Below are 114,361 nucleotides of genomic sequence, written 5' to 3' on the forward strand. Positions count from 1 at the left end.
TTCAGTTCTTAGTCGTGAGAGTGGCCGTGGCTTTCGACTTCAGACTGGGTTTCCGGCTCACCGCCACCGCAGGCCGACAGCAGGCCAAGCAGACATACCAGCAGCAGGGAGCGACTCAGGGTAGTTGTGGTTTTCATCATGTAATCCTTTCTGTTTCGATCAGGGATGTAGAAGCCCCAGCGCCTGATGACGCAGGGGCTTTTGCCTTAGATAACGCGTTTGACGCTCAGGTACTCGCCCTTGGTCTTGAGCGTGATGGTCACGTCTTGGTTGCTGCGGTTGCGCCAGAACCAGCCGTGGGTGCCGTCGAAGATGGCAGTGAACTCGCCTTTGTCTCCCGTGATCTGCTTGGCCTTGCTGTAGCTGTGGTAGTAGCCCTTGGGGCCGTTGTAGGGCTCGCCATGGGTGTCGTGGTTGACCGGCACACCATCGGTTGTCCACTCGTAGCTGACAGTGGCCTTGTCCAGCATCTCCAGTTTGATTTCACTGGCCTCGCCCGGCTTCAGCGTGACGGTCACTTCATCTGACTTCAGGGCTGGCTCAGGCTCAGCTACGGGTTCGGCCACAGGTGCTGCTGCAACAGGCTCTTGCACTACCGGCTGAACAGGCGCGGGAGCTTGAGCGACTGGAGCCGCAGCTGGCTGAACCGCTGCATCCGCAGCCGCTTCTTCGGCCAGGGTTTTCTTCATTTCGCCCATCTGGGTCAGGCCGAGTAAGCGGCCAACGCCCGTTGGGTCGATGGCGTACTCCGAAGGCATCACCATGGTAACCAGCAAGGCAGCGGCAACAGCCACGGCGATTACGGTGGAGCGCAACAGTTGGCGGCTGGTAGGCAATTCGCTTTGGGTCGGGAGCTTGGTATTGAACATGCTGAGAATTCCTTACTGAGAGACGATCAGGCCGGTGAGTTGGTAACCCATCAAGAGGAAACCGGCGCTCATCATGGCGACGTTGGCGGTGTAGGCATGGCGCCAGAAACTGGCGGTGCGTCGCCAGTAGCCCATGACGATCAGGATGGCGCTCAGGGCCAGGAGCTGGCCGATTTCCACGCCGACGTTGAAGGCGATCAGGTTGGTGATCAGGCCGTCTGCCGAGATCTCGTACTCCTGAATCTTGGTCGCCAGACCAAAGCCATGCAGCAAGCCAAAGATCAGCGTGGCCGCTTTGGTGTTCGGCTGGTGGCCGAACCAGCGCTGGAATGCGCCCAGGTTATCCAGCGCCTTGTACACCACCGAGAAACCGATGATGGCGTCGATCACGTAGGAGCTGATGTTGATTTCCGCCAGTACGCCCAGCAGCAGCGTCACGGTGTGACCCACGGCGAACAGCGTGACGTAGAGCCCCACGTCCTTCAGGCGGTAGAGAAAGAAGATCACCCCGAAGAGGAACAGCAGATGGTCGTAGCCGGTGATCATGTGCTTAGCGCCCATGTAGATAAACGGTAGCACCATCACCCCGGAGCTTTCCTGGATAAAGCCCTTGTCGCCCTCGGCAACAGCGTGGGCCAGTGCGTCAGGCATGCCGAGAAACAGCAGCGCCATAAACAACAGCAGCAGTAACGAGCGATTCGGGCGCACGAGAGATGCGTCTATTGCGCCCATAGATAGCGAATGCATGGTTGAGTCCTGAATTAAAGGGGTCTTGGGCCGCACAGCGGCCTGTGTCAGAGCACGAATGTGGCCCGCGGTGGCCGCTCGATCAGGAAGATCGGGCTTGGAGGAATGGAGTAGCGAGGGGCGAGTATCGGCTGCGCACGTTCTGGCAGCGTGCTAATGATCAGCAGCGCGGTCAGATGCGGTGTTTCATGCACATGGTCGGCGGTCAGCGGCGAGTGGCAGTGATCCCCGTATGCAGCACAGACCAGCGTCTCGTCATCATGCGCATGCGAATGAGCGCCGTCACTGCCACCCACGGCAGGCTGCCTCGACCCCATAAACAGCGCAGAGGTATGCCCAGCCCAAGCCATCAATATGGCGAGAGCAAGGGCAAAAATCACCTTGGTGCTGATGGGATTGCTGAGCATGTTGAGGTTCTTTCGATGCCTGAGCGGGTGGCTTTTCTGGAGGGGGCGGTTTGACCATATCCCCCCTGGGGGGATAGCATGCGAGCGTAATTCATCGACGCACGAGACTCAAGGCATGAGCGATCACGAACACGGCCACCAGCACCAAAGTCATGGCGACATCATCAAAAGGTTGAAGCGTGCGGAGGGCCACCTGCGCAGCATCGTCACCATGATCGAAGACAGCCGTGCCTGCGTCGACATCGCTCAGCAGCTGCATGCCGTGGAAAAAGCCGTCTGCCAGGCCAAGCGTGTGCTTATCCAAGACCATATCGACCACTGCCTGGAACACACCGTCGAAGCACTTGCGATAGGCGAGCGCGCATCACTCAAAGATTTCAAGCAAATCACCAAGTACCTCTGAGGCGGTTCAACACTAACGGCGAGGAGATGCAGGATGGCATGGCTAATCAGCAAATATTTCCTGACCGCAGTCGTGGTGGTCGTGGTCTCGGAAGTCGCGAAGCGTAGCGACAAATTTGGTGGCCTGATTGCGGCGTTACCTCTGATCACCGTACTGACACTTATCTGGCTAAACGTTGAAAACCAGCCAACAGAAAAGATCGCTAACCATGCGTGGTACACCTTCTGGTACGTGTTGCCCACCTTGCCGATGCTACTCGCATTTCCCATGTTTTTGCCCCGCTTCGGCTTCTGGCCAGCTTTGCTGATCTACATCGTCGCCACCGCAGCTTGTTTCGGTTTGTTTGCCTTATGTGTCCGCCGTTTTGGCATCGAACTGCTATAAGGCCAAGCAAGTAGCTCGCCCATTGTCTGCGTATGCGTTACATGGCATGTGGCGCTGTAATGTCTGCTTTTGGCCCAGACCGTGTAAAAACGCAGCAAGCAATGGCAATCAACTGCCGGGGGATTTTCTAAGGATCCTCTGAAGTAGCCATGCATTTCTGGCTGACGTCAGCCTCTGCTGATTTCGAAAGTGATAAATCGATCAAAAACGATCAGATTACCGGCTCATTTCTGTGTTTTTAGCCGCCGCGAGCACCTCGCGGCAGCCATTTCCAGCATTACGGGCGCACCTCTCCTGCATTCGTCAGTAAATGTCGGCGCGCCATCCACAGATTTGACAGCGCGAATAAAGTCACCAGTTGCGCCGTGTTTTTGACCAGGCCACGGAAGCGCGTCTTCACATAACCGAACTGACGCTTGATCACCCGAAACGGATGCTCGACCTTGGCTCGCACTTGGGCCTTGGCCTTCTCGATTTTGCGCTTGGCTTTGTACAGCGCGCTGCGCTTACCGAGTTTCTTGTAAGTGCTACGCCGTGCTGCAACCTGCCAGATCACTTGACGGCCCTCATGCTCGGGGCGCTTCTCGACACCGGTATATCCGGCATCGGCCCCCACCATGTTTTCCTCGCCGTGCAGCAGCTTATCGACCTGGGTGACATCCGCCACGTTGGCGGCAGTACCCACCACGCTGTGCACCAAGCCAGACTCGTCATCCACCCCGATGTGCGCCTTCATGCCGAAGTAATACTGATTGCCTTTCTTGGTTGAGTGCATCTCAGGGTCACGCTTACCGTTCTTGTTCTTGGTTGAACTCGGCGCGTTGATCAGCGTGGCATCGACGATGGTGCCTTGGCGCAGCGACAAACCACGGTCACCCAGGTAGCCATTGATCACGGCCAGGATGCCGGCAGCCAGTTCGTGTTTTTCCAGCAAGCGGCGGAAGTTGAGGATGGTGGTTTCGTCAGGAATGCGCTCCAGAGTCAGCCCGGCAAACTGGCGTAGGATGGTGGTCTCGTACAGCGCCTCTTCCATCGCCGGATCGCTGTAACCGAACCAGTTTTGCATCAGATGCACTCGCAGCATCGCCATCAGCGGATAGGACGGTCGGCCGCCTTCACCCTTTGGATAATGCGGCTCGATCAAAGCGATCAACCCTTTCCATGGCACTACCCGATCCATCTCGATCAGGAACAATTCTTTGCGGGTCTGCTTGCGCTTGCCGGCATACTCGGCGTCGGCGAAGGTCATCTGCTTCATCGGAAAACTCGGCGGGTGGAGTGCGGATATTTTGCCAAAATCAGGAAGTCTTTTTCAGACCATCCCTAAGTGTCCAGAAGGCCGCCGGAGGCACCAATCAGGCGTATTCGGTGATTCCTGGTTGTGTGGCACTTTAGGCTTCGGTGCGCCTGCTGGAGGACGGCAGGACTCGTAAAACAGGTCTCAGGCCTTCATCGCTGCCATTAGGGCACCGCTGCCCAGCAAGCTCAACACGCGCTTGAGGTTGTAGGCGAGCACATGCAGGCCCATCTCTGTGCTCACCCGGTCGAGCGTTCTGGTGAGGAAATGGGTGCTCGACCGTTTGGCGACGGATCCGCATCATCTCGGGAGCTTGATCCAGGCGGGTCTGCATCGCCTCAAGTACAGCCTCATGCTCCCAGCGGCTCACCCGGCGCTGTGGACTCGGCGTACAGTGCTCTTTCAGCGCACAACCCTGGCAGTGCGAACTCCAGTAGCGGTGCAACTTCAGTCCTTTCTCGACGCTTGAGTACCGCCAGATCAGGTTTTCCCCTGCCGGGCATCGGTACTCGTTCTTGGCTGCGTCATAGATGAAATCACCTTTGCCGAAGCGGCCAGCCGCTGTCGCTCCCGAGGTCAGCGTCTTGGGTACGAAAACGGTGATGCCAGCCTCATGGCACGCAAGGGTTTCTTCGCCTTTGAAATACCCTCTGTCTGCGACCGCCGATAGCTTCTCAACACCCATGGCCTCTCGCGCCTGTTTGGCCATGGCGCTCAGTTGGTCTCGATCGACTCCGTCGTTCGTGACCTCATGCGTCACGATCAGGTGGTGCTTCGCGTCGACCGCCGCCTGCACGTTGTAGCCGACCATGCCGGTGCCACGAGTCTTCATTGAGCGGGCATCGGGATCGGTCAGGGAGATCTGTTTGTCCGATGTTTCGTTGAGCTGTACTTCGATTTCCTTGAGTTCCTTCAGCTTAGTTTTCAAGGTCGCGATCTTTTCGTGGAGGCGTTCTGCTTTGACCTGCGCCACGGCAGGTTCCTGGCGATCAGCGGTATCCAGTGCAGTCAGGTAACGGTTGATGCTGGACTCGATTTCCTCCATTCGCCGCTGAAGCTTGGCACTGGTGAAGTTGCGGTCGCGGTTGTTGACCGCCTTGAACTTGCTGCCATCGATGGCCACAAGCGCTTCAGAGAACAGGCCAAGCTGCTGGCACAGCACCACGAACTGCCGACAGACACCGCGGATTGCCTTGCCGTTATCCTTGCGAAAGTTGGCGATGGTCTTGAAGTCCGGCATCAACCGTCCGGTCAGCCACATCAACTCAACGTTGCGCTGAGCCTCGCGTTCGAGACGGCGACTGGACTGGATGCGGTTGAGGTAACCGTAGATATAGATCTTCAGGAGATCGGCAGGATGGTAGGCGGGCCGACCTGTTTCCGCCGGGACGACACCGTCGAAACCCAGCTGGACAAGGTCGAGTTCATCGACGAAAACATCGACCACCCGCACCGGGTTGGTGTCCGCCACGTAGTCATCCAGGCTCTCGGGAAGCAGCGCGCTTTGGCCTCGATGCTCTCCTTGGATAAAACGCTTCATCGGCATCCCCCGCTGATTTGAATCCATCAAATCACAGCAAGGTCGATGCCAACGTTTTTACACAGCCTGGGCCGTTTTCTGCCAGTCAATCGGTACAGCCTACTGGTCTGGACCAATGCAACTGACTGGTCAGTTGGGTGCAATTACGCACAGACTTCAAAACGGCAAATGCGTTTTTACACAGCCTGGGCCGTTACCGGTACGTGAGAAGGGCCGCACTCCAGACTGTCTGCCGACGCCCGATTTATGGGTAAGCTAGCCCGCATACCAGCCAAGTGGGTGATCCATGATCCTCTTTCTCGACGTGGACGGCGTTCTTCACCCCTTGCTTGCTCACAAGAGCAAGCCTATGTCCTGTCTGCCAAGGCTAGCCGCTGTCCTGTGGGACTTCCCCGAGGTGCAGGTAGTCATTACATCCACATGGCGACTCACGCGCAGCCTGGAAGACCTCCGTGCCCTATTTCCTGCTGATCTACGCAGTCGAGTTATCGGCGCAACAGCTGCACCAGGCTATGAGCCGCGCCCAGGTGCGCGGCAATATGAGGCCGTGCTTTGGCTTGATGGTTACGATCCTGCATCGCAATGGATTGCCCTTGACGACTACGCCCCCACTATTTTTCGTCATCTCGATTGGTGCTATGCGATAACACGACAGGTTTCGGCGAAGACGAAGAAAAGCAGTTGCGTGAGCGTCTGGTACATATTCGCCAGTTCGGTAACTGGGCTGATTACCAGGCGCGGGTCATCGCTTTTTTCGGCGCAGCAGACACAGCTGTCCACTGGTTGAACAAGCCCATGGCCCAGTTCAAAGGTGCATCCCTGCGCGACCTTTATGACACTGGACGCCTACAGGAGCTGGATGATCTGCTAATCCGCGCGCATCACCATGACTGCAACTCGCTAACGTAGCTGGTTTGTTCGCCTAAAATGAGCAACCTAAAAACAGGCGTGTAAAGACCAGTCTTGGCCAGCAAGCAGCATCCCAGCCAGCTAATTGACATGGGAACCACTCCAGTGCCCCTCAGTGCCCGTTCATTGAACTGATGAATCGTGAATCGTCCGCTACGTCCCTTCGACTGATACCAAAAGCTCGTAAGTGTCATTAAATGCCGGACCGTGAACCGCGATTAGCAGCTGCGCAACCTCGTTCCGATACATATCTCTAAGCCAGTCCAAAGACTGAACGTGGCACTCAAACTGCCGTAGTAGCAACCTGTGGCAATCATCAAGCTTCATCGTTACATGGTGTGGTGTCGGTTGTTCGAACCAGCTTTGTGGCCAATCACGCGCCAAAACCTCAGCACTCACTCCCGCACCAACCCGCCCCGCACATAGTCCTGCCGCCACATCAGCTAAGGGCATACTCCCAAACACATGCTCGATAAGCGCACGAAACCAGGCGGACCGGTTCGGTAGCTTTTCGCTGCCCGCGACAGCCCGTGCAGCACCAGCATCCATGATCCCAATGCAAACCTGATTTAGCTGGAGAGTAATGTACTTCCCGGCGGCATTAGGCCGACCTCTTCTGCCTGACATGACTTTCCTTACAGCTAGAATAATATAGCAATATTATATTGCACAACTTCTTGCGGGCATGTACTGTCGGCTCATCGGCCCCGCATGACTCATGCAAAGAGGCGCACCATGTTTTCTCTGATTAAGAGCTTTTTCGGCGCTGGCTATAAACCATGCAACGAAGAAGCAGACATTTTGTTGACTGCATGTGCGGAGCGCCCCGTGACAGAGATGGTGGCGGCCCCGTGGTTTCCCATCGGAACCGGGTTAAATGCAACAGGCCGACTAAGTGCTTTGGCTGCGATTGGAGCAGGCACCTTTGGCGTCGCCAAGCGAGGATCTGGTCGGCAAGCTCACTACAAATTCTATTATCGAAGGGAGCTCACCGGATTTTGGTTTGCGGAGGTGTGGCCTCGTGGAAATCAGCGTTGTATGCAGCCCCTCTCGTTATTCTAGCCATGGTGTTTTCAGCCTCACCGATGCGGAAGCTTGTTTTCGATAATGCGGCGGCTCCCGGAGACAGCCTCGGATGCTTCCTGCTGGGGCTTATCATGACATCAATGTTCTTGATCCGAGGCTGGCTCGGACTTGGCTGTCAGTACCAAGTAGCGCAAACCACCGGCAGATCTTTTGCTGAGCCTGCGGGACTGATCAACCTTTCAGTCGGCCTATATGGGTTGAACCTTACTCTGCTTACGCTTTTCCAAGACTGGAGTATATCGGCGCTCGCTGGAGAAATATTTGATTCGCTAGGGAAACCCTGAAGAAGACTTCCTGAATTTGGCAAAATACCTGAACTCCACCCGCCGAGTTTTCCGATGAAGCAGATGACCTTCGCCGACGCCGAGTACGCCGGCAAGCGCAAGCAAACCCGCAAAGAGCTGTTCCTGATCGAGATGGATCAGGTTGTGCCGTGGAAGGGTTTGATTGCCTTGATCGAACCGCATTACCCCAAGGGTGAAGGCGGACGTCCAGCCTATCCGCTGATGGCGATGTTACGGGTTCATTTGATGCAGAACTGGTTCGGCTACAGCGACCCGGCGATGGAGGAGGCTCTGTACGAGACCACCATCCTGCGCCAGTTTGCGGGTCTGAGCCTGGAGCGCATTCCCGACGAAACCACCATCCTCAACTTCCGCCGATTGCTGGAGAAACACGAACTGGCTGCGGGCATCTTGGCCGTCATCAATGGCTATTTGGGTGACCGCGGTTTGTCATTGCGCCAAGGCACCATCGTCGATGCCACGCTGATCAATGCGCCGAGTTCGACCAAGAACAAGGACGGTAAGCGTGACCCGGAAATGCACCAGACCAAGAAGGGAAACCAGTATTACTTCGGCATGAAGGCGCACATCGGCGTCGATGACGAGTCGGGTTTAGTGCATAGCGTGATCGGCACGGCAGCCAATGTTGCAGACGTTACTCAGGTCGACAAGCTGCTACACGGCAAAGAAAACATGGTGGGTGCCGACGCGGGTTACACCGGCGTAGAGAAGCGGCCAGAACATGAAGGCCGTGAAGTGATCTGGCAGATCGCAGCCCGCCGCAGTACGTACAACACGTTGAGTAAGCGCAGCGCGCTGTACAAAGCCAAGCGCAAGATCGAGAAGGCCAAGGCGCAAGTTCGCGCCAAGGTCGAGCACCCGTTCCGGGTGATCAAGCGTCAGTTCGGTTATGTGAAGACGCGTTTCCGTGGCCTGGCCAAAAACACCGCACAACTGGTAACGCTGTTCGCCCTGTCGAACCTGTGGATGGCCCGTCGACATTTGCTGACGAATGCAGGAGAGGTGCGCCTGTAATGTGGGAAATGACCGCTGCGAGGTGCTCGCGGCGGCCAGAAACACCGAAATGAGCGGATGACTTGATCGTTTTTGATCAGTTTTCCGCTTTCAAAATCAGCGGAGGCTGAAGTTGACCGGAAATACAGGGCTACTTCAGACCATCCCTAGCAGCCTTCGTGACGGGCAGTAATTCCGTCTATAGGGAGTCATTCTTTTTCAGGGTCTTCAGGCCAATCGCAATGATAGGGGTCATGGCCCTCATGATTTTGGCGGCCGCTGCAGGATTCTGGTACGTCTCGTTCCAGTACTACGGCGCACGACGTGCCGGCGAAGTAGTCTCCGCTGAGCTGCCACTCCGCACAGCAGTAATGGAAGCGCTCTACCCATACAGTTTTCAACAAGTGGCAACACATTTCCGGGCCCCTCAGATTGCATTTGGCGGTCTGGCCTATGTGGTTCTTGTCCTGGGGTTTGCGAATGCGCCCCTCCTCATCTGGTTGAAAAAATCTGTTCTAAAAACAGAACGTCACAGCAATGTGTGCACATCTCTTCAGCGTGAATACTGCTCGATAGAACGCACAGCCCCCAGCAGCTCTTTATGCGCGGTCATGCCAACAGGCACCTCCCCCCAGGTCTGATCCTGAGCCATCCAGTGACGCCTGCGACTCTTAAAAGTGAGGTTACCCATGGTTATCTTTCTGAACGCAGTCTTTCTCACGTGGTGAAGAATTCTTCACCTGCAGGACGGTCAAAGGCATACCGAGTACCTATGGAAACTCTGAATAAGACTTCCTGATTTTGGCAAAATGCCCGGACGCCACCCGCCGAGTTTTCCGATGAAGCAAATGACCTTCGCCGATGCCGAGTACGCCGGCAAACGCAAGCAGACCCGCAAAGAGTTGTTCCTGATCGAGATGGATCGGGTGGTGCCGTGGAAGGGTTTGATCGCACTGATCGAACCGTATTACCCCAAGGGTGAAGGCGGTCGGCCGGCCTATCCGCTGATGGCGATGCTACGTGTGCACCTGATGCAGAACTGGTTCGGCTACAGCGACCCGGCGATGGAAGAAGCGCTGTACGAGACCACCATCCTGCGGCAGTTCGCCGGGCTGAGTCTGGAACGTATCCCCGACGAAACCACCATCCTCAACTTCCGTCGTCTGCTGGAGAAACATGAGTTGGCTGCCGGCATCCTGGCCGTCATCAATGGCTATCTTGGCGACCGTGGCCTGTCGTTGCGCCAAGGCACCATCGTCGATGCCACGCTGATCAATGCGCCGAGTTCGACCAAGAACAAGGACGGCAAACGCGACCCAGAGATGCACCAGGCCAAGAAGGGCAACCAATACTACTTCGGCATGAAGGCGCACATTGGCGTGGATGACGAGTCGGGGCTGGTACACAGCGTGGTAGGCACGGCGGCCAACGTGGCGGATGTCACTCAGGTCGACAAGTTGCTGCACGGCGAGGAAAACGTGGTGTGCGCCGATGCGGGTTATACCGGCGTCGAAAAGCGCCCCGAACATGATGGGCGCGAGGTGATCTGGCAGGTTGCTGCCCGCCGCAGCACCTATAAGAAGCTGGGTAAGAGCAGCCCGCTGTACAAAGCCAAACGCAAGATCGAGAAGGCCAAGGCCCAGGTGCGCGCCAAGGTTGAGCACCCGTTCCGGGTGATCAAGCGTCAGTTCAGTTATGTAAAGACACGCTTCCGTGGCTTGGCCAAGAACACGGCGCAACTGGTGACGCTGTTCGCGCTGTCGAACCTGTGGATGGCACGCCGACATTTACTGACCAATGCAGGAGAGGTGCGCCTGTAATGCGGGAAATGGCTGCCGCGAGCTACTCGCGGCGGCTAAAAACACAGAAATGAATGGGTAATCTGATCGTTTTTGATCGATTTGCCGCTTTCAAAATCGGCGGGGCTGAAGTCAGCCAGAAATACATGGCTACTTCAGACCATCCCTATAGATTATTGAACAATAAAAGATACTCATAGAGGTGCTCAATAAGCAAGGACTTGACTGGCCTCCCAGGCACCGGATGGCATCAGAAAAAAACAAAAAGCCCCGCACAAAGCGGGGCTTTCATAGGAATTTCACAGTCTCACGCAGTGCCAGGGAGAACCGCAAAATTATAGTATTGGTGCCGGAGACAGGAATCGAACCTGCGACCTTCGCGTTACGAGTGCGCTGCTCTACCAACTGAGCTACACCGGCAAAATGCTCATTGAGTCGCGTAATACGCCACCTGCAACGCGACTCAAGCTGACATCTCAAGCCTAGCAAGCCAACTACAGAACGTACGACTCACTACTGGCGCAATACCGTGAGCCGTAAACGCGGGGTGCTGCTTACTTGCTTGGCAGTTCGATACGGTCTTCGTGGATCACGATGCGACCCTGCTTGTACAAACCACCAATGGCTTTCTTGAAGTTGCCCTTGCTGACCCGAAACAGCCCGGCAATTTCTTCAGGCGAACTCTTGTCATTCACCTTGAGTACACCATCGTGCTCGCGCAGTTTGGCCAGAATCTGTTCACCAAGGCTGCTGGCCGCTTCCTGACCTACTGGCTGCAGGCTCAGGCTGATTTTGCCGTCGGCGCGCACTTCCTTGATAAAGCCTTTTTCCTGCATGCCACTGCGCACAAACTTGAACAGTTCGTTCTTGTGGATCAGGCCCCAGTGCTTGCCATTGATAATGGCCTTGAAGCCCATATCAGTGGACTCGGCGACCAACAGGTCGACTTCCTCGCCCATCGTGTAGTTGGCCGGCACGTTATCCAGGTAACGATCCAGGCGTGCAGTGGCGGTGATGCGCTTGCTGCGTTTATCGAGGAATACATGCACCACGCAGTAATCACCGATCTGCAATGGGCGTTTTTCTTCGGAGTGCGGCAGCAACAAGTCTTTTGGCAAACCCCAATTAAGGAATAGGCCCACACGATTTATATCCACAACTTTCAAACTGGCAAATTCGCCCACCTGAACTTTTGGTTTTTCCGTGGTGGCAATCAATTTGTCTTCACTGTCCAAGTAAATAAAGACGTTCAACCAGTCTTCCACTTCACTTGGGGTATCGCTTGGGATATAGCGTTTGGGCAATAGAATTTCGCCATCCGCGCCGCCATCCAGATACAGGCCGAAGTCGGTGTGCTTCACGACCTGCAAACTATTCATTCGTCCAATTACCGCCATGATGCCCTACCCTCATTACCAGGCCGGCATTCTAGCCGACTCGCCTGGTAATTTCTCGGCCTACCGGCCATCGCCCTGCACCAGCCTGATGGCCGTGCAGGGCAATCCGACCGATGGAGCAAACCGCGAGGCACGGTTTCAGTAAGAAATATCTATTCTTATTAAAACAATCACTTACTGACATACTCGCTAATTATTCGAACTATTCGCAGAATAATTTCACGGCATATCGCTACATCCGACCTTTATTTGCCAAGCAATTGTCAAGTATTTCGAGTATCATGCGCGGCCAAATTAATTTTTAAATAGGTTAATGGCCGTCATGCGCGTAAAAGCATCCAACAGCAAACCCAAGCCGGCTCCAGCCGTGGAAACCAGCGCTTCGATCGACGCACAGATCGAAGCCTTCCTGAAATCCGGCGGGGAAATTCAGCAAATTGCCAAAGGCGTCAGCGGCCAGGTGTACGGCACCACCAAGCAGATCACCATAGGTAAAAAGTAACGTTTTCTGGCCATGCAGCGCTTTGCTCGCAATGACAAGGCGCTGGCCAGTGCATAACTCCACCCAGTCCCTCGCTTCCTTCCTCAGCACAACATCAGTTGTTTTGCCCTTTTGCGCTCCGCCCACTGGCGCTTAACACAGCCTTGTTTCAGAATCATGTCAGCCCGCATTTTGCGGCTGTTTCGGCATTGCCATTGCTGAACGATGGCAATCGCCCCAGGAGTACCCGTGCGCGTTACCTGCAATTGGCTGCGACAGCCTTCCAGCACCCTGCTTGCCCTCGGTTTGTTAATATTCGCCCTGCCGTTGCTTAGCCGCTACACGCTGGGCTGGTCGCATGCTTATGGCTATCTGTCTGACCTGGCGATCGGCAGCTTACTGCTGGTAGTTCTGCACCAACGCTCCTGGCTGCTGAACATTGCTCTGCTGCTGACCTGGTGCGTCTTTACCTTGAGCACCGCCGAGTTGGTCAATGCGGTGGGGCGCATGCCAGAGCCGGCCGACCTGCAATACCTGGGCGATGCGCAGTTCGTCAGCCATTCGACCCAGGGCAGCGGCTTGAGCCAGCCACTACTGGCGTTGGCCATGGCCGTGCTGATGGCGCTATACCTGGGCCTGCGCAGCTTACAAACACCGCGCCGCGCCGAGCCGCTTGCACGCGCCTGGCTGCTGCTACCGCTGGCACTGTTTGCCCTGCATACAGCCGGCCAGCAATTCAAACCCAGCGAAGCTGACCAGTGGTTGCAGTTCAACCTGCCGCACAAGCTGCTGGCGGAAAGTACCAATGGCGCCCAGCAACACCTGGCCGACTGGTTGGCGGGTGATGAACCGAGCAGCCCACCCGACATCAGCGGCCTGAATCAGCTCAACCTGCACGGTACGCCGCTGCTCAAGCAAGCCGGCAGCGCCCGCAACGTACTGATCATTACTCTGGAAGGCGTGACCGGCGCCTACCTGCAAGCCAGTCGCCAGGCCATTGCTAGCAGTTACGCGCAAGACCCGATGCCGCGTCTGAGCCAGTGGGCCGAGCGCGGCATGCTCACGACCGATTACGTGCTGCACGGTCATCAGACCATCCGCGGCCTCTATGCGATGCTCTGCGGCGATTACAACAAACTCGACTCCGGCACCCCGAAAGGCGTCGAACTACTCAACAATCCAGCGCGCAGCGAGCAATGCCTGCCGGCACAACTGCGCGAGCGCGGCCTTAGCACGCATTTCCTGCAGGGGGCTGGGCTGCGCTTTATGGCCAAAGACCAGATCATGCCGCAGATGGGCTTCGACAAGACCCTGGGCCGCGACTGGTTCAAGAACAAGCCCTATATCGAGTTCCCCTGGGGCATGGACGACAAGGCCTACTTCGAGGGCGCGCTGGGTTACGTGCAACAGTTGCGCAAAAAGCGTCAGCCCTGGATGCTCACCCTGCTGACCGTGGGCACTCACCAGCCCTACTCCGCCCCGCAGGACTACCTGGACCGCCATCCCAGCGCAAAACTGGCGGCGATTGCCTATCTGGACGATGCCGTTGCCGACTTCCTCGACGCGTTGAAAAAACAGGGCGTGATGAAAGACACCCTGGTGATCGTCACTTCGGATGAATCCCATGGTCTGGAGAACGTTCGCCTGGCTTCGGCCTGGGGCTTCAACCTGCTGTTGTCTCCCGAGCAGGCGCAACTGCCCGCCATCAAGCAAGGCGTGTATGGCCATGTCGACCTGACCGCCTCGGTGCTCGACTACTTTGCCTTCCCGGTACCGAGCAATATCGCCGGCCTCTCATTGCTGCGCGATTACGCCACGGGCCGCAAGATCATCTCCTACACCAACGGCCTGCTGCGCCAGCATGACGGCAACGGCACGCTGACCGAGTGTGACTTCCAGAATGTCTGCCGGCGCTACACCAGCCCTGGCTTTATTGCCGAGAGCGCACATTACCTGGGCCGTTTCAGCGGCAAACCGGCGCGGTTGATCAGCCAGCAAGCAGCCCTGCTTGACCAATCACTAAGCAACGGCGGCCAGGCCGAGCAACGCTACCAGTTCGCCAACCTGCAACCCATCAAACTCAAACCCAGTGTCAGTGATGACTGGGCAGACAATCTGGTGGGTGCGCAGTACCTGACTCTGGGGGCGAATACCCAAACCACCGTGACCCTGAAAATCCGCGCGCTGCGCTTGGATAAACAGGGCGCCACGCTGCAATTGAAAACCAAGGAATACGACCGCAACGTCGATCTGGCGATCCCGCAACTGCCGCTGCTGACCCGTAACAAGTCCGTCGAAGTCAGCTTCACCTTCGACAACCCGCAAGCGCGCAAGGCGTTCTCCTTCCACCTGCTGGGCCAGGGTCAGGGCGCTATCGAGATTGTCGACTTCAGCGTCAGCAGCACACCGTTGCAGAGCGAAGAAGAACTGCTGGCCGCGCAAGAGGGCCTCGACGAGGTCGCACCCACGCCATAAGACACTGACGCCATCCAGATGCAGTCAGTGCATGGCGTAGCGGCGCTCGATAAGCGTGTACTCGCCACTTTCCCGAATCGCTGCCAAGCCCTGATTAAAGCGTTCGCAATGGGCCTGCTGCCGACAACCTAGCTTGTAGTCGGTGGCCGCAAAAATCGGATACAGGGTCAGTGGCTGGGTCACATCGACCTGGGTGTACACCTCGCGGTTGAAGTAACGCAGGATACGCATGTCATTCACCACTACATCCACTCGACCGCTGTAGAGCATGCGATTGCGGGCAATCTGAAACGCCTCCTCACGGTAGCGCGGATTGTTTTCGGCCATCGCCTGGTACTCACTACCGAGGAGAAAGCGCGCGCGCTGAAAGGCATTGACCGAGTAACTCACCAGGTCGCTGATGCGCTGAATATCCAGGTTTCGCGAGCGCAGGGCCACCGCGACATTCTGGTAGCGGATATAGGGTTCCGAATAAAAAATAGAACCGCCGCTGCGCTCATTGGTGGTCGCAATAACGTCGATCTGGCCCTTGCTCAGCATCAGATTCAAGCGCTCCATCGGCGCGTAGTACGCCACCGGTTCCAGCCCTCCGCGCTGCGCGGCAGTCATCACGATGTCGTACTCCAGGCCACGAGCCTCACTCTCGAAGATATAAGGTGGTTTGTGCGTACCAAAGCCGACGCGCAAGGCTTGCGCCGAGACGTTCAGGCTACACGACAGCAAACAACAGACCCACAACCACTTCATAGCGATACCCGAGTTAAACCAGTGCCCAGCATAGCCGGCTATGACCTGACTCTGCATTGCCCTATCGCTGAGATCGATTAATCGGAGTTAGGGATCCTCTGAAGTAGCCATGCATTTCTGGCTGACGTCAGCCTCTGCTGATTTCGAAAGTGATAAATCGATCAAAAACGATCAGATTACCGGCTCATTTCTGTGTTTTTAGCCGCCGCGAGCACCTCGCGGCAGCCATTTCCAGCATTACGGGCGCACCTCTCCTGCATTCGTCAGTAAATGTCGGCGCGCCATCCACAGATTTGACAGCGCGAATAAAGTCACCAGTTGCGCCGTGTTTTTGACCAGGCCACGGAAGCGCGTCTTCACATAACCGAACTGACGCTTGATCACCCGAAACGGATGCTCGACCTTGGCTCGCACTTGGGCCTTGGCCTTCTCGATTTTGCGCTTGGCTTTGTACAGCGCGCTGCGCTTACCGAGTTTCTTGTAAGTGCTACGCCGTGCTGCAACCTGCCAGATCACTTGACGGCCCTCATGCTCGGGGCGCTTCTCGACACCGGTATATCCGGCATCGGCCCCCACCATGTTTTCCTCGCCGTGCAGCAGCTTATCGACCTGGGTGACATCCGCCACGTTGGCGGCAGTACCCACCACGCTGTGCACCAAGCCAGACTCGTCATCCACCCCGATGTGCGCCTTCATGCCGAAGTAATACTGATTGCCTTTCTTGGTTGAGTGCATCTCAGGGTCACGCTTACCGTTCTTGTTCTTGGTTGAACTCGGCGCGTTGATCAGCGTGGCATCGACGATGGTGCCTTGGCGCAGCGACAAACCACGGTCACCCAGGTAGCCATTGATCACGGCCAGGATGCCGGCAGCCAGTTCGTGTGTTTCCAGCAAGCGGCGGAAGTTGAGGATGGTGGTTTCGTCAGGAATGCGCTCCAGAGTCAGCCCGGCAAACTGGCGTAGGATGGTGGTCTCGTACAGCGCCTCTTCCATCGCCGGATCGCTGTAACCGAACCAGTTTTGCATCAGATGCACTCGCAGCATCGCCATCAGCGGATAGGACGGTCGGCCGCCTTCACCCTTTGGATAATGCGGCTCGATCAAAGCGATCAACCCTTTCCATGGCACTACCCGATCCATCTTGATCAGGAACAATTCTTTGCGGGTCTGCTTGCGCTTGCCGGCATACTCGGCGTCGGCGAAGGTCATCTGCTTCATCGGAAAACTCGGCGGGTGGAGTGCGGATATTTTGCCAAAATCAGGAAGTCTTTTTCAGACCATCCTTAGCTCTCAGGCGTTATTGCACGTCGCCCTCCTAATTTCCGACCCGCCCAGGCCCGCTTAGGTTCGAACTTTCGCCAGTCAACCGTACTCAGCGAGCACGCCAGCCTGTTCGCCCGCGATAATATCGCCATGAAGATAATCGGCTCAGTAAAACGCTTGAGCCTTTGCGCTGCCTTCGTTCTATCTGAGCAGAGCGCGGCCTACGCCTCCTGTAGTTCCGAAGAGGCGATAGCCAAGCCGGGCAACTCGTAGCCAAAGCCGCAGAGATCAGCCAAAAAATCCTGCCCGTGCGGATCAGCTACGCGCAGAACTGAAGGAAATCTCACCCGAGACCTCCTCTGACCTGCTGGAAAACGCTTGCGCAGGTGACTACCAGCGCTTCAGGAGCCGGAACCAGGCGGAGGTGAGATGCAAGACCAGTAAAACTAGCAATCACCCGGTTTACTCGGTCGCTGCCCATCACCCGGATCGATAACAGAGGATTCGTCGCACCTTGGCCACTCCGGTCTAGACTTCAGCCACTCTGTTCAGCCTCTACCGGAGAATTCCCATGCTTAAAGCCGAGTATCAAACCCGCGGGCCCGCTCCTCAGGAAGTAATCGCCGCCGTTGCGCTGCAGCTACCTGAGCCTGGCGCCGGCCAAGTGCGTATCAAGGTACTGGCTGCGCCGATCAACCCATCCGATGTGCTTACCCTGACCGGCGAATACGGCATGCTGCCGCCGTTGCCAGCGATTGGCGGTAACGAAGGGGTTGGCCGGGTGGAAGCGCTGGGCGTCGAAGTCAGCAACCTGAAGATTGGCCAGATGGTGCTGTTGCCGGTGGGCTGCGGCACCTGGGTCAGCCATTTGAATGCGCCGGCCAATAAACTGATTCCCCTGCCGGAAGCCGATCCTCAGCAACTGGCCATGCTCACGGTCAACCCGCCGACCGCCTCTCTGATGCTCAGTCAATTCGTCGACCTCAAGCCCGGCGATTGGGTGATCCAGAACGCCGCCAACTCCGGCGTCGGCAGCTACCTGATCCAGCTGGCCAAGCTGCGCGGCTTCAAAACCATCAACGTGGTACGCCGTGAGTCAGCAGTGGCCGGCGTTGAGGCAGAAGGCGGTGACGTGGTACTGGTCGATGGCCCGAACCTTGCCAAGCGAGTGCGCGCAGCCACTGGCGGTGCAAACGTGCGCCTGGGTATCGATGCCGTAGGCGGCGAGTCTACCGACCACCTGGCCGCCAGCCTGTGCGAAGGCGGTGTGCTGGTTAACTACGGCATGATGAGCCGCCAGCCGTGTCAGGTATCGCCAGCGTCCTTTGTGTTTCGCGATGTCAGCCTGCGCGGCTTCTGGTTGGCCAAATGGTTCCAGAACGCCAGCCAGGCCGAGCAGATGAAGGTGTTTGGCGAGCTGGTGCAGCTGATCGCCAGCGGCAAGCTACACACTCGGGTCGCCGCCACCTATGACGTCAGCGAGATCAAGCAGGCCGTGGCGGCCGCCGCCAGTGGCGAGCGCGACGGCAAGATCTTGATCGTACCGAAGTAAGGATTAAGCGGCAGACGGTGGAGAGCCCGCCGTCTTCAGCCGCCTGCAGATGTATTGCTCAGCCATAGCACCAGCCCCACCAGAGACAGGTGCAGCAGGACGATCAACCAGAACAGCAGCTGATAACTCAGCTTGCGGTTCTTGTGCCGAATCAGCCGCTGCGCCAGCAACCCGCCGGGCCAGCCGCCCAGCAACTCATACAGATGCAGGCGCGCCTGGGGCGTGCGCTGCTGGCCCTTGATGGCGAACTGTTTGTCGCGGTAGTAGGCGATAAAGCAGATCAGGCTCATCAGCCCGTAAACCAGCGCCAGTATGGCCAGCACATCAACCCCGACCAGCAGTGGTTGAACCCGCTCGTGCCAGAGCTGCGCCACACCCTGCAGCAGCGGCGGGTAGTTGGCGTAATTGCTGACACTCAAGGCCAGATTGCTATGGGCGATGCTGCAAGGCTGATCACTGTAGAGCACCACACCGTCAGGCTGCACGCATTTGTACACCGCGCTCTGGGCCTGCGCGGCGATTAACCACGCAACAACCCAGCAGACCCAGCGGCCCACGACGTTACTCGGCAGCTGGTGTACGGCGCTTCAGCGGGGCCAGGCCATCCTGGCTGACCAGTACCGACGCATCAGGTTTCGGCCGGTTGATGGTGTTGCGCTTCGGCGCCTTGGCGGCAGGCTTTTTCGTGGCGAGCTTCTTGCCGGTTTTCGGGTCGATCTTTTTCTTCTTCGGGCCAACCGCTTTACCGGACGCCTTGAGGTTTTTCGGGCCCTGGTAGATGCCCTTGAGGTCCTTGATATTGCGGCGTTCGAAACGCTGCTTGAGGTAGCGCTCGATACTCGACATCAGCGCCCAGTCGTTGTGGCAGATCAGCGAGATCGCCAGACCTTCGGCGCCAGCACGGCCGGTACGACCGATACGGTGTACATATTCGTCGCCAGAGCGCGGCATATCGAAGTTGATCACCAGGTCCAGGCCATCGACATCCAGGCCACGGGCCGCCACATCGGTGGCCACCAGAATCTTCACCGCGCCTTGCTTGAGACGGTCGATGGCCAGCTTGCGATCCTTTTGGTCCTTCTCACCGTGCAACACAAAGGTCTTGAAGTCGTGGGCAACCAACTTGCCGTACAGGCGGTCGGCCTGGACGCGGGTATTGGTGAAGATGATCGCCTTGTCGTAGGTCTCGTTCTTCAGCAACCACTCGACCAGACGCTCTTTATGGTGGTTATGGTCAGCGGTGATGATCTGCTGGCGCGTGCCTTCGTTGAGCTGGCTGACGCGGTTGAGCTGCAGGTGCTCAGGCTCTTTCAGCACCTTGCCGATCACTTCACGCAGAGCGGCGCCGCCACTGGTGGCGGAGAACAGCAAGGTCTGGCGCTCGGCATTGCACAGTTCACCCAGGCGTTGCACGTCCTCGGCAAAGCCCATGTCGAGCATGCGGTCTGCTTCATCGAGCACCAGCACTTCGACTTCATCAAGCAGCAGGTTGCCGGCGTTGGCGTGTTCGATCAGGCGACCCGGCGTACCGATCAGGATGTCGACCTTGCGCAGCATGGCGGCCTGCACCTTGAAGTCTTCCCCACCGGTGATCAGCCCGCCCTTGAGGAAGGTGAACTGGGCAAAACGCTCGACTTCTTTCAAGGTCTGCTGGGCCAGCTCACGGGTCGGCAACAGAATCATCGCGCGAACACTCATGCGTGGCTGGGAAGCACCATCGCCGAGCAAACGATTGAGCATTGGCAGCACAAAGGCTGCGGTCTTGCCGCTGCCGGTTTGCGCAATAACCCGCAAGTCTTTTCCTTGCAGCGCCAGCGGAATGGCCGCCATCTGCACCGGGGTGGGCTCGACAAAGTTAAGCTCGGCCACGGCTTTGAGCAGGCGTTCATGCAGGGCGAATTGGGAAAACACGGGTATACCTCGACAAAAAATCAGCAATACAGCGGCATAGATTACCGGTTCTGCCGGCTAAAAGCCCGAACGGCCTGGCCAACGGCGCCTGTAGCCTAGTTGGCGCCCTGCAACAGGACGCTGAAACGGTGCAGAGTGCGGCCTCCTGTCAGGCCACTACGCAAGCGCCGCGTCGCGCCGGTAGAATGCGCGCCGCCATTCAATTCCGGGTGGCATGGGTTCCCTAACCCCATCCAGCAAAAAGGTCCCGTCATGCTTATTACCGCCCCGCAGCGCCTACGCAATGCGCTTATTGCACTGGTGTTGTTTCATATCCTGATCATCATCGCCAGTAACTACCTGGTGCAGCTGCCGATCACCCTGCTCGGCTGGCACACCACCTGGGGCGCATTCAGCTTCCCGTTTATCTTCCTGGCCACCGACCTGACCGTACGCCTGCTCGGCAAACAGGCGGCGCGCCGGGTGATTGCCCGGGTAATGCTGCCGGCGCTACTGATTTCCTACATCGTTTCGGTGCTGTTTCAGGAAGCCAGCTTTCGCGGCTTCGGCGCCTTGCTGGAGTTCAACGAGTTCGTCCTGCGCATTTCTATCGCCAGCTTTCTGGCCTATGTGCTCGGGCAGTTCCTCGATATTCAAGTATTCGACCGCCTGCGCCAGCTGTCGCTATGGTGGGTAGCGCCAACAGTCTCGACCGTCCTTGGCAACCTGCTGGATACCTACGCGTTCTTCTCGGTGGCGTTCTGGAACAGCAGCAACCCGTTTATGGCCAAGCACTGGGTGGAAATCGCCACGGTCGATTACGGGGTCAAACTGGTCGTCAGCCTGCTGCTGTTCGTGCCACTCTACGGCATGTTGCTCAACGCCATTCTGCGCATATTGGCTGGACGCGATGGCCGTACTCCACCCGCCACACCGGCCAACTCTGGGCCACACTGAAGAGAGCGCAGCAAATGGCTGCGCGAGTTGTTTAACCCTCCCCCTCGTGGAGTACCGCCATGTACCGTTCCTTGTTGCTAACCGTCACCAGCTTGGCCCTGGCAGTTGCCTTGAACAGTGCCAGCGCCGCCCCAAAACACGACAAGCATGACAAGCACGGTGGCGATGGCGGTATACAGGTTGATCTGCGCGGCCCGAGCATCGATATCGGCCGAGTGCGCATCATTCTTGGTGACAATCGCGACCTGATCGGCCCAGCCCAATCTCTGCCGCCGGGCATCCGCAAGAACCTGGCGCGCGGTAAGCCGCTGCCACCAGGCATTGCCAAGCGCTTCGACAATCGCCTGCTCAGCCAACTGCCGCGCTACGAAGGCTACGAATGGCAGCAGGTCGGCACCGACGTGGTGCTCGTCACCCTGGCTACGGGACTGATCTACGAGATTCTGCAGAACGTGCTGGACTGAAGCTCGTCAGAAAACTTTTCCCTCTCTGCGTCCCTCGGGCGGGCGGCTCGCTGGTCGGCTCGACAAGCGGGGGATCGGCCTTGCGCCCTATCTGTTGGGGACGGTATTGCGATGTTCTCTCGCAGTCAGCTCCTACCGGAAAGCCTGGCGGATGTCTTGCTATAAACCTTGCCGCGCCTGCTTGATCAGCAGCCGCGCGCTGTCCCAGCCGACCAGCAGCACCGCCAGCCAGATCGGCAGATAGGTCAGCCATTGCGCGCTGTTGAACTGTTCGCCGAGAAACAGCAGCGCTACGAGAAACAGCAGCACCGGCTCGACATAACTGAGAATGCCGAACAGGCCCATTGGCAGCAGGCGACTGGCGGCCATCATCGCGGCAAACGCCAGCGAGCTGATGACCGCCAGCCCCGGCAGCAGCCACCACAGCTGCGGCGCCTGGGCAAACAGCTGCGGCGGGCTCCATTGCAGCACCAGCCAGATCGCCACCGGTGCCATAAACAGCATCTCGAAGACAAAACCAGACAAGACATCCAGGCGCATCCAGCGGCGCAGCATGAAGTACGGCGGATAACCCAACACCGTGACCATCACCACCCAGGAAAACGCCTGGGTCAGCCACAACTCATGGGTCACGCCGAGCAAGGCGCAGAACACTGCCAGGCGCTGCAACGGCCGCAGTCGCTCGCCATAGAACACCCGTCCGGCCAGCACCATCGCCAACGGCAGCAGGAAGTAGCCCAGCGACACTTCCAGCATGCGCCCGGCCAGTGGCGCCCAGACAAACAGCGCCCACTGAATACCCATCAGCAGCGCTGCCAGCGGCAGGCTGGCCAACAGTAACGGCTCACGCCGCACACGAGCGCAGGCGGCGAGCAGCACCGGCCATTGCCGCGACAGGGTAATCAGCAGCAACACCGCCGGCATCGACCAGAGCACCCGCTGGGCAAACACCTGCAAACCATCGAGCGGTGCCAACAGCCGCACATAGCCGGGCACCACGGCAAACAACACCGAGGCAATAATCGACAGCGCCACACCGCGCCCAGACAGCTGCATCACATCACCCTGCTCAATCAAACCCCGACATCTTGCCTGGCTTGTAGTTAAGACCACAGCCATAAAGCGACACAGCCGGGAACTTAAACAGCCGTACAGCGAAAAAATGCAGCGCATAAAAAAGCCCGCACTGCATCAGCAGAGCGGGCAGAGACGTCCAGGAGCACCGGACGCCAGGAGAGCAGGATGCGGCGGGAGAATCAGATGGCCTGGGCCAGTTGCGCCTTGGCCTGGTTCAGGCCTTTCTCGAGAAAGTCGCCGCCCAGGTTGAGGCCTTCGGCGTGGATAAAGCTGACATCGTGAATGCCGACAAAGGCCAGCGCCTGACGCAGGTAGGGTTCCTGATGATCCTGGGTACCGCCGGCATAAATGCCGCCACGGGCGGTCAGGACAAAGGCGCGCTTGCCACTGAGCAGGCCTTGCGGGCCGGTTTCGCTGTACTTGAAGGTCACACCCGCACGCAGCACATGGTCGAGCCAGGCCTTCAGGGTGCTGGGGATGGCGAAGTTGTACATGGGCGCGGCCAGCACCAGCACATCGGCGGCCAGCAGCTCGTCGGTCAGCAGGTTGGACAGCGCCAGCGCAGCCTGCTCGGCTTCACTCTGCTGCCCGGCCGGGGTCATCCAGCCGCCCAGCAGATTGGCGTCGAGGTGCGGCACCTGATCAACCGCGAGGTCACGCACCTTGATTTGGTCAGCCGGGTTGGCAGCCGACCAGTCGGCAATAAATTGTGCTGTCAGCTGACGAGAAACCGAACCTTGCTGACGGGCGCTGCTTTCAATTACCAGGACGTTTGCCATGTTGTCTGCTCCATCGAAGGGTTGTTGAACATCGATGGGCAAAGAACAGGAGTGCTAAATCCGATTAAAAAGCGCAAACAACTGCGTAAAACCATCTAATAATTTGATTTATAGCCAGCCCGCGCTTAGTCTCTGGGTTGTGTGGCCAAGTACTGATTAACTGATTTCGCAGGTCAGTTTGACCCGCAGCTTGATAATGCTGCGGCTGAACTTCACCGCCAGGCTGTTGCTTTCACCGGCAGCCAGGCTGACCTTGCGGCTGCGCGGCGCTTCTGGGCCGTTGCGAAATACCGCCGTGCACTTGGCATCGCTGCGGCCATAGTTGTACAGCTGCAAGCCGCCCATGTTGTGGTCGATTTCCTGGGTGGTGGCCGAGACTTCAGCGCCATTGAGCTGTTTCTCCACCTCGATCGGGTAGGCCATTACAGTCAGCGGCAGGCAGGCCAGCAGTGCGCAACAGAGCTTTTTCATCAGGGCAGTCTCCGGCAAAAGACGGCCAGTTTAGGTTGATTGAGTCAGTATTTGCACCCTGGAACTTGAGCAAGCACAGGAACCGATTATGAAAGCTCCCCGCGTAACCCTCGACCAATGGCGCACCCTGCAGGCAGTGGTCGACCATGGCGGCTTTGCTCAGGCCGCCGAGGTGCTGCACCGCTCACAATCCTCTGTCAGCTACACCGTGGCGCGTATGCAGGAGCAGCTGGGCGTACCGCTGCTGCGTATCGATGGACGCAAGGCGGTGCTCACCGAAGCCGGTGACGTGCTACTGCGCCGCTCGCGGCAACTGGTCAAACAGGCCAGTCAACTGGAGGACCTGGCCCACCATATGGAACAGGGCTGGGAGGCCGAAGTGCGCCTGGTGGTCGATGCCGCCTACCCCAATGCCCGCCTGGTGCGCGCGCTGACCGCCTTTATGCCGCAAAGCCGTGGCTGTCGGGTACGTCTGCGCGAGGAAGTGCTGTCCGGCGTGGAAGAAGTGCTCAAGGATGGCATGGCTGACCTCGCCATCAGCGCGCTGAACATTCCCGGTTTTCTCGGTGCTGAAATGAGCACGGTGGAGTTTGTCGCCGTGGCCCACCCCGATCACCCGCTGCACCGCCTGCAGCGGGTCGTAACCTTCCAGGACCTGGAAGCCCAGATGCAGGTGGTGATCCGCGATTCTGGGCGCCAGCAGCCGCGCGACGTTGGCTGGCTCGGCGCCGAACAGCGCTGGACGGTCGGCAGCCTGGCCACCGCTGCCACCTTTGTCAGCAACGGCCTGGGCTTTGCCTGGTTGCCGCGCCACCTGATCGAACGCGAGCTCAAGGACGGCCAGCTCAAGCCCCTGCCGCTGGATCAAGGTGGCAGCCGCAACCCGCTGTTCTTCCTCTATTCAAACAAAGACAAGCCCCTGGGCCCGGCCACGCAGATTCTCGTCGAGCTGATCCAGCGCTTCGATGCCGCCCCTTTGAATGCAGCCTTTGCTGCGCCCCTGCCCAACGCCTGAGAAGAACATGGGCCTGAGAGGAACCTGTAGATGTCATTTTTTGATAACGACGACTGCCAGTTGCACTACGAGGAATACGGTCACGGCGCGCCTGTGCTGTTGGTCCACGGCCTCGGTTCGAGTACACGTGACTGGGAATATCAGATCCCCGAACTGGCTCGCCATTACCGGGTAATTGCCCTCGATGTACGCGGCCACGGCCGTTCGGACAAACCCCGCGAGCGCTATAGCATCCAGGGTTTCGCCGAGGATGTGGCGGCGCTGATCGAGCATCTGCAACTGCCACAGGTGCATCTGGTGGGTATCTCCATGGGCGGCATGATCGGCTTCCAACTGGGCGTGGATCGCCCCGAATTGCTGAGAAGCCTGTGCATCGTCAACAGTGGCCCGGAAGTGAAGGCGAAAAGCCCGCGCGACTATATCGAGATCGCCAAACGCTGGAGCCTGTCGCGCCTGCTCAGCCTCGATACCATTGCCAAGGCCCTGGGCAAACTGCTGTTCCCCAAACCGGAGCAGGAAGAGCTGCGACAGAAAATCCTGCAACGCTGGCCGCAGAACGACAAGCGTGCTTACCTTGCCAGCCTGGATGCGATTATCGGCTGGGGGGTACGGGAACGCCTGAGCCGGATCGGCTGTCCGACCCTGGTGGTCACGGCCGACCGCGATTACACCCCGGTGGCGCAGAAGCAGGCGTATGTCGATGAACTGCCCAACGCACGCCTGCTGGTGATCGAAGATTCACGTCACGCCACACCGCTGGATCAACCCGAACAATTCAACAGCAGCCTGCTAGCCTTTCTTGCCGAAGTCGAACAGGCCGCTTCCACTGCCAAGCAACAATAAGGACTACCCGCATGTTCAAGACCCTAACCCTCGCCGCCTGCTCCATCCTGTTTGCCGGCAGCCTGCTGGCCGCAGAAAACCCGAAAGTGCTGCTGACTACCAGCCTCGGCGACATCGAGATCGAACTGAATGCCGAAAAAGCGCCGATCAGCACCGCCAACTTCCTCGCCTACGTCGACAGCGGCTACTACGCCGGCACCCAGTTCCACCGGGTGATTCCAGGCTTTATGGTGCAGGGCGGCGGCTTCGATGCCGACATGCAGCAGAAGGACACCCAGGCGCCGATCAAGAACGAAGCCGACAACGGTCTGCACAACGTGCGCGGCACCCTGGCTATGGCCCGTACCCAGGTACGCGACTCCGCCACCAGCCAGTTCTTTATCAACCACAAGGACAACGCCTTCCTCGACCACGGCTCGCGTGACTTCGGTTACGCCGTATTCGGTAAGGTGGTGAAGGGCATGGACGTGGTCGACAAGATCGCCCAGGTGCCGACCGCCAACCGTGGCGGTCATCAGAACGTGCCGCGTGAACCGGTGCTGATCACCGAAGCCAAGCGTCTCTGATTGCACCCCGCGGGGTGGGCCTGCTCACCCCGCGCGCTTTACCCTCTTTTTCTGCGCAACACCCACCCCGGCAAACTCGTTAGAATCGGGCGCTATTCCCTGATCTAGGCAGGATGCCTGACATGCTGTTCCGCCGCTTCGAACACCTGATCGATGTCTTTAAAGCCAGCCCGGATGTCGAGCCACCGGCCGGTATGCTGGCGTTTTGTGCCTACTATTTGCGCCAGGTCTGGCCGTTGATGATCGCCGTGCTGGTAGTCGGCTTTGTTGCGGCCTTGATCGAAGTCGCGCTGTTCAGCTTCCTCGGTCAGCTGATCGATATGACGCAGACCACCTCAAGTGGCGAGTTCTTCGAGCAGCACCAGCACACGCTGCTGTGGATGCTGCTGGTGGCGCTGGTCATCCGCCCGCTGGTATTCGGCCTGCACAACCTGCTGACGCATCAGACCATCAACCCCGGCCTGACCAATCTGATCCGCTGGCAGAACCACCGTTATGTGCTCAAGCAGAGCCTGAGCTTCTTCCAGAACGATTTCGCCGGGCGCATCGCCCAACGCATCATGCAGACGGGTCCCTCGCTGCGTGATTCAGCGATGCAGGTGGTCGATGCGCTCTGGCATGTGCTGGTGTACGCCGCCAGCGCGCTGTACCTGTTTGCCGCCGCCGACCTGCGCCTGATTGCCCCGCTGCTGCTGTGGATCGTCGGTTACTGCGCGGCGCTCTGGTACTTCGTGCCGCGCATCAAGCAGCGCTCAGCGGCGGCCTCGGCGGCGCGTTCGAAAGTCATGGGCCGGGTGGTCGACGGCTACAGCAACGTCACCACCCTCAAGCTGTTCGCCCACACCCAGGTCGAGGAACACTACGCCCGCGAAGCCATACAAGAACTGCTCGGCAAGGTGCGTTTGCAGTCGCGCATCATCACCACCCTGGATTTCCTGATCACCTGCCTTAACGGCATGCTGATCGTCGGCACCGGCGCGCTGGCGCTGTGGCTGTGGGATCAGCAACTGATCAGCACCGGCGACATCGCTCTGGCGCTGGGCCTGGTGATTCGCATCAACGGTATGGCCGAATGGATCATGTGGGTGGTCAACGGCATCTTCGAAAACGTCGGCACCGTGCAGGACGGCATGAAAACCATTGTCCAGCCGCGCCAGGTGCTCGACCAGACCGCGGCCAAACCCCTGCAAGTCAGCCAGGGCGCCGTGCAGTTCGACAACATCCACTTTCACTACGGTAAGCGCAACGGGGTGATCGCTGGCCTCAGCCTGGCCGTGGCACCCGGCGAAAAAATCGGCCTGATCGGCCCTTCCGGCGCGGGCAAATCAACCCTGGCAAATCTGCTGCTACGCCTCTACGACCTTGAGAGCGGGCGCATCCTGATCGACGGTCAGAACATCGCCGAGGTGGCCCAGGAAAGCCTGCGCGCGCAGATCGGCATGGTCACCCAGGACACCTCGTTGCTGCACCGATCGATCCGCGACAACCTGCTCTACGGCAAACCCGAGGCCAGTGAAGACGAGCTGCTCGACGCCGTACGCAAGGCCCGCGCCGACAGCTTTATCCCGCTACTGGACGACGGCATGGGCGGCCATGGATTCGACGCGCAGATTGGCGAACGCGGGGTCAAACTCTCCGGCGGTCAGCGCCAGCGTATCGCCATCGCCCGCGTGCTGCTCAAGGACGCACCGATTCTGGTGCTGGACGAAGCCACCTCGGCGCTGGATTCGGAAATCGAAGCGGCCATTCAGGAAAGCCTGGATACCCTGATGCAGGGCAAAACGGTGATCGCCATCGCCCATCGCCTGTCGACCATTGCGCGCATGGACCGCCTGGTGGTGATCGACCAAGGGCGCATCGTCGAAACCGGTAGCCACAGTGAGCTGATCGCCGCCGGTGGTCTCTATGCGCGGCTTTGGCAGCATCAGACCGGAGGTTTTGTCGGCGTCGATTAACGTCCGATCTAAGGGCTGGATTGGCGAAGCTCAGTTGCGCGCATGGGCCATCTGAAACTTCGCCACGCCTTCCAGCCTGGCCAGCTCATCGGCCATATCGCTGATCCGCGCACTCTTCTGCCCATCCACCGCCACGGCGACAAAGCGCCACTCCAGCTGGCCCTGCTCAAAACTCACGGTGAACGAGCCGCCGGCAATCACATAGCCACGCTCGCGGGCGATTTCACGCAAACGCGCCTCATGCGGGCGGACAAATCCGGGGGCGAAACGCAGCACAATGGCCAGTGCCGGACGCGATGGCAGCCGCGCCTCCAGCTTGGCGCCCCACATCATCAGCCCGGCAGAAATCAGGCTAAGCAGCACCGCCGCGCCATAGAAGCCGACGCCCACCAGCACGCCAATCGCCGAAGACGCCCAGATCGACGCCGCCGTGGTCAGGCCGCTGATGCTCATGCCGTCCTTCATAATCAGCCCGGCACCAAGAAAACCGATGCCGGTGACCACCCCCTGAATCACCCGTGTCGGGTCGACACTGGAGAGAGAGTGATCGCCCAGCCAGTGCTGCGGGTACACGCACAACACCGTCAGCGCACAGGAGGCCATACAGACCATGCCATAAGTACGCATGCCCGCCGCGCGGCCATGGTAGGAGCGCTCATAACCGACCAGCAGACCAAGCAGCAGCGCGCCGAGCATATTCAGAAACAGGGTCAGATTGACCGCCACACCCGGCAGCAGCCAGAACTTATCGACCAGGGCAAATGCACTCACAACACACCTCGCGCAGCAGCGGACCTGCTCTGAGCGTAGTTGCCGCCCCGCTAAACTGCGCGAGCGGGCACGCTATTGGCGGTACGGCAGCAGCTCGCGGGCCTGTTCGGCGTAGCCACGCACGCCGTGCTGTTCTTCGGCGAGAAAGTTCGCCACGGCCGCACGCAGGCCGGGGTGGCAGAGGTAGTGCCAGGAGTGGGTGATGTCCGGCTCAAAGCCGCGGATCAGCTTGTGTTCGCCCTGGGCACCGGCGTCGAAGCGTTGCAGGCCATTGGCGATGGCAAAGTCCATGCATTGGTAGAAACAGGTTTCGAAATGCAACCGGTCAAACTCCGCCAGACAACCCCAGTAGCGGCCATACAGGCTGTCGCCGCCGACCAGGCTAAAGGCCATGGCCACTGGTCTACCGGCCTGATGGGCGAGCACCACGCGGATCATCTCCGGCATGCGCTCGGCCAACAGGCTGAAGAAAGCGCGCGTCAGATAGGGTGACTGGCCGCGCACACGGTAGGTGTTGGCGTAACACAGGTAGACGAAATCCCACTCCAGCTCACCGAGCTGGTGGCCCTCACGCCAGTCAAACGCGATGCCCTGCCCCGCCACCTGCTCACGCTCCTTGCGCATCTGTTTGCGCTTGCGTGAGCTAAGCGCATCGAGAAAATCCTGAAAATCCCGGTAGCCGCGATTGCGCCAGTGAAACTGACAACCCAGACGCTGCAACCAGCCATCACGATCCTGCAGCAGGGTGTTTTCGGCCTCGGTGGTGAAGTTGATATGCAGGCTCGACAGCCCCTCCTGCTCCAGGCTGGCGCTTAGCTGATCAAGCAATTGCCCGGCCGCCTGCGGCGGGCCCGTCACAGGCGAGAAGGGAATCGCACCGAGCAGCTTGGGGTAGTAGTCGATGCCCGCACGGTGGCAGGCATCCGCCCAGCCATGATCGAACACGTATTCGCCATAGGAATGGCTTTTCACATAGCTCGGCATGGCTGCCAGCAGTTGGCCTTGTTCACCGAGTAGAACTGTATGAGCCGGCTGCCAGCCACTGCGCCCCCACACACTGCCGCTGTCTTCCAGTGTCGAGAGAAAGGCGTGGCGCAAGAAAGGCTGCGCATCAGTCAGCAGCGCATCCCACTGACTGGCGGCAATTTCATGAATGGAGTTAAGGCAGGTAGGCAACATCGACAGCTCGGCGATTCGGGCAAGGCTGCACTATAGCGCCAAGCCCAGCGCCAGACACCTTGCCTGGCGCGCCATGGCAGTTTCAGCGCATGGCCTTGTAGGCAACCATATACGGCAGCTTCTTGCTGGCCATCTTGCCCATTTCCTTGCGGCCGACGGAGGAATAGCCGCCCAGCTCAGCCGCCTTGAAGCCGCTGTCACCCACCGTGCTGTCGGCCTTCAGGGCGACCATCAGCTTGGCCGCGGCAGCAATCGCGTCGCGGTAGTCGCCCTTGTCGCGCAGGTCGTACTCGCTCAGGTTAAGCTGACCACGCAGCCAGTTGCCCCAGTAAAACTCAAGAAACTCCGGGGCCACTTCGCCCGAACGGGGTTTGTCATAGGCCACCTCACGGGTGAAATACACCAACGCGCGGTAAGGATCATCTGCCAGGCTGCCCAGGCCAAGTTGCGCTGGAATCTGCTCCGGGGTAATCACCTGACCTTGGCCATCCTTGAGCCAGACCTTGCGTGCAACCTGCATGCGCTGCCAGAAACTGACCAGATCCGCGCTGTCGCTGCCGATGTCGGTCACCTTGACCCACATCGGCAGCGTTGCGCCGCCTTCAGGCTGCTCCCACAGCGTGGTAAAGGTGTGGTGTCCATCGGTCAGATACAGCCGGCCTTCAGGGCCGACCACCACGGTTTTCATTTCACTGCTGCGTGAAGCCACTGCGCCCTGACAGCTGAAGCTGTCCGGCTGATGCAGGTTGGCGCCCTTTGGCACCTTGCTGCTTTCTCCCTGACCATTGGCCTCGCAGTACTCATCGAAGAGCTTGTTCGGCTCTTTGGCAAAGCGCCCGAGCTTGTAATAGATCTGGTCATACCCCACCACCGCCTGGCTCGGGTGCAACTGCTCAAGACGTACCTGCAACAACTCGCCAGGCTTAGCCGCGCGGTAATCCTCAGCCACGGCCGCAGCGCTCAAACCCGCCATCAGTAACAACACAGCACAAACGCGCATCGGTCCTTCCCCAGATAAAAATTGCGAAAAAAGCCCCGCACTAGGCGGGGCTTAAAGATAGGAGCAGCGGTTAAGCGGTGTTACTTAGAATACGTACTGCAGGCGACCGATGATGGCTTTGCCGTCGTCTTGCACGTTTTCACCACCCACTTGCGAGTTGGTGTTGAGGTTATCTACTTCGTAGTCAACATAGTTCAGGCTCATGCGTACAGCCGGAGTAGCAAAGTAGTTCACACCGACCACCATGGCATTGGCAGTGAATTCATCGCTCAGATCATCAGCGACCACGCCAACCACACCGCCCATCATCTGAGCAGGAATGGCACTTTCGTCAGCATCAACAGTGTTGCTTTCGTAGCGTGCAAATACTTCAAAAGTACCCTTCATATCGGTTGGCTTGTCCCACTTGCCGGCACCGGCTTTGTAGTTACGAGCGCCACCAATCATGTAAGACACCTGAGCGGAGTAACCGCTAGCATCCACGTCGGCATCAAGCCCACCAGCAGTCTCGCCGGAAACCTGACGCTGAAAGTATTCAGCAGCAGCGCGGAACGAACCGAACTGAGCACCGGCTTCCAACACCCACTCAGAGTCTTTGTCGGTATCGGCGGTAGAACCAAAGGCTATGCGCGCGTCCTCATCACTGCGGATGCCCATGCGAGTACGCACGTTGGCAGTGTTATCGTCCGGGCTGCTGCTGTGGTAGTTAGCACCCAGGTGGATCACATCGGTGCCATCCAGGTATGGTGCCCAATTGGCGCGCAGGGTGTAGCCGTACAGCTCGTCGTTGTCGTCGCTCTCATACTGATCGTAGTGGGCAACCTGAGCCATCAGGCCGTAGTTGTCGCCGGCGTGCATAACGTTGACACCGAACTTGGCATCTTCGTCGCCATTGAGGAAGTCATACATAAACGGACGTTCGATGGCAGTGATCCAGGACGAACTGGTGGTGCCTTCCAGGCCGTAGTCGACACCGAACTGGCCAACGGTCACGTCGGCAAAACCCAGGCCGCTGTAGGTGATATAGGCACGATCGAAGTCGGTGCCCTCATCTTCGTCATAGCTGACACGCAGGCCATAGCCCCAGTCCTTGTAGGCAACGCCTTCAAAACCGACTTCACCGCGACGGATAAAGGTGTTGAAGGTGTCATCGAACGGATCGTTCTGCGTACCGGCCATCAGACCGTCAAAGTTGGTGGCATCCCACTGCAGCTTGCCGCCGAGTTTGAAGCTGAACTCTTTGTCAGTGGTAGCGACTTCCAGGCCACCCTTGGTTTTGATCACGATATCGGCGCCGTCAGTGGTGACGGTACCGGCGAAAGCCTGGGCGGAAACGGCCAGGGCCAGAGCGCTGGTAGCGAAGCCGGCCATTACTCCACGAAAGCTGTGCTTACGGATCATCGAAGATTCCTCTAAATGGACTTTTAAGTGTTGAAAACACCCGAGCGCTGGGGCTCGTTCGTGCTGGAGGGAATCTTGGCGGCGGGATATTTCACGGCAGTTGCTGATATATAAATATTTGATTACAGCGGAACTTTTTACTTCCTTTGCCTATAAGCAGTGAGAACTGCTCTAGACCGGCCTTTGCCAACGGCCCGCACGCCCTTGCAGCGGCGGGCCAGGTTTAACTCAAGATTGTTTGCGTAATGCCTTGCCCAGCCAGTAATCCAGGCTTAGCCAACGCCCGGCGCCGCTGAAAAACAGCGCCACCAGCATTACCAGGTAGGTGGCGGCAAACTCGATGCCGTTGTTCAGCACCACCAGCTTGCCGCTGCTGGTCAGCCAATCGTAATTACCATGCTCCTTGAGCAGCTCACGGGCCCGCGCAATTTTCTCTACCGAGTCCATGACCCGTTCATTGGCAAACGGCGCGCTGGCATCGGCAATCGCCTGCCAACCGTAGGGCAGGTGTACGGCGAAGATCGCCACCAGCATGGTGACAATCAACGGAATACTGACCCAGCGCACCGCCAGGCCAAACAACAGCAGCAGCGCCCCGCCCACCTCGGTCAGCGCCGCCGCCCAGGCCAGCAGCTCGGGGGATGGCAGGCCCAGGCCCCAATCCGGGTTGCCGAACCAGGCGGCGGTTGCGTCGATGTCCGCCAGCTTGTGCATGCCGGCCATCCAGAACACGGGCACCAGGTACAGACGCAGCAATAACGGCCCGAGAAAATCCAGGCGACGGGTAGCATCCAGGGCATCCTGGAGACGATTGAAAAAGCTCAGCATGGGATATCTCCACAGGTCGGCACTGTCGGTGCCGGGGTCAGTTAATTAATCGCTTGGGGGTTGCCATATACCTTGGCGCTGCCAGTCCGCCAGCAGGCTCTGGGCATTGCTGAAGTAGTGTTTGTCCGCGGCTAAGCCCTGGCTCTGAGCCAGGTCGTACAGGGCCGAATTGGCTTCTGCTCCTGCTTGCAGGCGCGCCGCCAACTGATAGGCAAAGGGGCTGAGTTGCATAAAGCGCACCTTGTCCTGCACATCTCGCCAGACCAACAGGCAGGTTGGCTCACCAGGCGGCGTGGCAGGTTGAAAATCAGCACCAATGCGCTGCACCGGCCACTGATACGCTAGCGGCCAGACCAGTGGCGACCAGCCCTGCGCAGGCAGCTCGGCCTCACTGACATCCAGCGCCAGCTCAACCCATTCGTAATGCGCCAGTTCGAGGATAAACGGCGGATCGCCAGCCTCGGCGACATAGCCCTGCTGCAACCAGGCGAGAAACTCCTGGCTGATCTGCAAGAAATACGGCGTGCGCGCCTGATGCTCAGCGATAAAGCTGCGCAACAAACGCTGCCACCGACTGGCCTCGATCAGCCGGTGCAGCACCGGAAAGGCGCCGCTGATAAAGCCTTCGATATTGTTGAAGAACAACGCTTCGTAGATCGCCATCCGCTCGGCCGTAACGCCCTCAAGCAGCGGCTGCTCTACCGGCTGGCGAATACGCGCGGCAAACGCGCGTTGCGCGTCAACGCCACTCATGTTCCGTAACTCCGCACAGGAGCCGCAGCCGCTTGCAGCTGGCGAATCTTCGCCACCTCGGCATACAGATCGGCAATCGGAGGGAAGTTGAAATCGCGCTCCAGCAAGGTCGGGCGCACGCCATGCACGGCGTAGGCCTGTTCCAGCAGCGCCCAGACCGGATCAATCACGGGCGCGCCGTGGGTGTCGATCTTCAGATCACTGGCCTCATCGTAATGCCCGGCCACATGCAGATAGGCGATGCGCGCACTGGGCATGCTGGCGATATACGCCTGCGCATCGAAGTTGAAATTGATGCTGTTGACGAAGACGTTGTTCACATCCAGCAACAGCTGGCAGTCAGCTCGCTCCAACACCGCGCAGACAAACGCCGCTTCATCCAGCTCGCCCGGCAGCTGTGCATAGGCCGACACATTCTCGATGATCAACGGCCGCTCCAGCACGTCCTGCACGATGCGCACCCGTTCGGCAATGCGCAGCACCGATTCCTCGGAAAATGGCAGCGGCATCAGGTCATATAACTGGCCATGGTCAGCGCAGGCCGACAGATGCTCGCTGTAACCGCGCACCGCATGCAGGTCGAGAAAGCCCTTGATGGCCTTGAGCAGTTCGATATCCAGCGGCGCAAAGCCACCGAGATTGAGGGACAGGCCATGGCAGAGCAGCGGCAGGCGCTCGCTCAGGGCACGCAACTGCTTGCCCAGGCGCCCGCCCACGCCGATCCAGTTCTCCGGTGCCACTTCGAGGAAATCCACCTCGCCTGCGCTGCAGTCCTGCAGCGCGCCAAGCAGGCCGCGACGCAAACCCAGCCCGGCACCGTTAACGAAATCTACCTGCATATCCTGCCCCTGATTCTCAGTTATTCGGCTTTGTCAGCGCCGCACTTGCCTTCACCGCACTTACCTTCGCCATCAGCCTTGGCTTCGCCACCGCATTTACCCTCGCCACACTTGCCTTCGCCTTCGGCTTTCTTCATTTCGCCACCGCATTTGCCTTCACCGCAGCTGCCTTCAGCGGTTTTCTCAACCGCAGCCAGGCTGTAGCCGCTGCTCAGTTCCTGCGCGGCAAACGGGTTGCTCGCGGCCTGCACGCTCAATGCAGCGCTGCTCAGCAGTACCGCGCCCAGGGATGCAACAACAGTGTTCAGATGGTTCATGACAACGCTCCAATAATCGTTAACAGTGGTAGCCGATTGGCTACCTCGGCCCAATAGACGGAGTCGATCAGCAACTGTTACACCTCATGGAAAAATATTTCATAGGCAGCTGCAGCCCACGCTCGAAGACGTTGCAGTCCCTATGCCGATAAACGTCTTTAATCCGCGAAGATTTTTGCCGCCGGCCAACTGATCCGGCACACTACGCCCCCCGAGCAAATGCTCGTTTTAAAGCCTGCAGACTCCGTATGACCCGATCTCCGCTTCGCCGTCTCGTTTTTGGCACCCTGCGCCGCGTGCTGTACCTCTGGGTGCGCTCGGAAACCATCAACCAGTCCGCCTTTACCCTCAAGCTCGACCGCAGCAAGCCGGTGTTCTACGTGCTGCAACAGCCGTCGCTGAGTGACCTGGCGGTGGTCGATACGGAGTGCCGCAAGGCCGGCCTGCCGCGCCCGGTGCTGCCGGTGGCCGTGGGTGAGCTGCTGGAGCCTGCCGCCTTCTTCTACCTGACGCCTGAGCCCGACTGGCTCGGCCGGCAGGACAAACGCGGCATCTCGCCGACCCTGCAACGCCTGGTCAGCGCGTTGAGCCAGCATGCGGTGGACGATGCGCAAATCATTCCGGTCAGCGTGTTCTGGGGCCAGTCGCCCGACCGTGAAACCAGCCCGTGGAAGCTGCTGTTCGCAGACAGCTGGGCGGTCACCGGGCGACTGCGCCGGCTGGTGAGCATTCTGATTCTCGGCCGCAAGACCCGCGTGCAGTTCTCCACGCCGATTCATCTGCGCGAGCTGGTCGAGCAGGACAAAGGCCACGAGCGCACCCTGCGCATGGTTCAGCGCATCCTGCGCGTGCACTTCCGCAACCAGAAGGCCGCGGTCATCGGCCCGGACGTGTCGCACCGGCGCAACCTGGTCAAGGGGCTGGTGTATGGCCCGCAGGTGCGTCAGTCGATCATCGAAGAAGCCGAACGCGAGAACATCAGCCTGGAGAAGGCCGAAAGCCAGGCCCTACGCTATGGCAACGAGATCGCCTCGGACTACACCTACACCGCCATCCGCTTCCTCGAACTGGTGCTGAGCTGGTTCTGGAACAAGATCTACGACGGCATCAAGGTCAATCATATCGAGGGCGTGCAGGAAGTCGCCCAGGGCCATGAGGTGATCTATGTGCCCTGTCACCGCAGCCATATCGACTACCTGCTGCTGTCCTACCTGTTGTTCCGCAACGGCCTGACGCCGCCGCATATCGCCGCTGGCATCAACCTCAACATGCCGGTGATCGGCGGTCTGCTGCGCCGTGGTGGTGCGTTCTTTATGCGCCGCACCTTCAAGGGCAACCCGCTGTACACCGCAGTGTTCAACGAATACCTGCATACCCTGTTCAGCAAGGGCTTCCCGGTCGAATACTTCGTTGAAGGCGGACGTTCGCGTACCGGGCGTATGCTGCAACCGAAAACCGGCATGCTAGCCATCACCATGCGCAGTTTCCTGCGCAGCAATCGCCTGCCAGTGGTGTTTGTGCCGGTGTATATCGGCTACGAGCGCGTGCTGGAAGGCCGCACTTACCTGGGCGAGCTGCGCGGCGCGAGCAAGAAAAAGGAGTCGATCTTCGACATCTTCAAGGTCATCGGTGCGCTCAAGCAGCGCTTTGGTCATGTCTGGGTCAACTTCGGTGAGCCGATCAAGCTGGCAGAATTCCTCGACAACGAGCAGCCGAACTGGCGCGAACAGGATTACGGCACCCAGTACCGCCCGACCTGGCTCAATGAAGCCACCAACAACCTCGGCGACCGCGTGGCCCAGCACCTCAACGAGGCGGCAGCGATCAACCCGGTCAATCTGGTGGCCCTGGCGCTGCTCTCCACCAGCAAGCTGGCGCTGGACGAACGCGCCCTGTCGCGTGTGCTCGACCTGTATCTAGCCCTACTGCGCAGCGTGCCCTACTCGCCGCACACCACCCTGCCGGACGGCAACGGCCAGGCGCTGATCGAATACGTGCAGAAGATGGATCTGCTCGCCGAACAGAAGGACGCCCTCGGCAAGATCCTCTATCTGGACGAGCAAAACGCCGTTCTGATGACCTACTACCGCAACAACGTGCTGCACATCTTTGCCCTGCCGGCGTTGCTGGCGAGCTTCTTCCAGAGCAGCGCCCGGATGAGCCGCGAGCAGATCCTGCGCTTTACCCGCGCGCTCTACCCCTACCTGCAAGCCGAACTGTTTATCCGCTGGAACCTGGATGAGCTGGGCGGTGTGGTTGATCAATGGCTAGCCGCCTTCGTTGAACAGGGCCTGCTCAAGCTCGATGGCGACATGTACGTGCGTCCGGTGCCCAGCTCGCGCGAGTTCGTTCTGCTCACCCTGCTGGCCCGCGCCATTGTGCAAACCCTGCAGCGCTTCTATATGGCCACCGCCCTGCTGCTGAATGCCGGACAGAACGCCATCAGCGCCGAAGAATTGGAAGACCTCTGCACCGTGATGGCCCAGCGCCTGTCGATTCTGCATGGCCTCAACGCCCCGGAGTTCTTCGACAAGAGCCTATTCCGCCACTTTATCCAGAGCCTGCTCGACCAGGGCGTGCTGCGTCAGGACGAAGCCGGCAAGCTCAGCCACCACCCGCTGCTCAGCGAACTGGCTGAAGGTGCCGCCAAGCGCGTGCTGCCGGCAGAAATTCGCCTGTCGATTCGCCAAGTGGCCATGGATCGCAACGAGGATGTCGCCGAGCCGGTGTAAACCGGCACGGTCACTGCGTTATGAGCGAAGCCAACGAAAACGCCGCGCGGCCGTCTCGCGCGGCGTTTCATCAAGCCAATCAAGCCCGCGCCGAGGCCGAAGCACTGTAAGCGCCCCATAGACCCCACCTCCCTCTGGAGAGGTTTTGCGTTTTACAGTGGCGTCGTTGGTTGGCAGTTCCAAGGCAGCAGCGCTTCGTAGGCTTCAACGCTGTTGGCCAGCGGCAGGCGTTCGAGGACATGGCGCAACCAGGCGTAGGGCTCCTGGCCATTGGTCTTGGCGGTTTCCACCAGGCTGTAGAGTTGGGCGCTGGCGGTCGCGCCTTTCGGCGTGTCGCTGAACAGCCAGTTCTTGCGACCTATGACGAAGGGCCGGATCGCGCGCTCGGCAGCGTTGTTATCGATCGGCAGGTGGCCAGCCTCGATGTAGCGTTCGAGTCGGCTCCAGTTGCTCGCCAGGTAGTTCACTGCTTTGCCCAGGGCATTCTGCGCCGTGACCTGCGGCTGGGTTTTCTCCAGCCAGGTCTTGAGCTGATCGAGGAGCGGTAGGCTGTGCTGCTGGCGGCCCCGGTAGCGCTGTTCATCGCTGGCATCCTTAAGTTCGCGCTCGATGCCGTAGAGCTTGTTGATCATCCCCAACGCGATGTCGGCACGCCCGGTTTTGCCCTTCGGTTGCACCTTTTGCGCTTCGACGAACTTGCGCCGCGCATGCGCCCAGCAGGCCAGGCGCTCAACACCTTGTTGTGCGGCCACGGCGTTGTAGCCGGCGTAATCGTCGGTCATCAGGTAGCCGCGATAACCGTCGAGCAGGCGCAGCGGCACCTCCTGCGCGCGGCTGGTTGTGTAGTCGAAGAGGATCACCGGTTTGCCAGGCGGGCCACCGGTCTGCACCCACATCCAGGAGTGGCTGCTCGGATCGCGCCCAGGCTCCTTGAGCACCTGCACGCGGGTTTCATCGCAGTGGATCACCGGACTGTCCAGCAGCCTGTCGCGCATCAGGTTGAGCAACGGTTGTAGCAGTTCGCCGCACTGGATCACCCAGCGCGCCAGGGTCTGCCGGGGGATGTCGATGCCATGGCGACTGAGCATCTTTTCGAAGCGATACAGTGGGATGCCGTCGGCGTATTTGCTGGTCAGCAGCATCGCCAGCACGCTCGGGCTGGCCAGGCTTTTCTCGATCAGTTGGGCCGGCTTGTCAGCGGTGACCGGCGCGCTTTCGCAGGCCTTGCAGGCATAGGTCTTGCGAATGTGGCGGATCACCTGAACCTGCATCGGGATGATTTCCAGCTGCTCGCTGGTTTCTTCGCCGATGGCCTGCTTGCGGCAACCGCATTCGCAGGTCAGTTCGTGTTCGGGCAGTTCGTGGATGACCTCGACACGCGGTAGTTCGGCCGGTAACGGCTTGCGCTTGCCGCGGCGCTTGGTCGGCGCAACGACTTCTTCCTCGACCTCAGCGGCCGGAGCTTCAGCCGCCGCTTCGGCCAGGCTTTCCGCTTCGTTGAACATCTCTAGCTGCGGTGAATCCGGGTCGCTGCTCTGCTCGGATTTACGGCCGAACAGGCGCTGGATCAACAGCGCGTTTTGTTCGCGCAGGCGCTCGATCTGCCCATCCTTGTCCTTGGCCAATTCCTGCGCCGACGACAACACCTCAGCGAGCAATTGCTTGAGCGCGGCGGGGTCATCAGGAAGGGTTTCGGGCACAGAAATCATGCCGTGGATTATACCGGCTCAGGTGACGAACCTAGGGGTCAAAACCTGGTGCGGCCGGTTGCGCCACAGGTCGATACCGTCCAACAACCAGTTCAACTCCTGGGCCGTCAGCACGATCGCATCTTCGCCAGGTTCCGGATGCGACTTGAAGCGTTCAGCCTCCAATCGCTTGAGCCACAGGCAAAAGCCGTTGCGCTCCCAATACAAAATCTTCACCCGGCTGCGCGCGCGGTTGAGGAAGACGAACAGCACCGGGTCGAACACCGCCACCTTGATATCCAGCTCGACCAGGGCGGCCAGGCCATCGATGGATTTTCGGAAATCCACCGGCTTGGGGTATAGATAGACTTTTTCGACTTTGGCGTCGGGGCGCATCATGACGGCTGGCTCCAGAAAGAAATTGGAGCTCAGCATTGGCTGGCCTGCGGATCATTTGTAGATGAGGTTTATGGAGCGCTTACGATCAAACCAGCATCAGCTTCCTCAGTCCGGAGCAGATCACCCGCCTGCAGCGCTTTCTGCTGCTTGGCCAATACCTGAACAGCAAGCAGAGCGAACTGCTCAGCTGGAACAGCGCCCTGGCGGAGGCCAGCCAGGAGCCGGCAAACACCCGGCGGGTTACCAACATCGGCACCTTCCGCGCTTACGTCGAACACTACCTGCGTCAACACCCAGGCATCCACCAGGAGATGACCCAGCTGGTCAGGCAAATGAACCCGACCGCAGACGGCCTACCGCTGGAACTCTACTGCTTCACCAACACCATCGCCTGGGCACGCTATGAAGCCATTCAGTCGGATATCTTCGACCATCTGCGGGCGATACTTCCCGAGTTCGGCTTGCGGGTGTTCCAGCACCCCAGCGGGGCGGATATGCGCGAACTGAAACATAGCTTGCTGCCTGGCGCTTAGCCCTGATGCCGCAGCGGGCGGCCTAAGCACCTGACGCCGCCCGCAATTCAAACGCACACCTACGAGCTTTTACGCAAAATTAATCGTCAAACAACGCCAGCGACGCACTCAAGCACCAATTTTCTAGCATTGCTTGCCAGCTTTTACCTCAAAGATTAGGGTTGGCGCTATGAATACCCATCACACCCTTATCCTGCTGCGCCAACACGCCAACCTCTGCCTGGTGAGCCAGCGACTGCGTGGCTGATTGTTCAAGCCCACGCCCTGCCCTGTTTTCTCAGTTTTTACCCGGTTCGCCGCTTGCAACCGCGCCACAAGGATCAACACCATGACCATGCTCAAAGACCCGTCGAAGAAATACCGTCCATTCACCCCGATCCGCATTCCGGATCGTACCTGGCCGGACAAGATCATCGACCAGGCGCCGATCTGGCTGTCCACCGACCTGCGCGACGGCAACCAGTCGCTGATCGAGCCGATGGATGCCGAGAAGAAGATGCGCTTCTTCAAGTGCCTGCTGGCCGTGGGCCTGAAGGAAATCGAAGTGGGCTTTCCGTCCGCCTCGCAAACCGATTTCGACTTCGTCCGCGAGCTGATCGAAGGCGGCCATATCCCGGATGACGTGACCATTCAGGTGCTGACCCAGGCCCGCGACGACCTGATCGAACGCACCTTCGAGTCGCTCAAAGGCGCGAAGAAAGCCATCGTCCACTACTACAACGCCTGCGCGCCGAGCTTCCGCAAGATCGTCTTCAACCAGGACAAGGCCGGCGTCAAAGCCATCGCCGTGGCCGCTGGCACCACCATCAAACGCCTGGCCGATGCCGCGCCGGAAACCCAGTGGAGCTTCGAGTATTCGCCGGAAGTGTTCAGCAGCACCGAAATCGATTTTGCCGTCGAGGTGTGCAACGCGGTGATCGGCGTGTTCCAGCCGACTCCGGCGAACAAGCTGATCCTCAACCTGCCCGCCACCATCGAGTGCGCCACGCCGAACAACTACGCCGACCAGATCGAGTGGTTCGGCCGCCATGTCGACCGCCGCGACAGCGTGCTAATCAGCGTGCACACCCACAATGACCGTGGCACCGGCGTCGCCGCTTCGGAGCTGGCCGTGATGGCCGGTGCCGACCGCGTCGAAGGCTGCCTGTTCGGCAACGGCGAACGCACCGGCAACGTCTGCCTGGTGACCCTGGCGCTGAACCTCTACACCCAGGGCGTCGACCCGCAGTTGGACTTTTCCGACATCGACGCCGTGCGCAAGGTGGTTGAGGACTGCAACCAGATTCCCGTGCACCCGCGTCATCCGTACGTGGGTGACCTGGTGCACACCGCCTTCTCCGGCTCGCACCAGGATGCCATCCGCAAGGGCTTCGCCCAGCAGAAGCAAGATGCCCTCTGGGAAGTGCCGTACCTGCCGATCGACCCGGCCGATATCGGCCGCGATTACGAGGCGGTGATCCGCGTCAACAGCCAGTCCGGCAAGGGCGGCATCACCTTCCTGCTGGAGCAGGAATACGGAATCAACCTGCCGCGTCGTATGCAGATCGAGTTCAGCCAGGTGGTGCAGAAGGAAACCGACCGCCTCGGCCTGGAAATGACTGCTGCGCAAATTTACCAGCTGCTCGAAACCGAGTACCTGCACGCCACTGCGCCCTACGCCCTGAAAGGCCATCGCCTGCAGGAAGAAAACGGCACCAGCGCGGTCGATGTGGAAGTCGTCAATGCTGGCGAAACCCAACACTGGCGCGGTATCGGCAAAGGCCCGCTGGAAGCCCTGGTTGCCGGCCTGCCGGTGGCCGTGGAGATCATGGACTACAGCGAGCACGCCATTGGCGCCGGCACCAACGCCAAGGCGGTGGCCTATATCGAGCTGCGCGTTACCGGCGGCCGTGCCCTGCATGGTGTTGGCATCGATGAAAACCTCACCACCGCGAGCTTCCGTGCGCTATTCAGTGCGCTGAACCGAGCCATTGGTCAGGCAGCCGAACAAGCTGCCTGATCACTGTGCAAGCCGTCAGGTAGCTGACGGCTCGTTCGCCAGGTAGTGCGCGGTGGCCTGCAAGGCCTGGCTGATATCAGGCCAGTGCAGTTGATGGCGCTGCACCAGGGCCTGGGTCGCGGCAGTATCAAAGCGAGTAGTCAGGATAAAATCCAGCGACTCGGCATCGGTATGCAACAGGCGTGGCACACCCGGAATTTTCAGCAATACCCGCAGCAGTGGTATCGGCAGATGCCGGCTCGGCGCCTGCACACTCAAGGTGCGGGCCAATTGCTTTAGCATGCCCTGCAGGTTTGGCGTCGCGGCATCCAACGCGAGAATCTCCTGCCCGACCTGTTGCTCATCAAATGCGGCGGCCGCTATCAGCTCGACCAGAAAATCCACGCTGACCAGTGGCAGCCAGTGCGCACTTGAGCCCGGAATCGCCCCTAACCGCCCACCCGCCAGATTGCCAATCAGCCCAGCCAACGGCTGCGCCGGCAGAATATGCCCGCTACGGCTATGGCCGCACACAGTGGCCGGATGCACCACCGTCAGTGGCGCCTGCAACTCAGCCATACGCGCGTGCACGCGAAAATGCGCCTCCAGCTTACTGCCCTCGTACGCCCCGGTACGTTGATAGACCTTGTCCCAATCAGTGCGCTCGGGCTGCTGCAGATCAATGCCGATGCTCTGTAGATGCCCATGATTGGCCAGCATAAAGCCGCCCACCATCAGCAGACGACTGCCTTGCTGCGCCGCCAGCTCAGCCACTGCCAACGCGCCCTCGACATTGACCTGGCGCGCCTGTTCCGCAGCCAGCCCCCAGGCAAACTGCGCGCCCAAGTGGAACACCACGGCAGCCTGACGCACCTGCTCACGAGCAGCCGCATCCAGCCCCAGGTCGGCGCGCCCCAAGTCACCGGCTACTGCCGTCAGCAGCTCACCACGGCCTCCCAATTGCTCAATTTGCGCACGCAAGGCCGGCAAGGCTTGCGGCTGGCGCATCAGCAGCGTCGCCGAGTGGCCCTGACGAGTCAGTAGCGCCAGCAGATGCTGACCGATAAAGCCGCTGCCGCCGGTTACCAAACAATGTTTGTATATGGACTCTCCCCACAAGTAGTGAGCAAAGCTTTGCTTTTGCACCTGTCGTCAGCGCGGTTGCATTCGTATATCCGGCCTGTTTTGGGCTCACCGCCCTGGCCACTCTGTAGTTCGCGCAGCGGGGGCCAAGCGTTCAATCGATCACGCGGATCATGATTGTTATCGGCCTTATTCCGCTGCAGGACTCGCCTGTTCCGACAGTGCTGCTGCTCACCACAACCACAAGAAAACCATCTCTCCCTTCTGATTACCCCGCCGTCAGGCGGGCTTTAGGCTTTGCCAGTTACCACTGAAACGCCGCTCATGGCACCACACGGCCCAGCAAATCCTGACCAACTTGTTGGCCAGGGCTACAGCCGCTTTGTTGTGGCCGATACGGGCTGCCGTCTCGACGGCCCAGCGTTGCAATTGGGTCAGTTTTTCCGGTGAGCGAGCCTGACAGCGCTGTGCTGCCAGCAAGGCCGCTCGCGAGCCGTGGATTAACAAGGTGCGCACATAGACGTTGCCCTGTCGGCTGATGTGACCCAACTTGCGCCGGTCGCCGCTACTGAATTCGCGTGGTGTCAGGCCCAGCCAGGCGCTGAGTTGACGACCACTGGCAAAGCGCTCGGGCTTGCCGACTGCGTTTTTCAGGGCGCTGGCGGTCAGCAGGCCAATACCGCTGACTTCATCGAGTTTGCGCACCACTTCATCGTCGGCGTGCCAGCGTTTGAGTTGCTGCTCACACTCGGCCACGCACTGTTCGTGCAGGTTGATTTCCGCAAGGACGATATGCAGTTGATGGCTCAAGGGGGCGACTTCTGGGCGCTCAACCAACTCGTGGGCCGCACGGATAAACGCGGCGGTGGCGACCGGGGCTTCGATACCCGCTTCGCGCAGGATGCCGCGCAGCAGGTTGATCCGCTGGGTACGGCTTTTCTTCCAGGTTTCGCGCAGCCCGTGCAGTTGCTGCACCTGTTGTTGCTCATGGGTTTTCACCGGCACCGGATAGATATCCTTGCAGCGCGCGGCCTCCAGCATCGCATCACAGTCATTACGGTCGGTTTTGTTGCGGCGTCGATACGGGCGTACATAGCGCGGGTGGATCAGCTTTATCGAATGGCCCAGTGCCTGTGCCACGCGCCCCCAGTAATGGGCCGTGCCGCAAGCCTCCATCACCCACTCGACCGGCTCAGTTTGCTCCTGTATATATCGCCTGAACGCCTCTCGGTTCAGCCGCTTGCGCTGCACCACCTGGCCGGAACGGACACTCTCGGCAACTTGGTAAACGGACTTGGCCAGATCAACCGCAATTCGTTTCATCGCGCCTCTCCCTTTGTTCAGTCACCGCGGTTCTGGGTATAGAACTGTGGCGCGGGGAGAGTCCATTACAGCATTCATGATCAATCCACCCGAACCATTAGTGACCCGAGCAGGCTAAACTATCGAGCACACTCTACAGTCAAGAGGGGTTTCCATGCGCATTGGCGAACTGGAAAAACACAGCGGTGCCAGCCGGCATACCCTGCGCTACTACGAGAGCCTGGGGCTGATCAGCGCAGTGCGCCGCGATAACAATTATCGCGAATACAGCCAGCAAACGCTCAGCGACCTGGGGTTTATCCAGCAGGCGCAGGGCATGGGCTTTTCCCTCGGCGAGATTGGCGAAATCCTCCAGGCCCGCCGCGAGCAGCAACTGGACTGCGCCCAGGGCGCGCTATTGGTGGCGAAGAAGCTCGCCGAAGTGGAGAAGAAAATCAGCGATCTACAGCAACTGCGCGATTTTCTGTGCAGCGAGAAGCAACGCCTGGAGGCCAGCGCCGCCGCTCAGCTCGCGCTTGGCCAATAGTCGGTTTGGCTAAGCGCATGGTTTTCAACGGCCGGCCAGGCCCTCATCTAGACTTAGGTAGCCCACCGCTTTGGAAGCAACTCCGATGCTTGCAACCACCTGGCTAACCCGCCTCTCCTTACTCGCCCTGCTACTAGTCGGCAGCGGCTCCTGCCTGGCCGCCATCGTGGTGATGGCCTTCGGCGAGAAGATCCCGCCGTTCTGCTTTCCAGAGAGCGACAGCGGTATCGAACTGGAAGTCATAGGCGAAGCCCTGGGTTTTCGCGGGCACAGACTCGAACCCCGTTATTTCCCCTTGGCCCGGGTACCCCTGGCCTTCCGTCGCGGTGAGGTGGACGCCGCCATGACCGACCTGGGCCAGGACCTCAGCGAGGCCGGCGCCCACTACGGCAACCCGGCGGTGATCTATAACAACGTCTTCGTCAGCCTGAAAAGCCGCCACCTCAGCATCAACAAGCCCGAGGATCTCAAGGGCCTTAGCGTGGTGGCCTTCCAGGGCGCGGCCCAGCGCTATCCCGAGTGGCTGGCCGCAAGCCAGAAAGATGGCCTGTATTTCGAACAGAACAATCAGGAACTGCAGGTCCTGGGCCTGAACAAGGGCCGCTACGACCTGGTGCTCAGCGACCGCAGCATCTACCGCTATTTCGAATTGCTGCTCGAACGCACCAGCCTGTTCAAGGCCAAGAGCACCGAGATGCACCAATTTATCGAGGAAGACCCGCAGAACTACCGCCCCGTGTTCCGCGACCCGCAGATCCGCGACGACTTCAACGCCGGCCTCGAACAGCTCAAGGCCAGCGGCCGCTACCAGGCGATCTACGACAACTATCTAAAGCAGGAATAGCCGCGCCTTAGTCCGCTAGGGTAAAAGCATCCGCATCCCGATAGGCCGGGAAACGCTCGCGATAGGCCGCCAACTCTGCGGCCTTGAGCCTGATGCGAAACACCCCGTCCGCCGCGCCAGGCTGCAGCAGCGCCTCGCCCTGAAAGTCCAGCACCTGACTGTCGCCGCTATAGGCGTGGCCCTTGCCGTCCTGGCCGACGCGATTGACCGCCGCCACATAGCACAGGTTCTCGATCGCCCGCGCCGGCAGCAGGCGGCTCCAGTGATTGCGCCGTGCCGCTGGCCAGTTGGCGGTATACAGCAGCAGGTCGGTGGCGTACGGATCACGGCTCCACACCGGGAAACGCAGGTCGTAGCAGATCAACGGACGCACCTGCCAACCCTTGAGTTCCAACAGCACCTGCTGCGTGCCGGCACTGTAATGCTTGTGCTCGTCAGCCATGCGGAACAGATGGCGCTTGTCATAATGCGCCAGGCTGCCATCCGGCCGCGCCCACAGCAGGCGATTGCGGTAGCTGCCGTCGTCGGTCTGGATGATCAGGCTGCCGCAGATCACCGAGCCGATACGCTCGGCCTGCTCCAGCAGCCAGACGGTGGTCGGCCCATCCTCAGGTTCGGCCAGCACCGACGAGTGCATGGAGAAACCGGTGCTGAACATTTCCGGCAGGATCACCAGATCGGCGGCGCGCGCCTCGACCAGCAGATCGGCAAAGTGCGCACGGTTGGCGACCGGGTCCTGCCAGGCCAGTTCGGTCTGGATCAACGCCAGTTCGAGATCGGGCTTATGGCTCATCGCAACTCCTCAAACCATTAGGGGCACGCTGCCAGGTTACACCGCGCAGAGTTTGTCGGCGGCCTGGCGCAGGGTTTCCTCGCGCTTGGCGAAACAGAAGCGCACCAGGCGCAGATCCTTGGGCGGCTGTTGATAGAACACCGATACCGGAATGACGGCCACGCCATGCTCGCGGGTCAGCCATTCGGCCATGGCAACATCGTCGAGGTCGCTGCGGATCGCCGAATAGTCGACCAACTGGAAATAGGTGCCAGTGGTGCGGGTAAAGGCAAAGCGTGAGCCGGCCAGCAGGTCGCAGAACAGATCGCGCTTGGCCTGGTAGAAGGCCGGCAGCTCGACCACATGCTCGGGATGCGCGGCCATATAGTCGGCCAGCGCCCACTGCAGCGGCGTCACGCCGCAGAAACTGACGTACTGGTGAACCTTGCGCAGCTCGGCACTCAGGGCTGATGGCGCTACCACATAGCCGGTCTTCCAGCCAGTGACGTGGTAGGTCTTGCCGAACGAGCTGACCACGAAGGCGCGCTGATACAGCTCCTCGTGAGCTAGCACGCTGGCGTGCTTGACCCCATCGAACACCAGATGCTCGTAGACCTCATCGCTGATCAGGTAGATATCGCGCTCGCGGATCAGCGCCGCCAGCTGGTCCAGTTCGGCTCGTGAAATCAGCGCGCCGCTGGGGTTGTGCGGGCTGTTAAGGATAATCAAACGAGTGCGCGAGCTCAGCGCATCGCCCAGGCGCTGCCAGTCGATGGCGAAATCCGGCAGCGCCAGCGGCACATGCACACAGCGCCCACCGGCCAGCTGCACCGAAGGCTCGTAGCTGTCGTAGCTGGGGTCGAAGACTATGACTTCATCGCCCGGCTGGATCAGCGCCTGGATAGCGCAGAAGATGCCCTGAGTGGCCCCGGGCACTATGGTGACTTCGCTATCTGCACTGACCTCGCGGCCGTAGCAACGCGCCACCTTGGCCGCCACCTGTTCGCGCAGGGCCGGCAGGCCGGTCATCGGCGCGTACTGATTATGCCCGGCGGCAATATGCCGCCCGACCGCCTCACGCAGCGTCTGCGGGCCATCGAAGTCGGGGAAGCCCTGGGACAGGTTGAGCGCACCGGTTTCCCCGGCGAGCTGCGACATGCGGGTAAAGATGGTGGTGCCGACATTCGGCAGTTTGCTGATAATCATCGAGGCAATATTCCTGGGCCAGCGCCGGTCTTGAACGCTATTGACACGGCAGAATAGCCGATCGCCCAGAGACGCAAAAGGCACCCGAAGGTGCCTTTATAGAGCGTTCAGACCCAAGCCTAGCGCTTGTCTTTGCGCTTCTTCTCGGCCTTCTTGTGGTGGCTCATCAGGCGGCGCTTCTTGTTCACCTGGCGATCGGTGAGGGTGTTCTTGTTGCCCTCATACGGGTTCTCGCCACCCTTGAACTCGATACGGATCGGCGTACCGACCAGCTTGAGCACGCGGCGGTAGGTGTTTTCCAGGTAGCGGATATAGGACTTGGGCACCGCTTCGACTTGGTTGCCGTGGATCACGATCAGCGGCGGGTTGGCGCCACCCAGGTGGGCATAACGCAGCTTGATCCGGCGACCGCTGACCATGGGTGGCGCGTGATCGCTCACTGCATCTTCGAGGATCTGGGTCAGGCGGTTGGTCGGCCAGCGGGTAATCGCCGACTTGAACGAGGCCTGCACCGACTTGTACAGGTTGCCCACGCCGGTGCCGTGCAGCGCCGAGATAAAGTGGATATCGGCGAAGTCGACGAAGAACAACCGGCGTTGCAGCTCGGTCTTCACGTAGTCGCGTTCGCTGGGCTCCATGCCGTCCCATTTGTTCAGGGCGATCACCAGGGCGCGGCCGCTTTCCAGAACAAAGCCAAGCAGGTTGAGGTCGTGGTCCACCACCCCTTCGCGGGCATCCATGACGAACACCACGACGTTGGAGTCCTGGATCGCCTGCAGGGTTTTCACCACCGAGAACTTTTCCACCGCCTCGAAGATCTTGCCGCGGCGACGTACGCCAGCGGTGTCGATCAGGGTGTACTTCTCGTCATCACGCTCGAAGGGGATATAGATGCTGTCGCGGGTGGTACCGGCCTGGTCATAGACGATAACCCGCTCTTCGCCGAGCATGCGGTTAACCAGGGTCGACTTGCCGACGTTGGGCCGGCCGATGATGGCCAGCTTGATGCCGTCCTTTTCGCTCGGGCCGGGAATGCGCTTGGCTTCCTGACCTTCGAGAACGACTTCCTCTTCCTCACCCTCCTCCGGCTCGGTGGCATCCTTGGGGAAGGAGCCCAGCACGGCTTCGAGCATCTGGGTGATGCCGCGGCCATGGGCACCGGCAATCGGCAGGGACTCGCCCATGCCCATGCTGGCGAACTCGGCGCGGGCCAGGTCGGCGTCGATGTTGTCGACCTTGTTGATAACCAGGAAGCTGCGCTTGTTACGGCGACGCAGGTGCTCACCGATCATCTGATCGGAAGCAGACAGGCCGGCGCGCGCATCCACCAGAAACAGCACGGCATCGGCTTCTTCGATGGCCTGCAGCGACTGCTCGGCCATCTTCGCGTCGATGCCTTCCTCGTCACCGGAAATACCACCGGTGTCGATGACGATATAGGTTCGCCCCTGCCACTTGGCCTCGCCGTACTGGCGATCACGGGTCAGACCAGACAGGTCGCCGACAATCGCGTCACGGGACTTGGTCAAGCGGTTAAACAGGGTGGACTTGCCGACGTTCGGGCGGCCCACCAGGGCAATTACGGGAACCATTAGGCTCTCCACTTCGTTATTTCAGAAAATACAAAAGCCGCTGCAGGAGCAGCGGCCGGAATTCATTGCGCTGGCCAGTGCTGCACAACCCTAGGTGCTGTGCAGCATAGCCAAAGCGTCAGCGAGCGATCACTTGATGGTCAGAGCCACCAGCTTGCCGCCGTTGCCGTAGGCATACAGCCAATCACCCACGACCAGCGGGCGGGCACGCAGGCCATCGCTGTCGATACGCGTGCGGCCGACAAAACGACCATCTACCTGGCTGACCAGGTGCAGGTAGCCCTCCAGGTCACCGAACGCGATATAGCTGGAGAACACTTCCGGCGCCGACAACTGGCGACGAGCCAGAGCATCATTGCTCCACAGTGCAGAAGCCGAACGCTCGTCGATACCTTCAACGGTACCGCTGGCCAGGCTTACGTAAACACTGCCGTAACCCTGGGCAACACCGACCGAGCTGGACGCTTCACGCTGCCAGAGGATACGACCGCTTTCCAGATCCAGCGCGGCAACACGGCCCTGGTAGCTGACGGCGTATAGGGTACCCGCCGAAAGCAGCAGACCGCCGTCGATATCGACCACGCGATCCAGCTCCGAGCGACCTTGCGGAACGGCTACGCGCTGCTCCCAGACCGGAATACCGCGCTGAGCGTCCAGCGCAATCACCTTACCGGTGGACAGGCCGGCAATCGCCAGACGATTGGTCAGTACCGGGCTGCCAGTGCCGCGCAGGGTCAGTACCGCCGGAGTGTTCTCGAAGATCCAGCGCTGCTCGCCGGTGTTCATGTCCAGAGCAATCAGGCGGTCATCCTGAGTCTGTACCAGCACCACGTCGCCGTTCAGCGCAGGCGGCGCCAGCACTTCACTGGTCACGCGGGCGCGCCACTTTTCTTCACCACTTGCGGTATCGAGAGCGATAATCTCGCCTTTCAGCGTGCCCACTACAACCAGGCCATAGCCTGCACCGACTGCGCCGGACACTGGAAGCTCCAGGTCAGCCTTCCAGATCACCTTGCCGGTCATGCGGTCCATGGCCACAACCAGGCCTTCGACGTCGGCGGCATAGATCTGCTCGCCATCAATCGCCGGTACCAGCATGTTGAAGGACTCGCCCTGGCCATCGCCAATAGAACGACTCCATTCTTTCTGCAGGCTAACCTCTTCCTCAAACTTGGGCAGATCGGCCGGCGGCAGTTCCTTCTTGCTATTGCTGCTGCAACCTACAGCCAGAACGGCCAGGGCCAGCAGTGCGGCATTCTTCCAGCGCATCACGTCACGCATCCCCTTTTGCCAGATCATCCAGCTTCATTTGCAGACCACCGACAGCGGCATCTTCAGACAGCGCAGCCTTGGCTTTTTTGTAGGCGGCGTGTGCATCGTCGGCACGGCCGAGTTGCACCAGCAGGTCACCTTTGAGTTCTTCACGGCTGGCGGCAAAGGCCGGCGCAACCTTGGCATCCAACAGTTTCAGGGCATCTTCGGCCTTGTCCTGCGCAGCCAGCACGCGCGCCAGACGCTGACGGGCCAACTCAGCCAAACTGTCGTCGGCCGGTTTGTCGACAATCGCCTGCAGCTCGCTGACAGCGTCGTCCAGCTTGCCAGCCTCTACCGCAACTTTGGCCACAAACAGACTGCCGTACTGAGCGTAATGGGTACCGGCGTAATCCTTTTTCAGCGTATTGGCCAACTCAGCGACCTTGCTGGCGTCAGGCTTGCCGCTCGGATCAAGCGCAGCTTCGAGCAACTGCTGATACACCAGCGAAGCACCCTGGGACTGATTAGCCTGATACTTCTGCCAGCCCTGCCAGCCGAACACCACCACCAACGCCAGCGCAACACCGGTCAGCAATGGCATGCCATTACGCTGCCACCAGTCCTTGATTACCGCCAGCTCTTCATCATCAGTACGCGAAACCACCCCAACACTCCTATTCGCTAAATCACTCAACAGGCGCTCAGGCCTGATCGGCGCAGGTCGCCAGATGGTCGGCCAATGCCGACCAAGCAATACTTTGTTGTTCGCCCTGACCGCGCAGCGGCTTGCAACCTACCACTTGCTGGGCCAATTCGTCTTCACCCAAGATCAAGGCGAACAGCGCGCCACTCTTGTCGGCCTTCTTGAACTGACTCTTGAAGCTACCCGCCCCGGCATTCACCTGCAGACGCAGGTTTGGCAGCTGGTCACGCAGACGCTCGCTTAAAGCCAGCGCCGCCAGTTCAGCAGGCTCGCCAAAGGCGCATAGGTAAACGTCGACCGTACGGGCGATTTCAGCAGGTACTTTACCTAGAGTTTCGAGCAACAGCACCAAACGTTCGATGCCCATGGCAAAACCTACGCCTGGCGCCGGCTTACCGCCCATCTGCTCGACCAGACCGTCGTAACGGCCACCGGCGCAGACAGTACCCTGGGAGCCGAGTTGGTCGGTTACCCACTCGAATACCGTTTTGCTGTAGTAATCCAGGCCGCGCACCAGCTTGGGATTGATCACGTACGGCACGCCGGCGGCATCCAGGCGTGCTTTGAGCCCCTCGAAATGCACGCGCGAATCTTCATCCAGGTAATCCGCCAGTTTCGGTGCATTGACCAGCAGGGCCTGAGTTTCCGGCACTTTGCTGTCAAGAACGCGCAGCGGATTGCTGCTCATGCGTCGGCGGCTGTCTTCGTCCAGCTGATCGGCGTGTGCAGTCAAAAACTCAACCAGCGCATCACGGTAAACGGCACGCGCGGCGCTGGTGCCCAGGCTGTTGAGTTCAAGCTTGACCGCATCGCGAATACCCAGCAGGCCCCACAGACGCCAGGTCAGCACGATCAACTCGGCATCGATATCCGGGCCGTCGATATTGAATGCTTCCACGCCAATCTGGTGGAACTGACGATAACGGCCTTTCTGTGGACGCTCGTGACGGAACATCGGGCCGATGTACCAGAGTTTCTGTGGTTGCCCACCACCCACCAGGCCATGCTCAAGCACAGCGCGCACGCAGGCGGCAGTCCCTTCAGGACGCAGGGTCAGGGAGTCGCCGTTGCGGTCGTCGAAGGTGTACATCTCTTTTTCAACGATATCGGTGACTTCACCAATAGAGCGCTTGAACAGCTCGGTGAACTCGACAATCGGCATACGAATCTGCCGATAGCCGTAACCGTCCAACAGACTGGCGACGGTACCTTCAAAATAACGCCAAAGCGGAGTCTGCTCGGGCAGGATATCGTTCATGCCACGAATGGCTTGCAGGGACTTGCTCAATTCAATTCCTTAACAGTATTAGCTGCGCGCAATCAGAGCGGCGTCAGCAGCGACCTTGTCAGCCGCTTTCTGGCGGATCAGCTTTTCCAACTCATCGACCAGGTTGTCATTGCCCAGCTTGAGCGCCGGCTTGCCATCGATATAGATCAGGTTGGGCGAACCACCAGTCAGGCCGATATGGGCCTCTTTGGCTTCGCCAGGGCCGTTGACCACGCAGCCGATCACCGCTACATCCAGAGGCACCAACAGGTCTTCGACACGCTGTTCCAGCTCGTTCATGGTTTTCACCACATCGAAGTTCTGCCGCGAGCAGCTCGGACATGCAATAAAGTTGATACCACGCGAACGCAAGCGCAGGGATTTGAGGATATCGAAACCGACCTTGATCTCTTCCACCGGGTCAGCGGCAAGGGAGATGCGAATGGTGTCGCCAATGCCTTCAGCCAGCAGCATGCCCAGCCCGACTGCCGATTTCACAGTACCCGAACGCAGGCCACCCGCCTCGGTAATACCTAGGTGCAGTGGCTGCTCGATCTGCTTGGCAAGCAGACGATAGGCTTCGACGGCCATAAACACGTCGGAGGCTTTTACGCTAACTTTGAAGTCTGGGAAATTCAGACGATCCAGGTGCTCAACGTGTCGTAGCGCGGATTCGACTAGCGCCGCCGGGGTCGGCTCGCCATATTTCTTCTGCAAATCCTTTTCCAGCGAACCGGCATTTACCCCGATACGAATCGGAATACCTTTGTCACGCGCAGCTTCAACCACCGCGCGCACACGGTCTTCGCGACCAATATTGCCTGGGTTGATACGCAGGCAGTCGACGCCAAGCTCGGCTACGCGCAAGGCAATCTGGTAGTCAAAGTGAATATCGGCCACCAGCGGCACACGCACCTGCTGTTTGATCTTGCCGAAGGCTTCGGCTGCATCCATATCCGGCACGGAAACCCGCACGATATCGGCGCCGGCATCTTCCAGGCGACGAATCTGCGCCACGGTGGCAGCTACATCATTGGTATCGCTGTTGGTCATGCTCTGCACGGCAATGGGAGCATCCCCCCCCACCGGCACGGAGCCAACCCAGATTTTGCGTGAAATACGGCGCTTGATCGGTGATTCGCAATGCATGTTACTGCCCACCCAACTTCAGACGTGCGGTCTCACCGGAAATAAAGGGCGCAACATCGACTGGATTGCCATTCAGGCTGACCTGCACGCCACGGGCATAACCCAGACGCAGCTCCAGCGGACCCTTACCGACCAGTTGCAGGCTATCGCCTTTACGCTTGAGAGCGCTGAACAACACCTTGCCATTGGCATCGGTCAGTTGTGTCCAGCAATCGGCAGTGAAATTGAGGCTGACAACAGCTTCGCCTGCGGCAGCTTGTACCGGCGCACTCTCAGCTGGTATAGCAGGGACGGCCTCGGCAGCAGCGGGCTCAACAGTGACCGGCACGGCGGCCGCAACCGGTGCACTGGCAGTTGCGCCAAGTGCTGATGGCAGCTCAGATTGCGAGGCCAAGGCTGTGACCTCGCTAGCGGCAGCATTTGGAACAGCCGCAGCCCCCTCAGACAGCAGCGGCAACGCGGCTTCCGCATCCAACTGGGCAGCTTCCACCGCCTGATCTTCCGGCTCATCGAGCGGATGGATCTGCGTAGTGCCGTCAGCGCCGTCCACCTCGACGTGCTCAAGGCTGGTTGAAGCCAGATCTTCGGCACGACGCTCGGCCTGCTCCTGCCACCAGAAGAAGCTCAGGCCGGCCAGGGCCAGCAACAGAACAAAACTGACCATGCGCAAAATGCGCTGCGAGTAGCTCACAGGCTCCTCGATACGCCCCAGGCTATGCACGCTGCTGCCGGCAGCATCGCTGCCAGTGAACTGATCAAACTCCAGCACCAGGCGGTTCTGATCAACCTCCAGCAACTTGGCGTACGCCCGTACATAGCCTCGGGCAAAGGTGTGCTCAGACAGCTTGTCGAAAGCACCTTGCTCAACCTGACTCAAACGCTGCGGGGTCAGATTTAACTGCGCAGCAACCTCGGCAATGGTCCAACCGCGGCTCTCACGAGCCTTGCGCAAAGTCTCACCCGGATTAATGCGGGGAACTGCTAGCATTTCTGGATGCGCCGCTTTCATCATTGCTCCGACAGGTATTGCTGATATTCCGGCGTGCCCGGATAAAGTCGCTTCAACTGCAAGCCAAGGCTCGCGGCATTGTCGCGCTCCTCGAAAATCTTCGCCAAACGCACCCCCAAGAGCAGGCTGCGAGCATCTGGCTGGGCCAACGCCATATAACTTTCGTAATAGCCGCGTGCGGGAACGTACTGCTTATCCTCATAGGACAGCTGTGCCATTTCAATCAAGGCGCGAGGCCGCCGACTATTCAACCGTAGCGAACGCTCAAAGTAGGCCTTAGCCTGCTCACGTTGCTTGAGTTGCAATGAGGTCAATCCGAGGTTTTCAAACACCCGTGAACGCTCCGGGTAAAGAGTGTCCTGAGCAGCCTGGGTATAGTGCTTGAGCGCTTCCGGATAACGCTGCTGTTCGAACAGAAAACTGCCGTAGTTATTCAACAAACGAGCATCGTCACTGCGTTGCGATAGAGCTTTGCGGTAGTGATCGTCAGCCAGCTTGGGTTCCATTTCAATCTGGAACACCAAGGCCAAAGCCGCATGCGCATCAGCGTCTGAAGAGTCGAGTTCCAGAGCTTTTTTCAACGGTATTTTGGCGCGCTCGGTTTCGCCTTGCTGCAGATAGCCAATACCCAGCTGGACATAAGCATCGCGCGCTTCGTCGCGGCCCTTTCCGGTTTTCATCGGATCAACATTACCGGTTGTAACGCAGCCGGCTAACAGACTGGCGGCCAACAGCAATAAAGCGGGACGCAAGGTCATGGGTGTCCTCCCCTCAGGTTCGATTGGCGGCGGAACTCGGCACTTCGGCCTCGCTACTCAATTCACGCACAGCAATATAGCGTTCACTACGGCGGGTGCGGTCCATAACCTGGCCAACCAACTGGCCACAAGCCGCATCAATGTCCTCACCACGGGTGGTGCGCACGGTTACATTGTGCCCGGCTTTGTGCAGCAGGTCCTGGAAACGGCGAATGGCATTGTTGCTCGGTCGCTCGTAGCCGGAGTGGGGGAAGGGATTAAACGGAATCAGGTTGATCTTGCAAGGCACATCTTTAAGAAGTGCGATCATCTCCTCAGCGTGCTCGGTCTTATCGTTTACATCCTTGAGCAGGGTGTACTCGATTGTCAGCACGCGTTTCTCGCCGAGGCGCGAGACATAACGCTTGCACGCCGCCAGCAGCATTTCCAGCGGGTACTTCTTGTTGATCGGCACAAGCTGATTGCGCAGTGCATCGTTTGGCGCATGCAGTGACAGCGCCAGAGACACATCGATCACTTCGCCGAGTTTGTCGATCATCGGCACTACGCCCGAGGTTGACAGCGTCACCTTGCGTTTGGAAATGCCATAACCGAGGTCGTCCATCATGATTTTCATGGCGGCGACGACGTTGTCGAAGTTCAGTAGCGGCTCACCCATACCCATCATCACTACGTTGGTGATAGCACGGTCGATCTTCGCCGGCACGCTGCCGAACGACTTGTTGGCGATCCACACCTGGCCGATCACTTCGGCGGCGCTCAGATCGCTGTTAAAACCTTGCTTGCCAGTCGAGCAGAAACTGCAATCCAGTGCACAGCCGGCCTGCGACGACACACACAAGGTGCCTCGCGTGCCCTGGGGGATATACACGGTTTCTACGCAACTGCCTGACGCCACTCGCACAACCCACTTGCGCGTGCCATCAGTAGAAATATCTTCGCTGACCACTTCCGGGCCGCGGATTTCAGCACAGGCCTTGAGCTTTTCGCGCAAGACCTTGCTGACGTTACTCATGGCATCAAAATCATCGATGCCAAAGTGGTGAATCCATTTCATCATCTGCCCGGCACGGAAACGCTTTTCCCCGATGCTTTCGAAGAATTGCTCCATTTCTGCCAAGGTCAGACCCAGCAGATTGATTTTACCGGTAGCTTCAGTCATGGCTTCACCCTCACCCGATTCGCTTAGCGAATACGTGCGCAAACTTCGGTGGCAGCGAAGAAGTAAGCGATTTCGCGGGCAGCGGAAGCTTCCGAGTCGGAACCGTGAACAGCGTTTTCGTCGATGGAAACGGCGAAATCAGCACGAATGGTGCCGGCAGCTGCTTCTTTAGGATTGGTAGCGCCCATCAGCTCGCGGTTAGCCAGAACAGCGTTTTCGCCTTCCAGAACCTGAACGATAACCGGACCGGAGGTCATGAAAGCAACCAGGTCCTTGAAGAAGCCGCGCTCGCTATGCTCAGCGTAGAAGCCAGCAGCTTCGCGCTCGGACAGTTGAACCATTTTCGAAGCAACGACACGCAGGCCGGCCTTTTCGAAACGAGTGGTGATCTCGCCAACAACGTTTTTAGCAACGGCATCAGGCTTGATGATGGAGAAAGTGCGTTGAACAGCCATGTGAAACTCCAGAAACAATGATTAAAGCGAAAAATTAAACCCGCGAATTATACGCGGGTTCCGGTTAAATGCGTAGGCCAGGCCAAAAGGCCAGTTAATCCGCCTCGTCGATCCAGGCTGCCTGAATGGCTTCAAGCACCTTCTCGCCGCCGCGCTGAGGATCATCGCTGAACTCCGGCAACGCCAGAATCCACTTATGCAGATCGACAAACTTTACGTAACGAGGGTCTACCTCAGGCTTTGATTCCGCCAACTGAATGGCGATTTCCAGAACATCAACCCACTTCAGACTCATAACAACTCCTTGAATCAGTGCGGCGCTTCGGCGGCGTGGTTGAGCGAGTACCTGGGTATTTCCACAGTCAGGTCTTCATCACCGACAACCGCCTGACAGGACAACCGCGACTGAGCCTCAAGCCCCCAAGCCTTGTCGAGCATGTCCTCTTCCAGCTCATCGGCCTCAGCCAGCGAATCAAAACCTTCACGAATGATGCAGTGACAGGTCGTGCAGGCGCATACACCGCCACAGGCGCTTTCGATCTCGATATGGTGCTCGTGCGCCACTTCAAGCACCGACGTGCCTGGCGCGACGTCGACCACCAGCCCTTCCGGACACAGCACCGCGTGAGGCAGAAAAATGATCTGCGGCATGCTTATTCCTCAATCTCATCAAGACTACGGCCCGCCAGTGCGGCCTTGACCGTGGCATCCAGACGACGCGCGGCAAAAGCGTCAGTCACCTGGGTCAAACGTTTGGTTTGCTGCTCGATCGCCAAGCCATCAGTGCCGGTCATCAAGTCACGCAACTGGTCTATCTGTGCATCGATCGCCAGGCGCTCATCGGCATCCAGCAAGCGCTCGCCATCAGCCAGCAACGCGGCCTCAACAGCTTCCAGCAGACGCCGGGCATCGACCTGCTGCTCGCGCAGTACGCGGGCAACTTTGTCATCGCCAGCGTTCTTGAAGGAATCCTGCAGCATGCGGGCGATTTCGCCATCCGTCAGCCCATAGGACGGCTTGACTTGGATACTCGCCTCGACCCCCGAAGCCAGCTCACGCGCAGCGACGCTAAGCAGACCGTCAGCATCAACCTGGAAGGTCACGCGAATCTTCGCCGCACCCGCCACCATCGGTGGAATGCCACGCAATTCGAAGCGTGCCAGCGAGCGGCAATCACTGATCAGCTCACGCTCACCCTGCAGAACATGAACCATCATGGCCGCCTGGCCATCTTTATAAGTGGTGAAGTCCTGAGCACGAGCAACCGGGACCGTGGTATTGCGCGGAATCACCTTCTCCATCAGACCGCCCATGGTTTCCAGACCGAGCGACAGCGGAATCACATCCAGCAGCAGCAACTCCTCGCCATCGCCGCGCTTGTTACCGGCCAGAGCATCGGCCTGAATCGCCGCCCCAATAGCGACCACCTGATCGGGATCTATATAGGTCAGCGGCTCACGAGCAAACAATTCGGCAACCGCCTGGCGCACACGCGGCACACGGGTAGAACCACCAACCATAACCACGGCTTCAACTTCAGCCAGCTCAATACCGGCATCACGCACCGCACGGCGACAGGCCTTGAGGCTGCGCGCCAGCATGGGCTCGATCAGCGCATCGAACTGCTCACGACTCAACTGCCCTGCCCAGCTGGCATAGCTGAGACTTGCCGAAGCGCTGTCGGTCAGCGCCTCTTTAGCGGCACACGCGGCCTCCAGCAACAGGCGCTGCTGTGTCGGATCGAGATCAGAGGAAATCCCAGCCTGCTCAACTATCCAGCCGGCAATGGCGTGGTCGAAGTCATCACCGCCCAGAGCGCTGTCGCCGCCGGTCGCCAGCACTTCAAAGACACCGCCAGTCAGGCGCAGTACGGAAATATCGAAGGTACCGCCACCCAGATCATAAATAGCAACCACACCCTCGGCATGCTGATCCAGGCCATAGGCGACAGCTGCAGCAGTCGGCTCGTTGAGCAAGCGAAGCACATTCAGCCCGGCCAGACGCGCGGCGTCCTTGGTGGCCTGTCGCTGCGAATCATCGAAATAGGCTGGCACTGTGATCACCGCCCCCACCAGCTCACCACCGAGGGTCGCTTCAGCGCGCTGACGCAGCACCTTGAGAATATCCGCCGAGACTTCAACCGGGCTTTTCGGCCCCTGCACGGTCTCGATAAACGGCATATGCGACTCACCGCCGACAAAGCGATACGGCAGCTGCTCCCCGAGCTGCTTCACGTCCGCCAGGCCGCGCCCCATCAGACGCTTGACCGACAGCACAGTATTCAATGGATCGCCCGACGCTGCCGCTTTGGCAACTTCGCCCACTTCAACCCGGTCAGCGTGATAGCGCACGGCGGACGGCAGAATGACCTGCCCGACAGCATCGGCCAGCGGCTCGGAAAGACCGCTACGCACGGCAGCGACCAGCGAATTGGTAGTACCCAGATCAATCCCCACCGCCAGTCGACGCTGGTGTGGCTGGGGGCTTTGTCCGGGCTCAGCGATCTGCAGTAAGGCCATGATTAATCAGTGCTTAGGTATCAGGAGCGCCATGCAGGCACCCCAGCGTTAATCGTCGAGGCGCTCTTCCAGCTGGCGAACCTCGTGAGAGAGCTTGTCGAGAAACTGCATGCGACGCATCAGGCGCTCGGCCTCTTCGCGCCGCGAGGCATCATCCCAACAAACGGCAAAACTGTCGTTGAGCTCATCCTGAGCCACTTTCAAACGCCGCTTGAACTGCGCCACACCAGCCAGGTCGACACTGTCGTACAGATCCTCCAGCTCTTCGCGCAGCTGCATCTGCTGTAGCAGGAAATCCGGATCCTGCACCGCCACCTCAAGCGGTAGCTCAGGGCCGCGCAGTTCCAGCAGATAACGCGCTCGCCGCGACGCGCTCTTGAGTGTGCTGTAAGCCTCATTGAGGCTAGCGGACCGCTCCAAAGCCAGGCGCTGCTCGCGCTCGGAAGCATCAGCAAAGCGGTCCGGATGGACATTGCGCGCCAGCTCGCGATAACGCACGGCTAGCTGATCAAGATCCAGGCGGAAGCCTGGCTGCAGGTCAAACAAAGCAAAGTGACAAGGACTGCCCACACGCGCCTCAGATATTGAAGCTTTCGCCGCAGCCACATTCGCCGCGCACGTTCGGGTTGTTGAACTTGAAGCCTTCGTTCAACCCTTCTTTGACGAAGTCGAGCTCGGTGCCATCGAGGTAGACCAAGCTCTTGGGATCAATGATCACCTTGACGCCATGGTTCTCGAACACCTGATCTTCGCTGGCAGCCTCATCGACGAACTCCAGCACATAGGCCAAGCCGGAGCAGCCCGTGGTGCGCACACCCAGACGAATACCTTCGCCCTTGCCGCGCCCCTCAAGAGAGCGACGCACGTGCTGAGCGGCAGCTTCGGTCATGCTGATAGCCATCGACAACCTCCTTAAAGCAAGCCTTTCTTCTGCTTGTAATCGCGCACAGCGGCCTTGATGGCGTCTTCGGCGAGTACCGAGCAGTGAATTTTCACCGGTGGCAGAGCCAACTCCTCGGCCAGCTGGGTGTTCTTGATGGTTTCGGCTTCATCCAGGGTCTTACCCTTCATCCACTCAGTAGCAAGGGAACTCGAGGCGATTGCCGAACCGCAGCCGTAGGTCTTGAACTTGGCATCTTCAATCACGCCCTGCTCGTTGACCTTGATCTGCAGGCGCATCACATCGCCGCAAGCCGGTGCGCCGACCATGCCGGTACCAACGTCCGGGTCTTCCGCATCCATCTTGCCGACGTTGCGCGGGTTTTCGTAATGATCAATGACCTTTTCACTGTAAGCCATGCTGGTATTCCTTCCTCATCAGAGAGTCGCTCTTGCTCGGCGACTACTTAGTGCGCCGCCCACTCGATCTTGGAGATGTCGACACCGTCTTTGTACATATCCCACAGCGGCGACAATTCGCGCAGCTTGGTGACCGCCTCGCAAACCTTCTGCGCGGCGTAATCGACCTCTTCATCAGTGGTGAAACGGCCGAAGGTAAAACGGATGGAACTGTGTGCCAGCTCGTCATTGCGACCCAGGGCGCGCAATACGTAGGACGGCTCTAGCGAAGCCGAGGTGCAGGCCGAACCGGACGAAACCGCCAGGTCCTTGAGCGCCATGATCAGCGACTCGCCCTCAACGTAGTTGAAGCTGAGATTAAGGTTGTGCGGTACACGAGCGGTCATGCTGCCATTGATGTACAGCTCTTCCAGGCCATCGACCTGCTTGAAGAAACGCTCACGCAAGGCCAGGATGCGCTGGTTTTCCTGGGCCATTTCTTCCTTGGCAATACGGAACGCTTCACCCATACCGACGCACTGGTGAGTCGCCAGGGTCCCGGAACGCATACCGCGCTCATGGCCACCACCATGGATCTGGGCTTCCAGACGCACACGCGGCTTGCGACGCACAAACAGCGCACCAACACCTTTCGGGCCATAGGTTTTGTGTGCGGAGAAGGACATCAGATCGACCTTGAGCGACTCCAGATCGATCGCCACTTTGCCGGCGGACTGCGCCGCATCAACATGCAGGAACACGCCGCGCGAGCGGGTCAGCTCGCCGATTGCCGCGATGTCGTTGATGGTGCCGATTTCATTGTTCACGTGCATGACCGACACCAGGATGGTGTCCTCACGCAGCACCGCCTCAATCATGGCCGGGGTAATCAAGCCATCTTCACCAGGCTCGATATAGGTCACTTCGAAGCCTTCGCGCTCAAGCTGGCGCATGGTATCCAGCACGGCTTTGTGCTCGATCTTCGAGGTGATCAGGTGCTTGCCCTTGCTCTTGTAGAAGTCGGCGATGCCTTTGATTGCCAGATTGTTGGACTCGGTCGCACCGGAGGTCCAGACAATCTCACGCGGGTCGGCATTGACCAGCTCAGCCACTTGGCGGCGAGCATTCTCAACGGCTTCTTCGGCCTTCCAGCCAAACACGTGGGAGCGTGACGCCGGGTTGCCGAAGTTACCGTCGACCAGCAGGCATTCGCTCATTTTTTGCGCAACACGCGGATCAACCGGCGTGGTGGCGGAATAATCGAGGTAAATCGGCAACTTCATCAACTTTCTCCTAATCAGGTATCAGGCCAGCTAGCCAGCGCCTTGCGCTCAATCGACGGCGGACGTTTCGATCTTATCCAGGTACGGCGCCCTGCCATTGCAGCGGCGCTGATCCTGGCGCTGGGCAACTTCCTGCACTTCACGACGGGTCACCAAGTCAGCGAGACTGATGCCACTTAGAAATTCGTGTATCTGCTGGCTGAGGTCACACCACAAGTGGTGGGTCAGGCAGGTATCACCTGCATGGCAATCGCCCTGCCCCTGGCAGCGAGTAGCATCGACCGACTCATTGACCGCATCGATCACCTCAGCCACCTGAATGCCCTGCATATCACGCGACAGCTGGTAACCGCCGCCAGGCCCACGCACGCTGGACACCAGGTTGCCACGACGCAACTTGGCAAATAGCTGCTCCAGGTAGGAAAGGGAAATACCCTGCCGCCCGGAGATATCAGCCAAAGACACCGGCCCACGCTGAGCGTGCAACGCCAGATCAAGCATGGCGGTGACGGCGTAACGGCCTTTGGTGGTTAATCGCATAAGGGTTTACCGCGTGATCGCAATATGCCGAGAGTATGCAATTCCCGAGCATTTAAGTCAACTACAAGACCTAGTGCCTTAGTCGGGATTAGCCAGGCCGGAGGGCGCGCAGCATAGCAAAATGCGCGCCCCCGCACCATCAAGCCGCAGGCTTGTCTGCGTCTTTGACCACGCCAGCGAAGTCCTCGTCACGCAGCTGCGGCAAATCCTTGGCGCAGTAGTCACTGCCCAAGGACTTGAGCGCGCCGCACATGCCTTCCAGGCGCCCATCCACCGCATGCAGGTGATCAAGCAGCTGACCAATGGCACGCGCCACCGGGTCCGGCATGTCCTGACTCACACCATAGGCATCGAAACCAAGTTTCTCGGCAATCGCCTGACGTTTGGCCTCCTGCTCATCGTCGGTTTTGACAATGATCCGCCCAGGAATGCCGACCGCAGTAGCACCCGCCGGCACTTCTTTGGTCACCACAGCATTGGAGCCGATCTTCGCGCCTGCGCCGACCGTGAACGGCCCCAACACCTTGGCCCCAGCACCCACCACCACACCATCTTCCAGTGTTGGATGGCGCTTGCCCTTGTTCCAGCTGGTGCCACCCAGAGTCACACCCTGATAAAGGGTGACGTCATTGCCGATCTCGGCGGTTTCACCGATGACGATGCCCATACCGTGGTCGATAAAGAAGCGCCGACCGATCTTCGCGCCCGGATGGATTTCGATGCCGGTCATCCAGCGCCCAAAGTTCGACACCACGCGCGCCAGCCACTTCCAGCCACCACCCCACAGCGCATGCGCCACGCGATGCAGCCAGACCGCATGCAACCCCGGATAGCAAGTGACCACCTCAAAGGCATTACGCGCCGCCGGGTCGCGATGAAATACGCTCTGGATATCCTCTTGCATGCGCTCAAACATCTGCCTTCTCCTGCCTAGGGTGCTCGCCACGCGCCGCCTTGATGGTTTCCGTCAAGATACCGCGCAAGATATTCATTTCCAGCTTGCTCACTGCGCTACGCCCATACAAGCGACGCAGGCGACTCATCAGATGCCGCGGCTTGGCAGGATCAAGAAACCTGATCTCAACCAGCGCCTGCTCAAGGTGACGATAAAACGATTCCAACTCATCCGCAGCAACCGGCTCTTCATCCGGACCGACGACCGCAGACTGCTTGACCGGCCGCCCCTCAGTTGCCAGCCAGACCATACGCACTTCGTAAGCCAGCACCTGCACCGCCGCTGCCAGATTCAACGAGCTGAACGCCGGATCGGAGGGAATATGCACATGATAGTGACAGCGCTGCAGCTCCTCATTGGTCAGGCCGGCATACTCGCGCCCAAACACCAAGGCAACCTGCGCACCTTGCTGCGCCTGCTCACACGCCGCCACACCACACTCACGCGGCTCGAGCATCGGCCAGGGAATATGCCGATCCCGCGCACTGGTGCCCATTACCAGACGACAACCGACCAGCGCCTCCTCAAGCGTGGCCACCACCTGCGCCGCATCGAGAATATCAGTAGCACCAGAGGCCCTGGCCACCGCGTCTTCGCTCGGAAAATCCCGCGGATCAACCAGCACCAACTGCGACAACCCCATGTTTTTCATGGCCCGCGCCGCGCCACCGATATTGCCCGGATGACTGGTACCGACCAACACAACGCGAATATTTTCCAGCAACGCAAACGCTCACAGACAAGGCTTAGAGGGGCAAATCTTACAGAAGCCACCCGCCTTGCGCCACGCAAGGCGCAGGTTGCACTTCAACCGCCGGGCTTTTCTGCTAGAATGGCCGGCTTTCTTTAACGACCCAGGTGAACATCCATGCAGCCCATGCTGAATATCGCGCTGCGCGCAGCCCGTAGCGCCGGCGAAATGATCTTCCGCTCGACCGAACGCTTGGACGTCATCTCGGTCGACGAGAAAGAAGCCAAGGACTATGTGACTGAAATTGATCGCTCTGCCGAGCAGCTGATCATTCAGGCCCTGCGCAAAGCTTTCCCGAACCACGGCATCCTCGGCGAGGAAAGCGGCCTGAGCGAAGGCAGCGGCGACGGCGCCGATTACCTGTGGATCATCGATCCACTGGACGGCACCACCAACTTCATCCGCGGCATCCCGCATTACGCCGTCAGCATCGCCTGCAAATACCGTGGCCGCCTTGAGCACGCCGTAATTATCGACCCGGTACGCCAGGAAGAATTCACTGCCAGCCGCGGCCGTGGCGCTGCCCTTAACGGCCGCCGCCTGCGCGTCGGCAATCGCAAGAGCCTGGAAGGCGCGCTGCTCGGAACCGGCTTCCCGTTCCGCGACAGCCAGATGGAAAACCTGGAAAACTACATCGGCATGTTCCGCAGCCTGGTCGGCCAAACTGCTGGCGTACGCCGCGCAGGCGCAGCGAGCCTGGACCTGGCCTATGTAGCAGCCGGCCGCTTTGATGCCTTCTGGGAATTCGGCCTGTCCGAGTGGGACATGGCCGCCGGTGCACTGCTGATCCAAGAAGCAGGCGGCCTGGTCAGCGACTTCAGCGGCGGCCACGACTTCCTGGAAAAGGGCCAGATCGTTGCCGGCAACACCAAGTGCTTCAAAGCCGTGCTCACGGCCATTCAGCCGCACCTGTCAGCCTCCCTGAAGCGCTGATCAAGCCGCAATAAAAAAGCGCCCCACGGGGCGCTTTTTTGTATCCACTGAAATCTTTCGATCAGTTGGCCTGATCGACCAACACCAGCTGACCGTCCTTGACCGGAATCTGCCGGCCCGGATCACTGGCCATACGCACCTGACTCACTTTGCCATCCAGCTCATATTTGACGTCATAGCCCACCAGCTTCTCACTGGTATCAGTTACCGTGCTGCAACGGGTTTCGGTAGTGGTATAGGTATCACGACCCTGCAAATGCTCTTGCGCCTTGTTGCCGGCATAACCGCCGCCAACCGCACCGGCGACTGTCGCCAGCTTCTTACCGTTGCCGCCACCCACCTGATTACCCAGCAAACCACCCACCACCGCACCAATCGCGGTACCGGCTATCTGGTGCTCATCCTTAACCGGCGCCTGGCGGGTGACCGCCACATCCTTGCAGACCTCACGCGGGGGTTTGATGGTTTCCTTGACCAGCTTAACTGCGAGCACTTCAGCATATTCCGGCGCACTGACGATGCTGTAAGTGGCCACCGCCCCGCCTGCCGTCACACCCACCGCACCCAGTACCGCGCCCATCAACATTGACTTATTCATACATACCTCCTTGAAGCCGCCGCTTGGCGCTTAACGCACCTTACACCCAGCCTTGGAGCATAAAAAAACCGGGCAAGTTCAACACCGGCCCGGTTCATTCAGCTGTTTGCGACAAGACGCACAGATTCAGGGGCGCTCATCGAGCTCTTCTTCCACCACTGGCGGAATCAGGTCATCGACCGTCAGATCGAGCCACACCAGCACCACGTTGGCGATATAGACCGACGAGTAAGTACCCGCGCTCACACCGACAAACAGCGCGACCGAGAAGGCAAATAGGTTGTCACCCGCAAACAGCAGCAGCGCGGCAATCGCCATCAAGGTAGAAATGGACGTTGCCAGAGTACGCAGCAGGGTCTGAGTGGTGGAGATGTTGATGTTCTCGATCAACGTCGCCTTGCGCAGCACGCGGAAGTTCTCCCGCACCCGATCGAATACCACGATGGTATCGTTCAGCGAGTAGCCGATGATCGCCAGCAGCGCCGCCAGCACGGTCAGGTCGAAAGTGATCTGGAAGAACGACAGGACACCGAGCGTGACAATCACGTCGTGGATCAGCGAAACAATCGCCCCCGCGCCGAACTTCCACTGAAAGCGGAAGGCCAGGTAAAGCATCACCCCAGCCAGCGCCAGCAACAGACCCAGCCCGCCCTGATCGCGCAGCTCTTCACCTACCTGCGGGCCGACGAATTCGACCTTTTTCACTTCAAGCTGCTCGCCAGCCTGACGCAGCGCCGCGGCCACTTTATTACCCAATTCCGGGTCATTACCCTGCATGCGCACCACCACATCGGTGGTAGCACCAAAGCTCTGCACCACGGCGTCGGCATAACCAGCGCCGGCCAACTGCTCACGGATGTTGCCGAGATCTGCAGGCTGCTCATAGCTCAGCTCGATCTGCGTACCGCCAGTAAAATCCAGACCCAGATTCAGCCCCTTGGTAAACAGGCTAACCAGTGCCAGCAACGTCAGCACCAGGGTGAAGGCGAACGCAATATTGCGCACCCCCATGAAGTTGATCGTACGATTCATCACAGCCCCTTAAATCCACAACTTCTTGAAGTCACGCCCGCCGCACGTCAGGTTGACCATGCAGCGCGTCACCAGAATGGCGGTAAACATCGAGGTGAGAATACCCAGCGACAGCGTCACGGCGAAGCCCTTGACCGGCCCGGTGCCCATGGCGAACAGGATGCCACCGACCAGCAGCGTGGTCAGGTTGGCATCAACAATCGCCGAGTAGGCCCGATCAAAACCCTCATGGATGGCCCGCTGGATCGACATGCCATTGGCAATCTCTTCGCGAATACGCGAGAAAATCAGCACGTTGGCGTCCACCGCCATACCCATGGTCAGCACGATACCGGCGATACCTGGCAAGGTCAGGGTGGCACTGAGCAGCGACATCAGTGCCAGCAGCAGCACCATGTTCAGACCCAGAGCAACGGTCGCCAGCACACCGAAGAAGCGGTAGATAGCGATAATAAACAGCGACACAAACAGCATCGCCCACAGCGACGCATTGACGCCCTTGGCAATGTTGTCAGCACCCAGACTTGGACCGATGGTGCGCTCTTCGGCGAAGTACATCGGCGCTGCCAGACCACCAGCGCGCAGCAGCAGAGCCAATTCGGACGACTCACCCTGACCATCCAGGCCGGTGATGCGGAACTGACTGCCCAGTGGCGACTGAATAGTGGCCAGGCTGATGATCTTCTTCTCTTCGACGAAGGTCTGCAGCTCGACCTCTTTCTCGACACCATCAACCACCTGGCGCACGTAGCGGGTTACCGGCTTCTGCTCAATAAAGATCACCGCCATGCTGCGACCAACGTTGTTACGGGTCGCGCGGTTCATCAGATCGCCGCCACGGCCATCCAGGCGGATATTGACCTGCGGACTGCCGTTCTCATCGAAACTGGCCTGAGCATCGGTGACCTGGTCACCGGTGATGATCAGATCACGCTCCAACTGCGCTGGCGGACGACCTTCCTGGCGGAACTCGAAACTCTCGGTCGCAGCCCTGGCAGCGTCCGGCTCAGCAGCCAGACGGAATTCCAGGTTGGCGGTCTTGCCGAGAATACGCTTGGCTTCTGCGGTGTCCTGCACGCCTGGCAGCTCAACCACGATACGGTTGGCACCCTGACGCTGAACCAGCGGCTCAGCCACACCCAGCTCGTTGACCCGGTTACGCACGGTGGTCAAGTTCTGCTTGATCGAGTACTCACGAATCTCAACCAGCTTGGCCTGAGTCAGCGCCAGACGCAGTACCTGCTGCTCACTGCGCTGCACGGTGGTCATATCAAAATCGTTGAAGTCTTTGCGAATCAGCTGCTGAGCCTTCTCCAGCGTTGCCTCATCGGCAAAACCCAGCTGAATAGCACCATTGAGCTCAGGCAGACTGCGATAACGCACGCGCTCTTTGCGCAGCAGGCTCTTGACCTCGCCCTCGTAAACCTTGCGACGCGCATCCAGGGCCTTGTCCATGTCCACTTCCATCAGGAAGTGCACACCACCAGACAAGTCCAGGCCCAGCTTCATCGGGCTGCCGCCCAGGTTACGCAGCCAGTCTGGTGTGGTTTGCGCCAGGTTGAGGGCTACTACGAATTCATCGCTCAATGCTTTGCGCACCAGCTCTTTGGCCGGCAGCTGGTCTTCAGCATGGTTCAAACGCAGCAAGCCGGCACGCCCCTGATTGGCCAGGCTGACGGCTTTTACGCTGATACCGGCCGCTTCCAGAGTACGACTGGCGCGATCCAGGTCAGCCTGCTCGACGCGCATGGCGGAGCTGCTGCCACTGATCTGGATCGCCGGATCATCCGGGTACAGATTGGGCAGAGAATAAAGAGCGCCGATTGCCAGCACAGCCAGAGTCAGCAGGTATTTCCAGACAGGGAATTTGTTGAGCATGACGCCGCCCGTTATGACGCGGGGCGCATGAAGCGCCCCGTCGAATGGTAAAGGTGTGTTGCTTAGATCGCTTTCAGCGTGCCCTTGGGCAGCGAAGCGGCAATCGCCACTTTCTGAATCTTCAGCTCGACGGTGTCGGACACTTCGATAACCACGAAGTCATCGGAAACCTTCGACACCTTGCCAGCGATACCGCCGCTGGTTACCACTTCATCACCCTTCTGCAGGCCACCGATCAGGTTCTTGTGCTCCTTGGCACGTTTGGCCTGCGGACGCCAGATCATCAGATAGAAGATGACCAGAAAGCCAACCAGAAACACCCACTCAAAACCACTACCAGCAGGACCGGCAGCCGGTGCGGCGCCTTCAGCGAAAGCAGCGGGGATAAAAAAGCTCATGTAACACTCCTGTTGCAAGGGTCTTTAAAAAGTTGGGAATCAATCCAGAGGCGGCGTTGGCAGCCCGCGCTTGGCATAGAAGGCATCGACAAAGGCGGCCAATGTACCCTGTTGAATAGCCTCACGCAAACCAGCCATAAGCACCTGATAATGCCGTAAGTTGTGGATTGTATTGAGCATGCTACCCAGCATTTCGCCGCATTTATCCAGATGATGCAGATAGGCGCGGGAGAAATGTTTGCAGGTGTAACAGTCGCAGGTCGGATCCAGCGGCGACTCGTCATGCTTATGGAAAGCATTGCGGATCTTCAGCACACCGGTATCGACAAACAGGTGGCCGTTGCGTGCGTTACGGGTCGGCATTACGCAGTCGAACATATCCACGCCACGGCGCACACCTTCAACCAGATCCTCTGGTTTGCCGACGCCCATCAGGTAGCGCGGCTTATCGGCTGGCAACTGCGGCGGCAGGTAATCCAGCACCTTGATCATTTCCTCTTTCGGCTCGCCGACCGACAGACCGCCAATGGCGTAACCGTCAAAGCCGATCTGCTCCAGACCATCCAGCGAGACTTTGCGCAACTCCTCGTGCATGCCTCCCTGAACGATGCCGAACAACGCCGCCGTGCTCTCGCCATGCGCCTCTTTCGAGCGTTTGGCCCAGCGCAGCGACAACTCCATCGAGCGCTTGGCCACATCGAACTCGGCCGGATACGGCGTGCACTCGTCGAAAATCATCACAATGTCGGAGCCCAGGTCGCACTGCACCTGCATCGACTCTTCCGGCCCCATAAACACCTTGGCGCCGTCCACCGGTGAAGCGAAGTACACCCCCTCTTCCTTGATCTTGCGCATCGCACCCAGGCTGAACACCTGGAAGCCGCCAGAGTCGGTGAGGATCGGCCCCTGCCATTGCATAAAGTCATGCAGGTCGCCGTGCTTCTTGATCACCTCGGTGCCAGGCCGCAACCAAAGGTGGAAGGTGTTGCCGAGGATGATCTGCGCACCAATCGCCTCGATATCACGTGGCAGCATGCCCTTGACCGTGCCGTAGGTGCCCACCGGCATAAACGCCGGGGTCTCCACCACGCCACGCGGGAAGGTCAGCCGACCACGGCGCGCCTTGCCCTCGGTCGCCAACAATTCGAAAGACATCCGGCACGTGCGCGTCATAGCTGTTCCTCTGGCCCGCGCGGCGCGGGATTGCGGGTGATAAACATGGCATCACCGTAACTGAAAAAACGATATTCGCCGGCAATCGCCGCCTGATAGGCCGCCATGGTTTCCGGATAACCGGCAAACGCCGACACCAGCATCAGCAGCGTCGACTCCGGCAAATGGAAGTTGGTCACCAGCGCGTCAACCACATGCAGCGGTCGGCCGGGGTAGACAAAGATATCGGTGTCACCGCTGAAGGCCTTGAGCACTCCATCACGTGCGGCGCTCTCCAGCGAACGCACACTGGTGGTGCCAACCGCAATCACCCGACCGCCACGCGCACGGCAGGCCACCACGGCATCGACCACATCCTGACCGACCTCCAGCCATTCGCTGTGCATATGGTGATCTTCGATGCGCTCAACCCGCACCGGCTGGAAAGTGCCAGCCCCGACGTGCAGGGTCACGAAGGCCTGCTCAACACCTTTCTCGGCAATCGCCGCGAGCAGCTGCTGATCAAAATGCAGCCCGGCGGTCGGCGCCGCGACAGCGCCAGCACGGTCGGCATATACAGTCTGGTAGCGCTCGCGGTCGGCCTGCTCATCCGGCCGATCAATATAGGGCGGCAACGGCATATGCCCGACCCGCTCCAGCAGCGGCAGCACTTCTTCAACAAAGCGCAGCTCGAACAGCGCATCGTGGCGCGCGACCATCTCGGCCTCGCCACCACCGTCAATCAGGATGCTCGAACCCGGCTTGGGTGACTTGCTCGAACGCACATGAGCCAGCACGCGATGAGCGTCCAGCACGCGCTCGACCAGGATTTCCAGCTTACCGCCCGAGGCCTTCTGGCCGAACAACCGCGCCGGAATCACTCGGGTATTGTTGAACACCATCAGATCGCCGGGGCGCAGGTAATCCAGCAAATCACTGAACTGTTTATGCGCCAGCTCACCCGTCGGCCCATCGAGCACCAGTAAACGGCTGGCACGACGTTCGGCAAGGGGGTGGCGGGCAATCAGAGCGTCAGGCAGCTCGAAATTGAAGTCGGCAACACGCATGGTCGGAGGGGGTCGTCTAGCAGGGCGGCAAAGCTTACCGGAAATCGTGCATGCTGACCACGCAAGTGCATTGACCAACCCCAACACCATCCCTATACTGCGCCGCCATTGTGCCCCGGTGGCGGAACCGGTAGACGCGGCGGATTCAAAATCCGTTTTCGAAAGAAGTGGGAGTTCGAGTCTCCCCCGGGGCACCATTTACATATTCCCCCATGTTTCCAGATGCGTCTGAACATGGAGGGAAACCACAAGAAAGCCCGCCTAGTGGCCTGTCTGGTTAATCCAATAACTCATTCCGAATTACAGCCAGCTTTGCTCGATGCACGGAGCTGATAATCGACTCAGCCGTTTTGCTCCAGCGGAACGGCTTAGCCGAATGTTCGTTATGAGCCTCAATGAAGCGACGTATCGCCGCTCTCAGGTCAGCCACGCTGCTGAAGGCATCACGATAAAGCGCCCGTCTTTCCAGTTGCGCAAACCAGCCCTCCACGGCGTTCAGCCACGAGGCGCTGGTCGGTGTGAAGTGCAGCTTGAAACGGGGATGCTTCTCCAGCCATTCCCTGACGGCAGCGGTCTTGTGAGTCGAGCTGTTGTCCAGAATTACATGCAGGTCCAGCTCGGCGGGGGTGCTGCGGTCGATCTGTCGAAGGAACTCCAAAAACTCCTTGGCCCTGTGCCGCTGGGTGATACGGCCGATGACCTTACCCGTCAGGATGTCAAAGGCTGCGTACAGACTGGCCGTACCGTGGCGCTTATAGTCATGCGTCCGCCGCTCAATCTGCCCGGGCTTGAGCGGCAGCATGGGCTGTGTGCGGTCCAGCGCCTGGATCTGTGTTTTTTCGTCAACAGATAGCACCAGGGCGTTGTCGGGCGGATTCAAATAGAGCCCGACGACATCGACCACTTTGTCTGCAAAGTGCGGGTCGTTACTGATCTTGAAGGTTTTCAACCGGTGCGGCTTGAGGTCGGCAGCAGCCCACACCTGTGCGACCTGCCAGATGCTGACCCCAGCGTACTTGGCCATCAACCGTAGGCTCCAGTGGGTAGCTTCGCGCGGTACTCGCTGGGTCGTCAGCGTCAGGATTTCCTTGATCTTCGCTTCGTTGAGCTTGCGAGGCGCTCCACTGCGCCGCAGGTCACTCAGCCCCTCCAGACCGGTCTCCTGGTAGCGTTTACGCCATTTGAAGACCACTGGCGCAGAGACTTGCAGCTGCTCGCTGATCTCCTTGGGCGTGAGACCGTTGGCCAGCAGCAACAGAATTCTGGCCCGCTGGCCGATGCTCTGAGGCAGCGATCCCATGCGTAACCAGCCTTGCAGCATGTCGGCATCACTGGGACTCAAGAAGAATGGGGCTGCTGGCCGGGCCATATGGGAGCTCAATTCATGACGATAGAGCGCGCAGTATACTGGCCCGGCATTGGATTAACGAATTTTACAGACAGTTCACTAGTGCGGGCTTTCTTGTGTCTGCATATCCACACACGCTCACGTATAGCGTTGCCCACCTTGTATGCCAGCTTGTATGCTTCCAAAGACCCCTAACTTTGGCATACAAGCATGAAGCGATCAGAAATCAAGAAGCGCCCACTTTCGGATACCGCACTCATAAATCTTGAGCCAGAGCAAAAGGTCTATCGCGAGCTAGACGGCAACGGCCTGTACCTTCGAGTAAAACCCAACGGCTCAAAATCCTGGGAACTCCGATTTAAGTCCCCCAGTGACCAAAAATGGTCATGGCTTGGCTTGGGAGGCTATCCCGAAGTGAGTGGCAAGCTTGCACGTGAAAAAGCTAGCGCCCTCAGAAAGATGATTGCCGATGGCATAGACCCGTTGCTTCAAAAGCAATCTGCGAAGGCATTAGCTGAACAGGCAAAAACACGCACCTTCTCAGTCGCAGCAGCAGGTTGGCTTCAGACGAAGGAAGAAAAAGGACTTGCCGACTCAAGCCTAAACAAAATCCGCACCTATCTAGAGAAAGACATTCTTCCAGCCCTAGGCCATAAGCAACTGGACGAAATTACTCGAATCGACTGCGCAGCATTGCAGGCCAGCCTTGAGGCCCGAGGGGCTCATAACGTCGCAAAAAAATGCCGCCACTGGATTAATCAGATTTTTGGTCGTGCCATAGCCCTTGGCTTGACAGCAAACGACCCCGCCAGCCGGCTTGCAGACATAGCTGCCACCGCGCCGAAAACTCAACAACACCCTCACTTGCTTGAGCCTGAACTACCTGACTTTCTACGCGCGCTGAAACTAACCACCAGCAGAATGCCAGCAAAGACCGCTGCATGGCTGTGCCTCTGGACAGCCTCCCGCCCAGGCATGGTACGCCTCGCCAAGTGGTCTCAAATTGATTTCACTACAGCTACATGGACACTTTCAGCTGCAGAAATGAAGATGCGCAGGGATCATGTTGTGCCGCTACCTAGACAGGCGATAGAGGCCTTAATAGCACTACACCAGATTACGGGACGCAGTCGGTGGGTATTTCCAGGGGTTGGCCCAAAGAACCCGACTATAAGTGAAAACACAATTAACAGCGTGTTCCGCAAAATTGGCTACAAAGATCGTTTAGTCGGCCACGGGACTCGCCATACCGCCAGCACTTTGCTACGCGAACACGGATGGCCAAAAGATCATGTAGAAGCACAGCTTGCCCACAAAGAAGAAGGTATTGCTGGCATATACAATCAAGCAGCCTATCTCCCTCAACGCAGAGTCATGATGCAGTGGTACTGCGATTACCTAGACAGCCTAGCAACCGGAATGTCTAACGATCAACAAACAGAATTCGACCGCAAAGTAGTTACGTTAGAGAATACGAAACTAGAACTCATAAAAATCGCACAACCCAACAAAAACCATAGAACTTGAGATACCAAGCGACCTCCCTTTCCCTGGTATCTCAAGTATAAATCAGTACTAGACAAATACCCTCACTCTTCAAGCTTACCCGAAAATACAAAAATCTCAGGAAAGCCTTTACAACTATCGCGAAGACACTCCAACCCCTCCCCATCAGCAGCCCGAACATATACCAAAGTTTTTCCTGACTTCATTCTGAGGGTAAGCTTTCCACCTTCTCGCTCAGAATCCATCACTACTGAATGCGTGACAATTTTTCGACCATCGTTATTATTTATAATCTCTTGGTACTGTGTTGTATCTCCGCCCACCAACAGCATCGCATCACGACTTCCAAACCTATCATGAAGATAGGCACCATCAAAATTCTCACTACATCCGCTCAATGCGACCGCTGTAACAACAAAAACACTATTCACTAAATAATTCATTATCCACATATCCTTTTCCTTATAATGAAACGAGCCTTCCTGATCAGGCAACCTATACCAAATTCAACGCCCAGCAAAAAATCTCTTTCCCATGCACTCCCAATACAGCGCCCGAAAATGCACTAGCGTGAAGACCGACAAGCACTGCTAGTTGGTGACGCCCCTGCCTCTCAAGCCAGCTCATCAGAAACCAAGTTGGGACTAACGCGGTTGTCGACCACCACAAAGCAGGCATTGGTAAACCCAACAGGCCGATAAGAGAAAACAGTGCTACATGGATGCAGGCATAAGCTGCGAAGACAAGTACTAATGGTTGGCGAGAAACGCTATCGGATCGAGTCATGACGAATACCTCCAGGCTTGATTGAGCCTGGAGCATCAATCCACTTAACGCGTGCCAATAGACCCCATCAGCGGGAACCAGAAAAATTGTGGCGCCATCACAGCTACACGCAGAAGTCTCTCGCCGCGACATTGATACCAGCGCAGCGCCGGCAGAAGACTGCCGGCGTCGTCACAACAGATTGGCAACATCTCATCGGTAAGCGAAACAAATTTGACCCATACGGGTTCGGATTGAAGGTCTAGCTCGACCGTTACAGCCCGCCGAGGGAACATCAATGCAGCTCCGCCCAGCCCCCGCACGAGTGTTTCCATGTCAATCAACATGGTCATTCCTGGCCGAACGTTTCCAGCAAGCCGCCGCTCAAATACATTCCCAGGCCAAACCCAAGGGCCAGGTTTCCCTGCTAGGAAATCACCGTTTTGCAGGTAGCGCAGATCAACATCATCCAACTCGTCAATCATCGCTGGAGGCCATCCATCTTCGTTGCGTGAAAGGCACTGCGCTCGATGCATCTAGCGCACCACCAGAGGCTGAACAAGCAAACAGTCGGCGTTCGTTGATCAATCGCGGCAAATTGCTTACTCACAGCAGTGTGTAGCAACACCACACCTGGCATGAGATACAGACCATACTGAGCACTCCGCAACAGCACTTCTGCGCGCCACAGCAAACAACTCCGTACTCTCATTCAGAACACCTCTTGAGGCGATCCAGAATCGCCGTACGTTCTGAGTCAGTAGTTCCTTGTAGAGCGTTTATCCGGGCGGCGAGCAGTTCAGCCTGCAGGTAAGTGTCCAGCGTTGGATGTTTGAGGGGAATCATCTCAACCTGATCCCAGCCAATACCAAATAACGCCGGCCCCGGTACCACATGGACGGCACAACATTGGAGTCGAGCCAACTGGACATCTAGCTTGGCAACCAATTCAGAGGAAACGTAGGGAGGAACGAGGGGGATCATGAGCGAGCCTTCTGATTGCTGAAGGCCGCAGTTTTTATTGAGTCCTCGCGTGCCACCACACCCGCCATGGCATGCATCAAAATAATCAGAGCCGCGCCTGAAACGGCGACACAAATAGAGTTTTGATGCCAACCTCCGCGGTGGCCCGCTATGTCAGGGTGCAGCGCTACGCGCAACCCCTTACATAGCGGGCCTCTTGGCTACACACGTATATTTAACCCGCCACATTGACCTGCCAACGGTGCAAGGTAGGATGAAGTTATCCGCGAGCGCTGCCAAACAGCAGCCTCACCCGATCAACGTTCGCGCTCTCGCGAACGCCAACGGTGGATGGGTAGTGGTGCGTGCACTCATGCTAACTACTCAGTGCTGAAATCCAGACCGAAACTGCGGATCTGAAATTTGGCCAAAGCCTTTCTGGAGTGGCTTTCTGGTAGGCAGTATCACCAAGGCTCGACGTTGCCGGCCGTCGTTAAATCCCCGGCCACACAGATTGCTTGCTCAGCAATTTTGAGGTGTAGAAGCGGCCCTTAACGGTGTTGTTGGTCGATAGCTGATGGCAGAAGCCACCCAGCTTCCAGACACAGCACAGTAAGGTCATGAGCAAAACAGTGGAAGGTGCATCAGCACCCCTGCCTGGCAGGTTCAGGTAGGACAGTCCAGCTGGTCGAATCGGATTCGACAGAATGGGCGAGGCACATTGATCAGTGTGCCGGAACCGACACTAGATTCAGGACAGGTTGAAGCGCAGCACTAAGCAGCAGCTCACCATTCTTGATAACAGGATTGTCGAGTTCATATCTTACAGCTCCCCCAGGAGCGTCAGCACAAGCACGCTGCCGAAAAACGGCGAACGAAACATCATGCATGGTGGGACTGCTGGTACCTGCAGTTCGCAGTAGGACTTTGACCATGTGAATTCGAAAAGCCGTGTTATCAAAGCTCCAGGCCAATTCGACCGGGAGCACAAGCATGAAAAAATCGATACTTGATCCACACACTAATGCCCTGCTACAGCGCGCGCGGATGGGGTATTCGCAACGAATGCTGCAACTCTTTCTACTTAGAGAACGATCAATCAACGTCAGCCAGCCGACGCTTTCACGCTGGTTTGCCAAACACCCTGCAGTAGAGGTGGACTTGCCACCAGATGCAGGGTTCCAACGCTACAGAGAGCATCTAGAACTAGAACAGTCACTGCGTGAACATACCCGACTACTAGCCCGGTGGCGTGGGCATATCGAGCGCAAACGCAGTCAAGGTGAAAGTCTCGGCTCTATACAGAGTGACCTCCTGTCGCGCGGCGTAAAAACGTCAAAGCGCTCCATCCGACGCGAACTGGGAGCGGAATGATGGCAAAGAATAAAACCAAACGAACTTTCGCCACACCCGGCACACAAGCAAAACGCGTCGCCCAGCAGATGTGGAAATCCGGGGAGATCGCAGGGCTGGGAACTTCGCGAACTTATAAGGATGGCCTTAAACAGCTGAGCGAATGGATGAGTAGAAATGGTGGAGGTTCGCTGCAAGAGATCTCAATCAAACGAGCCATTCAATTTCTAAAAGACCGGACAAAATTAGTCGCTCAAAAGTAAGCGCTCCATAGACCCCACCTCCCTCTGGAGAGGTTTTGCGTTTTACAGTGGCGTCGTTGGTTGGCAGTTCCAAGGCAGCAGCGCTTCGTAGGCTTCAACGCTGTTGGCCAGCGGCAGGCGTTCGAGGACATGGCGCAACCAGGCGTAGGGCTCCTGGCCATTGGTCTTGGCGGTTTCCACCAGGCTGTAGAGTTGGGCGCTGGCGGTCGCGCCTTTCGGCGTGTCGCTGAACAGCCAGTTCTTGCGACCTATGACGAAGGGCCGGATCGCGCGCTCGGCAGCGTTGTTATCGATCGGCAGGTGGCCAGCCTCGATGTAGCGTTCGAGTCGGCTCCAGTTGCTCGCCAGGTAGTTCACTGCTTTGCCCAGGGCATTCTGCGCCGTGACCTGCGGCTGGGTTTTCTCCAGCCAGGTCTTGAGCTGATCGAGGAGCGGTAGGCTGTGCTGCTGGCGGCCCCGGTAGCGCTGTTCATCGCTGGCATCCTTAAGTTCGCGCTCGATGCCGTAGAGCTTGTTGATCATCCCCAACGCGATGTCGGCACGCCCGGTTTTGCCCTTCGGTTGCACCTTTTGCGCTTCGACGAACTTGCGCCGCGCATGCGCCCAGCAGGCCAGGCGTTCAACACCTTGTTGTGCGGCCACGGCGTTGTAGCCGGCGTAATCGTCGGTCATCAGGTAGCCGCGATAACCGTCGAGCAGGCGCAGCGGCACCTCCTGCGCGCGGCTGGTTGTGTAGTCGAAGAGGATCACCGGTTTGCCAGGCGGGCCACCGGTCTGCACCCACATCCAGGAGTGGCTGCTCGGATCGCGCCCAGGCTCCTTGAGCACCTGCACGCGGGTTTCATCGCAGTGGATCACCGGACTGTCCAGCAGCCTGTCGCGCATCAGGTTGAGCAACGGTTGTAGCAGTTCGCCGCACTGGATCACCCAGCGCGCCAGGGTCTGCCGGGGGATGTCGATGCCATGGCGACTGAGCATCTTTTCGAAGCGATACAGTGGGATGCCGTCGGCGTATTTGCTGGTCAGCAGCATCGCCAGCACGCTCGGGCTGGCCAGCCTTTTCTCGATCAGTTGGGCCGGTTTGTCAGCGGTGACCGGCGCGCTTTCGCAGGCCTTGCAGGCATAGGTCTTGCGAATGTGGCGGATCACCTGAACCTGCATCGGGATGATTTCCAGCTGCTCGCTGGTTTCTTCGCCGATGGCCTGCTTGCGGCAACCGCATTCGCAGGTCAGTTCGTGTTCGGGCAGTTCGTGGATGACCTCGACACGCGGTAGTTCGGCCGGTAACGGCTTGCGCTTGCCGCGGCGCTTGGTCGGCGCAACGACTTCTTCCTCGACCTCAGCGGCCGGAGCTTCAGCCGCCGCTTCGGCCAGGCTTTCCGCTTCGTTGAACATCTCTAGCTGCGGTGAATCCGGGTCGCTGCTCTGCTCGGATTTACGGCCGAACAGGCGCTGGATCAACAGCGCGTTTTGTTCGCGCAGGCGCTCGATCTGCCCATCCTTGTCCTTGGCCAATTCCTGCGCCGACGACAACACCTCAGCGAGCAATTGCTTGAGCGCGGCGGGGTCATCAGGAAGGGTTTCGGGCACAGAAATCATGCCGTGGATTATACCGGCTCAGGTGACGAACCTAGGGGTCAAAACCTGGTGCGGCCGGTTGCGCCACAGGTCGATACCGTCCAACAACCAGTTCAACTCCTGGGCCGTCAGCACGATCGCATCTTCGCCAGGTTCCGGATGCGACTTGAAGCGTTCAGCCTCCAATCGCTTGAGCCACAGGCAAAAGCCGTTGCGCTCCCAATACAAAATCTTCACCCGGCTGCGCGCGCGGTTGAGGAAGACGAACAGCACCGGGTCGAACACCGCCACCTTGATATCCAGCTCGACCAGGGCGGCCAGGCCATCGATGGATTTTCGGAAATCCAACGGCTTGGGGTATAGATAGACTTTTTCGACTTTGGCGTCGGGGCGCATCATGACGGCTGGCTCCAGAAAGAAATTGGAGCTCAGCATTGGCTGGCCTGCGGATCATTTGTAGATGAGGTTTATGGAGCGCTTACGCCTTCTCGATCTTGCGCTTGGCTTTGTACAAAGGGCTGCGCTTATCGAGCTTCTTGTATGTACTGCGGCGGGCGGCGATCTGCCAGAAGCGGACGGTCAGGCCCGCAGTGTGTCGCGATAGCCGGTCGCAGCGGCCTTGGCACTGGCTTTAGCGGACACCACGACGCACTTGGCTTCATCCGGAAATGCTTGCTAAGCCCATGTCACCGAGTGCGGCGAAGTTTGCGCATATAACGCCAGCTGGCCTTTATTGCTGACGCTGTACCAGTTCGCCGATAACTCGTTCGAGCGGAGTTGTTCCTACCCATTCGACCGCGCGGGGATCGCTCTTGATGTCGATATGCGAGCAATTGAGGCCACGGGTCATTTCGGTGAATCCAGCAAGGGCGGCCTTTGAGAAATGGGCATCCGCCAGCGCTTCTGGCCACTCAGTTTCCGGCAGAACTGCAACGTCGACAGGCTTCTCGAGCGTGGCTGAAACAATGGCAGCGACATCGTTCGGGGCATAGTCTTTGGGCCCCGCGAGAGTGACGGCGCAGGTCCCCGTCCTTTTTTCTTGCAGCAAAGCAGCTGCAGCACTACCGACATCCACAGTCGCCACCATCGGGAGAAGACGCTGCGGTGGTGCCAGAAACGTCGGCAGAGTGCCGCTGCGCATGGCCTGCCCGACCATCGGCATCCAGTTCTCCATGAAATAGGCCGCGCGCAGGAAGACGGTGGACACTCCGGCATCGGTCAAACGCTGCTCGAACATGCGGTTCATCCTGATCCACCCTGTTCCGCTTTCACGGTCGGCACCCACCGAGGAAAGGGCCACAAGTCTGGGCACGTCCGCCGCAATTGCGGCGCGCGCCGTGATCTCGGCAATCAACTCTGCTCTCTCGAACAGGTCTTCACGGCTGTAGTGTTGCGGGCTGACGACATAGGCGCCTTGGACCTGACTGAGTGCCTGGGTCATTGCGGCCAGATCAGTCAGGTCGGCCACGGCAACTTCTGCGCCACGTTCGGCCCAAGTCGCGCACCACGACGCGCACAGGCTGGCCGGAGCGCAAGAGAGCATCAGCGGTTGCGGCGCCGGTACGGCCGGACACGCCGAATACAGCATAAGGAAGGGGGGAATAAGCAGTCATACAACATCTCCTGTTTAGATGAACCAGGATGGTGGATGATTGCGCGACGTACATAAATGATATGGAAGTTATAGCTAACATGCGTCAAGTGGATTTATCTAGGGTCGACCTCAATCTGTTAAAGCTGTTCGAAGCACTCGTTCGGGAGCGAAGTGTTACGCAGGCGGGCCTCCGCCTGGGCTTGAGCCAACCGGCCGCCAGCCGCGCTCTGGGGCGATTGCGCACGATGCTGGGTGATCGCCTGGTGGTTCGCGGCAAGCTCGGGCTGGAACTGACGCCACGCGGCGAAATGCTGGCAGCTCCAGTGGCTAAACTGCTGGACGATGCCAGAGGCATCGTCTCGCCTGCCGTCTTCGACCCTGCCTCTGCAACGGGTCGAATCACGATTGCCGCGCACGACCATCTGAGCCTGACGGTCCTTGCTGGTTTAATCGCCCGTTTCGAGCGCCATGCGCCGGCGCTAAGTCTCCATATCGCGCAACCTGTTGGGGATAACGTGCGGCTTGTCGAACAGGGGGACGTAGATCTAGCACTGGGTATTTTCGAGACACTACCCGGCAGTCTCCATCGACGCCGCCTTTACGCTGATAGCTTGGTGTGCGTAGTGAGGTCCGATCACCCCTATGTAACAGACGGACTCAGCCTGGAGCGTTATGTGACCTTGCGCCACATCACCGTGACCATTTCCGGAGTGGGAGAGAGCGCGGTCGAAGTCGCGCTCTCGACGCTGGGGCTCACTCGCCAAGTCGCGCTGCGAGTTCCCCACTTTCTTGCTGGTGCGATGCTGGTGGCGGACAGCGACATGATTCTCACGTTGCCCAGCCGTTTGGCGCGCCTGCTTGCGAAAAGGCTCCCACTTGCGCTCCTAGATCTGCCGCTAAAGGTTGCGCCCCTGTCACCAGCCATGATCTGGAATGAACGCTTTCACGGCGACCCCGCCCATGTTTGGGTCAGGCAACAGCTTGTCGACGTCGTCGCATCGTTCAATACGGCCGGATAAATGCCGCCGCCCTCGATCTATAAAATGGTGATTCCCCAAATTATTATTAGTCTCGGATCCTTAATATTCTCAGCGGCTGTCTCAGGATGTCCGCTTCTGGCCGGCTCCCGTCCTTTACAGGCATGCATGGCCACTACCTGACTACTTCGTCAATTCTTCCAGCACCCGGCGAAGCGCTCGCAGACGGCATAGCGCTTATCTAAGTCAGCCATGCGTGCTTGGTGGCTACTGAAAGCCTCCTTGAGCACCTCTCGGCTTACGGCGTGATAGTACTGCAGCATCGTATTGTTGCTGGAGAGGGCCAGACTCACATCTGTCGTAGCGCTGTCAGGCAACAGTTTCCTGATCTCTGCGGTGTCGAGTTGGCGCAACTGATGCCGGTATTTATCCTTGTAGAGCTGCAGACTTTTCACCTTGCTATTTGTCAGCTCGTCGGTGAAAACACTCATGTTCTGCCGATACTCGAGCCAGTAGGACTCGGGCAAGACGAATCCCATCTGTTTTTCACGCTTGGCAATGGCCTTATTAAGCACCAATGAACGGGCCACCGGGGTCGCAGACTGAGTCTCTGGCTGCATTTCCTCGATCAGGCTGTCGGCGATGATCTGGTCAATCATGGCCGTCCGCTCTGCCGTGTCAGGCTGCGTTTCAGCGGCTTTTGGAAACAAGGCATTGCTCCCTGCACAAGCTGGTAAGCCCTTATTGATCAGGGGGACCGGCGAGCGCACAACCTTGTTACCAGCCTGATGCAGGCGCATGAGCGAGGATTGGCACTGGTTGCCTTTAAAATCGAACGTCAGTTCGTACTCCGCGCCTCGCTGCAGCGTGACATTCAAAGAGTTGTTGCAGACAACTCCCGTACTCACCATGTTAGCCCGCAGGAACAGGTTGCTTTCTGGCTTGAGCCGGACTTCCAGGTAGGCCTTGTCATCATTCTGGGGAGCAATGGTCATAGCTGCTCGCCGCCGGGTATTGGCCACGAACAGGTTATTAAGCAGCCCCGTGGTGCGCCCCATGCAATGCTCGGCGTCGAACACATCGAGCGTGCACTCTCCAAATCACTGATGAAGCGCAGCTTAGCCGCATCGGGCTCAGTGGCGTCGGGGTAGCTGCCATTGATGCTGCATCCGCTCAGTAAAGCACTGGCAGCGATCGTCGCGCCGAGGATGCGCAATAGGGGAGAATTGAACATGACTGTGGATCTTCCTTGAAGTACGAGTGCGAAAGGCGGCAATGCTAAGTGGATGGTGCTGCTACCGTCCAGCGCACCGCCGGCCCGGCTGCGTAAATTTTCGTTTCGATCAACTGAGGCTTTGAATGTTCAAGACACGCCTGACCTTTGCCATTGCCTTCGTCAGCCTACTGACTGGCTGCTCATCAATGCCCACCGAGATGGCTCTGGGCTCGAAGGTTTACTCTGCACAGAACGCCGGCCTAGTGGTGGGGGCGTTGATCGAGGGAGGTCCTTACGGCACCTGGCTCGAATTCCGCGAGATCAACACGGACAAGAACTATGGCTGGGGCGCCAAGGACTATTACTCTGCCTGGTTGCCTGCTGGCGAGTACGAGGTCCAAGCACTGGGCTCGCGCCGGGGTGTCATGGCCCCCTACTCCAGCCCCCTGCGGTTCAATGTAAAGCAGGGGGAAATCAACTACCTCGGAGAAATGGTCTATGACTGTCAGTCACCCGCCAGGCCGACAGCACTCTACGGCGTCCAGAGTTGCGGATTCCTAGCGATGGGCAAATGCTCAGTGCCGCATCCTACTGCAGGCGTCTGCGTGGTAAATCGGCAAGAACAAACGATCAGAACTTTTCTGAAGAAGCCCCCCGATCATGCCGACATGCCCGTACGTTCATCGGTAATGTCGATGCACGTGGAGCGCCAGGAGGACATCGGGCTTTGATCTCTGAATAGACTCTGCTGCCGTAGGTCGTTACCAGCGAGAAATTACCCGCCTCCGGTTAAGCTCTGCCAGTTGCTACCGGCAGCTTATGGCCGTCTTGAGCCAGTCGCATCAGGCTGGAGTCGGCCAATAGCGAAAGGTTTGGCTTATAAATAAATCCGTCCCCTTTTTTCCTGTCCCCTTTTTTCCAAACAGTTTCCGAGCGTCAGTTATGCAACTAAAGGCGGACGTCGCTTGTCGTGTGCCGCTGCATATCGCAAACGTCGTATTATTGAATAATGGCGCAGCCCTACCAGAGCTTTCAGTGTTCTTTTGATTCCATTTATCCGTCCGACACTTGCACCTAGATGCAGCCCTGCGCCAAATTTTGGTCCATAATAGTCGATCATCAACTTCATTAGCGCGACGGTTTTTTCATTGATTCTGAGGTCTTCCGCAAAAAAATGATCGCTTCCCAGCGCCACGACCGTCAGGCTATTGGGTGCAATTGCGTCGGTAAGCAAAGTGAGGCCATCATTGGGTCCATGCGGGCGAAGCAACGGGTATTTATCGCCGGAGTATTTGCTGAGTTGTCCAGACAACGGAATGCCCAGATAGTTGATCACCAGAATGTCCGGATTTCCGCGCAGCCCCGAGAATCGGGCTCTGCTTTGCTCAGTGCTCATGCTCAAGATCGCAGCCTTGTCCCAGCCCTTGAACCACGTGAACGCATTGAACAGCCATCTCTGAGGTGAGTCCTGGAGATAGTCGATGAGCGGGCTTCCTTGCAGAATGCCCCCCAGATTGAGCCATGCCTTAACTGCGGCTAACTCGGTTTTGTTGAGCCTTTCACTGAGTGTAAGTTGAATTGCAGGTCCGGCGGAGCTGGCACCGGCCAGCAGAATCTTTTTACCCGTGCCCGTGTGGCGCCGAATTTCTGCGGCCAAAAATTCCGCATTCTGCTCAACGGAGCCCGTGGGCGGTAACTCCACCAGCCGATTCTCAAAGCCGAATTGGATGGCTAGTTTGCGAGGCGCCGCAAAGTCGGCACCCGTCAGGTGTCCATTGTCGGCATAGTCCCAGCCGGGCACAAAAAGTACGAGATAGGGCGAAGGGCTGGCATCGACGGTGCTTGAGTTTCTGAGGTACTGGTCGAAGGAATGGTTCAACTTCCGGTTGCACTCATTGCTCAACAAGCGATCCGCGAGGAACAATGCGGCAAAGTCGACGGAGAACTCTTGCGAGATAGCCAATAGCTCGTCTCGGGATGGTATCGATTCCCCATGCAGGGAGTAGAGCGCGGAGATTTTTGCATCGATGGATAGGTTATTGGTCTTGCCTTGCAGGTAGCTCTCAAGGTAGTAGCGGGCTACCTCAGAATCGACCGTGCTTTCTACCTGATTACCGAAGAAGGGCCCCTTAGGGAAACTCTGAAGAAGACTTCCTGATTTTGGCAAAATACCCGGATTCCACCCGTCGAGTTTTCCGATGAAGCAGATGACCTTCGCCGACGCCGAGTACGCAGGCAAGCGCAAGCAGACCCGCAAAGAGTTGTTCCTGATCGAGATGGATCGAGTAGTGCCGTGGGAAGGATTGGTCACCCTGATCGATCCGCACTACCCGAAGGGCGAAGGTGGCAGGCCCGCCTATGCGCTGATGGCGATGCTGCGTGTGCATCTGATGCAAAACTGGTTCGGTTACAGCGATCCGGCGATGGAGGAAACGCTGTACGAGACCACCATCCTGCGCCAGTTCGCCGGCTTAAGCCTGGAGCGCATTCCCGATGAAACCACCATCCTCAACTTCCGTCGCTTGCTGGAGAAACACGAGCTGGCTGCAGGCATCTTGGCCGTGATTAACGGCTACCTGGGCGACCGTGGTCTGTCACTGCGCCAGGGCACCATCGTCGATGCCACGTTGATCAATGCGCCGAGTTCGACCAAGAACAAGGACCGTAAGCGCGATCCGGAAATGCACCAAACAAAGAAGGGCAACCAGTACTACTTCGGCATGAAGGCGCACATCGGCGTGGATGACGAGTCGGGTCTGGTGCACAGCGTAGTAGGCACGGCAGCCAACGTGGCGGATGTCACCCAGGTAGACAAACTGCTGCACGGCGACGAAAACGTGGTGTGTACTGACGCAGGTTACACCGGTGTCGAAAAGCGTCCGGAGCATGAAGGTCGGAAGGTAATCTGGCAGGTGGCGGCACGCCGCAGCACCTACAGGAAGCTCGATAAGCGCAGCGGGTTATACAAAGCCAAGCGCAAGATCGAGAAGGCCAAAGCCCAAGTGCGCGCCAAGGTCGAGCATCCGTTTCGCGTGATCAAGCGCCAGTTCGGTTATGTGAAGACGCGCTTCCGTGGCCTGGCCAAAAACACCGCACAACTGGTAACGCTGTTCGCCCTGTCGAACCTGTGGATGGCCCGTCGACATTTGCTGACGAATGCAGGAGAGGTGCGCCTGTAATGTGGGAAATGACCGCTGCGAGGTGCTCGCGGCGGCCAGAAACACCGAAATGAGCGGATGACTTGATCGTTTTTGATCAGTTTTCCGCTTTCAAAATCAGCGGAGGCTGAAGTTGACCGGAAATACAGGGCTACTTCAGACCATCCTTAGCTGGAATTGACGCCGTTGGGCTACAGGCGACCAGTTGGCTTGACAGGACAGCAAGCAGAATGGCTCTAAACGATACTCTAATCATGCTATCCCTTTCGCCTAGTCGGCCTTGCGGGTTTTTTCTTCCAGTCGATTTTGACACGCTTCAAGTAGAGAGTGACTGCTTTAGCTATGCGTAGTAATCGTGCCGTCCGTCGCTTAGCAAACGCCATCAAGCTACGCCAAGGACCGTTTTAATTCTGTTTACAGGCATTTACCGAGACTGTCTCAAGGTCCGCTCTTGGCCGACTGCGGCCTATCGAGTATTTATCTACCAACCTGTCCAGCAACTGTCACGGCGAAGTGAAATCCAGGATCAGAGCGTTACCACGCGCAACTGCGCAGGCTTGGACATGGCGCCACTATTCGGCCGTCCCCCCACAATATCTGCCGCGACATAGCGATAAGCAGTTGGCGTGCTAAGCGAAGCGTGTAGAATCCCGCGCCCCAAAAATGCAGGAGACAACACGTTGGCTATTCACTACACCGCGTCCGCGGAAGATGTCGCATGTGGACGCACCGGCTCGAACCTGAGCAGCACCCAGGATGTCACTCAGGTTTCATGCAAGCTGTGCCTGCGCAGCGTTGAAAAAGGCACTGCCGAACCTGTCCGTAAAACCCCAAGTCTTGCTGAACTCAGAGCCGCCGCAAAAGCTGCAAAGGCCGCTGCCGCCGCAGCTGAGCTGGAAAAACCAACCACCACGCTGAAACCTCGCGCCGAATGGCAGCAACGCCTTGAGCAACTGCCGGGTAGAAACCGCATCCCGCGTGGGATGGCTCGGCAGGTATTTGTTTAAACACGGCAAACCTCGACCGATCACCATCGGCCGCGCTGCCTCACCAGCAACCTGTAGCGCCCACCTGGTCGGTTAACGTCAGCGTTGCGCGGCCTTATTGCTTCAAGGCCGCAGCAACTGCCTTGGCGGCATCCTCAATAGCGCGCTCATCGTAGGGCGCAAAACCCAGCACCAGCCCCGGTTCTCGGGGCTGCACGCAATAGCGCGCCAGCGGCAGGGTATCGATACCGGCAGCCTGCAGGCGGGCGAACGCAGCCTGTTCGTTGTCCATCTGCAGGTTGCAGGTGATATCCAGCCCAGCGCGGATCTCCGGCACCTCGATCAACCCCTGCCAATGCCGCTGCGCCGACTCTGCGAAAGCCTCGGCGCGTGCGGCGTAGACCTTGCGCATGCGCCGTACATGGCGGTCGAAATGCCCTTCATGGATAAAGTCGGCCAACACCGCTTGCGACAGGCCGTTGGCGTGGCGAGACATCAGCGCGGCGGCGCGGGTGAAACTCTCCAGCAGGTGCGCCGGCAATACCAGATAGGCCAGACGGATGGAGGGAAACAGCAGCTTGCTGAAGGTACCGGCGAGGATCACCGACTGCTCCGCCGCCGGCATCGAGCGCAATGCCGGAATCGGCTTGGCGATAAAGCGGTATTCGCTGTCGTAGTCGTCCTCAAAGATATAGCTGCCGTGCTGCGCCGCCCACTGCAGCAGGGCTAAACGCCGTGCGGGTGACAACTCACTGCCCAGCGGCGCCTGGCGTGACGGCGTGACATAGGCCAGCCGGGCATCGGGAGCCAAACGCACGCCTTCCTCCACCTGCATACCAAAGGCGTCGACCGGCACATCCACGCGCGTCACGCCCGACACATCGATCAGCTGCCGTGCGCCGGGGTAACCGGGGTCTTCCATCCACACCTGGGAATCGCCCGGTGCCAACAGGCGCAGGCACAGGTCGAGCCCCTGCTGCACGCTGTTGAGTACCAGAATGCGTTCGGCGGGCACCTGTACACCACGGGCAATGGCCAGGTAGCCGGCGATGGCTTCACGCAGCGCCGGCAAGCCGCCGGGTTCCGAGTCAAGCAGGATAGACATCCGCGAGGCGCGCAGCTGCTGGATATGCAGCTTGCGCCACAGGTCGACCGGGAACGCCTGAACATCGCCCCGATGCGGGAAGAACGGGCGCAACCCCAACGCCTGCGGACGCCGCGCAAATACTGGCGTAATCGCGTCCAAGCGTTCGACCCACGGCGTGGCCTGCGGCGTGCGCGGTGCCTCTTGCGTCGCCACGACCTTGCGCCGCACATAGCCGGCGTTAAGCGTGGCATCCGGCAGCACCTGGCAAACCCGCGTGCCGCTGCCGCTCTGCGCCTCAACATAGCCCTCGGACAACAGTTGCTGATAAGCCGCCTGGGCCGTGCCCCGCGCCAACTTGTAATGCTCGGCCAGCGCGCGCGTGCTGGGCAGCTTGCTGCCAGCCGGCAGGCGGCCGCCGAGAATGGCGCCGCGCAGCGCCTCATACAACCAACGCTGCAGGCTGACGCCCGGCTCAGGTGTGCCCAATGGCAGGAAGACCACCTGCGGAGGCAATTTTTCAGCGGGCATGGCCGCTCCAAAGTGGATCAATAAGTTCTGGCAAGAATGGCTCAATACCCTGATCCAAGCCAGAAGCAGAATCACTCCCGTCGTCAGCCAACAGCCTTTCTCTTCACTACGGGAACCTACCAACATGAAACAGCAAATCCTGATCATCGGTGCCGGCTTTGCCGGCATGTGGAGTGCACTCAGCGCCGTGCGCCTGCTCGATCAACAACAGCGCCTGGACATCGATGTCATCCTGCTTGCGCCCCAGGCAGAACTACGCGTGCGTCCACGCTTTTATGAACCCGACCTGGCCAGCACCGTTGCCCCGCTAGGCCCGCTGTTCGAGGCCGTGGGTGTGCGCTTCGTCCAGGGCAGTGCCAGGCAGATTGATGCCACGAGCAAGCGCGTCAGCTACCGCGACGCGTCGGGTGTCGAGGCCGAGTTGAACTATGACCGTCTGATCCTCGCGTCCGGCAGCCAGGTGGCGCACCCGCCACTGGAAGGTATCGAACGCTTTACCTTTGATGTCGACAGCCTGGAGTCGGCGCAGCGTCTCGACGTTCACCTGCAGGGACTGGCGCAGCAGCCGGAGAGCGCAGCACGCAACACCGTGGTGGTGGTCGGCGGCGGCTTCACCGGCATCGAAACCGCCAGCGAAATGCCGGCACGCCTGCGCGCCATCCTCGGCGACAAAACAGATGTTCGCGTGATCGTGGTGGATAGGGCCAAGCAGGTTGGCGCGGCCATGGGCGAGGCAATCGCCGAGGTCGTCGCCGCAGCCAGCGATAGCCTGGGCGTCACCTGGCGGCTCGGCAGCCCAGTGTCCAAGGTCACTGAGCACGGCGTACAGCTGGGCAACGGCGAACGCATTGCCGCCAGCACGGTGATCTTTGCCGTGGGGGTAAACGCCTCGCCACTAACCCGGCAGATCAACGGCGAACGCGACGCGCATGGCCGCCTGCACGTTGATTGCAACCTCAAGGTGCTCGGCCAGGACGCCATTTATGCCACCGGCGACACCGCCTATGCGGCCGTGGACGATCAGGGCAATCACGCCTTGATGACCTGCCAACACGCCATCGCTCTGGGTCGCTCAGCTGGCAACAACGCGGCGGCCGATCTGCTTGGTGTTGCGCCGATTGCCTATAGCCAGCCCAAGTACGTGACGTGCCTGGACCTGGGCGGCTGGGGCGCGGTGTTTACCGAAGGCTGGGAGCGCAAGGTGTTGCTGACCGGCCAGGAAGGCAAGGCGCTGAAAACCCAGATAAACACCCAGTGGATCTACCCGCCACAGGCTGATCGGGCAATAGCCCTGGCGGCGGCCGATCCGTTGATCCCCGTGGTTGCTTAATCCCTTCCCGCCAAGGCCTGGGCGACGCAGCCCGGTATTGGCGGGCGCACCGGCCTCCCAGTGAAAATGGCCATATCTGCTACCGCCCACGCCACAGTGGGCCTGGCCCTCGCGGCCAAACCAGTGCCGCGCGGTTGAAACAACAACCGGCAGGAGGACGCACAAGCGGTAACCGGACGCAGGAACAGAAAGCATCAATAGCCAATCCAGGAAAAGCCAGGCCTGCTTAACTGCAATACATCCTCGCACCGACAAGACTGTGCAGACCCTAGGCTAACTCGCTTCAGGAGCCGCTTATCTTGATGCCACCCCAACGGTTTCCCAACCTGCCCCTGGCGGTAAAAATCATCCTGCTTACCCTGGCCTATGTTCTGGCCGGCCGCCTGGCGTTGCTGTTGGCTATTCCGCCAGGCTTTGCCAGCGCCATTTTTCCACCCGTGGGCATTGCCCTGGCGGCTGTACTGATCTGGGGTTACCCACTGCTACTCGGAGTTTTTCTCGGCTCGCTGCTGCTTAATCTGAGTATTGGCTTTAGCAGCTTCGAGGCGCTCAACCTCAGGGGCCTGCTTATCGCCGCCGGCATCGCTCTGGGCACCTCGCTGCAAAGCCTGCTCGGCAGCTGGCTGATTCGCCGCCTTGTGGGCTTTCCCAACGCCCTGACCGATGAGCGCAGCATTTTTCGCCTGCTGCTGCTCGGCGGACCACTGGCCTGCCTGCTCAGCGCCTGTGTCGGTACGGGGGTGCTGTATGCCAGCGAGGTCATCAGTGCCACCGAACTGCCCTTCAGCTGGTGGACCTGGTGGGTAGGCGACAGCATCGGCGTACTGATCGCCACCCCACTGATGTTTATCGCCTTTGCCCAGCCGCGGGCGCTCTGGCGCAGCCGCGTCGGCAACGTGGGCCTGCCCTTGCTGATCAGTTGCGCGATCATGATGCTGATTTTTATCCGCTCCAGCGAAGCCGAACAAAACAACCTCAACCAGCGTTTCCACGAGCAGGCCAAGCTGATGAGCCTGACCCTGCAATCGCGCCTGGACCTTTACGCCAAGGCGGCGCAGTCGATCGAGCGCTTTTTCAGCGCCTCCCAGGAGGTTACGCGGGAGGAGTTCGCCCAGTTCGTCGCCAACCTGCCGCAAACCTATCCAGGCATTACCGCCCTGGGCTGGGATCGCCAGATTGCCGGCAGCGAGCGCGCTGACTACGAAGCGGCGCTCGCCGCGCAAGGCTTCCCCGGGGTGCGCATCAGCCAGCACGACGAGAGCGGCGTGCAGGTGCCTGCTGAGCCGCGCGACAGCTATGTGCCCATCACCTATGTCGAGCCCCTGGCCGATAACGCAAATATCCTCGGTTTTGACATCGCCAGCGACCCGCTGCGCCGGCGCGCTCTGGACCAGGCTCGCGATAGCGCCCAGGCCACCATGACCGCACCGATCAGCCTGGTGCAGGACGCCCAGGCGCAACCTGGGGTGCTGATCTTCTATCCGGTGTATCAGGGCGCCGAGCCACCCGCCCTGCAGCAGCGCGCCAGTGAGGTACGCGGCTATGCGGTGGCAGTAATCCGTATTAGCGACCTGATCGATAGCGCCCTAGGCGTCTACCCCGCCGAGAGTTTTCAACTGCACCTGGAGGATGTCACTGAAACCAGTGCGCAGTCCTTGTATGGCCAGGCCAGCAGTGATCTGCCCGCCTATGCCAAGGCGCTGGTCTGGCAGGAGCGCTTCCAAGTGGCCGGGCGCACGCCGAGCATCAGCCTGTTGCAGCGCAACCACGGTCTGCGGTCCTGGGTGGTGCTGGCTGGCGGCTTGTTGCTGTGCAGCCTGCTCAGTGGCTTTCTGCTGGCCATGACCGGGCGCGCCGCGCAGATCAGTCAACAGGTCGAACAACGCACCCGGGAGCTGAGCGCCATTCTGGAGAACACCGCCGAAGGCATCCTGATCTTTGACGCCCAGGGCCGGATCGAACGCAGCAACCCGGCCAGCAGCCGTCTGTTCGGCCATGATGCCGAGGCCCTGGGCCAGCGCCGCATCGGCCAGCTGATCCCGACGCTGTATACAGACAGCGACAGCGCCCTGGCGGACAAGCTGGACAAGCCCCTGGAGGTTGGCGGCGAGCACGCCAATGGCCAGCCACTGGAACTGGAAATCACCCTGAGCAGCTATGAACTGCCCGGCCGCCATCTGTATGTCGGCATGCTGCGCGACATTAGCGCACGCAAACAGGTCGAGCGTCTTAAAAGAGAGTTTATCTCCACCGTCAGCCACGAACTGTGCACGCCGCTGACCTCGATCAAGGGCTCGCTTGGTCTGTTGATCGGCACTGCGTTAGACGAGCTGCCGCCGCAAGTGCAGGAGCTGATACGCATCGCGCAGAGCAACTCGGAGCGTTTGATCAATCTGGTCAACGACATCCTCGATATCGAGAAGCTGGAGTTCGGCCAGGTCGGCATCCACCTCAGCCGTTGTGAACTGCGCCCGCTGCTGCGCGAGGCACTGGCAAACAACCAGGGCTATGCCGACAATTTCGCCGTGTACCTGCAACTGGATGACAGCGCGCTACCGGAACAGACCCTGGTCGAGGTCGACAGCCTGCGGCTGCAGCAGGTGCTGAGCAACCTGATTTCCAATGCGGTGAAGTTTTCCGCGCCCCAGGGCCAGGTCGAGATCAGCGCCCAGATAGTCGACGACCAGGTGCGGGTGCAGGTACGCGACCACGGCCCGGGCATCGCCGAGGAATTCCGCGCGCGCATCTTCCAGAAATTCGCCCAGGCCGATGGCTCCGACGGTCGCCGCCGTGGCGGCACCGGCCTGGGCCTGAGCATCTGCAAGACGCTGATTGAGCGCATGCACGGGCAGATCGGCTACAGCAGCGTGGTCGGCGCAGGCAGCACGTTTTACTTCACCCTGCCGCTGGTCGAGGCCTAATACCGGCTGTTGAAAAACTGCCTGCTAATACCGGCCGCTGCCGGCATGGCTATCGCTGCGCTCAAGCCATGCTACGCCTGCGCGAGGGTGCCGGGCCTATGCCTCCACCGCACTCCACTGCTTGCTCAGGCGCTTATCCGACACCGGCAGCTTGGTGCCCAGCTGCTGGGCAAACAGCGACACGCGGTACTCCTCCAGCAGCCAGCGGTACAGCACCAGCTGCGGGTCGCGTTTGCCTTCCTGGCCGTGTTTGCCCAGGCGTGCCTGGTACTGCTCCCAGTAGCCCGCCAGCTCGCCGCTCCACACGCGGTCGCGTTGCACCTGGCCGGCAATCTTGTCCAGGCGCTGCTCAATGGCCTTGAGGTAGCGCGGCACCTCCTTGAGCCACTGCGCCGGGGTTTCGCGGATAAAACCGGGATAGACCAGGTTGCTCAGCTGCAGCTTGATGTCGTTCAGCGCCATGGCCTGGGCCAGGTCGATCTTGCCCTTGAAGCGTTTCTGCAAGCCGTGCCACAGTTTGAGAATCTCCAGGGTCAGTTTGGCCAGGCGTTCGGCTTCGCCAGTCCAGTCGCCGCGCTTGCGCTCGGCCAGGGCCGCCAGACCAGCACCGTCGCGCGGCAAGGGCTCGCTGCCGTCGAGGATGCAGCTGTCGAGGCTGGCCAGCAGAATATCCTCGACCAGGGCATCGACCCGCCCCATGTCGCGGTACAGCAGCGCCAGTTCGGTCAGCCCGGGCAGTTTGCCGCGCAGAAACTTGGCCTGCTCACTCAACTGCTGCAACAGCAAGCGCTGCAGGGCACGGCGATGTTGAAACTCGGCTTCGGCCAGGGTCGGGAAGCGCCCTTCCTTGACCACACCCGCCTCCTCCACCAGCGCCGGGTAGACGGTCATGGACAGGCCAGCGACCTGCTGCTGAGTCTTCGCCGCCACTTCACTAAAGGCCTTGGCCTCGACCGGCTGCTGGCTCTTGGCGGTTTTCGGCAGGGCCAGGCCGGCCTGGGTCGCTTCGCTGAAACGCGCGGTCAGCTCGGCCAGGTCGCGGCCTTCGCCCAGGGGTTTGCCCTGGTTGTCGACCACTTCGATATTCATGCGCAAATGGCCTTCAAGCTGTGCAGCGGACTCCGCCCACGCCTCGTCGCTGACCCGCGTGCCAGTCATGCGCGTCAGCTCGCGGCCCAGGGCTTCGGGCAGGCTGCCGTCGGCAAAGCTGATCTTGCTCAGCGCCGCGCCGACAAAGTCCGGCACCGGTACAAAGTTCTTGCGCAGCGCCTTGGGCAGGCCGCGCACCAGGGCCATGCATTTGGCCTCCAGCAGCCCCGGCACCAACCACTCCAGGCGTTCTGGCGGCAGTTGCGGCAACAGCGGCGCGGGTACGCGCAGGGTGACGCCGTCACGCGGGTGATTGGGCTCGAAGTGATACGAGAGTGGCAGGGTCAGTTCGCCCAGGCGCAGGGTATCCGGGTACTGGGCGGCGGTGACTTCCTTGGCATCACGGGCGAGCACATCCTCTTCGCGCATGATCAGCAGCTGCGAGTTCTTCGCACTTTCCGTCTTGTACCAGCTGTCGAAGGTGGCGCTCTGGTAGATGTTCGCCGGCAAGCGCGCCTCGTAGTAGGCGAACAGGGTTTCCTCGTCGGCGAGAATGTCGCGACGACGGGCCTTGGCTTCCAGCTCGTCGAGTTTTTCCAGCAGCTGACGGTTGGCCATCAGGCACTTGGCGCGCGAGTTGATCTCGCCCCCCACCAGACCCTCGCGGATAAACAGCTCGCGCGAGGCTACAGAATCAATCGGACCAAAATGCACCGCACGGCGGCCGACCACGATCAGGCCGTAGAGGCTGATCTGTTCATAGGCCACGACCTGGCCACGCTTCTTCTCCCAGTGCGGTTCAAGGTGGTTTTTCTTGATCAGGTGGCCGGCCAGCGGCTCGATCCAGTCCGGCTCGATTTTCGCCACCATGCGCGCAAACAGCTTGGTGGTTTCCACCAGTTCGGCGGTCATCAGCCAGCTGGGCTTCTTGCGGCCGATCACCGAGGACGGATGCACCCAGAAGCGCCGCTGACGGGCGCCGAGGTAGTCGCCGTCTTCGGTTTTCTGGCCGATCTGGCTAAGCAGACCGGCCAGAATCGCCTTGTGCACAGCGGCGTAGCCTTTGGCGCGCTGGGCGGCCTGGTCTTTTTCGGCCAGTTCTTTTTCTTTCTGCGCGGCTGATAGTTGTGATCCGGCATTCCGGCGATCCTGGGCAGTGGCAACCTGCTCTCTAGCGCGCGGATCGTTCTTACCTGCATCACTCGCCGGTTTGCCAAGCTGCAAATCACGGGTAATCAGCACCAGCTGACGGTGCGCGTCGCGCCATTCGCGCAGGCGTAAGTAGTTGAGGAAATTCTTCCGGCACCAACTGCGCAGCGCGCTGGAACCGAGGGCCTGGCGCTGTTCTTCAAAGCCGCGCCACAGGTTGATCAGCGCGGCGAAGTCGGAATCCACATCCTTCCACTGCGCATGGGCCTGATCAGCGGCCTGCTGGCGGTCGGACGGACGCTCGCGCACATCCTGCACCGACAAGGCGCTGGCGATAATCAGGATTTCCTCAAGGCTGCCCTGTTTGGCGCCTTCGAGCACCATGCGGCCCAGGCGCGGGTCCACCGGCAGGCGCGCCAACTGGCGGCCCAACGGCGTCAGTTGCCCTTCGCGGCTGACCGCCGAGAGCTCCTGCAGCAGGTTAAAGCCATCGCTGATGGCCTTGCCGTCCGGCGGCTCGATAAAAGGGAAGGCATCAATTTCGCCGAGGCGCAGATGGAGCATCTGCAAAATCACCGCCGCCAGGTTGGTACGCAGGATTTCCGGATCGGTAAAGGCCGGGCGGCCGTTGAAATCTTCCTCGCTGTACAGGCGAATGCAGATGCCCGGCTCGACCCGTCCGCAGCGGCCCTTGCGCTGGTTGGCGCTGGCCTGGCTGATGGCCTCAATCGGCAAGCGCTGCACCTTGGCGCGGTAGCTGTAGCGGCTGATGCGCGCCGTACCCGAGTCGATCACATAGCGGATGCCCGGCACGGTCAGCGAGGTCTCAGCAACGTTGGTGGCGAGCACTATTTTGCGCGCGCCCATGGGAGCGAAAATCTTCTGCTGCTCGGCCGGTGTCAGCCGCGCATACAGCGGCAGCACTTCGGTCAGGCGCAGGTTGGCCTTGCGCAAGACCTCGGCGGCATCGCGGATTTCGCGCTCACCGGGCAGGAACACCAGAATGTCGCCAGGGCGCTTGCCTTCGGCTTTCTCGAAGGCGCTGACCTCATCCAGGGCAGCGAGAATCGCCTGATCGACCGACAGGTCCTCTTCGACCCGATTACCGTCTTCGTCCTGCTCGGCGGCCAGCGGCCGGTACCAGGTCTCCACCGGAAAGGTGCGCCCGGACACTTCAACAATCGGCGCACCTCCGAAGTGCTCGGAGAAGCGCTGCAGGTCGATGGTCGCCGAGGTGATGATCAGTTTCAGGTCAGGGCGACGCACCAGCAGGGTTTTCAGAAAGCCCAGCAGGAAGTCGATGTTCAGGCTGCGTTCGTGGGCTTCGTCGACGATGATGGTGTCGTACTTTTCCAGATAGCGGTCGTGCTGGGTTTCCGCCAGCAGGATGCCATCGGTCATCAGCTTGATCAGACTTCGCTCGTTGCTCTGGTCCTCGAAACGCACCTGATAGCCGACCAGTTCGCCCAGCGGGGTGCCGATTTCCTCCGCCACCCGTGTCGCCACACTGCGTGCCGCCAACCGACGCGGCTGGGTGTGGCCGATCAACCCGTGCACGCCGCGGCCCAGTTCCAGGCAGATTTTCGGCAGCTGAGTGGTCTTTCCCGAACCGGTTTCGCCGGCGATCACCACCACCTGGTGCTTGGCGATGGCGGCCTTGAACTCGTCGCGCTTGGCGGCAATCGGCAGCGCATCGTCGTAACGCATCATCGGCACGCTACGCCGGCGCGCCTCAACCTTGGCACGCGATGCCTCGAAGCGCTGCAGCCACTGCGCCAGCTTGGCTTCGTCCACCGGCGTCTGCTTACGCAGCTCATGCAACTGGCGGCGCAGGCGATGACGGTCGCCCAGCAGGGTCTGATCGAGGTTTTTCAGCAGTTGGTCAACGGCGGGCGTGGCGTCGGTCATCAGGTAATCGCGGGGGTGGGGTCAAGGGGAAGAGCAGGAAGGCGGCGATTGTCGCATTTTTGCCTAGGAAAAAACGACCGAAGGGCAGAAAGCAAAAAGCCCATCGACGATGGGCTTTTTGAGATGACATGGACTTTAGAGGGCTGACACGTCGTCAGCCTGCAAGCCCTTCTGCCCCTGGGTCACGGCGAATTCGACCTTCTGCCCTTCGAGCAGGGTGCGATGGCCTTCGCCACGGATCGCACGGAAATGCACGAACACGTCCGCGCCACTCTCGCGCTGAATAAAGCCATAACCCTTGGAATCATTGAACCACTTGACGGTGCCTGTCTCGCGCTCAGCCATTACCTGTATCTCCAGCGTGCAATTTTATTGTTTGGCGCAGCCTGCAGGCGAGTGCCCGGCCATCACCGAAGGCCGAGTATAAAACAGCGATTATGACTGAAAAGCACTTTTTACAGAAAGGCTGCAGGCCATACAGGACAAGCTATGCAGCGATATTCATAAGGTGGAAAAACTGGCGCAGGATGGGCCAGCCGCGCAGCGGCGTAACCCATCACCAAGAGCCGAGGTAAAAGCCGGCTAGTCGCGTTCAGACCACATCACACCACCGGTGGCCCAGTCACCTTTTTTCACTTCTTCGAAGATCACATCCACCGCGCTGGCATCGCAGCCAAGCACCTTGGTCGACGCGTCGGTCAGGGCCTTGGCGTACTCGCGTTTGATCTCATCGCTACGGCCTTCGAATATTTTGACCAGGAGGGTAGGCATCTAATTAATCCTCATAACAGGTGCAACAGGACTGGTTAGATCGGTCACGGCGATCCGCTTGGCGCATTGGCGCGAGGGGCATTATCTGACCGGCAGGACAGAAACACAAAGGACCGCATCAAGCGGCCCTTTGCAGGTACAGGCGAGATCAGCCGTGCTTGCGCCGGCGCCACAACCACAGCGCCAGCACGCCGAGGGTCAGCAGCAGCGGCACCAAGGCGATATTGAGGAACTTGAGCGTGCTGCCCAGCGCCTCGATATCGGCATTCAGCTGGTATCGCACGTCGCGCAGCTCCTTGCGAATCGCCAGCTTCTGCTGCACAAACTGCTGCACCGCGGCCTGCTGCTCCGGGGTCAGCTCCAGGGCTTTGCTGGGATCATCGCTCTGCTGCAGGGCCGCGAGCTTCTGCTCGGTATCGGCCAGCTGAGTTTGCAGGGCCTGTTCCTTCTCGCGGAACTTGACCTCGGCCTCACGCTGAATAGCGTCCACCACCTCGAACGGACGGGTGAAGCGCCCGCGCGAACGCACACTGATCAGCGCTTCTGAGCCGGCCAGATTGTCCAATGCGTTGATCGCAAAACCGGCGTTGTCCGCCCAGGGCTGCGGAATGCGCTGGCCGAAGAAGTCCTGCACCTGCACCCACATGCGGTCGGTGAGCATGTCGGTGTCGGCGACGACGATCACATTGATGTTGTCAGCCTGTTTCAGACCATCCTTCTGCCCTTCGATCCCCTCAGGGAAAGCCGTTTGCGCCGGGCCGCTGATGCGCGCGGCCAGGGTATAACGCTCGCCGGTAGGCTTGAGTTCGCGGATCAGCTCTTCCGGGTTGGCCAGCATACCGAAGCGTTTGGCATCAAACGGCATGGCGTACTGCGAGCTGCGCACCAGCGGAATGAACTGGGTTTTCGCGCCGTCCAGCGGCTCCAGCATGCCGGCGGTGGCCACCGTGATGGTTTCCAGCGAAGCGGTGCTGATGTCGTCCTTGTCCAGGGCGTTCTTCGGCAGGCTCAGCCATGCGGCGTGACGCACCGGGCGCTGGCCCTGGCCCATGCTCACCGACATGGCGTAAGAGCCGTCGCCCAGCACCTGGTCCGGCACCATGCGCAGGCCCCAGGCCTTGAACAGCGCTGGCAGATCAGAGGCTTTGTCGATGACCATCTCACCGGGCATTTCGGCCTGGGTATCGGCCTCGCTGAACGGGTCGACGAAGGTCAGCAGCTTGCCGCCGCGCAGGACGAACTGGTCAATCGCATACAGGGTCTGCTCGGGCAGCTGCTTGGGATGAATCAGCAGCAGCACCGAAACCTTTTCCGGGATCAGGTCGACGTCGCGCTTGAGGCTTTCGATCTGGAACAGCTGACGGGTTTCCTCGATCAGCATCCAGGCCGGTGTCGGCTGGCGTGCGGCCATGTCGAAACCGCCGTTGACCTGCAAGCCAGACAACACGCCGACCACCGGCCGCTCGGGCTTGGCCAGGCTCTGCACCAGGCGGCTGAGCTCGTATTCGAGGAACTCTTCCTGATCGAGGGCAAAGAACGGAATCACCTGGGTCTGGCCTTCGGCATTCTTGCCGGCCAGGCCGAAGTAGATCGAGTCGCCGCCCTGCTGCAGCGGAATGCCCTGCAGACCGAACTCGGCGGCCTTGTCTTCGTCCTCGGAGAACGGCGCCGGGTCGATGATCGTCATTTTGAGTTTGCCATCCGCCTCACGCTGGTACGCCTTGAGCATTTCCTCAACGCGCTTGGCGTAAGTGCGCAGCGCTGGCAGGTCCTTGGTGGCGGTGTCGGAGTAGAAGAAATTCAGCTCCACCGGCTCATCCAGCTCGGCGAGAATCTGCTCGGTGCCGCTGGAGAGGGTGTAGAGCTTCTGCTCGGTCAGATCCAGACGCACACCGCTAAGGCTGACGCTGGAAAACAGGTTGAAGGCGAGAAACGCCAGGGCAATAAGTACGAGCCCGGCGCTGGAAACCATCAGCTTTTTCATGGGCATCCTCAGTCAGCTTTCTTCAGGTCGATTACCACCGCAGTCGCCGCCAACCAGGCCGCAATCAGGGTGAGGAAATACAGCAGGTCGCGCAGGTCGATCACGCCCTTGCTGATCGCATCGAAACGGGTCAGGAAGCTTAGCGAAGCCACGGCATCCACCAGCCACTGCGGCGCCCAGCCACTGAAGCCGTCGAGCACCATGGGAAAGCCGCTGACGACAAATAGGAAGCACACGCTGACCGCCAGGATAAAGGCGATCACCTGGTTCTTCGCCAGTGCCGACATGCACGAGCCAATCGCCAGATAAGCACCCGCCAGCAGCCAGCTGCCGATATAGCCGGTGATGATTGCGCCGTTGTCCGGTTCTCCGAGGTAATTGACGGTGATGATCATCGGGAAGGTCAGCAGCAGCGCCAAACCGGCAAACACCCAGGCGGCGAGGAACTTGCCGGTGACCGCGTCGAAACGGGTGATCGGCAGGGTCATCAGCAATTCGATCGTGCCGCTCTTGCGCTCCTCGGCCCACAGACGCATGGCAATCGCCGGCACCAGAAACAGGTACAGCCAAGGGTGGAAATTGAAGAACGGCGCGAGATTCGCCTGGCCGCTCTCGAAGAAACCACCGAGGTAGAAGGTGAACACCCCGGACAGCACCAGAAAGATCAGGATAAACACGTAGGCCAGCGGCGTGGCGAAGTAGCTCGCCAGCTCACGCTTGAAGACCACCGACAACTGACTCATACCACCTCCCCACGGGTCAGGCTGCGGAACACTTCGTCCAGCCGCCCGCGTTCAACATTCAATTCCTTGACCTGCCAACCGCGCTCGGCGATCAGCGCATTGACCTGCGGGAAGATCACCTCCCCCGGTTTGGCGAGGATGCTCAGGCTGTTTTCTAGGGAATTTTCTTCCACCCCGGCCACGCCCGGCAGCGCAGCCAGTGCGGCCCGATCCAGCGGCTCGGCAGCCACCAGGGTGACGGCCTGGTGATAGCGCGAGCGGCTTTCCAGCTCCAGCGGCGTGCCATCGGCCAGCAGCTTGCCATGGGCGATCACCACGGCGCGGGTGCACACAGCGGAGACTTCTTCGAGGATGTGGGTGGAGATGATCACGATCTTGTCGTGCGCCAGGCTCTGAATCAGTTTGCGCACCTGGTGCTTCTGATTCGGGTCGAGGCCATCGGTGGGTTCGTCGAGAATCAGCACCTTGGGGTCATGCAGAATCGCCTGGGCCAGGCCCACGCGGCGCTTAAAGCCTTTCGACAGGGTCTCAATCGACTGCTCAAGTACGGCTTCCAGCTCAACCTGAGCCACCGCCTTGGCCACCCGTTCACGTTTCTCGGCGCCCTTGAAACCGCGCACCTCGGCAATAAATTCGAGGAAGCTGCGCACGGTCATATCGCCGTAGCACGGCGCACCTTCAGGCAGATAACCAATCTGCTGCTGAGCCTTGAGGGTGTCTTTCTGAATATCGAAACCGAGAATACTGGCACTGCCGGATGTCGGCGCAAGAAAGCCGGTCAACATCTTCATGGTGGTGGATTTGCCGGCGCCGTTGGGGCCGAGAAAGCCCAGCACTTCACCGGGCTGAACACTGAAGGACAGGTCGTCGACAGCCGTGTGCTGCGCAAAACGCTTGGTTAGGTTTTTTATTTCGATCATGGCCTCTCACCGTTGCGGTAACAGGCCCTGCTTGCAGCCGGGCAGGCGCAAGCCGGGCGCGCTTAAATGCCGGGGGAATATAAGGAGTCACCCGCAGGCAGCGCAAGCCAAGAACCCAGGAGTCATGTATCTGTTCGCTACAGCGCCGCTCGCCCACGCGAGCAGCGCTGGTAAAGCCAGAGATTAGAGGGTGCCACGCAGGGCTTTTTCAAAAAGCTGACTGTATTGCGCAGCGGTAAAGGCAATCGGGTTGGTGCCGGCCGACGGGTCAACCTCAGCCATCTGCCCGACCTGCTCGATACGCGTGTCATCAATGCCAATCTCGCCAAGGCTATGCGGTATACCGACCTGCTCACGCAGCGCCATCACCCACTCCAGCACACCGCTGAAACCGGGTTTGCCCAGGTTCAGGTAACGCGCCATTTTCTCCATCTGCGGCTCGATGCGCTCACGGTTGGCCACCAGCACGTAAGGCATCAGCACCGCGTTGAGCAGGCCGTGGTGAGCGTCGTACAGCGCGCCGAGCGGATGGGCCAGAGCATGCATGGCACCCAGGCCGCGCTGGAATGCGGTGGCACCCATGCTGGAGGCCACCAGCATCTGCAAACGCGCTTCGACATCACTGCCCTGCGCCACCGCGCGCGGCAGGTAGTGCTGCACCAGGCGCATGCCTTCCAGGGCGATGCCTTCGGCCATGGGGTGGAACAGCGGTGAGCAGAACGCCTCCAGGTTATGCGACAGCGCATCCATACCGGTGGCCGCGGTGATCTTGGCCGGCAGACCGAGGGTCAGTTCCGGGTCGAGAATCACCAGCGCCGGCAACATGCGCGCGTGGAAGATGATGCGTTTTATATGCGCAGTATCATCGGTGATCACCGAGGCGCGGCCGACTTCCGAACCAGTGCCAGCAGTAGTCGGCACCGCCACCACCGGGGCCATACCGGCGACATTGACGCGGTTACAGTTGTCGCCGATGTCTTCGAAATCCCACAACGGCCGGTCCTGCCCCACCATCAGGGCGATGGCCTTGCCGGCATCCAGCGCCGAACCGCCGCCAAAGGCGATCACCCCGTCATGCCCACCTGCCTTGAACGCGGCCACCCCATCCATCACGTTCTGCCCGGTGGGGTTGCCCTTGATGCCATGGAACAGCCCGGCCTTGAGGCCGTCGTCGCGGCAGTGCAACAGCGCCCGGTCGATCATCGGCAAGGCGGCCAGGCCAGGGTCGGTGACCAGCAGCGGCGCGCTCATGCCCAGTTGCCGGCAGGCCGCCGCCAGCTCGCTGATGCGGCCCACGCCGACGCGCACCGAGGTCGGGTAATTCCAGTTCATGCGGTAATGATTCAGGTCCATGGCGCGCCTCACAGCTGGGTCTTGAAATGGAAGGATTTCGGCCGGGTGACGTGCTCGAAGCCAACGCTGGACAGGGTGCAGCCGCGTCCGGAGTTCTTCACCCCGGTCCAGGCCAGCGCCGGGTCGAGATAGTCGCAGCGGTTGAGAAACACCGTGCCCGCCTCTACCCGCTCGGCCAGGGCCATGGCGGCATCCACGTCACGGCTGAAGATGGCAGCCGTCAGACCGAATTCGCTGTCGTTCATCAGCGTCAGGGCTTCTTCGTCATCCTTGACCTTCTGGATGCCCACCACCGGGCCGAAGGATTCCTCGGTCATCACGCGCATGCCGTGGTGCACATTGGTCAGCACCTGCGGCGCGAGGTACTGCGAGCCGGGATGGTCCATGGCAAAGTCGGCGGGTACCAAGTGCGCGGTGGCACCCTGCGCGATGGCATCGTGGATCTGCCCACGGACGAAATCCGCCGCTTCGGCGCGTACCAATGGGCCTAACGTGGTGTCCGGGTCATCGGAGCGGCCGAGTTTGTACTGCTTGACCAGCGCCACCGCCTGCTCGACGAAGGCCTCATACAGCGACTCGTGTACATAGATGCGTTCGATGCCGCAGCAGGATTGCCCGGAGTTGAAGAACGCGCCGTCTATTGTGGTTTCCACCGCGTGGGCCAGATCGGCGTCGGCGCGCACATAGGCCGGGTCCTTGCCGCCCAGTTCCAGGCCGATGCTGAGAAAGCGTCCCACCGCCACCCGCTCAACCATGGTGCCGCCGGGCACTGAACCGGTGAAGGCGACGTGGGCGATGGTTGGCGCCTGGATCAGCGCCTCGGTTTCACCGTGACTCAGGTGCAGGTATTGGAATACTCCGTCCGGCAGGCCAGCTTCGCTGAAAGCTTCGACCATGCGTTCGGCGCACAGTGGGGTTTGCGCCGAATGCTTGAGCAACACCGCATTGCCGGCAAGCAGCGCCGGCATCACCGCGTTCACCGCCGTCAGGTAGGGGTAGTTCCACGGCGCGATCACCAGCGCCACGCCCAGCGGTTCACGGCGGATAAAGCGAATAAACCCGGGCTTTTCCGGCACCTGGATATCCGCCAGCGCCTGCTCGGCAATATCGGCCATATAGCTGGCACGCTCGACAAAGCCGCGCACCTCACCTGCGGCATAGCGGATCGGCCGACCCATCATCCAGCACAGCTCTTCAGCCAGCTGAGTTTCCTTGGCGGCGAAGGCAGCAATCGCCTTGCGACCGATGGCGATGCGCTCAGCCAGCGGAGTGGTCTTCCAGGCCTGCTGCGTCAACTCGGCCTTGGCCAAAGCCGCCTGAATTTCAGGGTTGGAAGCCAGATGGCGCTCGACATACACCGAGCCATCGATGGGGGAAATGCATTGCAGTTTGCTCATTGCTTGCACCTTAAAATCCTGTCGCGAACAACAGGTAGGTCTGCTGTATATCTACAGGCCTGGACCTCGTAGGGTGGATGGCGCTTTACCCATCCACCTATACGCTGGTGGATGAAAACAGCGTCATCCACCCTACCCAGCGCCTCTAGCCCCTGTGTCTATTGGCACCTGCGGCAAAGCAGGGCATCAGATAATTTCGAAGTAGCGATCCAGTTCCCAGTCGCTGACATGCCGGCGGTATTCGCGCTCTTCCCACTCGCGGCTGGCGGCAAAGTGCTCGACAAACTCGTCGCCAAACAGCTCCCGCGCTGCCGTCGAAGCCTTCAGCCGTTGCGCCGCATCCCACAGGGTACGCGGCAGGGCCAGCTCTTCCGGGTGCTTCATGGCGTAGGCGTTACCCACCACCGGCTCGGTCGGCTCCCACTGCTGCATCACCCCGTACAGGCCAGAGCCAAGCGCCACCGAGAGGGCCAGAAACGGATTGCCGTCGGCGGCGCCGAGGCGATATTCCTGACGCTGGGACTTGTCACTGCCGGGAATGACCCGCAGCGCAGCGGTGCGGTTTTCCACGCCCCAGGTGGCATCGGTAGGCGCCCAGAACCCTGGGATCAGCCGCCGATAGCTGTTCAGCGTTGGCGCCACCATGCACAGGAATTCCGGCATCAGGCGCTGCTGACCGGCAAGGAAGTGGCGCTGAATCTTGCTCATATTGTGCGCCTGGCTCGGGTCATAGAACGCCGACTTGCCGCTGGCGAGATCGCGCAGGGACACATGGATATGCCCACTCTGCCCCGGATATTTGCCCGACCACTTGGCCATAAAGGTGGCCATCAGGCCGTTGCGCTGGGCCAATACCTTCATAAAGGTCTTGAACAGCGCGCCCTTGTCGGCGGCGGCTTCGGCGCGGTCATAGGCAATCGCCGCCTCAAGCACGCCGGGGCCGGTTTCGGTGTGCAGGCCTTCGATGGGAAAGTCCATGCGCTCGGCCATTTCGAGGATCTCGTGGTACAGCTCGGCGTGTACCGAGTTGCGAATCATCGAGTAGCCGAACCAATCCGGGGTGAAGGGCTTGAGGTTGCGAAAGCCTTTCTCGCGGGCCGACTCCGGGGTTTCATCGAACATAAAGAATTCGTATTCCAGCGCCGCGAACGCATCAAAGCCCATAGCCTTGCTGCGCTCGACCACCCGGCGCAGGGTGCCGCGCGGGCAGACCTTCTCGGCCGCCTCGGCAAACTCGCAGATAAACAGCAGCATGCCGTTTTCAAAGGGTAAATCGCGGCAGGTATGTGGCAGCACGCGCACCGGGGCATCGGGGTAACCGGTGTGCCAACCGGTGTACTGAGCGTTGTCGTAGAGCTGGTCCTTCACGTCCCAGCCGAGCACCACATCGCAGAAGGCAAAGCCGCTGTCGAGAGCAGAGAAGAACTTGCTGCGGCTGAGGTATTTGCCACGCATCACCCCATCGTTATCGAACACCCCGACCTTGATATGGCTAAGGCCGCGTTCTTCGACAATGCGCTTGGCATCCTGAACGGTTTTCACGTCTCGCGGATTGAGCATAAATGCACCTGTCTCTTGTTGTTATGGCTGACTTCCGGTGTCAATCCTGCAGGCAACAACAGCGTCTCAAGCGCATCCCCACAATCACCACACAACGCGCCCTGACACTACCCACGCCTGTTAGAACACCCGGCAAAAAGCTTCATCAGTGTGGTACAGGTTTGCCAAGTTGGCTGGGCAATTAAGCAAAACAAGCGGCAAGCGTTGCATCACAGGTGACGGCAGGTACTGCTCTGCTGTAAAAGCACAGATCATCACCAGTCGAACACCTGACTGCATGCGCCAAGTGGCCGCCAGAAGCCATACCGGAGACTGTTTGAACCCGATGCCCCGCACCCTGCCAGCGCCCGGCCAGACTCGGCATCGCGCAGTAATTACCGCCGCCTGGCACTGGCACTGACTGCCTGGCTTGCACCTACAACCTGCCTGGCGCGTGACTGGCTGATCTATACCCACAGCCTGGATAGCCAAGCCGTGCTGATCGACGGCCAGTTACGCGGACGCGAACATGCCGGCAAGCGGGCGTTCTTTCTGGAGCTGGTGCGCGAGCTGCTGGCCGATATGGCCGAGCCGCTGCCAATCCAGGAAGTGCCCTTGGCGCGTGGTCTGGCGCAACTGCAACAACGTGACGATGTGGTGCTCTTCAACCTTGGCAAAACTCCGGAGCGCCTGCCGCTGGCGCACTGGGTCGGGCCCATCTGGGAAGAGACCGACTGGTTCTACGAGAACAGCCAACGGCCCACCGGTATCCACAGGCTGGAGGATGCCAAGAACCTGCCGGTGTGCGTGCTCAACGGCAGCTCCCATGATGAACGTCTGACGGCAATGGGGTTCTCGCAGCTAAAGCGCAACAACGCTTACAGCACCTGCTTCGGCATGCTCGCAGCAGGCCGGATCGCGCTGGCTGCCTCGGCGGACTCAGGGCTGGCGCAGAGGCTGCGCGAGGCTGGAGTCGCGGCCGACAAGGTACGCCCAAGCGCCGTGCAGCTGGGCCGCGACGAAGGCTATATTGCCCTGTCACGCAGCATGCCTGAGCAGGACATCGCGCGCTGGCGCGCGGCTTTACAGCGCGTGCAGCAGGATGGCCGCATCCTGGCCCTGCAGAATCGCTACGCGCACTGACAGAGTCGCCTGCCCGCCGCGCAAAAAAACACGCCCGCATCTTGCGCTGCGGGCGTGAGGTGTAGCGACCCCAGGTGCTAGCCGCGATAGGGCGCGCCGGCCTTGGCCATGAGTGCGTTGTACTTCTTGAATATCTCCACCACGCGCGCGCAGCGCGGGCTGGTTTTGGCGATTTCATCCCAGAACTTCAGCGCCTCGGCCTCCACCGTGGCCCACTCCTCGGCCGGGATGGAGGTCAGTTGCAGCTTGCCGCCCTCGACCCGCAACTGCGCTTCACCGCCCCAGTACCAGTGCTGGCGGTAGTAGTTGGAGCTGTCCATGCACAGTTTGAACAGGGTTTTCAGATGCTCGGGCACTTCGGCCCATTTGTCCGAGTTGGCGAAGTAGGAGCCGCACCACGCACCGGAGATATTGTTGGTGAGGAAGTACTTGGTCACGTTGGCCCAGCCAACGGTGTAGTCCTCGGTAATACCGGACCAGGCGATGCCGTCCAGCTCGCCGGTCTGCATGGCCACCTCGACATCTTCCCAGGGCAGGGTCACCGGAATCACGCCGAAACGGGTAAGGAACTTGCCAGCCGTAGGAAAGGTGAAAATGCGCTTGCCCTTGAGCTGCTCAAGCTTGGTGATCGGCTCCACCGTGGCGAAGTGGCACGGGTCCCAGGCGCCAGCGCCGAGCCAGGTCACACCTTTGACTTCGCCATAGGCCTCGGCCCAGATTTCATTGAGCCCGTACTGGTTGAACAGCACCGGAATGTCCAGGCTGTAACGGGTGGCAAAGGGGAAGTAGCCGCCGAACACAGAGATATCCACGGGCGCGGCAATGGAGTCGTCATCGCTCTGCACGGCATCGATGGTGCCCTTCTGCATGGCGCGGAACAGCTCGCCGGTGGGCACCAGCTGGTCGGCGTAATACAGCTGGATTTCCATCTCGCCATTGGCTGCCTTGTTGAAGGCATCGATGGAGGGTTTGATCACATGTTCGCCCAGGGCGGCACCGGCATAGGTCTGCAGGCGCCAGACGATTTTCTTCGGCTCGGCGGCATAGATATGCGCCGAACCCAATGCCGTTGCCCCTGCTGCCCCGGTGGCCACCGCGGCGGTTTTCAGAAAACTGCGTCTCGTACTCATGCTGTTATCTCCAGGCTTGTCGATTCAGATGGCATACAACCGCACTGCCTGGCCCACGGGGCACTGGCAGGGTTTTCAGAGGGGCAACCTGCACCTGATGACTCAAAAGCCCTTGAGGATTGCGTGCGGCATAAGCGGCGCTGCGCCGCGGCAATCCTCACTGGCTTTATCGGTACGACTGCGCTGGCCTACAGCTGAAATTCATGTGCTCACCTGCCGTAATGCCACTGCGGCAGCCACAGGGCGATCTGCGGGAAAACCATGACCAGCACCAGCGCCAGGACCATGATCAGCACGAATGGGGTAACCGACACATAGATGTCGCGCAACGAGACTTCCGGCGGAGCCATGGCGCGCATCAGGAACAGGTTGTAGCCGAAGGGCGGGGTCATATAGGCGATCTGGCAGGTGATGGTGTAGAGCACGCCATACCAGACCAGATCGAAGCCCAGAGCACCGACCAGCGGAATATACAAAGGGGCGACGATCACCAGCATGGCGGAGTCATCGAGAAACATGCCCATGAGGATGAACGACAGCTGCATCAGGATCAGCACCTGCCAGGGCCCAAGACCAAGGCTCTAGAGAAAGAACGCCTCGATTGCCTTGACCGCGCCGAGGCCGTCAAACACCGCGCCGAAGCACAAGGCGGCGAGGATGATCCACATAAACATGCAGCTGATGCCGAGCGTCTTGCGCAGGGTTTCTTCCATCACACTGCGGGTCAAACGCCCCTTGACCAACGCCATCAGGGTGGCCGCCGCTGCACCCACCGCCGAGCTTTCCACCAGGCTGGTGATGCCCATCAGAAACAGGCCGGTCATGCAGAAGAAGATAAACAGCGGCGCAACCCCAGCCTTGAGCAGCAACAGCTTCTCGCGCCGGCTGATCTGCCCGCGCTCCTCTGCAGATAAGGCCGGCCCCAGTTCTGGCTGCAAACGGCAACGCACGGCGATATAGAGGATAAACAGCCCCGCCATCAGCAGACCGGGAAACACCCCTGCCAGCCACAGCTGGCCGACCGGCTGGCGGGCAATCATGCCGTACAGCACCAGCACCACACTGGGTGGAATCAGAATACCGAGGGAGCTGCCGGCCTGGATCACCCCGGTGACCATGATCTTGTCGTAGCCACGACGCAACAGCTCCGGCAAAGCAATGCTCGCACCGATGGCCATGCCGGCCACGCTGAGGCCATTCATCGCCGAGATCGCCACCATCAGGCCGATGGTGCCGATGGCCAGGCCACCATTGAGCGGCCCCATCCAGACGTGGAACATCTTGTAGAGGTCTTCGGCCAGCCCCGACTCGGAGAGCATATAGCCCATAAATACGAACAACGGCAGAGTCAGCAGCGGGTACCACTTCATCAATTTCATGGCCGCGCTGAAGGCCATTTCCGAACCGCCGTCGCCCCACAACAGCAGCGCCGCCACCACCGCGACAAAACCGATCGCGCCAAATACCCGCTTGCCGGTAAGCAGCAGCAACATCATCGAGGAGAACATCAGCACGGCTATCAACTCGTAATCCATTACAGCGGTTCCCCCCGCGCGGCGGCGATGTCCTTAAACAGGGTGGCAATGGCCTGCAGCAGCATCAGGGCGATGCCGATGCACATGATGATCTTGATCGGCGCCATGGGGGGCGACCAGGCCGAGTAGCTGGTTTCACTGTACTCAAGGGCGTACTGGGTTGAAGAAATACCGCCGAAGAGCAGGAACACCAGGTAGAAAATCAGAAAACCGATGGTGATCGCATCGATGATTGCCCGGGTCCGTGGCGACCAGCGGCTGTAGAACAGGTCCATGCGCACATGGGCATCCAGTTGCATGGAATAGGCGCCGCCAAGCAGGAAGTAGGCGACCATCAGAAACTGCGCCGACTCCAGCGTCCAAGCGGCCGGCATAAAGAAGGTCTTGCTGATTGAGGAGTACAGCAGCACGCCGAGAATGGCGAAGATCAGGTACATGGCGAAGCGCCCGACAACGCGGTTGAGCGCCTCCACTGCGTGCACAAACAGCCTGATGGCCTTGGGCATACTGCACCTGCCGAATAATTGTTATTCCGAGAGCCTAGACCAAGATGGCGCAAAGCCAACCAGCGCTGACAGCGTTAGCACAAAGCACGCCAGCTCTTTTGCGCAGGCAATCTCTCTCGAAATATCAGCAGCTTAGTGCGCAGGAAAAAGCTGCGGTAGACCCCTACTAGCCCTCTAGAAAGCCCATCAGCACCGCCACGGTGCGTGCTGGCTCCTCTTTCTTGGGGCACATGGCCGAGGTCGTCGAACAGCACCAGACGGCTGCCCTTGATGTCGCGTTTGAAGCGCTCGGCATTGACCGGTGGAATCAACTCATCGCGACCACCCCAAATAATCAGCGTCGGCACCTTGAGTTCGGCGATACGCGTGTAGCTCTGCCCCGCTTCGGCCTGGATAAAGCGCTGACGCAAGGCTTCACGATTGCCGGCGCGCAGGGTCAGCTCGTAGTAGCGATCAATCAGCTCATCGCTGACCTTGTCCGGATCGCCGTAGATGTTGCGGATGCTTGCCTCGATCATCTGCCGGGGCAGCAGATTGGCCATCAGTGGCGCCAGCGCGGGAATCTGCGCCAGACGAAAACCGATGGGCATGGAAGTGGCGTTGCGCGGATAACCGGCGGCATCCACCAGCACCAGCCGTTCAACACGCTGCGGATAGTTCAGGGCAAATTGCCAGGCCAGTTGCCCGCCACCACCGCACGCGGCACCTGCAACTGATCCAGCACATGGCCGAGAAAGGCGCTGTAGTGGGCCATGCGGTAATCACCATCGGGGAATGGCCCGGTCAAGCCAAAGCCCGGCAGATCGAGGCTGATCACCCGACGCTTGGCCTGCAACGCTGCCACCCAGCCTTCCCAGGTGTGCAGGCTGGCCGAGGTGCCGTGCAGCAACACGATCGGCGCGGGGTCATCGCGTGGGCCCTGATCGCGCAGGTACACCAGCATGCCGTCAACCGCGACAAACTGCGACGGTGGCAAAGCCCAGCGCGGCTTGAGGTCCGCCACGGGGCGATCCGGCGCCCAATTCCAGGCGACCGCAGCGGCCAGGCTGATCAGCACCAACAGGACAACGGATACGGATATCTGCACAGCACGCTTCATGGTCGATACCTGATGACGGGGCACTGGCAATACTAGCCAACGAGGCACAGCTTGCCTGCAGAGCGCCGGATATCAATCGACACAAGCGGCCGATACCGGACGAAAAAACTATGTAGCTATTGCGTGTTGTGAAGCGATAAGCCGTAGGTTGGTGTTGAGCACAGCGAAGCCCAACAGACCGCTGCATGGGTAGGTTGGGCTTCGTCGCGTTGCTCCTCAACCCAACCTACCCATGCACCCTGCGGACGAAAAAAAGCCCCGACGTGCCGGGGCTTGAGGAGTGTTGCGCCGTTTTGCGGCGCACACGATAAAACGGGTATCTAGAATCTGTTTCGGATCTCGCGAGCTAGAGCGATACAAGGCGCTACGTAGTAACAGCCTCCGGCTGATCAAAACGCGGCGAGGAAGCGGAGTGTACGAACTGTACATGAGCATTCCGAGCCTGTTTTTAACGCCGTATCGCCGACGCGCAGCAGATTCGAGATAGGTTCTTAGACCAGGCTGGTCAGCGCATCACGGCTGAACGGCAGAATATCCTGCTCGCGGCCATCGCGTACTTTTACCGCCCAATCCGGGTCGACCAGCAGTGCACGGCCTACGGCAACCAGGTCGAACTCCTGCTTGTTCAGACGCTCCAGCAGGTTTTCCAGACTGGCCGGCTGAGCCACCTTGTCGGTGTTGACCATAAACTGCAGGAACTCGCCGTCCAGGCCGACGCTGCCAACGGTGATGGTTGGCTTGCCGGTCAGCTTGCGCGTCCAGCCGGCCAGGTTCAACTCGGAGCCGTCGAACTCCGGCTCCCAGAAACGGCGGGTCGAGCAGTGGAAGATATCCACGCCGGCATCGGCCAGCGGCTTAAGGAAGGCCTCAAGCGCTTCAGGAGTCTCTACCAGGCGAGCGCTGTAATCCTGCTGCTTCCACTGCGAGAAGCGGAAGATGATTGGGAACTCAGGGCCGACGGCGGCACGCACAGCCTGGATCAGTTCGATGGCAAAGCGCGAACGCTGCGCCAGGTCACCACCGTATTCGTCGGTGCGCTGGTTGCTGCCGGCCCAGAAGAACTGGTCGACCAGATAGCCGTGGGCACCGTGAATTTCCACACCGTCCATGCCGATGGCCTTGGCATCTCTGGCGGCTTGGGCGAAGGCGGCGATCACGTCCTTGATATCGTCCTGGGTCATGCCGTGCACAACCACATTGCCCTCTTTAATCTTTTCGCTCGGGCCGTAGCCTGGGACGCTGGCGTCCGGCTCGGTGCCCAGCTTGCGCACATTGCCCACGTGCCACAGTTGCGGAACGATCTTGCCGCCTTCTGCGTGCACGGCCTCGACCACTTTCTTCCAGCCGGCCAGAGCATCTTCACCGTAGAAACGCGGCACATTCGGGTAACCGTTGGCGGCCTTGTGCCCAACCGTGGTGCCTTCGGTGACGATCAAACCAACGCCGGCAGCCGCGCGGCGACGGTAGTACTCGATGACCTTGCTATTCGGTACGCCGCCTGGGGAGAAGGAACGGGTCATCGGGGCCATGACCACACGGGTCGGCAGCTCCAGGTTGCCCAGGCTAAAGGGTTGGAACAGTGCTTTAACGGGATCGGTCATCATCATTCCTCGGGGCGGCCAGAGCGCCGCAACTGGTTAAAGGGGCTTGTATTCAGACCTGCAACAACAGCTGCAGGCGTTGGATAAAGTCAGTCAGGGCGCGGGTGTTGTTCGCCACCTTGAGTCGGGTCAGCGCGCCTTGCCAGGCATTGGCGATAAAGCTCGCCAGGTTGCGGCAATCTTCATCGGCTGCCAGCTCGCCTGCGGCCTGCGCCTGTTCCAGACAGGCCTGCAGAATGTCCGCCGAGGTTTGCAGAATTGCATCGACCTGGGTGCCAAGGGTCGGCGACAGCTCGGCCATCTCGAAGCTCAGGCTGCCGATAAAGCAGTGGTATTCCAGGCGCT

The 114,361-nt window shown here is 59.5% G+C and carries 106 protein-coding genes, 2 tRNA genes and 5 pseudogenes (1 of these 113 running past the window's edge); 35 read left to right on the forward strand and 78 right to left on the reverse strand.

What is annotated here, in order from left to right; translation table 11 throughout:
- Positions 1–8 precede the first annotated feature (8 nt).
- From BLW24_RS26780 to BLW24_RS00595, 4 genes are all read right to left on the reverse strand, one after another.
- Positions 9–137, reverse strand: a complete 129-nt coding sequence (locus tag BLW24_RS26780) for a hypothetical protein (protein ID WP_276326431.1) — start codon at positions 135–137, stop codon at positions 9–11.
- A 69-nt stretch (positions 138–206) separates the two neighbouring features.
- Positions 207–869, reverse strand: a complete 663-nt coding sequence (locus BLW24_RS00585; RefSeq protein ID WP_090375406.1) for a transmembrane anchor protein — start codon at positions 867–869, stop codon at positions 207–209.
- A 12-nt stretch (positions 870–881) separates the two neighbouring features.
- On the reverse strand, positions 882–1,616 hold the full coding sequence (locus BLW24_RS00590; protein ID WP_090375408.1) for a HupE/UreJ family protein: 735 nt from the start codon (positions 1,614–1,616) through the stop codon (positions 882–884).
- 47 nt (positions 1,617–1,663) lie between these two features.
- Positions 1,664–2,023 carry a hypothetical protein gene (locus BLW24_RS00595; RefSeq protein ID WP_090375409.1) on the reverse strand — a complete coding sequence of 120 codons (360 nt, stop codon included), beginning with the start codon at positions 2,021–2,023 and terminating at the stop codon, positions 1,664–1,666.
- 115 nt (positions 2,024–2,138) lie between these two features.
- Between BLW24_RS00595 and mreA the strand changes: the two genes are divergently transcribed.
- Entirely contained in the window at positions 2,139–2,426 is a 288-nt protein-coding gene (gene mreA / locus BLW24_RS00600; RefSeq protein WP_090375411.1) for a metal-sensing transcriptional repressor MreA, read from the forward strand.
- Positions 2,427–2,459: 33 nt separating this feature from the next.
- A complete protein-coding gene (locus tag BLW24_RS00605) occupies positions 2,460–2,810 on the forward strand; it encodes a DUF3147 family protein (RefSeq protein WP_090375412.1) in 351 nt (116 codons plus the stop codon).
- Positions 2,811–3,087: 277 nt separating this feature from the next.
- Here BLW24_RS00605 and BLW24_RS00610 read toward each other — a convergent pair whose 3' ends face one another.
- Positions 3,088–4,068 carry an IS5 family transposase gene (locus BLW24_RS00610; protein WP_090375326.1) on the reverse strand — a complete coding sequence of 327 codons (981 nt, stop codon included), beginning with the start codon at positions 4,066–4,068 and terminating at the stop codon, positions 3,088–3,090.
- A gap of 183 nt (positions 4,069–4,251) precedes the next feature.
- A pseudogene (locus BLW24_RS00615) lies at positions 4,252–5,647 on the reverse strand (IS1182 family transposase).
- Between the two features lie 286 nt (positions 5,648–5,933).
- Between BLW24_RS00615 and BLW24_RS27045 the strand changes: the two are divergent.
- From BLW24_RS27045 to BLW24_RS00650, 6 genes and pseudogenes are all read left to right on the forward strand, one after another.
- A pseudogene (locus BLW24_RS27045) lies at positions 5,934–6,248 on the forward strand (HAD domain-containing protein); the annotation flags it as partial.
- A gap of 32 nt (positions 6,249–6,280) precedes the next feature.
- Positions 6,281–6,556: a hypothetical protein gene (locus BLW24_RS26290; protein WP_139272614.1), complete on the forward strand. Its 276-nt coding sequence runs from the start codon at positions 6,281–6,283 to the stop codon at positions 6,554–6,556.
- 735 nt (positions 6,557–7,291) lie between these two features.
- Positions 7,292–7,618 carry a hypothetical protein gene (locus BLW24_RS25455; RefSeq protein ID WP_139272615.1) on the forward strand — a complete coding sequence of 109 codons (327 nt, stop codon included), beginning with the start codon at positions 7,292–7,294 and terminating at the stop codon, positions 7,616–7,618.
- Between the two features lie 362 nt (positions 7,619–7,980).
- A complete protein-coding gene (locus tag BLW24_RS00640) occupies positions 7,981–8,961 on the forward strand; it encodes an IS5 family transposase (RefSeq protein WP_090375421.1) in 981 nt (326 codons plus the stop codon).
- 233 nt (positions 8,962–9,194) lie between these two features.
- Entirely contained in the window at positions 9,195–9,581 is a 387-nt protein-coding gene (locus tag BLW24_RS00645) for a hypothetical protein (protein ID WP_139272616.1), read from the forward strand.
- A 198-nt stretch (positions 9,582–9,779) separates the two neighbouring features.
- A complete protein-coding gene (locus BLW24_RS00650) occupies positions 9,780–10,760 on the forward strand; it encodes an IS5 family transposase (protein ID WP_090375425.1) in 981 nt (326 codons plus the stop codon).
- Positions 10,761–11,083: 323 nt separating this feature from the next.
- Here the strand turns inward: BLW24_RS00650 and BLW24_RS00655 are convergent.
- Together BLW24_RS00655 and BLW24_RS00660 are read right to left on the reverse strand one after the other, a co-directional pair.
- A tRNA-Thr gene (locus BLW24_RS00655) sits at positions 11,084–11,159 on the reverse strand.
- Positions 11,160–11,293: 134 nt separating this feature from the next.
- Complete coding sequence (locus tag BLW24_RS00660; protein ID WP_090375427.1) at positions 11,294–12,136, reverse strand: CvfB family protein; 843 nt, start codon at positions 12,134–12,136, stop codon at positions 11,294–11,296.
- On the opposite strand from BLW24_RS00660, the gene BLW24_RS25855 reads away from it, so the two are divergent.
- The 3 genes from BLW24_RS25855 to BLW24_RS00670 all read left to right on the forward strand — a co-directional run bounded on the left by BLW24_RS25855 (position 12,135) and on the right by BLW24_RS00670 (position 15,092).
- Complete coding sequence (locus BLW24_RS25855) at positions 12,135–12,281, forward strand: hypothetical protein (protein WP_167360307.1); 147 nt, start codon at positions 12,135–12,137, stop codon at positions 12,279–12,281. The two genes, BLW24_RS00660 and BLW24_RS25855, sit on opposite strands and share 2 nt — an antisense overlap.
- 168 nt (positions 12,282–12,449) lie before the next feature.
- Positions 12,450–12,638: a hypothetical protein gene (locus BLW24_RS00665; protein ID WP_169852821.1), complete on the forward strand. Its 189-nt coding sequence runs from the start codon at positions 12,450–12,452 to the stop codon at positions 12,636–12,638.
- A gap of 228 nt (positions 12,639–12,866) precedes the next feature.
- A complete protein-coding gene (locus BLW24_RS00670) occupies positions 12,867–15,092 on the forward strand; it encodes an LTA synthase family protein (protein ID WP_244161052.1) in 2,226 nt (741 codons plus the stop codon).
- A 24-nt stretch (positions 15,093–15,116) separates the two neighbouring features.
- Here the strand turns inward: BLW24_RS00670 and BLW24_RS00675 are convergent, their stop codons facing one another.
- Positions 15,117–15,896: a substrate-binding periplasmic protein gene (locus BLW24_RS00675; RefSeq protein WP_244161053.1), complete on the reverse strand. Its 780-nt coding sequence runs from the start codon at positions 15,894–15,896 to the stop codon at positions 15,117–15,119.
- A 180-nt stretch (positions 15,897–16,076) separates the two neighbouring features.
- A complete protein-coding gene (locus tag BLW24_RS00680) occupies positions 16,077–17,057 on the reverse strand; it encodes an IS5 family transposase (RefSeq protein WP_090375433.1) in 981 nt (326 codons plus the stop codon).
- 616 nt (positions 17,058–17,673) lie between these two features.
- Here BLW24_RS00680 and BLW24_RS00685 point away from each other — a divergent pair.
- Positions 17,674–18,654 carry a zinc-dependent alcohol dehydrogenase family protein gene (locus tag BLW24_RS00685; RefSeq protein ID WP_090375435.1) on the forward strand — a complete coding sequence of 327 codons (981 nt, stop codon included), beginning with the start codon at positions 17,674–17,676 and terminating at the stop codon, positions 18,652–18,654.
- A gap of 35 nt (positions 18,655–18,689) precedes the next feature.
- Here the strand turns inward: BLW24_RS00685 and BLW24_RS27050 are convergent, their stop codons facing one another.
- Entirely contained in the window at positions 18,690–19,211 is a 522-nt protein-coding gene (locus tag BLW24_RS27050) for a DUF1294 domain-containing protein (protein ID WP_090375436.1), read from the reverse strand.
- 4 nt (positions 19,212–19,215) lie between these two features.
- Positions 19,216–20,565 (reverse strand): DEAD/DEAH box helicase, encoded by a 1,350-nt coding sequence (locus BLW24_RS00695; protein WP_090375438.1) that lies wholly within the window; start codon positions 20,563–20,565, stop codon positions 19,216–19,218.
- A gap of 252 nt (positions 20,566–20,817) precedes the next feature.
- Between BLW24_RS00695 and BLW24_RS00700 the strand changes: the two genes are divergently transcribed.
- Together BLW24_RS00700 and BLW24_RS00705 are read left to right on the forward strand one after the other, a co-directional pair.
- A complete protein-coding gene (locus tag BLW24_RS00700; protein ID WP_090375440.1) occupies positions 20,818–21,501 on the forward strand; it encodes a 7-cyano-7-deazaguanine/7-aminomethyl-7-deazaguanine transporter in 684 nt (227 codons plus the stop codon).
- A gap of 59 nt (positions 21,502–21,560) precedes the next feature.
- Positions 21,561–21,965, forward strand: a complete 405-nt coding sequence (locus BLW24_RS00705) for an anti-virulence regulator CigR family protein (RefSeq protein WP_090375443.1) — start codon at positions 21,561–21,563, stop codon at positions 21,963–21,965.
- A gap of 159 nt (positions 21,966–22,124) precedes the next feature.
- Here the strand turns inward: BLW24_RS00705 and rarD are convergent, their stop codons facing one another.
- The 3 genes from rarD to BLW24_RS00720 form a co-directional block, all read right to left on the reverse strand.
- Complete coding sequence (gene rarD / locus BLW24_RS00710) at positions 22,125–23,021, reverse strand: EamA family transporter RarD (RefSeq protein ID WP_090387587.1); 897 nt, start codon at positions 23,019–23,021, stop codon at positions 22,125–22,127.
- A 200-nt stretch (positions 23,022–23,221) separates the two neighbouring features.
- The gene (locus tag BLW24_RS00715) at positions 23,222–23,821 is read right to left on the reverse strand and encodes an FMN-dependent NADH-azoreductase (protein WP_090375445.1); all 600 of its coding nucleotides are present in this window, start codon (positions 23,819–23,821) and stop codon (positions 23,222–23,224) included.
- Positions 23,822–23,977: 156 nt separating this feature from the next.
- Positions 23,978–24,292: a 3-phosphoglycerate kinase gene (locus tag BLW24_RS00720; protein WP_090375447.1), complete on the reverse strand. Its 315-nt coding sequence runs from the start codon at positions 24,290–24,292 to the stop codon at positions 23,978–23,980.
- Between the two features lie 88 nt (positions 24,293–24,380).
- Between BLW24_RS00720 and BLW24_RS00725 the strand changes: the two genes are divergently transcribed.
- The 4 genes from BLW24_RS00725 (at position 24,381) to BLW24_RS00740 (ending at position 28,671) form a co-directional block, all read left to right on the forward strand.
- Entirely contained in the window at positions 24,381–25,307 is a 927-nt protein-coding gene (locus tag BLW24_RS00725; protein WP_090375450.1) for a PA3225 family LysR-type transcriptional regulator, read from the forward strand.
- Positions 25,308–25,337: 30 nt separating this feature from the next.
- Positions 25,338–26,150, forward strand: coding sequence for an alpha/beta fold hydrolase (locus BLW24_RS00730; protein ID WP_090375452.1), 813 nt, complete (start codon positions 25,338–25,340; stop codon positions 26,148–26,150).
- A gap of 11 nt (positions 26,151–26,161) precedes the next feature.
- Positions 26,162–26,716, forward strand: coding sequence for a peptidylprolyl isomerase (locus BLW24_RS00735; protein WP_090375454.1), 555 nt, complete (start codon positions 26,162–26,164; stop codon positions 26,714–26,716).
- 122 nt (positions 26,717–26,838) lie between these two features.
- Positions 26,839–28,671, forward strand: coding sequence for an ABC transporter ATP-binding protein (locus tag BLW24_RS00740; RefSeq protein WP_090375456.1), 1,833 nt, complete (start codon positions 26,839–26,841; stop codon positions 28,669–28,671).
- Between the two features lie 30 nt (positions 28,672–28,701).
- Here the strand turns inward: BLW24_RS00740 and BLW24_RS00745 are convergent, their stop codons facing one another.
- The 8 genes from BLW24_RS00745 to BLW24_RS00780 form a co-directional block, all read right to left on the reverse strand.
- Positions 28,702–29,442, reverse strand: coding sequence for an MgtC/SapB family protein (locus BLW24_RS00745; RefSeq protein ID WP_208600123.1), 741 nt, complete (start codon positions 29,440–29,442; stop codon positions 28,702–28,704).
- Between the two features lie 72 nt (positions 29,443–29,514).
- Positions 29,515–30,621 (reverse strand): GNAT family N-acetyltransferase, encoded by a 1,107-nt coding sequence (locus BLW24_RS00750; protein ID WP_090375458.1) that lies wholly within the window; start codon positions 30,619–30,621, stop codon positions 29,515–29,517.
- 82 nt (positions 30,622–30,703) lie between these two features.
- Positions 30,704–31,621 carry a ParB/Srx family N-terminal domain-containing protein gene (locus BLW24_RS00755; RefSeq protein WP_090375460.1) on the reverse strand — a complete coding sequence of 306 codons (918 nt, stop codon included), beginning with the start codon at positions 31,619–31,621 and terminating at the stop codon, positions 30,704–30,706.
- 84 nt (positions 31,622–31,705) lie between these two features.
- Positions 31,706–33,022, reverse strand: a complete 1,317-nt coding sequence (locus tag BLW24_RS00760) for an OprO/OprP family phosphate-selective porin (protein ID WP_090375462.1) — start codon at positions 33,020–33,022, stop codon at positions 31,706–31,708.
- A 228-nt stretch (positions 33,023–33,250) separates the two neighbouring features.
- Positions 33,251–33,850, reverse strand: a complete 600-nt coding sequence (locus tag BLW24_RS00765) for an HvfX family Cu-binding RiPP maturation protein (protein ID WP_090375464.1) — start codon at positions 33,848–33,850, stop codon at positions 33,251–33,253.
- A 45-nt stretch (positions 33,851–33,895) separates the two neighbouring features.
- The gene (locus BLW24_RS00770; RefSeq protein WP_090375465.1) at positions 33,896–34,603 is read right to left on the reverse strand and encodes an HvfC family RiPP maturation protein; all 708 of its coding nucleotides are present in this window, start codon (positions 34,601–34,603) and stop codon (positions 33,896–33,898) included.
- Positions 34,600–35,442 carry an HvfB family MNIO-type RiPP peptide maturase gene (locus tag BLW24_RS00775; protein ID WP_090375468.1) on the reverse strand — a complete coding sequence of 281 codons (843 nt, stop codon included), beginning with the start codon at positions 35,440–35,442 and terminating at the stop codon, positions 34,600–34,602. The genes BLW24_RS00770 and BLW24_RS00775 overlap by 4 nt, the downstream gene beginning before the upstream one ends.
- A gap of 20 nt (positions 35,443–35,462) precedes the next feature.
- Positions 35,463–35,759: an HvfA family oxazolone/thioamide-modified RiPP metallophore gene (locus tag BLW24_RS00780; RefSeq protein WP_090375470.1), complete on the reverse strand. Its 297-nt coding sequence runs from the start codon at positions 35,757–35,759 to the stop codon at positions 35,463–35,465.
- A gap of 248 nt (positions 35,760–36,007) precedes the next feature.
- Here BLW24_RS00780 and plsB point away from each other — a divergent pair, with 248 nt between their 5' ends.
- Positions 36,008–38,491, forward strand: a complete 2,484-nt coding sequence (gene plsB / locus BLW24_RS00785; RefSeq protein WP_090375472.1) for a glycerol-3-phosphate 1-O-acyltransferase PlsB — start codon at positions 36,008–36,010, stop codon at positions 38,489–38,491.
- Positions 38,492–38,643: 152 nt separating this feature from the next.
- Here the strand turns inward: plsB and tnpC (BLW24_RS00790) are convergent, their stop codons facing one another.
- Both tnpC (BLW24_RS00790) and tnpB (BLW24_RS00795) read right to left on the reverse strand, forming a co-directional pair.
- The gene (gene tnpC / locus BLW24_RS00790; protein ID WP_090375474.1) at positions 38,644–40,200 is read right to left on the reverse strand and encodes an IS66 family transposase; all 1,557 of its coding nucleotides are present in this window, start codon (positions 40,198–40,200) and stop codon (positions 38,644–38,646) included.
- 18 nt (positions 40,201–40,218) lie between these two features.
- Positions 40,219–40,614: an IS66 family insertion sequence element accessory protein TnpB gene (gene tnpB, locus BLW24_RS00795; protein WP_244161054.1), complete on the reverse strand. Its 396-nt coding sequence runs from the start codon at positions 40,612–40,614 to the stop codon at positions 40,219–40,221.
- Positions 40,615–40,661: 47 nt separating this feature from the next.
- Between tnpB (BLW24_RS00795) and BLW24_RS00800 the strand changes: the two are divergent.
- Positions 40,662–41,111, forward strand: a pseudogene (locus tag BLW24_RS00800) (mechanosensitive ion channel family protein); the annotation flags it as partial.
- Positions 41,112–41,439: 328 nt separating this feature from the next.
- Entirely contained in the window at positions 41,440–43,110 is a 1,671-nt protein-coding gene (leuA, locus tag BLW24_RS00805; protein ID WP_090375476.1) for a 2-isopropylmalate synthase, read from the forward strand.
- Between the two features lie 15 nt (positions 43,111–43,125).
- On the opposite strand, the gene BLW24_RS00810 is transcribed toward leuA, so the two are convergent.
- Complete coding sequence (locus tag BLW24_RS00810; RefSeq protein WP_090387590.1) at positions 43,126–44,193, reverse strand: SDR family oxidoreductase; 1,068 nt, start codon at positions 44,191–44,193, stop codon at positions 43,126–43,128.
- A gap of 258 nt (positions 44,194–44,451) precedes the next feature.
- Positions 44,452–45,495, reverse strand: coding sequence for an IS110 family RNA-guided transposase (locus BLW24_RS00815; protein WP_090375479.1), 1,044 nt, complete (start codon positions 45,493–45,495; stop codon positions 44,452–44,454).
- Positions 45,496–45,649: 154 nt separating this feature from the next.
- Here BLW24_RS00815 and BLW24_RS00820 point away from each other — a divergent pair, with 154 nt between their 5' ends.
- Together BLW24_RS00820 and BLW24_RS00825 are read left to right on the forward strand one after the other, a co-directional pair.
- A complete protein-coding gene (locus BLW24_RS00820; protein ID WP_090375481.1) occupies positions 45,650–46,021 on the forward strand; it encodes a MerR family transcriptional regulator in 372 nt (123 codons plus the stop codon).
- 85 nt (positions 46,022–46,106) lie between these two features.
- Positions 46,107–46,865, forward strand: coding sequence for a substrate-binding periplasmic protein (locus BLW24_RS00825; protein WP_208600124.1), 759 nt, complete (start codon positions 46,107–46,109; stop codon positions 46,863–46,865).
- Between the two features lie 7 nt (positions 46,866–46,872).
- Here the strand turns inward: BLW24_RS00825 and BLW24_RS00830 are convergent, their stop codons facing one another.
- The 21 genes from BLW24_RS00830 to trmJ all read right to left on the reverse strand — a co-directional run bounded on the left by BLW24_RS00830 (position 46,873) and on the right by trmJ (position 65,491).
- The gene (locus BLW24_RS00830) at positions 46,873–47,658 is read right to left on the reverse strand and encodes an amidohydrolase (RefSeq protein ID WP_090375483.1); all 786 of its coding nucleotides are present in this window, start codon (positions 47,656–47,658) and stop codon (positions 46,873–46,875) included.
- 36 nt (positions 47,659–47,694) lie between these two features.
- A complete protein-coding gene (locus BLW24_RS00835) occupies positions 47,695–48,843 on the reverse strand; it encodes a pyridoxal phosphate-dependent aminotransferase (protein ID WP_090375485.1) in 1,149 nt (382 codons plus the stop codon).
- Between the two features lie 119 nt (positions 48,844–48,962).
- On the reverse strand, positions 48,963–50,435 hold the full coding sequence (gene der / locus BLW24_RS00840) for a ribosome biogenesis GTPase Der (RefSeq protein ID WP_090375486.1): 1,473 nt from the start codon (positions 50,433–50,435) through the stop codon (positions 48,963–48,965).
- A 129-nt stretch (positions 50,436–50,564) separates the two neighbouring features.
- Entirely contained in the window at positions 50,565–51,716 is a 1,152-nt protein-coding gene (gene bamB, locus BLW24_RS00845; protein ID WP_090375489.1) for an outer membrane protein assembly factor BamB, read from the reverse strand.
- Positions 51,709–52,290 carry a tetratricopeptide repeat protein gene (locus tag BLW24_RS00850; protein ID WP_372240025.1) on the reverse strand — a complete coding sequence of 194 codons (582 nt, stop codon included), beginning with the start codon at positions 52,288–52,290 and terminating at the stop codon, positions 51,709–51,711. The genes bamB and BLW24_RS00850 overlap by 8 nt, the downstream gene beginning before the upstream one ends.
- A 100-nt stretch (positions 52,291–52,390) precedes the next feature.
- Positions 52,391–53,680 carry a histidine--tRNA ligase gene (gene hisS / locus BLW24_RS00855; RefSeq protein WP_090375494.1) on the reverse strand — a complete coding sequence of 430 codons (1,290 nt, stop codon included), beginning with the start codon at positions 53,678–53,680 and terminating at the stop codon, positions 52,391–52,393.
- Positions 53,681–53,698: 18 nt separating this feature from the next.
- Complete coding sequence (ispG, locus tag BLW24_RS00860; protein ID WP_090375496.1) at positions 53,699–54,808, reverse strand: flavodoxin-dependent (E)-4-hydroxy-3-methylbut-2-enyl-diphosphate synthase; 1,110 nt, start codon at positions 54,806–54,808, stop codon at positions 53,699–53,701.
- Between the two features lies 1 nt (position 54,809).
- Positions 54,810–55,817, reverse strand: coding sequence for a RodZ domain-containing protein (locus tag BLW24_RS00865; protein WP_090375498.1), 1,008 nt, complete (start codon positions 55,815–55,817; stop codon positions 54,810–54,812).
- Positions 55,817–56,575 carry a type IV pilus biogenesis/stability protein PilW gene (gene pilW, locus BLW24_RS00870; protein WP_090375500.1) on the reverse strand — a complete coding sequence of 253 codons (759 nt, stop codon included), beginning with the start codon at positions 56,573–56,575 and terminating at the stop codon, positions 55,817–55,819. The genes BLW24_RS00865 and pilW overlap by 1 nt, the downstream gene beginning before the upstream one ends.
- 13 nt (positions 56,576–56,588) lie before the next feature.
- A complete protein-coding gene (rlmN, locus tag BLW24_RS00875) occupies positions 56,589–57,737 on the reverse strand; it encodes a dual-specificity RNA methyltransferase RlmN (RefSeq protein WP_090375502.1) in 1,149 nt (382 codons plus the stop codon).
- Between the two features lie 23 nt (positions 57,738–57,760).
- Positions 57,761–58,192: a nucleoside-diphosphate kinase gene (gene ndk / locus BLW24_RS00880; protein WP_090248631.1), complete on the reverse strand. Its 432-nt coding sequence runs from the start codon at positions 58,190–58,192 to the stop codon at positions 57,761–57,763.
- A gap of 94 nt (positions 58,193–58,286) precedes the next feature.
- Positions 58,287–58,487, reverse strand: coding sequence for a Fe-S cluster assembly protein IscX (gene iscX / locus BLW24_RS00885; RefSeq protein WP_090375504.1), 201 nt, complete (start codon positions 58,485–58,487; stop codon positions 58,287–58,289).
- A 14-nt stretch (positions 58,488–58,501) separates the two neighbouring features.
- Complete coding sequence (gene fdx, locus BLW24_RS00890; protein ID WP_090375506.1) at positions 58,502–58,843, reverse strand: ISC system 2Fe-2S type ferredoxin; 342 nt, start codon at positions 58,841–58,843, stop codon at positions 58,502–58,504.
- 2 nt (positions 58,844–58,845) lie between these two features.
- Positions 58,846–60,711: a Fe-S protein assembly chaperone HscA gene (hscA, locus tag BLW24_RS00895; RefSeq protein ID WP_090375508.1), complete on the reverse strand. Its 1,866-nt coding sequence runs from the start codon at positions 60,709–60,711 to the stop codon at positions 58,846–58,848.
- 48 nt (positions 60,712–60,759) lie between these two features.
- A complete protein-coding gene (gene hscB, locus BLW24_RS00900) occupies positions 60,760–61,281 on the reverse strand; it encodes a co-chaperone HscB (RefSeq protein WP_090375510.1) in 522 nt (173 codons plus the stop codon).
- A 7-nt stretch (positions 61,282–61,288) separates the two neighbouring features.
- Entirely contained in the window at positions 61,289–61,612 is a 324-nt protein-coding gene (gene iscA / locus BLW24_RS00905) for an iron-sulfur cluster assembly protein IscA (protein ID WP_090248639.1), read from the reverse strand.
- Between the two features lie 11 nt (positions 61,613–61,623).
- Positions 61,624–62,010, reverse strand: coding sequence for a Fe-S cluster assembly scaffold IscU (gene iscU, locus BLW24_RS00910; protein WP_040261926.1), 387 nt, complete (start codon positions 62,008–62,010; stop codon positions 61,624–61,626).
- Between the two features lie 47 nt (positions 62,011–62,057).
- The gene (locus BLW24_RS00915) at positions 62,058–63,272 is read right to left on the reverse strand and encodes an IscS subfamily cysteine desulfurase (RefSeq protein ID WP_090375512.1); all 1,215 of its coding nucleotides are present in this window, start codon (positions 63,270–63,272) and stop codon (positions 62,058–62,060) included.
- Positions 63,273–63,320: 48 nt separating this feature from the next.
- Entirely contained in the window at positions 63,321–63,812 is a 492-nt protein-coding gene (iscR, locus tag BLW24_RS00920) for a Fe-S cluster assembly transcriptional regulator IscR (RefSeq protein ID WP_090375515.1), read from the reverse strand.
- Between the two features lie 139 nt (positions 63,813–63,951).
- The gene (gene cysE / locus BLW24_RS00925; RefSeq protein WP_090375517.1) at positions 63,952–64,728 is read right to left on the reverse strand and encodes a serine O-acetyltransferase; all 777 of its coding nucleotides are present in this window, start codon (positions 64,726–64,728) and stop codon (positions 63,952–63,954) included.
- Positions 64,721–65,491, reverse strand: coding sequence for a tRNA (cytosine(32)/uridine(32)-2'-O)-methyltransferase TrmJ (gene trmJ, locus BLW24_RS00930; RefSeq protein ID WP_090375520.1), 771 nt, complete (start codon positions 65,489–65,491; stop codon positions 64,721–64,723). The genes cysE and trmJ overlap by 8 nt, the downstream gene beginning before the upstream one ends.
- 144 nt (positions 65,492–65,635) lie before the next feature.
- Between trmJ and suhB the strand changes: the two genes are divergently transcribed.
- On the forward strand, positions 65,636–66,451 hold the full coding sequence (suhB, locus tag BLW24_RS00935; RefSeq protein ID WP_090375523.1) for a type III secretion system regulator SuhB: 816 nt from the start codon (positions 65,636–65,638) through the stop codon (positions 66,449–66,451).
- Positions 66,452–66,512: 61 nt separating this feature from the next.
- Here the strand turns inward: suhB and BLW24_RS00940 are convergent, their stop codons facing one another.
- The 6 genes from BLW24_RS00940 to queA form a co-directional block, all read right to left on the reverse strand.
- Positions 66,513–67,049: a glycine zipper 2TM domain-containing protein gene (locus tag BLW24_RS00940; protein WP_090375526.1), complete on the reverse strand. Its 537-nt coding sequence runs from the start codon at positions 67,047–67,049 to the stop codon at positions 66,513–66,515.
- 126 nt (positions 67,050–67,175) lie between these two features.
- Complete coding sequence (gene secF, locus BLW24_RS00945; RefSeq protein WP_090375529.1) at positions 67,176–68,081, reverse strand: protein translocase subunit SecF; 906 nt, start codon at positions 68,079–68,081, stop codon at positions 67,176–67,178.
- 9 nt (positions 68,082–68,090) lie between these two features.
- Positions 68,091–69,959, reverse strand: coding sequence for a protein translocase subunit SecD (gene secD, locus BLW24_RS00950; RefSeq protein ID WP_090375532.1), 1,869 nt, complete (start codon positions 69,957–69,959; stop codon positions 68,091–68,093).
- Positions 69,960–70,021: 62 nt separating this feature from the next.
- Positions 70,022–70,357, reverse strand: coding sequence for a preprotein translocase subunit YajC (gene yajC, locus BLW24_RS00955; RefSeq protein ID WP_090375534.1), 336 nt, complete (start codon positions 70,355–70,357; stop codon positions 70,022–70,024).
- A 39-nt stretch (positions 70,358–70,396) separates the two neighbouring features.
- The gene (gene tgt / locus BLW24_RS00960; protein WP_167360308.1) at positions 70,397–71,512 is read right to left on the reverse strand and encodes a tRNA guanosine(34) transglycosylase Tgt; all 1,116 of its coding nucleotides are present in this window, start codon (positions 71,510–71,512) and stop codon (positions 70,397–70,399) included.
- A 14-nt stretch (positions 71,513–71,526) separates the two neighbouring features.
- A complete protein-coding gene (gene queA, locus BLW24_RS00965) occupies positions 71,527–72,576 on the reverse strand; it encodes a tRNA preQ1(34) S-adenosylmethionine ribosyltransferase-isomerase QueA (RefSeq protein ID WP_090375542.1) in 1,050 nt (349 codons plus the stop codon).
- Positions 72,577–72,688: 112 nt separating this feature from the next.
- Between queA and BLW24_RS00970 the strand changes: the two genes are divergently transcribed.
- A tRNA-Leu gene (locus tag BLW24_RS00970) sits at positions 72,689–72,773 on the forward strand.
- 80 nt (positions 72,774–72,853) lie between these two features.
- Here BLW24_RS00970 and BLW24_RS00975 read toward each other — a convergent pair.
- Entirely contained in the window at positions 72,854–73,945 is a 1,092-nt protein-coding gene (locus BLW24_RS00975; protein ID WP_090375546.1) for an IS630 family transposase, read from the reverse strand.
- 189 nt (positions 73,946–74,134) lie between these two features.
- Between BLW24_RS00975 and BLW24_RS00980 the strand changes: the two genes are divergently transcribed.
- Entirely contained in the window at positions 74,135–75,451 is a 1,317-nt protein-coding gene (locus BLW24_RS00980) for a tyrosine-type recombinase/integrase (protein WP_090375550.1), read from the forward strand.
- A gap of 62 nt (positions 75,452–75,513) precedes the next feature.
- Here the strand turns inward: BLW24_RS00980 and BLW24_RS00985 are convergent, their stop codons facing one another.
- Positions 75,514–75,882 carry a hypothetical protein gene (locus BLW24_RS00985; RefSeq protein ID WP_090375553.1) on the reverse strand — a complete coding sequence of 123 codons (369 nt, stop codon included), beginning with the start codon at positions 75,880–75,882 and terminating at the stop codon, positions 75,514–75,516.
- Between the two features lie 378 nt (positions 75,883–76,260).
- Positions 76,261–76,680, reverse strand: coding sequence for a hypothetical protein (locus tag BLW24_RS00990; protein WP_139272617.1), 420 nt, complete (start codon positions 76,678–76,680; stop codon positions 76,261–76,263).
- A gap of 1,471 nt (positions 76,681–78,151) precedes the next feature.
- Between BLW24_RS00990 and BLW24_RS25460 the strand changes: the two genes are divergently transcribed.
- Positions 78,152–78,532, forward strand: a complete 381-nt coding sequence (locus tag BLW24_RS25460) for a hypothetical protein (RefSeq protein ID WP_139272618.1) — start codon at positions 78,152–78,154, stop codon at positions 78,530–78,532.
- On the forward strand, positions 78,532–78,774 hold the full coding sequence (locus BLW24_RS25465; protein ID WP_139272619.1) for a hypothetical protein: 243 nt from the start codon (positions 78,532–78,534) through the stop codon (positions 78,772–78,774). Before BLW24_RS25460 ends, BLW24_RS25465 begins: the two co-directional genes overlap by 1 nt.
- A gap of 42 nt (positions 78,775–78,816) precedes the next feature.
- Here the strand turns inward: BLW24_RS25465 and tnpC (BLW24_RS01000) are convergent, their stop codons facing one another.
- The 3 genes from tnpC (BLW24_RS01000) to BLW24_RS01010 form a co-directional block, all read right to left on the reverse strand.
- Positions 78,817–80,373 (reverse strand): IS66 family transposase, encoded by a 1,557-nt coding sequence (tnpC, locus tag BLW24_RS01000; RefSeq protein ID WP_090375563.1) that lies wholly within the window; start codon positions 80,371–80,373, stop codon positions 78,817–78,819.
- An 18-nt stretch (positions 80,374–80,391) separates the two neighbouring features.
- A complete protein-coding gene (gene tnpB / locus BLW24_RS01005) occupies positions 80,392–80,787 on the reverse strand; it encodes an IS66 family insertion sequence element accessory protein TnpB (protein ID WP_244161055.1) in 396 nt (131 codons plus the stop codon).
- A gap of 295 nt (positions 80,788–81,082) precedes the next feature.
- Positions 81,083–81,940 (reverse strand): NmrA family NAD(P)-binding protein, encoded by an 858-nt coding sequence (locus BLW24_RS01010; RefSeq protein ID WP_338062040.1) that lies wholly within the window; start codon positions 81,938–81,940, stop codon positions 81,083–81,085.
- Between the two features lie 104 nt (positions 81,941–82,044).
- Here BLW24_RS01010 and BLW24_RS01015 point away from each other — a divergent pair, with 104 nt between their 5' ends.
- A complete protein-coding gene (locus tag BLW24_RS01015; protein WP_208600122.1) occupies positions 82,045–82,965 on the forward strand; it encodes a LysR family transcriptional regulator in 921 nt (306 codons plus the stop codon).
- A gap of 149 nt (positions 82,966–83,114) precedes the next feature.
- On the opposite strand, the gene BLW24_RS01020 is transcribed toward BLW24_RS01015, so the two are convergent.
- Positions 83,115–84,002: a hypothetical protein gene (locus BLW24_RS01020; RefSeq protein ID WP_244161056.1), complete on the reverse strand. Its 888-nt coding sequence runs from the start codon at positions 84,000–84,002 to the stop codon at positions 83,115–83,117.
- A gap of 280 nt (positions 84,003–84,282) precedes the next feature.
- Here BLW24_RS01020 and BLW24_RS01025 point away from each other — a divergent pair, with 280 nt between their 5' ends.
- Complete coding sequence (locus BLW24_RS01025) at positions 84,283–84,870, forward strand: hypothetical protein (protein WP_090375566.1); 588 nt, start codon at positions 84,283–84,285, stop codon at positions 84,868–84,870.
- Positions 84,871–85,079: 209 nt separating this feature from the next.
- Here BLW24_RS01025 and BLW24_RS01030 read toward each other — a convergent pair whose 3' ends face one another.
- A complete protein-coding gene (locus BLW24_RS01030; RefSeq protein ID WP_139272620.1) occupies positions 85,080–86,306 on the reverse strand; it encodes a hypothetical protein in 1,227 nt (408 codons plus the stop codon).
- 31 nt (positions 86,307–86,337) lie between these two features.
- On the opposite strand from BLW24_RS01030, the gene BLW24_RS01035 reads away from it, so the two are divergent.
- Together BLW24_RS01035 and BLW24_RS01040 are read left to right on the forward strand one after the other, a co-directional pair.
- Entirely contained in the window at positions 86,338–87,318 is a 981-nt protein-coding gene (locus tag BLW24_RS01035) for an IS5 family transposase (protein WP_090375570.1), read from the forward strand.
- Between the two features lie 659 nt (positions 87,319–87,977).
- Positions 87,978–88,304 (forward strand): hypothetical protein, encoded by a 327-nt coding sequence (locus tag BLW24_RS01040; protein ID WP_090375572.1) that lies wholly within the window; start codon positions 87,978–87,980, stop codon positions 88,302–88,304.
- Between the two features lie 94 nt (positions 88,305–88,398).
- Here BLW24_RS01040 and pdxR read toward each other — a convergent pair whose 3' ends face one another.
- A complete protein-coding gene (gene pdxR, locus BLW24_RS01045) occupies positions 88,399–89,898 on the reverse strand; it encodes a MocR-like pyridoxine biosynthesis transcription factor PdxR (protein WP_090375575.1) in 1,500 nt (499 codons plus the stop codon).
- Positions 89,899–90,022: 124 nt separating this feature from the next.
- On the opposite strand from pdxR, the gene BLW24_RS01050 reads away from it, so the two are divergent.
- Positions 90,023–91,228: an NAD(P)/FAD-dependent oxidoreductase gene (locus BLW24_RS01050; protein ID WP_090375578.1), complete on the forward strand. Its 1,206-nt coding sequence runs from the start codon at positions 90,023–90,025 to the stop codon at positions 91,226–91,228.
- A 302-nt stretch (positions 91,229–91,530) separates the two neighbouring features.
- The gene (locus tag BLW24_RS01055) at positions 91,531–94,149 is read left to right on the forward strand and encodes a CHASE domain-containing protein (protein WP_090375581.1); all 2,619 of its coding nucleotides are present in this window, start codon (positions 91,531–91,533) and stop codon (positions 94,147–94,149) included.
- 96 nt (positions 94,150–94,245) lie between these two features.
- On the opposite strand, the gene hrpA is transcribed toward BLW24_RS01055, so the two are convergent.
- The 9 genes from hrpA to BLW24_RS01100 form a co-directional block, all read right to left on the reverse strand.
- Positions 94,246–98,295 (reverse strand): ATP-dependent RNA helicase HrpA, encoded by a 4,050-nt coding sequence (gene hrpA, locus BLW24_RS01060; RefSeq protein WP_090375583.1) that lies wholly within the window; start codon positions 98,293–98,295, stop codon positions 94,246–94,248.
- 135 nt (positions 98,296–98,430) lie between these two features.
- Positions 98,431–98,640 (reverse strand): cold-shock protein, encoded by a 210-nt coding sequence (locus tag BLW24_RS01065; protein ID WP_090375586.1) that lies wholly within the window; start codon positions 98,638–98,640, stop codon positions 98,431–98,433.
- 237 nt (positions 98,641–98,877) lie between these two features.
- Entirely contained in the window at positions 98,878–99,066 is a 189-nt protein-coding gene (locus BLW24_RS01070) for a 4-oxalocrotonate tautomerase (RefSeq protein ID WP_090251538.1), read from the reverse strand.
- A 148-nt stretch (positions 99,067–99,214) separates the two neighbouring features.
- On the reverse strand, positions 99,215–101,050 hold the full coding sequence (locus tag BLW24_RS01075) for a GldG family protein (protein WP_090375589.1): 1,836 nt from the start codon (positions 101,048–101,050) through the stop codon (positions 99,215–99,217).
- An 8-nt stretch (positions 101,051–101,058) separates the two neighbouring features.
- Positions 101,059–101,793: an ABC transporter permease subunit gene (locus BLW24_RS01080; RefSeq protein ID WP_090375592.1), complete on the reverse strand. Its 735-nt coding sequence runs from the start codon at positions 101,791–101,793 to the stop codon at positions 101,059–101,061.
- A complete protein-coding gene (locus BLW24_RS01085) occupies positions 101,790–102,713 on the reverse strand; it encodes an ABC transporter ATP-binding protein (RefSeq protein ID WP_090375595.1) in 924 nt (307 codons plus the stop codon). Before BLW24_RS01085 ends, BLW24_RS01080 begins: the two co-directional genes overlap by 4 nt.
- 183 nt (positions 102,714–102,896) lie before the next feature.
- The gene (locus BLW24_RS01090) at positions 102,897–104,066 is read right to left on the reverse strand and encodes an iron-containing alcohol dehydrogenase (RefSeq protein ID WP_090375598.1); all 1,170 of its coding nucleotides are present in this window, start codon (positions 104,064–104,066) and stop codon (positions 102,897–102,899) included.
- A gap of 8 nt (positions 104,067–104,074) precedes the next feature.
- Entirely contained in the window at positions 104,075–105,463 is a 1,389-nt protein-coding gene (locus BLW24_RS01095; RefSeq protein WP_090375601.1) for an aldehyde dehydrogenase family protein, read from the reverse strand.
- Between the two features lie 186 nt (positions 105,464–105,649).
- A complete protein-coding gene (locus BLW24_RS01100) occupies positions 105,650–107,023 on the reverse strand; it encodes a glutamine synthetase family protein (protein WP_090375604.1) in 1,374 nt (457 codons plus the stop codon).
- 474 nt (positions 107,024–107,497) lie between these two features.
- On the opposite strand from BLW24_RS01100, the gene BLW24_RS01105 reads away from it, so the two are divergent.
- Complete coding sequence (locus BLW24_RS01105) at positions 107,498–108,145, forward strand: substrate-binding periplasmic protein (RefSeq protein ID WP_090375213.1); 648 nt, start codon at positions 107,498–107,500, stop codon at positions 108,143–108,145.
- A 77-nt stretch (positions 108,146–108,222) separates the two neighbouring features.
- Here BLW24_RS01105 and BLW24_RS01110 read toward each other — a convergent pair whose 3' ends face one another.
- From BLW24_RS01110 to BLW24_RS01135, 6 genes and pseudogenes are all read right to left on the reverse strand, one after another.
- Entirely contained in the window at positions 108,223–109,275 is a 1,053-nt protein-coding gene (locus BLW24_RS01110; RefSeq protein ID WP_090375215.1) for a TRAP transporter substrate-binding protein, read from the reverse strand.
- 209 nt (positions 109,276–109,484) lie between these two features.
- Positions 109,485–110,810: pseudogene (locus BLW24_RS01115) on the reverse strand (TRAP transporter large permease).
- The gene (locus BLW24_RS01120; RefSeq protein WP_090375217.1) at positions 110,810–111,316 is read right to left on the reverse strand and encodes a TRAP transporter small permease subunit; all 507 of its coding nucleotides are present in this window, start codon (positions 111,314–111,316) and stop codon (positions 110,810–110,812) included. The pseudogene BLW24_RS01115 and the gene BLW24_RS01120 overlap by 1 nt, the downstream one beginning before the upstream one ends.
- A gap of 74 nt (positions 111,317–111,390) precedes the next feature.
- A pseudogene (locus BLW24_RS01125) lies at positions 111,391–112,415 on the reverse strand (alpha/beta fold hydrolase).
- A gap of 491 nt (positions 112,416–112,906) precedes the next feature.
- A complete protein-coding gene (locus BLW24_RS01130; protein ID WP_090375219.1) occupies positions 112,907–114,016 on the reverse strand; it encodes an NADH:flavin oxidoreductase in 1,110 nt (369 codons plus the stop codon).
- Positions 114,017–114,068: 52 nt separating this feature from the next.
- Positions 114,069–114,361, reverse strand: partial view of a TetR/AcrR family transcriptional regulator gene (locus BLW24_RS01135; protein ID WP_090375220.1) — the final stretch only. 301 nt of this gene lie beyond the right edge of the window; 293 of the gene's 594 nt are visible here — the last part of the coding sequence; its start codon lies beyond the right edge, outside the window — the gene reads right to left on this strand; it ends in the stop codon at positions 114,069–114,071.

Origin of the sequence: Pseudomonas anguilliseptica, assembly GCF_900105355.1 — a bacterium.
Lineage (GTDB): Bacteria > Pseudomonadota > Gammaproteobacteria > Pseudomonadales > Pseudomonadaceae > Aquipseudomonas > Aquipseudomonas anguilliseptica.

Excerpts from the sequence above, each read along its gene's own strand:
- tnpC (WP_090375474.1), bottom strand. The coding sequence starts at position 40,200 with ATGATTTCTGTGCCCGAAACCCTTCCTGATGACCCCGCCGCGCTCAAG.
- secD (WP_090375532.1), bottom strand. The coding sequence starts at position 69,959 with ATGCTCAACAAATTCCCTGTCTGGAAATACCTGCTGACTCTGGCTGTG.
- BLW24_RS01075 (WP_090375589.1), bottom strand. The coding sequence starts at position 101,050 with ATGAAAAAGCTGATGGTTTCCAGCGCCGGGCTCGTACTTATTGCCCTG.
- ispG (WP_090375496.1), bottom strand. The coding sequence starts at position 54,808 with ATGCATTGCGAATCACCGATCAAGCGCCGTATTTCACGCAAAATCTGG.
- BLW24_RS00770 (WP_090375465.1), bottom strand. The coding sequence starts at position 34,603 with ATGAGTGGCGTTGACGCGCAACGCGCGTTTGCCGCGCGTATTCGCCAG.
- BLW24_RS01070 (WP_090251538.1), bottom strand. The coding sequence starts at position 99,066 with ATGCCTACCCTCCTGGTCAAAATATTCGAAGGCCGTAGCGATGAGATC.
- leuA (WP_090375476.1), top strand. The coding sequence starts at position 41,440 with ATGACCATGCTCAAAGACCCGTCGAAGAAATACCGTCCATTCACCCCG.
- BLW24_RS25460 (WP_139272618.1), top strand. The coding sequence starts at position 78,152 with ATGAAAAAATCGATACTTGATCCACACACTAATGCCCTGCTACAGCGC.
- pdxR (WP_090375575.1), bottom strand. The coding sequence starts at position 89,898 with ATGCCCGCTGAAAAATTGCCTCCGCAGGTGGTCTTCCTGCCATTGGGC.
- BLW24_RS00780 (WP_090375470.1), bottom strand. The coding sequence starts at position 35,759 with ATGAACCATCTGAACACTGTTGTTGCATCCCTGGGCGCGGTACTGCTG.
- queA (WP_090375542.1), bottom strand. The coding sequence starts at position 72,576 with ATGCGTGTTGCCGACTTCAATTTCGAGCTGCCTGACGCTCTGATTGCC.
- BLW24_RS00640 (WP_090375421.1), top strand. The coding sequence starts at position 7,981 with ATGAAGCAGATGACCTTCGCCGACGCCGAGTACGCCGGCAAGCGCAAG.
- BLW24_RS00585 (WP_090375406.1), bottom strand. The coding sequence starts at position 869 with ATGTTCAATACCAAGCTCCCGACCCAAAGCGAATTGCCTACCAGCCGC.
- iscA (WP_090248639.1), bottom strand. The coding sequence starts at position 61,612 with ATGGCTATCAGCATGACCGAAGCTGCCGCTCAGCACGTGCGTCGCTCT.
- BLW24_RS00725 (WP_090375450.1), top strand. The coding sequence starts at position 24,381 with ATGAAAGCTCCCCGCGTAACCCTCGACCAATGGCGCACCCTGCAGGCA.
- BLW24_RS00645 (WP_139272616.1), top strand. The coding sequence starts at position 9,195 with ATGGCCCTCATGATTTTGGCGGCCGCTGCAGGATTCTGGTACGTCTCG.
- BLW24_RS00665 (WP_169852821.1), top strand. The coding sequence starts at position 12,450 with ATGGCCGTCATGCGCGTAAAAGCATCCAACAGCAAACCCAAGCCGGCT.
- BLW24_RS00675 (WP_244161053.1), bottom strand. The coding sequence starts at position 15,896 with ATGCAGAGTCAGGTCATAGCCGGCTATGCTGGGCACTGGTTTAACTCG.
- tnpB (WP_244161054.1), bottom strand. The coding sequence starts at position 40,614 with ATGCTGAGCTCCAATTTCTTTCTGGAGCCAGCCGTCATGATGCGCCCC.
- BLW24_RS01080 (WP_090375592.1), bottom strand. The coding sequence starts at position 101,793 with ATGAGTCAGTTGTCGGTGGTCTTCAAGCGTGAGCTGGCGAGCTACTTC.
- BLW24_RS00730 (WP_090375452.1), top strand. The coding sequence starts at position 25,338 with ATGTCATTTTTTGATAACGACGACTGCCAGTTGCACTACGAGGAATAC.
- BLW24_RS00830 (WP_090375483.1), bottom strand. The coding sequence starts at position 47,658 with ATGAGCCATAAGCCCGATCTCGAACTGGCGTTGATCCAGACCGAACTG.
- BLW24_RS00980 (WP_090375550.1), top strand. The coding sequence starts at position 74,135 with ATGAAGCGATCAGAAATCAAGAAGCGCCCACTTTCGGATACCGCACTC.
- BLW24_RS00750 (WP_090375458.1), bottom strand. The coding sequence starts at position 30,621 with ATGTTGCCTACCTGCCTTAACTCCATTCATGAAATTGCCGCCAGTCAG.
- BLW24_RS00850 (WP_372240025.1), bottom strand. The coding sequence starts at position 52,290 with ATGCCATTGCTGACCGGTGTTGCGCTGGCGTTGGTGGTGGTGTTCGGC.
- BLW24_RS00915 (WP_090375512.1), bottom strand. The coding sequence starts at position 63,272 with ATGAAGTTGCCGATTTACCTCGATTATTCCGCCACCACGCCGGTTGAT.
- BLW24_RS01025 (WP_090375566.1), top strand. The coding sequence starts at position 84,283 with ATGTTCAAGACACGCCTGACCTTTGCCATTGCCTTCGTCAGCCTACTG.
- tnpB (WP_244161055.1), bottom strand. The coding sequence starts at position 80,787 with ATGCTGAGCTCCAATTTCTTTCTGGAGCCAGCCGTCATGATGCGCCCC.
- BLW24_RS00975 (WP_090375546.1), bottom strand. The coding sequence starts at position 73,945 with ATGGCCCGGCCAGCAGCCCCATTCTTCTTGAGTCCCAGTGATGCCGAC.
- BLW24_RS25455 (WP_139272615.1), top strand. The coding sequence starts at position 7,292 with ATGTTTTCTCTGATTAAGAGCTTTTTCGGCGCTGGCTATAAACCATGC.
- BLW24_RS26780 (WP_276326431.1), bottom strand. The coding sequence starts at position 137 with ATGAAAACCACAACTACCCTGAGTCGCTCCCTGCTGCTGGTATGTCTG.
- iscX (WP_090375504.1), bottom strand. The coding sequence starts at position 58,487 with ATGAGTCTGAAGTGGGTTGATGTTCTGGAAATCGCCATTCAGTTGGCG.
- mreA (WP_090375411.1), top strand. The coding sequence starts at position 2,139 with ATGAGCGATCACGAACACGGCCACCAGCACCAAAGTCATGGCGACATC.
- BLW24_RS00700 (WP_090375440.1), top strand. The coding sequence starts at position 20,818 with ATGCTTATTACCGCCCCGCAGCGCCTACGCAATGCGCTTATTGCACTG.
- BLW24_RS00755 (WP_090375460.1), bottom strand. The coding sequence starts at position 31,621 with ATGCGCGTTTGTGCTGTGTTGTTACTGATGGCGGGTTTGAGCGCTGCG.
- BLW24_RS00590 (WP_090375408.1), bottom strand. The coding sequence starts at position 1,616 with ATGCATTCGCTATCTATGGGCGCAATAGACGCATCTCTCGTGCGCCCG.
- cysE (WP_090375517.1), bottom strand. The coding sequence starts at position 64,728 with ATGTTTGAGCGCATGCAAGAGGATATCCAGAGCGTATTTCATCGCGAC.
- yajC (WP_090375534.1), bottom strand. The coding sequence starts at position 70,357 with ATGAGCTTTTTTATCCCCGCTGCTTTCGCTGAAGGCGCCGCACCGGCT.
- pilW (WP_090375500.1), bottom strand. The coding sequence starts at position 56,575 with ATGACCTTGCGTCCCGCTTTATTGCTGTTGGCCGCCAGTCTGTTAGCC.
- suhB (WP_090375523.1), top strand. The coding sequence starts at position 65,636 with ATGCAGCCCATGCTGAATATCGCGCTGCGCGCAGCCCGTAGCGCCGGC.
- BLW24_RS01110 (WP_090375215.1), bottom strand. The coding sequence starts at position 109,275 with ATGAGTACGAGACGCAGTTTTCTGAAAACCGCCGCGGTGGCCACCGGG.
- BLW24_RS25855 (WP_167360307.1), top strand. The coding sequence starts at position 12,135 with ATGATGCCCTACCCTCATTACCAGGCCGGCATTCTAGCCGACTCGCCT.
- BLW24_RS01100 (WP_090375604.1), bottom strand. The coding sequence starts at position 107,023 with ATGCTCAATCCGCGAGACGTGAAAACCGTTCAGGATGCCAAGCGCATT.
- BLW24_RS00865 (WP_090375498.1), bottom strand. The coding sequence starts at position 55,817 with ATGAAAGCGGCGCATCCAGAAATGCTAGCAGTTCCCCGCATTAATCCG.
- rlmN (WP_090375502.1), bottom strand. The coding sequence starts at position 57,737 with ATGACTGAAGCTACCGGTAAAATCAATCTGCTGGGTCTGACCTTGGCA.
- fdx (WP_090375506.1), bottom strand. The coding sequence starts at position 58,843 with ATGCCGCAGATCATTTTTCTGCCTCACGCGGTGCTGTGTCCGGAAGGG.
- BLW24_RS00610 (WP_090375326.1), bottom strand. The coding sequence starts at position 4,068 with ATGAAGCAGATGACCTTCGCCGACGCCGAGTATGCCGGCAAGCGCAAG.
- BLW24_RS00940 (WP_090375526.1), bottom strand. The coding sequence starts at position 67,049 with ATGAATAAGTCAATGTTGATGGGCGCGGTACTGGGTGCGGTGGGTGTG.
- BLW24_RS00775 (WP_090375468.1), bottom strand. The coding sequence starts at position 35,442 with ATGCAGGTAGATTTCGTTAACGGTGCCGGGCTGGGTTTGCGTCGCGGC.
- BLW24_RS00990 (WP_139272617.1), bottom strand. The coding sequence starts at position 76,680 with ATGATTGACGAGTTGGATGATGTTGATCTGCGCTACCTGCAAAACGGT.
- BLW24_RS00815 (WP_090375479.1), bottom strand. The coding sequence starts at position 45,495 with ATGAAACGAATTGCGGTTGATCTGGCCAAGTCCGTTTACCAAGTTGCC.
- plsB (WP_090375472.1), top strand. The coding sequence starts at position 36,008 with ATGACCCGATCTCCGCTTCGCCGTCTCGTTTTTGGCACCCTGCGCCGC.
- BLW24_RS00835 (WP_090375485.1), bottom strand. The coding sequence starts at position 48,843 with ATGATTATCAGCAAACTGCCGAATGTCGGCACCACCATCTTTACCCGC.
- hrpA (WP_090375583.1), bottom strand. The coding sequence starts at position 98,295 with ATGACCGACGCCACGCCCGCCGTTGACCAACTGCTGAAAAACCTCGAT.
- BLW24_RS00715 (WP_090375445.1), bottom strand. The coding sequence starts at position 23,821 with ATGGCAAACGTCCTGGTAATTGAAAGCAGCGCCCGTCAGCAAGGTTCG.
- der (WP_090375486.1), bottom strand. The coding sequence starts at position 50,435 with ATGGTTCCCGTAATTGCCCTGGTGGGCCGCCCGAACGTCGGCAAGTCC.
- BLW24_RS01065 (WP_090375586.1), bottom strand. The coding sequence starts at position 98,640 with ATGGCTGAGCGCGAGACAGGCACCGTCAAGTGGTTCAATGATTCCAAG.
- BLW24_RS00760 (WP_090375462.1), bottom strand. The coding sequence starts at position 33,022 with ATGATCCGTAAGCACAGCTTTCGTGGAGTAATGGCCGGCTTCGCTACC.
- secF (WP_090375529.1), bottom strand. The coding sequence starts at position 68,081 with ATGAATCGTACGATCAACTTCATGGGGGTGCGCAATATTGCGTTCGCC.
- iscU (WP_040261926.1), bottom strand. The coding sequence starts at position 62,010 with ATGGCTTACAGTGAAAAGGTCATTGATCATTACGAAAACCCGCGCAAC.
- BLW24_RS00820 (WP_090375481.1), top strand. The coding sequence starts at position 45,650 with ATGCGCATTGGCGAACTGGAAAAACACAGCGGTGCCAGCCGGCATACC.
- BLW24_RS00680 (WP_090375433.1), bottom strand. The coding sequence starts at position 17,057 with ATGAAGCAGATGACCTTCGCCGACGCCGAGTATGCCGGCAAGCGCAAG.
- tnpC (WP_090375563.1), bottom strand. The coding sequence starts at position 80,373 with ATGATTTCTGTGCCCGAAACCCTTCCTGATGACCCCGCCGCGCTCAAG.
- BLW24_RS01090 (WP_090375598.1), bottom strand. The coding sequence starts at position 104,066 with ATGGACCTGAATCATTACCGCATGAACTGGAATTACCCGACCTCGGTG.
- BLW24_RS00720 (WP_090375447.1), bottom strand. The coding sequence starts at position 24,292 with ATGAAAAAGCTCTGTTGCGCACTGCTGGCCTGCCTGCCGCTGACTGTA.
- ndk (WP_090248631.1), bottom strand. The coding sequence starts at position 58,192 with ATGGCTGTTCAACGCACTTTCTCCATCATCAAGCCTGATGCCGTTGCT.
- tgt (WP_167360308.1), bottom strand. The coding sequence starts at position 71,512 with ATGTCTTTCGAATTGTTGGCGACCGAGGGCAAGGCGCGCCGTGGTCGG.
- BLW24_RS01120 (WP_090375217.1), bottom strand. The coding sequence starts at position 111,316 with ATGCCCAAGGCCATCAGGCTGTTTGTGCACGCAGTGGAGGCGCTCAAC.
- BLW24_RS25465 (WP_139272619.1), top strand. The coding sequence starts at position 78,532 with ATGGCAAAGAATAAAACCAAACGAACTTTCGCCACACCCGGCACACAA.
- BLW24_RS01130 (WP_090375219.1), bottom strand. The coding sequence starts at position 114,016 with ATGACCGATCCCGTTAAAGCACTGTTCCAACCCTTTAGCCTGGGCAAC.
- BLW24_RS00985 (WP_090375553.1), bottom strand. The coding sequence starts at position 75,882 with ATGTGGATAATGAATTATTTAGTGAATAGTGTTTTTGTTGTTACAGCG.
- bamB (WP_090375489.1), bottom strand. The coding sequence starts at position 51,716 with ATGCGTGACGTGATGCGCTGGAAGAATGCCGCACTGCTGGCCCTGGCC.
- BLW24_RS00605 (WP_090375412.1), top strand. The coding sequence starts at position 2,460 with ATGGCATGGCTAATCAGCAAATATTTCCTGACCGCAGTCGTGGTGGTC.
- BLW24_RS00595 (WP_090375409.1), bottom strand. The coding sequence starts at position 2,023 with ATGCTCAGCAATCCCATCAGCACCAAGGTGATTTTTGCCCTTGCTCTC.
- BLW24_RS00705 (WP_090375443.1), top strand. The coding sequence starts at position 21,561 with ATGTACCGTTCCTTGTTGCTAACCGTCACCAGCTTGGCCCTGGCAGTT.
- rarD (WP_090387587.1), bottom strand. The coding sequence starts at position 23,021 with ATGCAGCTGTCTGGGCGCGGTGTGGCGCTGTCGATTATTGCCTCGGTG.
- BLW24_RS01015 (WP_208600122.1), top strand. The coding sequence starts at position 82,045 with ATGCGTCAAGTGGATTTATCTAGGGTCGACCTCAATCTGTTAAAGCTG.
- hscA (WP_090375508.1), bottom strand. The coding sequence starts at position 60,711 with ATGGCCTTACTGCAGATCGCTGAGCCCGGACAAAGCCCCCAGCCACAC.
- BLW24_RS00740 (WP_090375456.1), top strand. The coding sequence starts at position 26,839 with ATGCTGTTCCGCCGCTTCGAACACCTGATCGATGTCTTTAAAGCCAGC.
- BLW24_RS00735 (WP_090375454.1), top strand. The coding sequence starts at position 26,162 with ATGTTCAAGACCCTAACCCTCGCCGCCTGCTCCATCCTGTTTGCCGGC.
- BLW24_RS00660 (WP_090375427.1), bottom strand. The coding sequence starts at position 12,136 with ATGGCGGTAATTGGACGAATGAATAGTTTGCAGGTCGTGAAGCACACC.
- BLW24_RS00650 (WP_090375425.1), top strand. The coding sequence starts at position 9,780 with ATGAAGCAAATGACCTTCGCCGATGCCGAGTACGCCGGCAAACGCAAG.
- BLW24_RS01055 (WP_090375581.1), top strand. The coding sequence starts at position 91,531 with ATGCCACCCCAACGGTTTCCCAACCTGCCCCTGGCGGTAAAAATCATC.
- BLW24_RS00685 (WP_090375435.1), top strand. The coding sequence starts at position 17,674 with ATGCTTAAAGCCGAGTATCAAACCCGCGGGCCCGCTCCTCAGGAAGTA.
- BLW24_RS00825 (WP_208600124.1), top strand. The coding sequence starts at position 46,107 with ATGCTTGCAACCACCTGGCTAACCCGCCTCTCCTTACTCGCCCTGCTA.
- BLW24_RS00765 (WP_090375464.1), bottom strand. The coding sequence starts at position 33,850 with ATGCTGAGCTTTTTCAATCGTCTCCAGGATGCCCTGGATGCTACCCGT.
- BLW24_RS01085 (WP_090375595.1), bottom strand. The coding sequence starts at position 102,713 with ATGATCGAAATAAAAAACCTAACCAAGCGTTTTGCGCAGCACACGGCT.
- BLW24_RS01035 (WP_090375570.1), top strand. The coding sequence starts at position 86,338 with ATGAAGCAGATGACCTTCGCCGACGCCGAGTACGCAGGCAAGCGCAAG.
- BLW24_RS01050 (WP_090375578.1), top strand. The coding sequence starts at position 90,023 with ATGAAACAGCAAATCCTGATCATCGGTGCCGGCTTTGCCGGCATGTGG.
- iscR (WP_090375515.1), bottom strand. The coding sequence starts at position 63,812 with ATGCGATTAACCACCAAAGGCCGTTACGCCGTCACCGCCATGCTTGAT.
- BLW24_RS01095 (WP_090375601.1), bottom strand. The coding sequence starts at position 105,463 with ATGAGCAAACTGCAATGCATTTCCCCCATCGATGGCTCGGTGTATGTC.
- BLW24_RS01010 (WP_338062040.1), bottom strand. The coding sequence starts at position 81,940 with ATGCTGTATTCGGCGTGTCCGGCCGTACCGGCGCCGCAACCGCTGATG.